General features: G+C 38.6%; 123 protein-coding genes, 1 tRNA gene and 1 other RNA gene. 83 read left to right on the top strand and 42 right to left on the bottom strand.

The window, feature by feature from the left end:
* Window positions 1-486 precede the first annotated feature (486 nt).
* Window positions 487-1812 carry a polyamine export protein PaeA gene (paeA, locus tag ACYU0V_RS13480; protein ID WP_002117726.1) on the bottom strand — a complete coding sequence of 442 codons (1326 nt, stop codon included), beginning with the start codon at window positions 1810-1812 and terminating at the stop codon, window positions 487-489.
* A gap of 123 nt (window positions 1813-1935) precedes the next feature.
* Window positions 1936-2925, bottom strand: a complete 990-nt coding sequence (locus ACYU0V_RS13475) for a LysR family transcriptional regulator (RefSeq protein WP_004703082.1) — start codon at window positions 2923-2925, stop codon at window positions 1936-1938.
* Window positions 2926-3512: 587 nt separating this feature from the next.
* Here ACYU0V_RS13475 and ACYU0V_RS13470 point away from each other — a divergent pair.
* Entirely contained in the window at window positions 3513-5117 is a 1605-nt protein-coding gene (locus ACYU0V_RS13470; RefSeq protein WP_002117581.1) for an isocitrate lyase, read from the top strand.
* Between the two features lie 55 nt (window positions 5118-5172).
* On the opposite strand, the gene ACYU0V_RS13465 is transcribed toward ACYU0V_RS13470, so the two are convergent.
* Together ACYU0V_RS13465 and ACYU0V_RS13460 are read right to left on the bottom strand one after the other, a co-directional pair.
* Window positions 5173-5643: a copper resistance protein NlpE gene (locus ACYU0V_RS13465; protein WP_044100614.1), complete on the bottom strand. Its 471-nt coding sequence runs from the start codon at window positions 5641-5643 to the stop codon at window positions 5173-5175.
* Between the two features lie 186 nt (window positions 5644-5829).
* Window positions 5830-6153, bottom strand: a complete 324-nt coding sequence (locus ACYU0V_RS13460; protein ID WP_005070594.1) for a hypothetical protein — start codon at window positions 6151-6153, stop codon at window positions 5830-5832.
* A gap of 201 nt (window positions 6154-6354) precedes the next feature.
* Between ACYU0V_RS13460 and ACYU0V_RS13455 the strand changes: the two genes are divergently transcribed.
* The 9 genes from ACYU0V_RS13455 to ACYU0V_RS13415 all read left to right on the top strand — a co-directional run bounded on the left by ACYU0V_RS13455 (window position 6355) and on the right by ACYU0V_RS13415 (window position 12633).
* Window positions 6355-7230 (top strand): urease accessory protein UreD, encoded by an 876-nt coding sequence (locus ACYU0V_RS13455; RefSeq protein WP_461847845.1) that lies wholly within the window; start codon window positions 6355-6357, stop codon window positions 7228-7230.
* Between the two features lie 101 nt (window positions 7231-7331).
* Window positions 7332-7634, top strand: coding sequence for an urease subunit gamma (gene ureA / locus ACYU0V_RS13450; protein WP_002117495.1), 303 nt, complete (start codon window positions 7332-7334; stop codon window positions 7632-7634).
* 11 nt (window positions 7635-7645) lie between these two features.
* On the top strand, window positions 7646-7954 hold the full coding sequence (locus ACYU0V_RS13445; protein WP_057085645.1) for an urease subunit beta: 309 nt from the start codon (window positions 7646-7648) through the stop codon (window positions 7952-7954).
* A gap of 37 nt (window positions 7955-7991) precedes the next feature.
* A complete protein-coding gene (gene ureC / locus ACYU0V_RS13440; RefSeq protein WP_005802933.1) occupies window positions 7992-9692 on the top strand; it encodes an urease subunit alpha in 1701 nt (566 codons plus the stop codon).
* Between the two features lie 70 nt (window positions 9693-9762).
* Window positions 9763-10245, top strand: coding sequence for an urease accessory protein UreE (gene ureE / locus ACYU0V_RS13435; RefSeq protein WP_104075159.1), 483 nt, complete (start codon window positions 9763-9765; stop codon window positions 10243-10245).
* Window positions 10232-10897: an urease accessory protein UreF gene (locus tag ACYU0V_RS13430; protein ID WP_005802929.1), complete on the top strand. Its 666-nt coding sequence runs from the start codon at window positions 10232-10234 to the stop codon at window positions 10895-10897. Before ureE ends, ACYU0V_RS13430 begins: the two co-directional genes overlap by 14 nt.
* 23 nt (window positions 10898-10920) lie before the next feature.
* A complete protein-coding gene (gene ureG, locus ACYU0V_RS13425; RefSeq protein ID WP_002117800.1) occupies window positions 10921-11535 on the top strand; it encodes an urease accessory protein UreG in 615 nt (204 codons plus the stop codon).
* Between the two features lie 9 nt (window positions 11536-11544).
* A complete protein-coding gene (locus ACYU0V_RS13420) occupies window positions 11545-12120 on the top strand; it encodes a HupE/UreJ family protein (protein ID WP_461847841.1) in 576 nt (191 codons plus the stop codon).
* Window positions 12121-12177: 57 nt separating this feature from the next.
* Window positions 12178-12633 (top strand): hypothetical protein, encoded by a 456-nt coding sequence (locus ACYU0V_RS13415; protein ID WP_063098331.1) that lies wholly within the window; start codon window positions 12178-12180, stop codon window positions 12631-12633.
* Between the two features lie 72 nt (window positions 12634-12705).
* Here ACYU0V_RS13415 and rsmD read toward each other — a convergent pair whose 3' ends face one another.
* Both rsmD and mrdA read right to left on the bottom strand, forming a co-directional pair.
* Window positions 12706-13251 carry a 16S rRNA (guanine(966)-N(2))-methyltransferase RsmD gene (gene rsmD, locus ACYU0V_RS13410; RefSeq protein ID WP_461847840.1) on the bottom strand — a complete coding sequence of 182 codons (546 nt, stop codon included), beginning with the start codon at window positions 13249-13251 and terminating at the stop codon, window positions 12706-12708.
* Window positions 13251-15269, bottom strand: a complete 2019-nt coding sequence (gene mrdA, locus ACYU0V_RS13405) for a penicillin-binding protein 2 (protein ID WP_461847838.1) — start codon at window positions 15267-15269, stop codon at window positions 13251-13253. The genes rsmD and mrdA overlap by 1 nt, the downstream gene beginning before the upstream one ends.
* 235 nt (window positions 15270-15504) lie before the next feature.
* Between mrdA and ACYU0V_RS13400 the strand changes: the two genes are divergently transcribed.
* The 9 genes from ACYU0V_RS13400 (at window position 15505) to ACYU0V_RS13360 (ending at window position 26268) form a co-directional block, all read left to right on the top strand.
* Window positions 15505-16023 (top strand): hypothetical protein, encoded by a 519-nt coding sequence (locus tag ACYU0V_RS13400; protein ID WP_002117557.1) that lies wholly within the window; start codon window positions 15505-15507, stop codon window positions 16021-16023.
* A gap of 61 nt (window positions 16024-16084) precedes the next feature.
* Entirely contained in the window at window positions 16085-17398 is a 1314-nt protein-coding gene (locus ACYU0V_RS13395) for a DUF445 domain-containing protein (RefSeq protein ID WP_005070566.1), read from the top strand.
* Between the two features lie 86 nt (window positions 17399-17484).
* The gene (gene adk / locus ACYU0V_RS13390) at window positions 17485-18138 is read left to right on the top strand and encodes an adenylate kinase (protein WP_002117671.1); all 654 of its coding nucleotides are present in this window, start codon (window positions 17485-17487) and stop codon (window positions 18136-18138) included.
* Window positions 18139-18324: 186 nt separating this feature from the next.
* Entirely contained in the window at window positions 18325-19656 is a 1332-nt protein-coding gene (locus tag ACYU0V_RS13385; RefSeq protein ID WP_461847836.1) for an SWIM zinc finger family protein, read from the top strand.
* On the top strand, window positions 19647-21284 hold the full coding sequence (locus ACYU0V_RS13380) for a hypothetical protein (RefSeq protein ID WP_461847834.1): 1638 nt from the start codon (window positions 19647-19649) through the stop codon (window positions 21282-21284). The genes ACYU0V_RS13385 and ACYU0V_RS13380 overlap by 10 nt, the downstream gene beginning before the upstream one ends.
* Window positions 21285-21316: 32 nt before the next feature.
* Entirely contained in the window at window positions 21317-22399 is a 1083-nt protein-coding gene (locus tag ACYU0V_RS13375; RefSeq protein WP_151283360.1) for an ATP-binding protein, read from the top strand.
* Between the two features lie 76 nt (window positions 22400-22475).
* Complete coding sequence (locus ACYU0V_RS13370) at window positions 22476-24833, top strand: DUF5682 family protein (RefSeq protein ID WP_461847833.1); 2358 nt, start codon at window positions 22476-22478, stop codon at window positions 24831-24833.
* Between the two features lie 3 nt (window positions 24834-24836).
* Window positions 24837-26021, top strand: coding sequence for a VWA domain-containing protein (locus tag ACYU0V_RS13365; RefSeq protein WP_060465436.1), 1185 nt, complete (start codon window positions 24837-24839; stop codon window positions 26019-26021).
* Window positions 26022-26085: 64 nt separating this feature from the next.
* The gene (locus ACYU0V_RS13360; protein ID WP_019456871.1) at window positions 26086-26268 is read left to right on the top strand and encodes a hypothetical protein; all 183 of its coding nucleotides are present in this window, start codon (window positions 26086-26088) and stop codon (window positions 26266-26268) included.
* Here the strand turns inward: ACYU0V_RS13360 and nth are convergent.
* Complete coding sequence (nth, locus tag ACYU0V_RS13355) at window positions 26265-26951, bottom strand: endonuclease III (protein ID WP_060465437.1); 687 nt, start codon at window positions 26949-26951, stop codon at window positions 26265-26267. The genes ACYU0V_RS13360 and nth overlap by 4 nt on opposite strands.
* Window positions 26952-27743: an RnfABCDGE type electron transport complex subunit B gene (locus ACYU0V_RS13350; protein WP_078220363.1), complete on the bottom strand. Its 792-nt coding sequence runs from the start codon at window positions 27741-27743 to the stop codon at window positions 26952-26954. It abuts the gene before it with no gap.
* A gap of 272 nt (window positions 27744-28015) precedes the next feature.
* Here ACYU0V_RS13350 and gdhA point away from each other — a divergent pair, with 272 nt between their 5' ends.
* On the top strand, window positions 28016-29419 hold the full coding sequence (gdhA, locus tag ACYU0V_RS13345; protein WP_342063235.1) for an NADP-specific glutamate dehydrogenase: 1404 nt from the start codon (window positions 28016-28018) through the stop codon (window positions 29417-29419).
* Window positions 29420-29472: 53 nt separating this feature from the next.
* Here the strand turns inward: gdhA and ACYU0V_RS13340 are convergent, their stop codons facing one another.
* The 5 genes from ACYU0V_RS13340 to ACYU0V_RS13320 all read right to left on the bottom strand — a co-directional run bounded on the left by ACYU0V_RS13340 (window position 29473) and on the right by ACYU0V_RS13320 (window position 35882).
* Window positions 29473-30582 carry an META and DUF4377 domain-containing protein gene (locus tag ACYU0V_RS13340; protein WP_005802909.1) on the bottom strand — a complete coding sequence of 370 codons (1110 nt, stop codon included), beginning with the start codon at window positions 30580-30582 and terminating at the stop codon, window positions 29473-29475.
* A 169-nt stretch (window positions 30583-30751) separates the two neighbouring features.
* Window positions 30752-31528 carry a DODA-type extradiol aromatic ring-opening family dioxygenase gene (locus ACYU0V_RS13335; RefSeq protein ID WP_005075524.1) on the bottom strand — a complete coding sequence of 259 codons (777 nt, stop codon included), beginning with the start codon at window positions 31526-31528 and terminating at the stop codon, window positions 30752-30754.
* 112 nt (window positions 31529-31640) lie between these two features.
* The gene (gene rlmH / locus ACYU0V_RS13330; protein WP_002054393.1) at window positions 31641-32120 is read right to left on the bottom strand and encodes a 23S rRNA (pseudouridine(1915)-N(3))-methyltransferase RlmH; all 480 of its coding nucleotides are present in this window, start codon (window positions 32118-32120) and stop codon (window positions 31641-31643) included.
* Between the two features lie 304 nt (window positions 32121-32424).
* The gene (gene lon, locus ACYU0V_RS13325) at window positions 32425-34854 is read right to left on the bottom strand and encodes an endopeptidase La (protein WP_002117591.1); all 2430 of its coding nucleotides are present in this window, start codon (window positions 34852-34854) and stop codon (window positions 32425-32427) included.
* 443 nt (window positions 34855-35297) lie between these two features.
* Window positions 35298-35882: a 5-formyltetrahydrofolate cyclo-ligase gene (locus tag ACYU0V_RS13320; protein ID WP_461847829.1), complete on the bottom strand. Its 585-nt coding sequence runs from the start codon at window positions 35880-35882 to the stop codon at window positions 35298-35300.
* A 239-nt stretch (window positions 35883-36121) separates the two neighbouring features.
* Between ACYU0V_RS13320 and ACYU0V_RS13315 the strand changes: the two genes are divergently transcribed.
* From ACYU0V_RS13315 to ACYU0V_RS13305, 3 genes are all read left to right on the top strand, one after another.
* The gene (locus ACYU0V_RS13315; RefSeq protein WP_063098341.1) at window positions 36122-36463 is read left to right on the top strand and encodes a hypothetical protein; all 342 of its coding nucleotides are present in this window, start codon (window positions 36122-36124) and stop codon (window positions 36461-36463) included.
* A gap of 118 nt (window positions 36464-36581) precedes the next feature.
* Entirely contained in the window at window positions 36582-36695 is a 114-nt protein-coding gene (locus ACYU0V_RS13310; protein WP_002117788.1) for a hypothetical protein, read from the top strand.
* 93 nt (window positions 36696-36788) lie between these two features.
* Window positions 36789-37109 (top strand): hypothetical protein, encoded by a 321-nt coding sequence (locus ACYU0V_RS13305; protein ID WP_139841466.1) that lies wholly within the window; start codon window positions 36789-36791, stop codon window positions 37107-37109.
* A gap of 421 nt (window positions 37110-37530) precedes the next feature.
* Here the strand turns inward: ACYU0V_RS13305 and ACYU0V_RS13300 are convergent, their stop codons facing one another.
* The 7 genes from ACYU0V_RS13300 to ACYU0V_RS13270 form a co-directional block, all read right to left on the bottom strand.
* Window positions 37531-37779, bottom strand: a complete 249-nt coding sequence (locus ACYU0V_RS13300; protein ID WP_130120952.1) for a helix-turn-helix domain-containing protein — start codon at window positions 37777-37779, stop codon at window positions 37531-37533.
* Complete coding sequence (locus ACYU0V_RS13295; RefSeq protein WP_461847828.1) at window positions 37776-38414, bottom strand: hypothetical protein; 639 nt, start codon at window positions 38412-38414, stop codon at window positions 37776-37778. The genes ACYU0V_RS13300 and ACYU0V_RS13295 overlap by 4 nt, the downstream gene beginning before the upstream one ends.
* A gap of 142 nt (window positions 38415-38556) precedes the next feature.
* Window positions 38557-40020 carry a hypothetical protein gene (locus ACYU0V_RS13290; protein ID WP_461847826.1) on the bottom strand — a complete coding sequence of 488 codons (1464 nt, stop codon included), beginning with the start codon at window positions 40018-40020 and terminating at the stop codon, window positions 38557-38559.
* Between the two features lie 19 nt (window positions 40021-40039).
* Entirely contained in the window at window positions 40040-40744 is a 705-nt protein-coding gene (locus ACYU0V_RS13285; protein WP_461847825.1) for an ERF family protein, read from the bottom strand.
* Window positions 40745-40756: 12 nt separating this feature from the next.
* Window positions 40757-41122, bottom strand: a complete 366-nt coding sequence (locus ACYU0V_RS13280) for a hypothetical protein (protein WP_407323614.1) — start codon at window positions 41120-41122, stop codon at window positions 40757-40759.
* Between the two features lie 3 nt (window positions 41123-41125).
* Complete coding sequence (locus ACYU0V_RS13275) at window positions 41126-41563, bottom strand: hypothetical protein (RefSeq protein WP_228289779.1); 438 nt, start codon at window positions 41561-41563, stop codon at window positions 41126-41128.
* Between the two features lie 215 nt (window positions 41564-41778).
* Window positions 41779-42567, bottom strand: coding sequence for a LexA family transcriptional regulator (locus tag ACYU0V_RS13270; RefSeq protein WP_461847824.1), 789 nt, complete (start codon window positions 42565-42567; stop codon window positions 41779-41781).
* Between the two features lie 130 nt (window positions 42568-42697).
* Here ACYU0V_RS13270 and ACYU0V_RS13265 point away from each other — a divergent pair, with 130 nt between their 5' ends.
* The 42 genes from ACYU0V_RS13265 to ACYU0V_RS13060 all read left to right on the top strand — a co-directional run bounded on the left by ACYU0V_RS13265 (window position 42698) and on the right by ACYU0V_RS13060 (window position 72022).
* Window positions 42698-42919, top strand: a complete 222-nt coding sequence (locus ACYU0V_RS13265) for an XRE family transcriptional regulator (RefSeq protein ID WP_206222028.1) — start codon at window positions 42698-42700, stop codon at window positions 42917-42919.
* A 69-nt stretch (window positions 42920-42988) separates the two neighbouring features.
* Window positions 42989-43489, top strand: coding sequence for a phage regulatory CII family protein (locus tag ACYU0V_RS13260; RefSeq protein WP_206222027.1), 501 nt, complete (start codon window positions 42989-42991; stop codon window positions 43487-43489).
* A 49-nt stretch (window positions 43490-43538) separates the two neighbouring features.
* Entirely contained in the window at window positions 43539-43868 is a 330-nt protein-coding gene (locus tag ACYU0V_RS13255; RefSeq protein ID WP_461847823.1) for a hypothetical protein, read from the top strand.
* Window positions 43865-44086 (top strand): hypothetical protein, encoded by a 222-nt coding sequence (locus ACYU0V_RS13250; protein WP_206222025.1) that lies wholly within the window; start codon window positions 43865-43867, stop codon window positions 44084-44086. Before ACYU0V_RS13255 ends, ACYU0V_RS13250 begins: the two co-directional genes overlap by 4 nt.
* A complete protein-coding gene (locus tag ACYU0V_RS13245) occupies window positions 44083-45192 on the top strand; it encodes a hypothetical protein (RefSeq protein WP_461847822.1) in 1110 nt (369 codons plus the stop codon). The genes ACYU0V_RS13250 and ACYU0V_RS13245 overlap by 4 nt, the downstream gene beginning before the upstream one ends.
* A complete protein-coding gene (locus ACYU0V_RS13240; RefSeq protein WP_461847821.1) occupies window positions 45189-45311 on the top strand; it encodes a putative phage replication protein in 123 nt (40 codons plus the stop codon). Before ACYU0V_RS13245 ends, ACYU0V_RS13240 begins: the two co-directional genes overlap by 4 nt.
* Window positions 45304-45495 carry a hypothetical protein gene (locus ACYU0V_RS13235; protein ID WP_461847819.1) on the top strand — a complete coding sequence of 64 codons (192 nt, stop codon included), beginning with the start codon at window positions 45304-45306 and terminating at the stop codon, window positions 45493-45495. The genes ACYU0V_RS13240 and ACYU0V_RS13235 overlap by 8 nt, the downstream gene beginning before the upstream one ends.
* A complete protein-coding gene (locus ACYU0V_RS13230) occupies window positions 45492-45824 on the top strand; it encodes a hypothetical protein (RefSeq protein WP_461847817.1) in 333 nt (110 codons plus the stop codon). Before ACYU0V_RS13235 ends, ACYU0V_RS13230 begins: the two co-directional genes overlap by 4 nt.
* Window positions 45821-45979, top strand: coding sequence for a hypothetical protein (locus tag ACYU0V_RS13225; protein ID WP_461847816.1), 159 nt, complete (start codon window positions 45821-45823; stop codon window positions 45977-45979). The genes ACYU0V_RS13230 and ACYU0V_RS13225 overlap by 4 nt, the downstream gene beginning before the upstream one ends.
* Window positions 45976-46434: a hypothetical protein gene (locus tag ACYU0V_RS13220; protein ID WP_461847814.1), complete on the top strand. Its 459-nt coding sequence runs from the start codon at window positions 45976-45978 to the stop codon at window positions 46432-46434. The genes ACYU0V_RS13225 and ACYU0V_RS13220 overlap by 4 nt, the downstream gene beginning before the upstream one ends.
* A 63-nt stretch (window positions 46435-46497) precedes the next feature.
* Window positions 46498-47232, top strand: coding sequence for a hypothetical protein (locus ACYU0V_RS13215; protein ID WP_461847812.1), 735 nt, complete (start codon window positions 46498-46500; stop codon window positions 47230-47232).
* Window positions 47233-47371: 139 nt separating this feature from the next.
* Window positions 47372-47551 carry a hypothetical protein gene (locus ACYU0V_RS13210; RefSeq protein WP_363809472.1) on the top strand — a complete coding sequence of 60 codons (180 nt, stop codon included), beginning with the start codon at window positions 47372-47374 and terminating at the stop codon, window positions 47549-47551.
* A gap of 122 nt (window positions 47552-47673) precedes the next feature.
* A complete protein-coding gene (locus ACYU0V_RS13205; RefSeq protein ID WP_461847811.1) occupies window positions 47674-48315 on the top strand; it encodes a hypothetical protein in 642 nt (213 codons plus the stop codon).
* 159 nt (window positions 48316-48474) lie between these two features.
* Window positions 48475-48705, top strand: coding sequence for a hypothetical protein (locus ACYU0V_RS13200; protein WP_262460517.1), 231 nt, complete (start codon window positions 48475-48477; stop codon window positions 48703-48705).
* A gap of 64 nt (window positions 48706-48769) precedes the next feature.
* Window positions 48770-48961: a hypothetical protein gene (locus ACYU0V_RS13195; protein WP_461847810.1), complete on the top strand. Its 192-nt coding sequence runs from the start codon at window positions 48770-48772 to the stop codon at window positions 48959-48961.
* A 12-nt stretch (window positions 48962-48973) separates the two neighbouring features.
* Window positions 48974-49441: a hypothetical protein gene (locus tag ACYU0V_RS13190; protein WP_461847809.1), complete on the top strand. Its 468-nt coding sequence runs from the start codon at window positions 48974-48976 to the stop codon at window positions 49439-49441.
* Complete coding sequence (locus tag ACYU0V_RS13185; RefSeq protein WP_461847808.1) at window positions 49410-50051, top strand: putative metallopeptidase; 642 nt, start codon at window positions 49410-49412, stop codon at window positions 50049-50051. Before ACYU0V_RS13190 ends, ACYU0V_RS13185 begins: the two co-directional genes overlap by 32 nt.
* A gap of 58 nt (window positions 50052-50109) precedes the next feature.
* Window positions 50110-50586: a DUF2280 domain-containing protein gene (locus tag ACYU0V_RS13180; RefSeq protein WP_461847807.1), complete on the top strand. Its 477-nt coding sequence runs from the start codon at window positions 50110-50112 to the stop codon at window positions 50584-50586.
* Window positions 50564-52090 carry a phage terminase large subunit gene (terL, locus tag ACYU0V_RS13175; RefSeq protein ID WP_461847806.1) on the top strand — a complete coding sequence of 509 codons (1527 nt, stop codon included), beginning with the start codon at window positions 50564-50566 and terminating at the stop codon, window positions 52088-52090. The genes ACYU0V_RS13180 and terL overlap by 23 nt, the downstream gene beginning before the upstream one ends.
* Window positions 52091-52098: 8 nt before the next feature.
* Entirely contained in the window at window positions 52099-53433 is a 1335-nt protein-coding gene (locus tag ACYU0V_RS13170) for a DUF1073 domain-containing protein (protein WP_461847805.1), read from the top strand.
* On the top strand, window positions 53378-54190 hold the full coding sequence (locus ACYU0V_RS13165) for a phage head morphogenesis protein (protein WP_000207477.1): 813 nt from the start codon (window positions 53378-53380) through the stop codon (window positions 54188-54190). The genes ACYU0V_RS13170 and ACYU0V_RS13165 overlap by 56 nt, the downstream gene beginning before the upstream one ends.
* A gap of 71 nt (window positions 54191-54261) precedes the next feature.
* Window positions 54262-55113 carry a hypothetical protein gene (locus ACYU0V_RS13160; RefSeq protein WP_461847804.1) on the top strand — a complete coding sequence of 284 codons (852 nt, stop codon included), beginning with the start codon at window positions 54262-54264 and terminating at the stop codon, window positions 55111-55113.
* Between the two features lie 77 nt (window positions 55114-55190).
* Window positions 55191-56387, top strand: coding sequence for a DUF2213 domain-containing protein (locus tag ACYU0V_RS13155; protein ID WP_461196754.1), 1197 nt, complete (start codon window positions 55191-55193; stop codon window positions 56385-56387).
* Between the two features lie 18 nt (window positions 56388-56405).
* Entirely contained in the window at window positions 56406-56876 is a 471-nt protein-coding gene (locus tag ACYU0V_RS13150) for a structural cement protein Gp24 (protein ID WP_461196753.1), read from the top strand.
* Window positions 56877-56879: 3 nt separating this feature from the next.
* A complete protein-coding gene (locus ACYU0V_RS13145; protein ID WP_461847802.1) occupies window positions 56880-57860 on the top strand; it encodes a major capsid family protein in 981 nt (326 codons plus the stop codon).
* Window positions 57861-57872: 12 nt separating this feature from the next.
* A complete protein-coding gene (locus ACYU0V_RS13140; RefSeq protein WP_461847801.1) occupies window positions 57873-58250 on the top strand; it encodes a hypothetical protein in 378 nt (125 codons plus the stop codon).
* Between the two features lie 9 nt (window positions 58251-58259).
* Window positions 58260-58643, top strand: coding sequence for a DUF4054 domain-containing protein (locus tag ACYU0V_RS13135; RefSeq protein ID WP_461847799.1), 384 nt, complete (start codon window positions 58260-58262; stop codon window positions 58641-58643).
* Window positions 58644-58652: 9 nt separating this feature from the next.
* Window positions 58653-58844 carry a hypothetical protein gene (locus ACYU0V_RS13130; RefSeq protein WP_461847798.1) on the top strand — a complete coding sequence of 64 codons (192 nt, stop codon included), beginning with the start codon at window positions 58653-58655 and terminating at the stop codon, window positions 58842-58844.
* 7 nt (window positions 58845-58851) lie between these two features.
* On the top strand, window positions 58852-59334 hold the full coding sequence (locus ACYU0V_RS13125) for a hypothetical protein (protein ID WP_461847797.1): 483 nt from the start codon (window positions 58852-58854) through the stop codon (window positions 59332-59334).
* The gene (locus ACYU0V_RS13120) at window positions 59327-59770 is read left to right on the top strand and encodes a hypothetical protein (protein ID WP_461847795.1); all 444 of its coding nucleotides are present in this window, start codon (window positions 59327-59329) and stop codon (window positions 59768-59770) included. Before ACYU0V_RS13125 ends, ACYU0V_RS13120 begins: the two co-directional genes overlap by 8 nt.
* 62 nt (window positions 59771-59832) lie before the next feature.
* Window positions 59833-60600 (top strand): hypothetical protein, encoded by a 768-nt coding sequence (locus ACYU0V_RS13115; RefSeq protein ID WP_045899654.1) that lies wholly within the window; start codon window positions 59833-59835, stop codon window positions 60598-60600.
* Window positions 60601-60606: 6 nt separating this feature from the next.
* Window positions 60607-60921, top strand: a complete 315-nt coding sequence (locus ACYU0V_RS13110) for a hypothetical protein (protein WP_199111925.1) — start codon at window positions 60607-60609, stop codon at window positions 60919-60921.
* Window positions 60922-60956: 35 nt separating this feature from the next.
* Window positions 60957-61184 carry a hypothetical protein gene (locus ACYU0V_RS13105; RefSeq protein ID WP_461847792.1) on the top strand — a complete coding sequence of 76 codons (228 nt, stop codon included), beginning with the start codon at window positions 60957-60959 and terminating at the stop codon, window positions 61182-61184.
* Between the two features lie 71 nt (window positions 61185-61255).
* On the top strand, window positions 61256-61756 hold the full coding sequence (locus ACYU0V_RS13100) for a zinc ribbon domain-containing protein (RefSeq protein WP_130121512.1): 501 nt from the start codon (window positions 61256-61258) through the stop codon (window positions 61754-61756).
* Between the two features lie 94 nt (window positions 61757-61850).
* The gene (locus ACYU0V_RS13095) at window positions 61851-64889 is read left to right on the top strand and encodes a phage tail protein (RefSeq protein ID WP_461847790.1); all 3039 of its coding nucleotides are present in this window, start codon (window positions 61851-61853) and stop codon (window positions 64887-64889) included.
* A 10-nt stretch (window positions 64890-64899) separates the two neighbouring features.
* Entirely contained in the window at window positions 64900-65553 is a 654-nt protein-coding gene (locus ACYU0V_RS13090; RefSeq protein WP_461847788.1) for a DUF2460 domain-containing protein, read from the top strand.
* Complete coding sequence (locus ACYU0V_RS13085; RefSeq protein ID WP_461847787.1) at window positions 65550-66407, top strand: DUF2163 domain-containing protein; 858 nt, start codon at window positions 65550-65552, stop codon at window positions 66405-66407. The genes ACYU0V_RS13090 and ACYU0V_RS13085 overlap by 4 nt, the downstream gene beginning before the upstream one ends.
* Before the next feature lie 56 nt (window positions 66408-66463).
* Window positions 66464-68119 carry a pyocin knob domain-containing protein gene (locus ACYU0V_RS13080; protein ID WP_461847786.1) on the top strand — a complete coding sequence of 552 codons (1656 nt, stop codon included), beginning with the start codon at window positions 66464-66466 and terminating at the stop codon, window positions 68117-68119.
* Entirely contained in the window at window positions 68116-68541 is a 426-nt protein-coding gene (locus ACYU0V_RS13075) for a C40 family peptidase (RefSeq protein ID WP_461847785.1), read from the top strand. The genes ACYU0V_RS13080 and ACYU0V_RS13075 overlap by 4 nt, the downstream gene beginning before the upstream one ends.
* Window positions 68541-71030 carry a phage tail protein gene (locus ACYU0V_RS13070; RefSeq protein ID WP_461847783.1) on the top strand — a complete coding sequence of 830 codons (2490 nt, stop codon included), beginning with the start codon at window positions 68541-68543 and terminating at the stop codon, window positions 71028-71030. Before ACYU0V_RS13075 ends, ACYU0V_RS13070 begins: the two co-directional genes overlap by 1 nt.
* Before the next feature lie 63 nt (window positions 71031-71093).
* Entirely contained in the window at window positions 71094-71477 is a 384-nt protein-coding gene (locus tag ACYU0V_RS13065; protein WP_000830091.1) for a hypothetical protein, read from the top strand.
* A gap of 2 nt (window positions 71478-71479) precedes the next feature.
* On the top strand, window positions 71480-72022 hold the full coding sequence (locus ACYU0V_RS13060) for a glycoside hydrolase family 108 protein (RefSeq protein WP_461847781.1): 543 nt from the start codon (window positions 71480-71482) through the stop codon (window positions 72020-72022).
* A 147-nt stretch (window positions 72023-72169) separates the two neighbouring features.
* Here ACYU0V_RS13060 and ACYU0V_RS13055 read toward each other — a convergent pair whose 3' ends face one another.
* From ACYU0V_RS13055 to ACYU0V_RS13010, 10 genes are all read right to left on the bottom strand, one after another.
* Window positions 72170-72694: a hypothetical protein gene (locus tag ACYU0V_RS13055; protein ID WP_461847779.1), complete on the bottom strand. Its 525-nt coding sequence runs from the start codon at window positions 72692-72694 to the stop codon at window positions 72170-72172.
* A gap of 4 nt (window positions 72695-72698) precedes the next feature.
* The gene (locus ACYU0V_RS13050; RefSeq protein WP_461847777.1) at window positions 72699-73937 is read right to left on the bottom strand and encodes an AAA family ATPase; all 1239 of its coding nucleotides are present in this window, start codon (window positions 73935-73937) and stop codon (window positions 72699-72701) included.
* A gap of 167 nt (window positions 73938-74104) precedes the next feature.
* A complete protein-coding gene (locus tag ACYU0V_RS13045; RefSeq protein WP_461847775.1) occupies window positions 74105-75400 on the bottom strand; it encodes a Y-family DNA polymerase in 1296 nt (431 codons plus the stop codon).
* Window positions 75397-75897: a LexA family protein gene (locus ACYU0V_RS13040; protein ID WP_461847773.1), complete on the bottom strand. Its 501-nt coding sequence runs from the start codon at window positions 75895-75897 to the stop codon at window positions 75397-75399. The genes ACYU0V_RS13045 and ACYU0V_RS13040 overlap by 4 nt, the downstream gene beginning before the upstream one ends.
* Before the next feature lie 858 nt (window positions 75898-76755).
* A complete protein-coding gene (locus ACYU0V_RS13035) occupies window positions 76756-77394 on the bottom strand; it encodes an SOS response-associated peptidase (protein ID WP_461847772.1) in 639 nt (212 codons plus the stop codon).
* A 17-nt stretch (window positions 77395-77411) separates the two neighbouring features.
* The gene (locus ACYU0V_RS13030; RefSeq protein ID WP_461847770.1) at window positions 77412-78257 is read right to left on the bottom strand and encodes a hypothetical protein; all 846 of its coding nucleotides are present in this window, start codon (window positions 78255-78257) and stop codon (window positions 77412-77414) included.
* Between the two features lie 274 nt (window positions 78258-78531).
* Window positions 78532-79884 carry a tyrosine-type recombinase/integrase gene (locus ACYU0V_RS13025; protein ID WP_461847768.1) on the bottom strand — a complete coding sequence of 451 codons (1353 nt, stop codon included), beginning with the start codon at window positions 79882-79884 and terminating at the stop codon, window positions 78532-78534.
* Between the two features lie 149 nt (window positions 79885-80033).
* Window positions 80034-80218, bottom strand: a non-coding RNA gene (gene ssrS, locus ACYU0V_RS13020) — 6S RNA.
* Between the two features lie 192 nt (window positions 80219-80410).
* The gene (locus tag ACYU0V_RS13015) at window positions 80411-80695 is read right to left on the bottom strand and encodes a cell division protein ZapA (RefSeq protein WP_005070547.1); all 285 of its coding nucleotides are present in this window, start codon (window positions 80693-80695) and stop codon (window positions 80411-80413) included.
* The gene (locus ACYU0V_RS13010) at window positions 80692-81252 is read right to left on the bottom strand and encodes a hypothetical protein (RefSeq protein WP_002117619.1); all 561 of its coding nucleotides are present in this window, start codon (window positions 81250-81252) and stop codon (window positions 80692-80694) included. The genes ACYU0V_RS13015 and ACYU0V_RS13010 overlap by 4 nt, the downstream gene beginning before the upstream one ends.
* Window positions 81253-81316: 64 nt before the next feature.
* Here ACYU0V_RS13010 and ACYU0V_RS13005 point away from each other — a divergent pair, with 64 nt between their 5' ends.
* From ACYU0V_RS13005 to ACYU0V_RS12985, 5 genes are all read left to right on the top strand, one after another.
* Window positions 81317-81946, top strand: coding sequence for a UPF0149 family protein (locus tag ACYU0V_RS13005; RefSeq protein ID WP_130173730.1), 630 nt, complete (start codon window positions 81317-81319; stop codon window positions 81944-81946).
* A gap of 67 nt (window positions 81947-82013) precedes the next feature.
* Window positions 82014-83336, top strand: coding sequence for a Xaa-Pro aminopeptidase (pepP, locus tag ACYU0V_RS13000; RefSeq protein ID WP_461847766.1), 1323 nt, complete (start codon window positions 82014-82016; stop codon window positions 83334-83336).
* A 31-nt stretch (window positions 83337-83367) separates the two neighbouring features.
* Entirely contained in the window at window positions 83368-84576 is a 1209-nt protein-coding gene (ubiH, locus tag ACYU0V_RS12995) for a 2-octaprenyl-6-methoxyphenyl hydroxylase (RefSeq protein ID WP_461847764.1), read from the top strand.
* The gene (locus tag ACYU0V_RS12990; RefSeq protein WP_461847762.1) at window positions 84573-85805 is read left to right on the top strand and encodes an FAD-dependent monooxygenase; all 1233 of its coding nucleotides are present in this window, start codon (window positions 84573-84575) and stop codon (window positions 85803-85805) included. Before ubiH ends, ACYU0V_RS12990 begins: the two co-directional genes overlap by 4 nt.
* A 207-nt stretch (window positions 85806-86012) precedes the next feature.
* The gene (locus ACYU0V_RS12985) at window positions 86013-86264 is read left to right on the top strand and encodes a hypothetical protein (protein WP_002117665.1); all 252 of its coding nucleotides are present in this window, start codon (window positions 86013-86015) and stop codon (window positions 86262-86264) included.
* Window positions 86265-86302: 38 nt separating this feature from the next.
* On the opposite strand, the gene ACYU0V_RS12980 is transcribed toward ACYU0V_RS12985, so the two are convergent.
* The gene (locus tag ACYU0V_RS12980) at window positions 86303-86704 is read right to left on the bottom strand and encodes a Cd(II)/Pb(II)-responsive transcriptional regulator (protein ID WP_206223316.1); all 402 of its coding nucleotides are present in this window, start codon (window positions 86702-86704) and stop codon (window positions 86303-86305) included.
* Window positions 86705-86769: 65 nt separating this feature from the next.
* On the opposite strand from ACYU0V_RS12980, the gene ACYU0V_RS12975 reads away from it, so the two are divergent.
* The gene (locus ACYU0V_RS12975; protein ID WP_461847760.1) at window positions 86770-87411 is read left to right on the top strand and encodes a cation transporter; all 642 of its coding nucleotides are present in this window, start codon (window positions 86770-86772) and stop codon (window positions 87409-87411) included.
* A gap of 55 nt (window positions 87412-87466) precedes the next feature.
* On the opposite strand, the gene ACYU0V_RS12970 is transcribed toward ACYU0V_RS12975, so the two are convergent.
* Window positions 87467-88069: a LysE/ArgO family amino acid transporter gene (locus ACYU0V_RS12970; RefSeq protein WP_005070532.1), complete on the bottom strand. Its 603-nt coding sequence runs from the start codon at window positions 88067-88069 to the stop codon at window positions 87467-87469.
* Window positions 88070-88174: 105 nt separating this feature from the next.
* On the opposite strand from ACYU0V_RS12970, the gene ACYU0V_RS12965 reads away from it, so the two are divergent.
* Window positions 88175-89065 carry a LysR family transcriptional regulator ArgP gene (locus ACYU0V_RS12965; RefSeq protein ID WP_461847757.1) on the top strand — a complete coding sequence of 297 codons (891 nt, stop codon included), beginning with the start codon at window positions 88175-88177 and terminating at the stop codon, window positions 89063-89065.
* 2 nt (window positions 89066-89067) lie between these two features.
* Here the strand turns inward: ACYU0V_RS12965 and ACYU0V_RS12960 are convergent, their stop codons facing one another.
* Entirely contained in the window at window positions 89068-89454 is a 387-nt protein-coding gene (locus ACYU0V_RS12960; protein ID WP_461847755.1) for a hemin receptor, read from the bottom strand.
* 99 nt (window positions 89455-89553) lie between these two features.
* Window positions 89554-90390: a 16S rRNA (cytidine(1402)-2'-O)-methyltransferase gene (gene rsmI, locus ACYU0V_RS12955; protein ID WP_130173722.1), complete on the bottom strand. Its 837-nt coding sequence runs from the start codon at window positions 90388-90390 to the stop codon at window positions 89554-89556.
* Window positions 90391-90599: 209 nt separating this feature from the next.
* Here rsmI and ACYU0V_RS12950 point away from each other — a divergent pair, with 209 nt between their 5' ends.
* The 3 genes from ACYU0V_RS12950 to ACYU0V_RS12940 all read left to right on the top strand — a co-directional run bounded on the left by ACYU0V_RS12950 (window position 90600) and on the right by ACYU0V_RS12940 (window position 92655).
* The gene (locus ACYU0V_RS12950; RefSeq protein ID WP_461847753.1) at window positions 90600-91001 is read left to right on the top strand and encodes a YraN family protein; all 402 of its coding nucleotides are present in this window, start codon (window positions 90600-90602) and stop codon (window positions 90999-91001) included.
* Window positions 91002-91080: 79 nt separating this feature from the next.
* Window positions 91081-91788, top strand: coding sequence for a BON domain-containing protein (locus tag ACYU0V_RS12945; protein ID WP_063098350.1), 708 nt, complete (start codon window positions 91081-91083; stop codon window positions 91786-91788).
* 3 nt (window positions 91789-91791) lie between these two features.
* Window positions 91792-92655 (top strand): alpha/beta hydrolase, encoded by an 864-nt coding sequence (locus ACYU0V_RS12940; RefSeq protein ID WP_002117650.1) that lies wholly within the window; start codon window positions 91792-91794, stop codon window positions 92653-92655.
* A gap of 28 nt (window positions 92656-92683) precedes the next feature.
* On the opposite strand, the gene nudC is transcribed toward ACYU0V_RS12940, so the two are convergent.
* The 3 genes from nudC to dnaQ all read right to left on the bottom strand — a co-directional run bounded on the left by nudC (window position 92684) and on the right by dnaQ (window position 96579).
* Window positions 92684-93427, bottom strand: coding sequence for an NAD(+) diphosphatase (gene nudC, locus ACYU0V_RS12935; RefSeq protein WP_199978098.1), 744 nt, complete (start codon window positions 93425-93427; stop codon window positions 92684-92686).
* Complete coding sequence (locus ACYU0V_RS12930; RefSeq protein ID WP_461847750.1) at window positions 93427-95070, bottom strand: chemotaxis protein; 1644 nt, start codon at window positions 95068-95070, stop codon at window positions 93427-93429. The genes nudC and ACYU0V_RS12930 overlap by 1 nt, the downstream gene beginning before the upstream one ends.
* Window positions 95071-95199: 129 nt before the next feature.
* Window positions 95200-96579, bottom strand: a complete 1380-nt coding sequence (dnaQ, locus tag ACYU0V_RS12925) for a DNA polymerase III subunit epsilon (protein WP_461847748.1) — start codon at window positions 96577-96579, stop codon at window positions 95200-95202.
* Window positions 96580-96812: 233 nt separating this feature from the next.
* Between dnaQ and ACYU0V_RS12920 the strand changes: the two genes are divergently transcribed.
* The 6 genes from ACYU0V_RS12920 to ACYU0V_RS12895 all read left to right on the top strand — a co-directional run bounded on the left by ACYU0V_RS12920 (window position 96813) and on the right by ACYU0V_RS12895 (window position 106976).
* On the top strand, window positions 96813-100028 hold the full coding sequence (locus tag ACYU0V_RS12920; RefSeq protein WP_068564152.1) for a lytic transglycosylase: 3216 nt from the start codon (window positions 96813-96815) through the stop codon (window positions 100026-100028).
* Window positions 100029-100043: 15 nt separating this feature from the next.
* A complete protein-coding gene (locus tag ACYU0V_RS12915; RefSeq protein ID WP_461847746.1) occupies window positions 100044-101879 on the top strand; it encodes an extracellular solute-binding protein in 1836 nt (611 codons plus the stop codon).
* A gap of 31 nt (window positions 101880-101910) precedes the next feature.
* Window positions 101911-102963 carry a microcin C ABC transporter permease YejB gene (locus tag ACYU0V_RS12910; RefSeq protein WP_461847744.1) on the top strand — a complete coding sequence of 351 codons (1053 nt, stop codon included), beginning with the start codon at window positions 101911-101913 and terminating at the stop codon, window positions 102961-102963.
* Complete coding sequence (locus ACYU0V_RS12905) at window positions 102963-103973, top strand: ABC transporter permease (RefSeq protein ID WP_461847743.1); 1011 nt, start codon at window positions 102963-102965, stop codon at window positions 103971-103973. Before ACYU0V_RS12910 ends, ACYU0V_RS12905 begins: the two co-directional genes overlap by 1 nt.
* Window positions 103948-105543 (top strand): ABC transporter ATP-binding protein, encoded by a 1596-nt coding sequence (locus ACYU0V_RS12900; protein ID WP_461847741.1) that lies wholly within the window; start codon window positions 103948-103950, stop codon window positions 105541-105543. The genes ACYU0V_RS12905 and ACYU0V_RS12900 overlap by 26 nt, the downstream gene beginning before the upstream one ends.
* 188 nt (window positions 105544-105731) lie before the next feature.
* Entirely contained in the window at window positions 105732-106976 is a 1245-nt protein-coding gene (locus ACYU0V_RS12895) for an NADH:flavin oxidoreductase/NADH oxidase family protein (protein ID WP_068564142.1), read from the top strand.
* A gap of 41 nt (window positions 106977-107017) precedes the next feature.
* Here ACYU0V_RS12895 and ACYU0V_RS12890 read toward each other — a convergent pair whose 3' ends face one another.
* Window positions 107018-109132, bottom strand: a complete 2115-nt coding sequence (locus tag ACYU0V_RS12890; RefSeq protein WP_068564140.1) for a TonB-dependent siderophore receptor — start codon at window positions 109130-109132, stop codon at window positions 107018-107020.
* A 304-nt stretch (window positions 109133-109436) separates the two neighbouring features.
* On the opposite strand from ACYU0V_RS12890, the gene ACYU0V_RS12885 reads away from it, so the two are divergent.
* Window positions 109437-110024, top strand: coding sequence for a DUF2726 domain-containing protein (locus tag ACYU0V_RS12885; RefSeq protein ID WP_063098359.1), 588 nt, complete (start codon window positions 109437-109439; stop codon window positions 110022-110024).
* A gap of 89 nt (window positions 110025-110113) precedes the next feature.
* Here the strand turns inward: ACYU0V_RS12885 and ACYU0V_RS12880 are convergent.
* The 3 genes from ACYU0V_RS12880 to pyrC form a co-directional block, all read right to left on the bottom strand.
* A tRNA-Glu gene (locus ACYU0V_RS12880) sits at window positions 110114-110189 on the bottom strand.
* 18 nt (window positions 110190-110207) lie between these two features.
* Window positions 110208-110870 carry a ribonuclease T gene (gene rnt / locus ACYU0V_RS12875; protein WP_002117536.1) on the bottom strand — a complete coding sequence of 221 codons (663 nt, stop codon included), beginning with the start codon at window positions 110868-110870 and terminating at the stop codon, window positions 110208-110210.
* Window positions 110855-111889, bottom strand: a complete 1035-nt coding sequence (gene pyrC, locus ACYU0V_RS12870; RefSeq protein WP_005070491.1) for a dihydroorotase — start codon at window positions 111887-111889, stop codon at window positions 110855-110857. Before pyrC ends, rnt begins: the two co-directional genes overlap by 16 nt.
* 149 nt (window positions 111890-112038) lie before the next feature.
* Between pyrC and ACYU0V_RS12865 the strand changes: the two genes are divergently transcribed.
* A complete protein-coding gene (locus tag ACYU0V_RS12865) occupies window positions 112039-113301 on the top strand; it encodes a GGDEF domain-containing protein (protein WP_227061708.1) in 1263 nt (420 codons plus the stop codon).
* Between the two features lie 61 nt (window positions 113302-113362).
* Here the strand turns inward: ACYU0V_RS12865 and argG are convergent, their stop codons facing one another.
* The gene (argG, locus tag ACYU0V_RS12860) at window positions 113363-114721 is read right to left on the bottom strand and encodes an argininosuccinate synthase (protein ID WP_139120918.1); all 1359 of its coding nucleotides are present in this window, start codon (window positions 114719-114721) and stop codon (window positions 113363-113365) included.
* Window positions 114722-114759: the final 38 nt, after the last annotated feature.

Here is a 114759-nt window from a genome sequence, read left to right as displayed (position 1 = left end):
AAAGACAAATAATATATTTAGTTTATTTGGTTAATATATATTCGTTTGGATGGGTATATTTAGATGAAATACTGAACATATATATTAAGGTTATAATGGTTTTATAATAAATGAATACTATTATAAAATAATATAAAGGTATTATAAAAATAAAAATTATATGGCATTTTTTTTAATTATATATATTTTGATGAGTGAAATGAGAAGAAGAAGCATTTAGGGGCTTACTTTGAGCTAAGTTACATAAGTTTGTTTACAATGTAAATGGGGCTTAATCGCTTTATAGCCAGTTAAGAGATATAGATTATTTTATTAATTTTCAGTATTTAAGCTTTAATAGAGTTGTTAAATAAAATAATAATACTTTTAGATTAAAAGAGCAAATTGAATAAATGAATCTAAAATAATTATTACATATATTTAAAAAAGTTATTTAGTTTTAAAAAATACCCCAGCTAAATTGTGGGGTATTTAAATTAATACCGATTAGTTTTCATCAATTGATGAGTGTGTTTCGGTTTGTTCTAAAATTCGAGTTACAAGAAGTTGGTCAATTTTAAAATGGTCGACATCGACAACTTCAAATTTATATCCACCAAATTCCACAAAATCTGCTGGACGGGGAATTTTGCGTAAACGGTACATCATGAAACCTGCAAGCGTCTCATAGTTTTCTTCATCAGGCATTTCATCAATTTCAAGAGCATGTCTTAGGTCATCAATTGGTGTGCTGCCATCAATTAACCATGAGTTATTATCACGTTTAATGATTTGCTGTTCTTCTTCAATAGGAGTAACCCAATCACCCATAACTGTAATCATAATATCGCTTAATGTAATCACTCCGACAACGAGTGCATATTCATTGATAACGACAGCAAATTTTTCTTTTGTAGAACGAAAACGGTCAAGTAGTTCAGAGAGTGTGAGAGTGTCGGGAATCATGAGTACAGTACGAATGGTAGACTCATTTAATTGAGTTGGTGATTGATTATTTAAAATACGTACTAAGAAATCTTTAGCATCAACATAACCAATAACCTGATCAATATTTTCATTACACACTAAAAATTTTGAGTAAGGATATTCTGCTAATTTTTGACGAATACTATCTTCATGTTCGTTTAAGGTGAAATAAACGACGTTCTCGCGTGTCGTCATGCTTGAAGGTACAGTACGTTCTTCTAGTTCAAAAACATTCTCAATAAAGTGGTGTTCTTGTTTTTGAAGTACGCCGGCTTGAGCACCTGCATCCATGACCGCTGAGATATCATCAAAAGTAATGTTGTCTTCGCGTGTTGTATTGACTTTAAACAAGCGAAATAACAGATTCGCAATAGCATTAATTCCCCAAGCTAAGGGTTTACATACCTTAATAAAAACTTGAATCGGGTTAATAACGCTAATTGCAATTTTTTCAGGTGCAATCATTGCCAAGCGTTTTGGCATGAGATCGGCAAATAAAATAAATAGAGAAGTTACTAAAGTGAAGGAGAGGGCAAAACCGATAGTCTGTGTCCAAGGGCCTTCATAAAAGCGATCAACTAAAGTGACGAAAAAAGGACGAAAAGCAGCTTCACCCAAAATACCGCCTAAAATTGCAACTGCATTTAGGCCAATTTGAGAAGCTGCAAAAAAATCGGCAGATTGTTCTTGTAGATCAAGTACTTGTTGGGCACGTTCTTCGCCAGCTTCGGCTAAAATTTTTAACTTTACTTTTCTGGCACCAGCCAATGCAATTTCAGTTAAAGATAAAAAGCCTGCTGCGATGATGAGCAGTACGATGATAATGATATTTTGAAAGAGACTCACAAATCACCCGAGGTTCATCATTATTATGACTATGTTTTAACACAAAAAAGCGCTGAGGTAATCAGATTGATTGCTCAGCGCTTGAAGATAATGTCTAAAATCGACAATTAAATTAAAATTTATTTAATAGTGAGAAAATTGTGAATTGTTGGTTAGAAATTCACGATTTTCTTCTTCAATCATTTGACGAGCAACAAATAAAATAAGTTGGCGCAACCAGCGATGAGCTGGATGATGATGTAATAACGGGCACCAAGCCATTTTAAGTTCAAATTCTGGAATATAAAAAGGAGGATCTTTTATAACCAGTTTTGGATTTTGAGTTTGTAGGCGCGCCATCCGAGTTGGAAGGGTGGCAATCAAGTCAACATTTTGAGCAAGTAATGCTGGCATTTGGTAGTGGCGGGTAAAAACAGAAATTTTACGACGTTGACCAATACGTTCTAATGCCTGATCGATCCAGCCTAAACCGCCTTGTTTATCTGGATTTACACCAAAGCCTACACCCATACCAGTTTTAGAAACCCAGATATGCTGTGCATCTAGATAACTTTTGAGATTCAAATGGGTTACAGCAGGGTGTTTGTCATTAAGAATACAGCTGAAACTATCACGCCAAACTAAAACTTGGTGGAAACTTTGCGGTATTTCATTAAATCTATTAATTGCAAGATCAACTTTACCTTGTTCCATGTCTCTATAAGACACATCACTTGGTGTAAGAAAGTCGAGTACAACATTTGGAGCTTCAGAGCGTAGAGCTTTGACAAGACGAGGAACTAAAGTTGCCTCGGCATAGTCAGATGTCATAATGCGGAAAACACGATTACTTGTATAAGGGCGAAATTCGGTACGGGGTTCCAAAATCATGGAAAGATCAGAAAGGGCATCACGAATACGAGGTTGTAATTCAAGTGCACGTTCTGTTGGGGTCATCCCTTCGGAAGAGCGGATAAGAAGCGGATCATTAAATAAATTACGTAAGCGACGTAAAATATTACTCATTGCAGGCTGAGTTACCCCAAGCTGTTCGGCTGCGCGCGTAACATTTTTTTCACGAAGAAGTACATCAAGATATATTAATAGATTAAGATCTACTCGCTCCAGATTCATAAAAAAAATACCGAAAATAAAACCCTGAAATTGTTTCAAATTATGCCATATTTAATGATCATTGTGTGAAAAAATGATGAGAAAAGCGACATTTTTTGTAGGAATTAAGTAGGGTGGAAAGACGTTTCAAAGGCACGTTTTTACTGTCTTTGCTCAGTTTTGAATGAAAGAAATCTAAATAGAATATATTTATGAATAACTTCTCAATTTCTAGCATATCAATTGACTTTTTGCATTGGCAAAAATAGCCTAATTTACAATTGACTTTTAGATTTAAAAATGAGTGGAAAATCTCCGAAAATTGTATAAAAATAAGACTTAGTGAGTTTTTAGAATAAAACTCTATACTTCTTTAGGATAATTTTATTTTTATAAACAAAGTGTTAAAGTTTTTAGTTTTATCTATAATATCGATTTATTGGTATATTTTTTAAATAAATACTGAAGATTAACAAAGGATATTGGATTAATTGATTGGCTAAGTCTAAGCTGTGTTCATGAGGAAGCAGCTGGTGTCATAAGAAATTTAAGTAACGTGACTCTAGGCTTCAATCGATGAAATCCTAAAATGAATACAGGACAATATCATGACTACATATCAAACAGCGATTGATGCAGTACGTCAATTAAAAGCAAAATTCGGCAATACTTGGGCAGACATTAGCCCAGAAGATGCTGCTCGTATGCAACTTCAAAACCGTTTCAAAACTGGTTTAGATATTGCTAAGTATACAGCTGCGATTATGCGTCGTGATATGGCTGAATACGATGCTGACTCAAGCAAATACACTCAATCATTAGGTTGCTGGCATGGTTTCATCGCACAACAAAAAATGATTGCGAACAAAAAATATTTCGGTACTACAAGCAAACGTTATATCTACCTTTCTGGTTGGATGGTTGCTGCTCTTCGTTCTGAATTTGGTCCACTTCCTGACCAATCTATGCACGAAAAAACTTCTGTTCCTGCATTGATCGAAGAAATCTATACTTTCTTACGTCAAGCTGACGCAAAAGAATTAAACGATTTATTCCGTGCGCTTAAAAAAGCACAAGAAGCTGGTGATACTGCTAAAGCAGCTGAAATCACAGCTCAAATCGACAACTTTGAAACTCACGTTGTGCCAATTATTGCGGACATCGATGCTGGTTTCGGTAACGAAGAAGCAACTTACTTACTTGCTAAGAAAATGATCGAAGCTGGTGCTTGTGCGCTTCAAATTGAAAACCAAGTATCTGATGCTAAACAATGTGGTCACCAAGCTGGTAAAGTAACTGTTCCACACGAAGACTTCATCGCTAAGATCCATGCATTACGTTATGCATTCTTAGAAATGGGTCTTGAAGAAGGTATCATTGTTGCGCGTACTGACTCTGAAGGCGCTGACTTGACTCAAAAAATCCCAGTGGTTAAAGAGCCAGGTGACATTGCTTCTCAATACATCAGCTACTTAGATACTCAAGAAATTGACATTGCTGATGCTCAAGAAGATGAAATCTTAATCAAGCGTGATGGTAAATTACACCGTCCTAAGCGTTTACCTTCTGGCTTATATCAGTTCCGTGCTGACACTCAAATTGACCGTGTTGTACTTGACTGTGTGTCTAGCTTACAAAATGGTGCTGACCTTCTTTGGATCGAAACTGCGACTCCAAACGTAGAAGAAATCGCACACATGGTTAATCGCGTTAAAGAAGTTGTTCCAAATGCTAAGCTTGTTTATAACAACAGCCCATCATTCAACTGGACTTTAAACTTCCGTCAACAAGCTTACGATCGTTGGGTTGCTGAAGGTAAAGACGTTTCTGCATATGACCGCGCTAAATTAATGAGTGCTGAATATGACAACACTGAATTAGCTGCTGATGCTGATGACAAGATCCGTACTTTCCAAGCAGATGCTTCTCGTGAAGCGGGTGTGTTCCATCACTTGATCACACTTCCGACTTACCACACTGCTGCTCTTTCTACTCATGAGCTTGCACAAGGTTACTTCGGTTCTGAAGGTATGTTGGCTTATGTTGCTGGCGTACAACGTAAAGAAATCCGCGGCGGTATCGCTTGTGTTAAACACCAAGCAATGGCGGGTTCTGACATCGGTGATGATCACAAAGAAATCTTCTCTGGTGATAATGCTCTTAAAGCACATGACGATGCTAAAAACACAATGAACCAATTCGCAGCTCACTAAGAATTGATTCATAAAAAAACCCGCTCAAATGAGCGGGTTTTTTAATTATTAAAAATTATTTTTTCAAAACATAGTGTTCAGCTAAAGAGCCTTCAACTTTTTTACCTTCCATATCTAAAGCAGTTGCAGTGTTCTCACCAATAAAGAATTTACGGTTTTGGCCTTTATCATCTAACGTAATAACTGAAGTATTATCTTTGTCGAAAGTAAAGGTACCATGGGTTTCAAATGGGTTGGTGTCACCTTTACCAAGATAAGTTTCGGTTAGCTCGTAGGTTTTATCATCTTTAAGTTCTAATTCAGTTTTAATACCTTCACAGTCTGCGCATGGGAGAGTGCCTTTATATGTGCCGTCCCAATCGAGTGAGTTTTCAGCTGTGTGCGCGCTATCTACAGCATTATTATTCGCTTCAGTCGTTTGTGCTGGAGCAGATGCTTGAGTTGTCGTGTCGGCTTTATTTTCATTTTTGCTACAAGCGGCAAGAAGGATACTTAAGAGTGCTACTGATAATAATGTTTTTTTCATGATGCTCTAAACCTCGGAAAATAAATAAAAAACAAGTAAACAGGCTATGAAATATAAGAGCCTAATAAAAGTTTAAGTATGTAATTTAATTTTAACAAAAGGTAAAGTGGGTAAAATTTAATCAAAAAAGAAAGATATAAAATTAAAAAAAGGTATCCACTAAAAATTAGCGAATACCTCTATATATTAAGGTTGAGAAGAAACCCCACCTAAAGAATCACAAGCTGATTTATAAAGTTGATATTGTTGCTTTAAAACTTCATCTAGCGGCATATCAAATAACTCTTCACCATTTTTATAGCTCTCTACATATGAAGTCGCCTTTTCTTTGCTTACCGCTAAAGACTGTTGGTAGTAAGAATTAATTGAGCTTGTTGCAATCTGACTTGTCTCAACATTTTTACATTCAAAATTATGGAGAATTTTCTCTGCACGTTTGACCTCACTAGATTGGCCAAAAATACACCCAGTTAAAAAGACAAGTGGCGTTAACACGAAAAAAAGTTTCATGGAGAGCAAGTATGGAAGCAACGGTGGGCGCTATTGTATAAATAATTCCATGAGTTACTGTGGTTTTATGTTAGACATTGATTGTTTTTTAACTCATTAAAATCAAAAAATTGTATCTAATTTTATCATTTTGCTTATTTTTATATTTGGTGCGTATTTTGCTTATAACTTTAAGCACTTATTTTGAACATATGAACCAGAATGAATCAGGTACAAACGTTTTCAAAAAACTCTTTAGCACCATTTTGGTATGCGCAATTAGAACTCGGATTCTGTTTTGAAAATTCGCGCACCATAATGAGTCATAGAAAGCATCATGGCCCTGTAAGGGTGCAAAAAATGCTCTGGCCTGAAAAAACAGGTGTATGTCACGCCATTATTGTACATCCTCCAGCAGGAATTGCAGGAGGAGACCATCTTACTTTTCAAATCGAAACCAAAGATCAAGCTCATGCGGTTGTAACGACTCCTGGTGCGGGAAAATGGTACAAAACCAATGGAAAGCAAGCCTTTCAGCATATTCATCTTCATGTGCGAGATCAGTCTATTTTGGAGTGGGTTCCACAAGAAACGATGCTGTTTGACGGAGCTCTAGCACACTCTGAAACTCATATTCATCTTGATCATGCTGCGAGTTTTATTGGCTGGGATATGTTGGTACTTGGGCGACAGGCACGTGCGGAGCGCTTTATTCAAGGGAGTTATTACAACCAGTTTAAATTGTGGCGAGAACATAAGTTATTGGTTGCAGATACATTGTATTTTGAGGGAGAAGATCGTTGGCTTAGTTCGTGTTTAGGTATGAATAATCAAGCAGTAATGGGAAACTTTTGGGCGGTTGCACCTGAGAAATATCGATCTTCATTTTATTTAGAACAACAGCTCGAACTCATTCGTGAATTGATGATGCGTATGCAAGCACCTCTAACTTTAACATTATTAGATGATGTAGTTTGTGCGCGTTTCTTGGGAAATGATGTCCGACATTGCCATGATGCATTTGCGGCAATAAGAGCAAGATTAAGACGTTATTGGTTTGATTTAGATGAAGAATTCCCAAGAATCTGGAGAACCTAAGTTACGTTAAATTGCGTATTTAAAAAACGATTAAAACAAGTATGCTGCTTTTGAGCACGTATTTTGCTTAAAGAAAATTAGATGCTATTTAGGAAAGAGATATGGAACTCAATCCAACAGAAAAAGATAAATTACTTATTTTTACCGCAGGGCTAGTCGCTGAGCGTCGTAAAGCGCGTGGTTTGAAACTAAATTATCCGGAAGCTATCGCTTTTATTTCTGCTGCTTTACTTGAAGGAGCGCGGGACGGTATGACGGTGAGTGACTTGATGCATTACGGAACAACTTTATTAAAGCGCGAAGATGTGATGGATGGTGTGCCAGAAATGATTGCTGAGGTTCAGGTCGAAGCAACTTTTCCTGATGGCTCGAAATTAGTCACTGTTCATCAGCCAATTGTATAAAAGGAACGCTTATGATCCCCGGTGAAATCATTACTCCAGATGCAGACATTGAGCTGAATGTTGGGCGACAAACTTTAAAAATTGTAGTTGCTAATATTGGCGATCGACCTATTCAGGTGGGTTCACATTTTCATTTTTATGAAGCAAATGATGCACTACAGTTTGACCGTGAAACAGCGAAAGGCTTTCGATTAAATATCGCTGCAGGCACAGCAATACGTTTTGAACCGGGACAAAGTCGAGAAGTAGAGCTTGTTGCTTTAGCAGGTAAGCGAGAAGTATATGGTTTTGCAGGCCGCGTCATGGGCAAGTTGGATTAAACATAACAACGATAATGAAAGAGATGAGTAATAAGTTATGAAAATGTCACGTCGTGCATATGCTGAGATGTTTGGTCCAACGGTTGGTGATCGTATCCGCTTGGCTGATACAGAGCTTTTTATTGAGGTTGAGCAAGATCTAACGACTTATGGTGAAGAAGTTAAGTTTGGCGGTGGCAAAGTCATTCGTGATGGAATGGGGCAATCTCAACTTTTAGCCGATGAAGTTGCCGACACTGTGATTACCAATGCTTTGATTGTCGATTGGTGGGGGATTGTAAAAGCTGATGTTGGCTTAAAAAATGGTCGAATCTGGAAAATAGGGAAAGCTGGAAATCCTGATATTCAACCTGACATTACCATTCCTTTAGGTGCTGCAACAGAAGTGATTGCGGGTGAAGGTCAAATTTTAACGGCAGGTGGTATTGATACTCACATTCACTGGATTTGCCCACAGCAAGTTGAAACTGCACTTATGTCGGGGACAACAACAATGGTGGGTGGCGGAACAGGACCTGCGGCAGGTACTTCGGCAACGACAGTGACTCCAGGGCCTTGGCATATTGCGACCATGTTGCAAGCCATTGATGATTTACCTATGAACATTGGACTGTTAGGCAAAGGTAATTTGAGTTTGCCAGCCCCAATTCGAGAGCAAATTAAAGCTGGGGTAATTGGCTTAAAGCTGCATGAAGATTGGGGCTCAACACCAGCAGCCATTGATAACTGTTTGAGTGTGGCAGATGAGTTTGATGTGCAGGTTGCAATTCATACAGATACTTTAAATGAAGGTGGGTTTTTAGAAGAGACTCTGGCTGCATTTAAAGATCGTACAATTCATACGTACCATACCGAAGGTGCGGGTGGTGGGCATGCTCCCGACATTTTAAAGGCAATTGGACAAAGTAATGTCTTGCCATCTTCGACTAATCCAACACGTCCTTATACGATTAATACCATTGATGAGCATTTAGATATGCTTATGGTTTGCCATCATTTAGACCCAGCAATTGCTGAAGATATCGCTTTTGCAGAAAGCCGTATTCGCCGTGAAACTATTGCCGCTGAAGATATTTTGCAAGACTTAGGCGCAATTGCCATGATGTCCTCTGACTCTCAGGCGATGGGTCGTGTGGGTGAAGTAATTATACGTACTTGGCAAACTGCTCATAAAATGAAAATTCAACGTGGTCCTTTAGAGGGTGATAATGAGTTTCATGATAACAATCGCGTTAAACGCTACATTGCCAAATATACAATTAACCCAGCCATTACCCATGGTTTAAGCCATGAAATTGGTTCGATTGAAGTTGGAAAACTTGCTGATTTAGTGTTATGGAAGCCTGCATTTTTTGGTGTAAAACCTTCCATGATTATTAAAGGTGGCATGATTGCAGCGGCACCGATGGGTGACATTAATGCTTCAATTCCGACACCTCAACCCGTGCATTATCGCCCAATGTTTGGTGCCTATCCGCGTGGTGTACATAACACCTGTATTACCTTTTTATCTCAAGTGGCAATTGATGAAAAAGTTGCTGAGAAACTAAATCTTAAAAAGTTAATTAGCCCATGTAAAAACACGCGTGCAATTACTAAAGCCGATATGAAGCACAACACATATTGTCCAGTCATGCATGTTCATCCTGAAACTTACGAGGTGCGGGCTGATGGTGAATTATTAACGTGTGAACCTGCAGACACATTACCAATGGCTCAGCGTTATTTCTTATTTTGATGAATTTTATAGAGATGATATGTCTCATTACTCTAGATATGAAAGAAATAAATAAGGAGAGAGAAGCTAAATGAAAATTTACACCCAACGACTTGAAGATATTTCTCCTGATCAGGCATTTGAAACGGTTGAACTGACTTTTGATACCCGCCAAAAATCCCGCTTTCGAGCGGCTTTAGCGAGTGGCATCGATATTGGTGCGGATTTACCGCGTACTGGCATTTTGCGTAGTGGTTCATATATTGCAACGCAAGAGGGCGATGTATTACGTGTTGATGCCAAGCCTGAGCGATTAATGCAAGTCACTGCTCAAACCGATTTTGATTTACTTAAAGCTGCCTATCACTTAGGTAATAGACATGTACCGTTAATGTTGACCCCTGCAGCTTTGTATTTTGAGCCTGATCATGTGCTTGCAGAAATGGTAGAAGGTTTAGGACTTACAGTTTCAGAAACTGATCATCCGTTTGAACCTGAAAGTGGTGCTTATGCGCAGCATAGTCATGATCATCGTTTAAGCCCAATCAAAGCTTTACATCATGTCCATTCATAGTGCCGCGCAATTACTGCAACTGCTGACACTGTCTTCTACGGCATTGCCAGTTGGGGCGTATTGTTATTCACAAGGGGTGGAAACGGCAATTGATATTGGCCTAATACATGACGAAACCTCAGCAATTGCTTACTTTGAAGAAGTTCTTGAAATGCTGTTAGTACGGTTTGAGTTGCCCGTATTAAAGCGTCTCATGCAGCATCATGATGACTCAGAACAGTTTCTGGTTTGGGCAAATTTGTATAAGGCCAGCAGAGAAAGTAAAGAACTTTTGGCAGAATCTCAACAGCTGGCATTTTCTTTAAATGCGTGGATTAAAGATGTTTTAAAAAAAACAGTTGAGGTTAAAAAGCAGTTTGGTTTCGTACCAGTCTATGCACAGCTTTGTGGCCGACTCGAACTCAACGAGATGGATGTACTTACGGCTTATACCTTCACTGTTTTAGAAAATCAGGTTTTAGCTGCAGTAAAAACTGTTCCTTTAGGACAGATGGCTGGGCAAAGAATTTTATGGCACTTACATGGTTTAGTACCACAAGCGGTAGAGAAAGCTTTGAAGCTTAATGACGAGCAATTGAGCAGCGCTTTACCTCGTTATGCCATGCTGAGCATGAAACACGAAACACAATATTCACGGTTATTCAGATCTTAAGTTTAGGAAAAAGGATAAAAATCATGACAGAGCGTAGTCCATTACGAGTTGGAATTGGCGGACCAGTGGGTTCGGGTAAAACAGCACTTACACTTAATTTATGTTTAGCCTTGCGTAATAAATACAATATGGCTGTGGTGACAAATGATATTTACACCAAAGAAGATTCAAACTTCTTAACCCGTAATGAGGCGATGTCACCAGATCGTATTGTGGGGGTAGAAACTGGTGGTTGCCCGCATACCGCAATTCGTGAAGATGCTTCAATTAACTTGGCTGCAATTGATGATTTGTGTGAAAAATTCGAAGGCTTAGAACTTATTATCATTGAAAGCGGTGGGGATAATTTGGCAGCGACATTTAGTCCTGAACTTTCTGATTTAACTCTATATGTGATTGATGTGGCTGGTGGTGAAAAAATTCCTCGTAAAGGTGGGCCGGGTATTACCAAGTCAGATTTACTCATTATTAATAAAACTGACCTTGCGCCAATGGTAGGTGCAAACCTTGATGTAATGGACCAAGATGCGAAACGCATGCGCGGAGAAAAGCCATTCTTATTTTCAAACATGAAAACACAAGATGGTCTTGAAGAAATTATCCAATTTATTGAGAAACAAGGGCTGTTTAAAGCTTAAGGAGAGATTATGGACTTCATGAAAAAATGGAGTGTAGCGCTCCTTTCATTATTGCCGGCTCTTGCAATGGCCCATCCGGGACATGACCATGCACATTCTGGTTTTATGGCAGGCTTTATTCATCCGTTTACCGGTCTAGATCATTTAGTCATGGCTTTAGGTTTTGGTGTCTTGTTGTGGTCAGCTGCTAAACAGTGGAAAATTGCTGGAGTCATTGCCTTAAGTACTACCTTAATTGTAGGCTTTTTAATAGGTGCTCAAGGTTTGGTACCAGTTAATATAGCTGAATACGGCATTGTTGCTTCTTTAGTTATTACAGCAATTGCTCTATGGACAAAATCAAATCGAATTTTACCAATTGCCGCGGCTTTGCTTGCAAGTTTCCATGGCATGGCTCATGGTGTTGAGTTAGCACATGCAGGGCATATTCATATTGCTGCATTAGTAACTGGTATGGTTGCTGGTATGGCGCTCATTTATTGCGGTGGACTTGCACTAGGTTCCATTTTTACGCGATATGTACCTTATGGTAAAAAGATTGTGGGTACTTGCGCAGCAATTGTTGCAGTCATTGGTTTAAGTTAACTAAAACCTTGCAAAAAAAGGTAGCATTAAGCTACCTTTTTGGATTTGCAAAATAAAATGTGTGTGCATAAAAATATTGATACTGTTTTTATAGCGCTGATTATCTTTTACAGTGGATATGTTCAGGCTTATGATTTTTTTCAACCAGAAAGTGATTCTACTTTACTAGATACAGACCAGTTGTTAGATCAATCAGATTTAAACTTGGAACAAAGGCGGTTAGCCATTGAGCATGATGATGAAGTTAATAACTATAATGTGCTCAAAAACGAGTTTTATTCAAATGAGCGTTGGGTAATTTATAATTATACAGCCTATGATACTGGGCAACTTCAGAATAAAAACAGTAATGGTTTTACGAATCATATTAATATTCAAGATTTATCCATTTCAGTTGGATATGGGGTTAATTATAGTGTTAATCCAAGACTGAAAATTGGTTATGAATATATTTCGAGTTTTCCTTATGATCGAGGTCAACTCATACGATTTTTTACGATCTATTTATTCTGAAATACGAAATAAAAATAATCTAATTCAAATAAATAGATCAGGTAAATTAATTTGCCATAAAATCCTACATGTTTAAATTTTCTGATAAAGCCCAGCGTGGACTGTGCCAGCTTTAGTGGTTTTAACTTGTTGCCATGTTGCGGGAAGTTGAAGCTGAGCTAAATCTCGGTCAGCTTCAACATAAATATAGCCATTTTTTTTAATATGAGGCTCGGCCAAGTTCGAGAGTTCTTGCCATAAATCAAGACTATAAGGTGGATCTAAAAAAACCACATCGAACTGTTCTTTTAAGCGGGGTAGAGTTTGTTGAGCCGTTGAATTAATTAGATGACAGTTTTGGGCTTTTAATAGTTCAATATTATCTTTTAAAAATCGTGCCTGAGTTTTGTCGGGTTCAATCATATAAACAGATGCAGCACCACGTGACAGAGCTTCAAAACCTAATGCACCAGAGCCTGTACAGATGTCGAGAACTTTAGCGTTTTGAATATCCCACATGAGCCAGTTAAATAGAGTTTCGCGTACTCTATCTGGGGTTGGGCGTAAGCCATTAATGCTAGCGAAAGGCAGTACTCGTCTTTTCCATTCGCCGCCAATTATACGTAATTGATTTTTCATTATTCATCGGCCTCATTGGTAGCAGGACGAGCAGGAGCAGCTTGCGGTGTTGATGCTGCTGGTTTGTTGGTGGTAGCTGTAGCCGATGCTGGACCAGAGCTTTCACCGCCGCTTGGAAGTTCACCTGGTTTAATACCTGCTGTCATTAACCCGCCATTGACTTGGTGATTTGCTGGACGAATCGGGTTTTTCTTACGAGTTAATAGCCAGTAATCAAAGACAGGTCTTGCAAGTTGAGCAGCTGAACCACCATGACGACCATTTTCCCAAATGACTGCAATCGCAATTTCAGGTTTTTCAGCAGGGGCAAATCCAACGAATAAACCATGGTCAAGTTGACGTTCACTCAAGGCTGCTTCGTTATAGCGTTTACCCTGTGCAATACTCTTAACCTGTGCTGTACCTGTTTTCCCTGCAATTTGGTAGAGGGGAGTACGAATACCGCGGCCAGTACCTGATTGAATTACATCAATCATGGCATCACGCATTTGAATCCAGTCTTCATCCGTGCCGTTGAATTTGATTTTGCCATCAGGCGCATTACGTACCGTAAATGGTTTTGCACCATGTGTTGCGCGTAAAACATGAGGCGTTACATGAGAACCATGATTCGCCGTAATTGCTGTTGCCATCGCAAGCTGTAATGGAGTGGCTGTAAATGCGCCTTGACCAATGCTGACAGAAATAGTTTCACCCTTCATCCATTTCGTTTTACGCGTACGCATTTTCCATTCAGGACTTGGATAAAGGCCTTCACTTTCACTTGGTAAATCGACCCCTGTTTTTTGACCAAATCCAAATTGACGCATCCATTGGTTCATTTGATCAATGCCCATTTGATGGGCAAGAATATAAAAATAGGTATCACAGGATTGCACAATGGCTTTATGCATATTCACTACGCCATGACCAGATTTCTTCCAGTCACGGAATTTATGTGAGTCACCAGGTAGATGGAAATAACCAGGGTCAGAAATTGCTGTTGACCAGTCTACAATACTGTAGTGTAAACCACCCATTGCTTCCATTGGTTTAATAGTAGAACCCGGGGGATATACACCCTGCACAGCACGGTTATAAAGAGGTTGGTCTAAATTGTCACGTAGTGAACTGTAGTCAGTATGACTAATTCCAGTCACAAACAAATTAGGGTTAAAACTTGGACTAGACACTAAAGCTAGAATTTCACCTGTACGAGGATCAATGGCGACAATAGCCCCACGACGACCTGCAAGCTGTTGAGATGCGACAACTTGTAAACCGTAATCTAAAGATAAATAGAGATCATTACCACGAGTAGGGTCTTTACGACCTAAATGACGCAATACATTACTATGTGCATCTGCTTCAACAGATTCGTAACCGGGTGTCCCATGTAGTAGGTCTTCATAGCTTTTCTCAACACCAATTTTTCCAATTAGGTTGGTCCCAGCATATAAGTCTTTATCAATACTTTTTAATTCTTTATCGTTGATACGCCCGACATAGCCAATCACATGAGCAAATAACTCACCGTGTGGATAATAGCGAGTCATTTGTGTCTCGATTCTTACACCTGGAAACTTATATTTGGCTTCACTAAATTTAGCAATATTGGCTTCAGTTAGATTAAGTTTAATCGCGACGCGTTCAGTTTTACGGGCAGTTTTTATACGGCTTTTAAAACGGTCAATATCTTCTTGTGTTAAATCTAAAATAGGTTGTAATTGCTCAATGACACTATCAACATCTTCTACATCTGTTTTACTTAAAGTTGCTGTAAAAACAGGATAGTTATCTGCTAGTAATATACCGTTTCTGTCATAGATATAACCACGAGCAGGCGGAAGCGGCTGCAAGCGAATTCGGTTTTTGTCAGATGCAGTCGAGAATTCGTCGTAGTGAAAAATTTGTAGATAAGCGTATCGGCTAATTAAGACTAATAAGCAGATGGTCACGATCCCTACGGCAAAAAAGATACGACCTCGATAAATGCGCTTTTCTTGCTGGATATCTTTTAAAGGAAAGTGCTGTTTCATAAGGATCGACTTAATGACATAGGGTAGAAAAATAGCTGCTTATTCTAACGCAAGAGCACTTAAAATATTGCATAATTTTCAAAGTTTCATTGCATTTTAATAAGATACTTTTTGACTTTGCAGACAACAAAATTGTAGATACTTGTATATAAGAAGCAAAATAATTCTGTTAAAGTCTCTCATTCAATAGAATAGGGTTGTTCTCACCATACGATTAGGGAAAATGGAGAAAATAATGAGAAAAATTTATCCCTTACTTGCAGTTTTGACAGTAAGTAGTTGGGCCCATGCTCAAGACTACTCGTTTCTTCCGGAAGCAAAATTAGCAGGTCATAATGCATCTACCTGGAATGTGGGTGCAGGCGTTACTCAAAAATTATTACATCTTAACGGTGAATGGGTAAATCCGTATGGTATTGCCTATGCGAAAGCCGGTGCATTTTTGAATGGTGACAAAACCGCTGGTGGTCAAGTTGGTTTTAGATATCCTTATTATCTTACTGGCACAGACAAGAATGGTTACTATATCGGTTTCTATGCTGGTCATCTTGATAGTAAAGAGGTTGATGGTGATTTTAAATCCCGTTTAGGTGCGGGTGTTGATTTGGCCTATGTGTGGTTAAATTCAGAAAGAATTAGCACTTTTAGTGTAGGTATCGGTGCGGCTGAAAAATTAACTGACCAGAACGGAAATGTTGCTGCAGATACTAAACCACAAATTCAATTTTCTTATTCTCTAAGTTTTGGTTTATAAAACAAAGCAGTTTATCGTTAACTCGCCATAAGCAGAGCACAAATAAATACGAGAGTCTTACATGTTAGAGTACGTCAGTGGATTGTGGCAGACCTTTTTACACAGACCTGATTTTTGGGCCGTTTTGAGTATTATTCCCGTAACGGCTTTTGTCACATGGGCACATGTGTGGATGGCTTTAAAAATGGTATTTTACCCAATTAAATTTTGGGGATTCCATTTAGGACCATTGCCAGTAGGTTGGCAAGGTATCGTGCCACGTAAAGCAGGACGTATCTCTGGGATTATTACTGATAACACTTTATCTAAATTAGGTTCATTGCGTGAATTTTTAGAAGCAATGGATCCTGAAGATATGGCGCGTATTATTGGTGAACAAGTCGGTTTTGAACTTGAACATCTTATTGATGAAGTCATGATCGATCGTAATGCTGTACTTTGGGAAAATCTACCTTATTCAATTAAACGCCGTATTTATGCTCAAGCACATAAGCAATTGCCGGGTGTGCTAAAAGAATTAGTGACTGAGCTGACCATGAATGTAGAGTCACTGGTTAACATGCGTGAAATGGTCGTGAGCCAGATGGAAGGTGATCGCCGTTTAATGGTACGTATGTTCTTAAAGGTGGGTCAAAAAGAAATTAACTTTATTTGGCATATTAGTGCACTGATTGGGATGTTCTTTGGTATTTTCCAAATGGTGGTTTGGTTTGTAGTACCATGGCACTGGACAGTACCATTTTGGGCTGCAATTTGGGGCTTTTTAACTAACTGGATCGCAATCTGGATGGTATTTAACCCAATTGAGCCGCATTATATTCGTTATCCACAGATTTTTAGATTAACAAAAGATCGTAAGTTTCCATGGATTGTACCAGTTCTTCGAATTGGAACTTATAATGTCCAAGGCGCTTTTATGAAGCGTCAAGAGGAAGTCTCTGATGTGTTTTCGAGCGTAGTCACAGAAGATTTAATTACGTTAAAATCGATTATGACCGAAATGATGTACGGGCCGCGTAAAGATAAAACGCGCCGCATTGTTAAGCGTCATATTAACGAAATCATGGAAACTCCGTTAGTTCGCACCTCTTTACAGCTTTCTTTAGGGCCAAGAGAGTACGCAAGATTAAAGACGGACTTGATTGATCGTTCAATTGAAATTACGATGGGACCCGTATGTGACCCAGCACTGAACGCAAGCCGGGCACAGAAGATTTTTCAAATGTTTAAAGAGCGTATTCGTGAACTAACACCAAAAGAATTTCAGAATTTATTACGTCCTGCATTTCAGGAGGATGAGTGGATTCTTATTGTACTAGGTGGGGTAACCGGATTTATTGCTGGTACAATACATTTGTTTGTAGCTTTCTTATAATTCGATGTCAGGCAGGATCTATTGAAGATTAACGAGACTTTTTCTGCCGGACTTCATATTCATTGTTTTAAATGAGGATGTTTTTTATGCGCATTATTTTACTCGGACCACCTGGAGCAGGCAAAGGGACTCAGGCTCAGTTGATCTGTAAGCGCTACAATGTCCCACAAATTTCAACCGGTGATATGCTCCGTGCTGCGATTCGTGAAGGTACTGAATTAGGTCTAAAAGCTAAAAGTGTAATGGAATCTGGTGGTTTGGTTTCAGATGAACTTATTATCGGTTTAGTAAAAGAACGTATTGCTCAACCTGACTGTGCAAATGGCTGCATTTTTGATGGTTTCCCACGTACTATTCCACAAGCTGAAGCTTTGGAAAAAGAAGGGATCAGCATCGATCACGTGATTGAAATTGATGTTCCTGATGAAGAAATCGTAAAACGTCTTTCTGGTCGTCGTCAGCATCCAGCTTCTGGCCGTGTTTATCACACTGTATACAATCCACCTAAAGTGGAAGGTAAAGATGATGAAACTGGTGAAGATCTTGTTCAACGTCCAGATGACCAAGAAGAAACAATTCGTAAGCGTTTAGCGTCTTATCACACTGAAACAGAGCAATTGGTTGGTTTCTACCAAGGCCGTGCTGCTTCTGGTGAAAATGCTCCAACTTATGACAAGCTTGATGGCTTGCGTACAATTGAAGATGTACAAAAAGATTTGTTCAACATCTTAGACAAATAATTTTTTTCTATAAAAAACTGCCCAGTGGTTCCACTGGGCAGTTTTTTTTATATTAATAATAATTGGCGACATAATGTGTCGTACTATGTAATAATAGTATGTGAAATTAAATTTAAAACATTTATAGTGTGTTTGATTGTATAAACCAAGACATTGAAATTAAAAAATTATTTTAAAGGGTTAATTATGTTGCTGATGATTCAATCTGATCAGGTGGAACAGATTATTCCAGATGCAAGTTCAGCGAAATCAGCTAAAAAACTAGCGAAATTTGAAGCGTGGAATAATATCTCAGGTTCAGTTGATCAATGGATTTGGGGGGAAATTCAAGGTAGCTCAATTTATCAAAGTGCAATTTTTTTACCCGAACTAAAGTGTGAATGTAGTTGCCCGAGTTTTAAGCGGCCTTGTAAACACGCTTTGGCATTATTATTTGTCTATACCGAGTATCAAGATAAATTTATTGTGCAATCGGATGAACAAAACATACCTGAGCGAGTACAGAAATGGCGTGATAAAAAAAACAAATCACTTGAAAAGAAAGAAAATAAAGTCAATAAGCCTATTGATGAAGAAGCTCGACTCAAACGCCAATTAGCGCGTGAGAAAAAAATTGATGCCGGGATTGATGCATTGCAAACATGGCTGAATGATGTTGTAAATCTAGGACTAGGACGATTACGTCAGCAACAACACGAGAAATTTCGAGATATCCAAAGCCGTTTAGTAGATGCTCAAGTTGCAGGTTTGGTGAGTTATTTAGATGAATTTTCTAGTGCCTTGTATCAAGCCAACTGGCAAGTAGAAAGTTCATTCTGGTTGGCTAAATTACAAACTGCTATTCATCTATGGCAGAATCGTCATCGTCTTAAACCTGAGCTTTATGAAGAGTTAAAACAGTTATTTGGCGTTAATTTGCCAGCTGATATGTGGGATAACATACCAGTTCATAAACTTGATCTTTACGCTTTAGGACAAGTGACGCATGAGTTGGTCAATACTCAGGGACGTTATCGTCGTCAATGGTTATGGGATAGTCAGAACCTGTGTGATTATTTGCTACTAGATTTTGAAATACCCCCTCATTCAAGCTTTGGAGTGACCTTACCTTATCAAAAACAATTGCCTATAAATGTCAAACTCTATCCTGTAATAAGCCAACAACGCTTACGTCTGGAAGATAATCTAATAACATTTAATGATTTAAACGAAGTGCTCATTTCACCTAGGGGATTTAAAAATTTTGACCAGGCATTTACTCAATATGCGAATGGCTTAAAACAACATCCTTTGCAATTAGTACGCTTTTTCTGGCTAGAGCAATTACGTTTAGTAAAGCTTGATAAAATAATTTATTTGGTCGATCAGGATCAAAAGATGTGTGAAATTGAAATTAAACAGTTTGTTGAGTTGTGGTTTTTAGTGGGGGCAGAGCCATTCAGTGCTGGTGTAGAGTGGGATGGGTTGAAACTTAAACTTATAAGTATTTGGCAAGGAGGGCATTTTGAATGTCTTTAACCACATCATACAGTGAGTTTAATCAACAGTTACTTCTCAAACTGACTTTAGGACAGCAATTTAAGCAAGTTATAAAAATTCCTAAAGAATTGCAGGATTATATTCCTAAAGAAATTGATTCAGCACAAGATTTATTGGTCTTAAATCAATATTGGGGACTGATGCAACTAGCAGGTTATCAAACACGAGCTGTGCCTGAAAAGGTTCAAAAGAGTTTTGGTGAAATTGATCAGATACAAAATGAAAAGCAGCTAGATGATGAGCTTGTGCAAATTTTGAAATGGATTGTTGCGCAAGAGTCGCCATTTTTATATCAGGATTGGGTTAATCAAATTTTAAAACTTGCTCAACAACAGCAGCAAGTGATTCCACGTTATTTGGTGTTGAAAGTTTTACCACTGTGTCGGAACCTAGTGTTATTGGCATCAGTCTTACCTGAGTTTGCATTTCAGGGAGATGTGACAACACGTGTGGATGATGCGAAAAGAGTGTGGAAATATTTGAAACAACAAAATGCCGAACCATTGATCCGTCAGTTGTTGAAATTAAAAAATAGCGATTGGTCTTTATTGATGAGCCAATTGTGCGGTCAATTACCAGACTTTACTAACCAGTATATTGCGGAATTCTGGTCACAATCTATTCAGAAAAATCATTTGCAAAGTCATGCTGAAAGTCTAGTGATATATAACATGCCAGTAACCCAATTTGAAGCTTTATACCAGCATGTGAAAACACTAGAACCCCAGAATGCAGCGACAGTACGTAATAATGCAGCATTAAGCTTTTATTTATATTATCAAGATAATACCCTTTATAACGAGGTTATGGCGTTACTGCGTGCATGTTTAAGCTACGATGTTCAAGCCAGAAAAGTTAAATTCAACATTAACTTAGATCAAGATGATGCATTGAATGATTATGGTTTCTTTGATCGAGAAGCAAATTTGGTTGAAAGCCGTAAAAGTTTAAAAACGGCTTACCAAAGTTCTCAAGTCGAACAGGCTTATCAGGAGTTTTGTGAAAGTTCAAAGGGCGTACTTTATCTCAAAAGAATTTTAATCCAATTACCACTTGCCTATTGGTTAGAATTATTTGGTACTTTGGATCATTTATTTTCATTACATTCGCGACAAAAAGATTCACTGTGGAGCGCATTTATTTTGTGCTGTTACCGAGAGCAGCGCCGTGATCTAGCTTTATGGTTTTATCAACATCAGACCAAATGGTGTGAAGCTGTGACAATATCAACTGGAAGCAGGATCGAGCGTGAGACAATCTTTGGTTTGCTAGATCAGGAGCCAGCAAGCAAATTATTATTAGAACAACTTGAGTCCTATTATCGAAATCAAGATTTAGAACATTTTTGGTATGTATTTCAAAGAGCAAAAGTTTTACATCAAGATCAGAAAATTTCAGAAATGGCAGCTGTTTTAATACAACACGCATATGAGACTTTGGACTTGCAGCAGGATCAAAATAAATTTGCATTATTAAAAGAGCATGCACAATGGCTGATTTTGGAAGCTTATCCAATAGACTTCAGTTGTCTACAACCTCTTTTTCCTATTTCTGAATGGAAACAACTTATTCAGTTTATTCAGTATAAACAAAAACTTATTGCTTAATGATCAATAAATCATAAATTAGGATAATCAACATGTCTCAACAAGTTTTACGTGCACGTGCAGAACAACAGTTTTCTCATGAATTAGATGCATTAAAGGCACATGACTATTTAGCAAAACCACCACAATGGCAACTTTCACCGAAAGCTGTTGTAGATTATTTATTGGGGACCACTTTAGCTGATGGAACTGTGATTTCACCTAAATATATTGGTAATCGCCGTTTAATGGAAATTGCAGTGGCAACTTTGGCAACTGACCGAGCATTGTTATTATTAGGGGTGCCGGGTACGGCAAAATCATGGGTATCTGAGCATTTAGCAGCTGCTATTTCTGGAAATAGTGCATTACTGATTCAAGGTACGGCTGGCACTAGTGAAGATACTTTACGTTATAGCTGGAACTATGCACAACTTTTATCTAAAGGTCCTAGTGAAGATGCATTAGTCAAAAGCCCGATGTTGCGCGCGATGCAAGAAGGTAAGATCGCTCGTGTAGAAGAATTAACCCGTATTCCTGCAGATGTTCAAGATACTTTAATCACGTTGCTTTCTGAAAAAAATCTGCCTGTGCCTGAGCTCGGTATTGAGTATCAAGCGATACAAGGTTTTAGTGTGATTGCAACAGCCAATAACCGTGATAAAGGGGTGAATGAACTCTCCTCTGCGTTAAAGCGTCGTTTTAATACGGTAATTTTACCGCCGCCTGCCACAATCTCAGAAGAAGTCGAGATCGTACAAAAGCGTGTTCAGTCATTAGGTAAAAGCTTGCAACTTCCTGAGATTCAGCCTTTGGATGCTCAAATTCAAAAACTGGTGACGATTTTTAGAGAGTTGCGTCATGGACAAACTTTAGATGGTAAGCAAAAGCTAAAAACCACTACGGGTACCTTATCAACAGCTGAAGCTATTTCTGTGATGAGTCATGGTTGGGTAATGGCTGGGCATTTTGGTTCAGGTAATTTAACTGACCATGAATTAGCAGCAGGTTTACAGGGTGCTGTATTAAAAGATCCTGTTCAAGATCTTGTGCCTTGGAAAGAGTATGTTGAAACTGTGATTAAACAACGCGAGGGTTGGCAAGACCTGTATCGTGCTTGTCGTGACTTAGAATAAAACTCAATAATAAATGACCTCATCCCAATCTTCTCCTTGCAAAAGAGAAGATGTGATCGGAATAAAGGATAGAAAAATGCTGCATATTCTCGGTATTCGTCATCATGGGCCTGGTTCGGCACGTAGTGTATGTAATGCTTTGGCTTCAATTCAACCCGATTGTATTTTGATTGAAGGGCCACCGGATGCCAATCCAATTATTGCCCAATTACAACATGCCGATTTTAAGCCACCTGTAGCATTGTTGTTGAATACTCCTGTACAAAAAGAAGTACGATCCCAGGCGGTCTTCTATCCTTTTGCTGAGTTTTCACCTGAGTGGCAAGCTTTACAATATGCGCTGCGTCAGCAAGTTGCAGTAGAGTTTATGGATCTACCTTTGCAACATCGTTTTGCATTAGAAAAACAATGGGCAGAACAACGTCTACAGAAAGCTTCGGTGGATGAACAGGCATTAACAGATGAGCAAGAGGTTGAGCTGAATCAGCAAGATGATATTGAGTCAGAATACAATCTGGAACAACATTATCTTTCGATTCGTCGAGATCCAATTCAATTATTGGCTGAACAGTCTGGCTATCAAGATAGTGAACGGTTTTGGGAACATCTAGTCGAACAGCAACCACATGCTGGACAAATGTTTACTGCTATTAGCGATGCGATGGCAGCTTTACGTGATCATTTGCTAAGCCAGCAACCTGAAAATTACAGTAGCGAAGATCAATTGCTGGAGCAGTATCGTGAAGCCTATATGCGCAAAGTGATTAAGCAGGCAGAAAAACAAGGCTATCAAAATATTGTGGTGATTTGTGGTGCATGGCATGCACCTGTGTTGGCAGATTTAAAAGCTCAAACTAAAGCGGATACTGCTTTACTGAAAGGTTTGCCTAAAATCAAAGTTGATGCTGCATGGATTGCATGGACACATGGACGATTGAGTCGAGATAATGGTTATGGCGCAGGTGTACAAGCGGTTGGGTGGTATACCCATCTTTGGAAGCATTACCAACAAGCTTTAGACGGAAATGTTGATGGCGAAAAAATTACCATTGATTGGTTAAGTCAATTTGCCCAAGCCTTACGCCAAGCAGGTCATGACGCCTCTAGTGCCCAAATTATTGATGCGGTACACCTGATCCAATCTTTATTGCAATTACGTGGACGCCGTATCCCTGATTTGGAAGATTTGTTTGAGGTAATTCGCTCGGTCTTGAATCATGGTTTGGATATTCCACAACCGATTTTAGCTAAATTGCTTGAAGATGAGCAATTGGGACAAGTACCTGCTGAATTGATTGAGTTGCCAATTCAAAAAGACTTTTTACAGCAAGTGAAGCATTTTCGCTTAAAACTCGAAGCACCACATCGTGATATTACGCTAGATTTACGTGAAGCATTCGACTTGGCAAAAAGTCAATTTCTACATTGTATTAAATTACTTGGCGTTGCTTGGGCAGAGTTAGCAGGTACAGGTGCGAAGCACGGGAATTTTAAAGAAATTTGGCAGTTGTCTTGGCAGCCTGAAAGTAGTTTATATCTGAATGAAATGTCATTGTGGGGCAATAGCGTGCAACTTGCTACGCAAAGTTATGTAGAACATCAGATCAAACAATGTGAAGATGTGGGACAAATTGCTCAACTGATTGAAAGCATTTTATTGTCTGGTTTGGACCAAAGCTTAAATTTTGCGTTGGATAAACTGAATGAACTTACTACCAAGCATCAAGACCCAAGTATTATTTTGGCAACTTTAAAGCCATTAATTACCGCAATTCGTTATGGCAGCGTACGTCAGTTTTCGATGCAACATTTGCATCAACTGGTAGAAAATTTAGCGATTCGTTTGATGTTGAGTTTGCCAAGTTATTGCGTACAACTAAATGCTGAAATGGCCCAGCAGTTTGCTCAACAACTACAAGCCTTATATGAACTTTTAGAACAATTACAACAAGATGAATTATTACAGCTTTGGCAGGAGACCTTGCAACAGTTATTGCAGTTGGAATATATGCAAGGTTATTTGCATGGTTGTTGTGTACGTTTAGCACGAGAACAGCAGTTGATTGATGTGAAACAGACACAGGGATTTCTCTCACGAGCTTTATCGATTGGGCAGACGGCAGACTACAGTGCCGCTTGGTTTGAAGGTTTTCTCACTCATCAAGCTTTGTTATTGATTCATGAGCAAAGCCTTTGGGAAACCGTGAGCCAATGGGTCAATCAATTACAAGAGCAGCAATTTATTGAGTTATTGCCAATTTTGGCGAGAACAGCCTCCAGTTTTAGTCCTGCTGAAGCACAGCAATTAATTCAGAAAGTGACACAAAAAACGACCAAAATCAAACAAGAGGTTGGTGTTTTAGACATCGAACGTGCTCAAACGGTATTAGATGAAATATACACATATTTACGGCCTGTTTCTGTCGAGGTTTAAGTGATGAACATGAATGAAGAACTGATCACTTTAGAACAATCAGATCTTGCGGAACAAGAACGACGTTGGCGTTTGATTTTAGGACAAGTCCCAAATTCGACTTCGCATTTACCGAATTGGTCGATGCAAGATAGTAAGATGCAAGAGTGTTTGAATGAACTTTATCAGACGCAGCAGCCTAATCGTCGAGGTGGTCTTGGGCATTCGAGTCCTCGAGTTGCGCAATGGTTAGGTGATATTCGTCAGTATTTTCCATCCTCGGTAGTGAAAGTCATCCAAAAAGATGCTTTAGAGCGTTTGAATTTACAGCAAATGTTGTTAGAGCCTGAATTGTTGGCGAGTGTTGAGGTTGATATTCATTTGGTTTCAACTTTGATTTCACTCAATCATTTAATGCCTGAAAAAACCAAAGAAACTGCGCGTATCGTGGTACGTCAGTTAGTAGAACAGCTTGAAAACCGTCTAAAGCAGCCCTTGCAGCAAGCGATTAGAGGGAGTATGAACCGTTCAGCTCATACACGACGTCCTAAACGCATGCAAGATATTAATTGGAAACGCACCATTCAAGCTAATTTAAAGCATTGGCAAGAAGACTTTAAAACGATTATTCCGCATGAATTACATGGGCATCCACGCCAACAAACGGCCTTAAAAGATATTGTACTCTGTGTCGATCAAAGTGGCTCTATGGCTCCCTCAGTGATTTATTCCAGTGTTTTTGCGGCGGTGATGGCAAGTATTCGTGCAGTCAGTACGCAAATGATTGTGTTTGATACCGAGTTAGCTGATTTAACACCTTTACTAGAAGACCCAGTGGATGTGTTATTTGGTACACAGTTGGGTGGGGGAACCGATATTGCTAAAGCGATAAAATACTGCCGTAGTAAAATCACTCGACCAGAAGATACGATTTTTATCCTGATTAGCGATTTGTGTGAAGGTGGTGATGCTAAGCAAATGCTCAAGCAAGTGGCTGAAATGCTAGATAGTGGGGTGCAAGTCATTACGCTACTGGCATTGTCTGATGATGGTGCACCTTGGTACGACACTCAACATGCACAGATCTTTGCTGATATGGGGATTCCAACGTTTGCCTGTACACCTGATCAATTTCCCGAACTAATGGCAACTGCAATTGAAAAACAGGATATTCATGCATGGTATGCAAGCCAACAAAATCTGACATAATAGTAGTTAAAGATTATGTTATGGCATATAACACTCAAAGTTTGAGTGGATTGAGGATACTTCTTTGCTGAAAATTATTTTGATTGTAGTGGTAATTTTAAGTTTAGCTCTACTGTTATTTTTATTGTATCAAAGTCAAAAAATGCTGCGTCATGTGCAGAAACAACAGGCTTTGGAAAATAAAAAGAATGGACGAGAACGTCAACTACATCCGAAATTACAGCAGATTAAGAAACCTCAGGATTAACTGAGGTTTTTTGTTGGAATCGTTTTTATTGCGCCAAATTCAAAACGATCAGGCCAGTTACAGACATCTGCAACAACACATTCTGCACATTTAGGTTTACGGGCGATACAACAATAACGACCGTGTAATATGAGCCAGTGATGTGAATCTAAAATAAATTCTTTAGGAATGACCTTAATTAAGCGGTGCTCAACCTCAAGAACATTTTTACCTACTGCTAAACCAGTTCGATTTCCCACTCGGAAAATATGAGTATCGACAGCCATGGTGGGTTGTCCAAAAGCTGTATTTAAAACAACATTTGCGGTTTTACGTCCGACCCCTGGTAAAGCTTCCAAGTCTTTTCTGTTGCTTGGCACTTCGCCGTTAAACTGCTCCATTAAAATCTTACAGGTCTTAATGACATTTTCGGCTTTTGCGTTATAGAGGCCAATTGTCTTGATATATTCCTTTAACCCATCTACGCCTAAGTTATAGATTTTTTCGGCTGTATTCGCCACAGGGTAAAGTTTATCAGTTGCTTTATTAACACTTACGTCGGTCGCTTGAGCTGACAACATAACTGCAATAAGTAGCTCAAATGGAGATGAATATTTTAACTCGGTTTGAGGTGAAGGTCGTTGTTCGCGAAGGCGTTCAAAGAAAATTTGAATCTGCTTTTTCGTCATATTCTTGACGGCCATTCAGACCTCCTGTAATTGCATGAGTTGCTGTTGAAGTTCTTCAAGTTGAAGACGTTTTTTAGCATCTTCACGTACACTGAGTTGTTTTTCCAGTTTCTTAATTTGCGTACGAATTTTCGCTAACTCAATTGTAGTTTTTGCATCAGTTGACACAACTTCTTTGGGTTTCTCGATGAGCTCAATTGAAGGTACTTCATCAAGTGCCTGAGAGAACTGGGCAAACAGTTGGGTATCAATTTCAGCGCGTACTACAGGCCCTTTACGGTGAGTACGACGTTTTTCTTCGCGCTGAATGTGAGCGTAATAACGTTGTCTTAAATCATTTTGTTCAGCGATACGCTGTTGCTCATTTGGTAATACTTGCGTGTCTTCGACCAAATCAATGCAATCTACGGGACATGGTGGAATACATAACTCACAACCTGTACATAAGTCAGTCAAGATGGTATGCATGAGCTTACCACTTCCAATAATAGCATCTACAGGGCAAGCACTAATACATTTGGTGCAACCAATACATTCATCTTCTCGAATAATCGCTTTCATTCGCTGAGGGCGCCCATCGGCCTGTACAGGCCATACGCTAGTTTCAGCGGTTAACACAGAACGATTTAATAGATTTGCGAGTGCATCGGCTACAGGCTGACCACCTGGAACGCATTTATTTGCTTCTTCACCTTCAGCAATCGACTTTGCGTAGGGTAGACATCCATCACGATGTCCACATAAACCACACTGAGTCTGTGGTAATAACGCATCAATCTCGCGTATGAGAGAAATAGATGAATTCATAGTGGGCAAATAGCTTGGTTAAAACGATGCGATAATGAAGAAAAACCTAAGTAAGGTCAATGGATTTTAACGAATTTATCGGGTTTTTAATTGACCTAAAATGTAGCTAATATTGCACAATAATAGATCAATAAAAGTGAAAAGTTAAATGACTATTTCTTATCTTTAAGTAGTTTTTCTAAAAATAAGCTTTTGATAATTAAGATAAATAAAATAATTTAAAATAAGTATTGTTAAAATTGATGGAAAGGGATTTAATATTTTGCTGCTAAATGATGCATTTAAAAATGTATTGCACCAATTTAATTCATTACTATGCTGAGGACCGTGCATTGAAATACAACAACCTGAATGAATTCCTGAATTACGTGCAAGCGCGTGATCCGCATCAACCTGAGTTCTTACAAGCTGTCGAAGAAGTCATGACAAGTTTGTGGCCATTTATTGAAAAAAATCCAGAATATGCAGAGCAGGGATTGCTAGAACGTTTGGTTGAACCAGAGCGTGTGATTCAATTCCGTGTTTCATGGATGGATGATCAAGGTCAGACTCAAGTTAACCGTGCTTTCCGCGTTCAATACAATTCAGCAATTGGTCCATTCAAAGGTGGAATGCGTTTCCATCCATCGGTCAATCTATCAATTTTAAAATTTTTAGGTTTTGAGCAGACTTTTAAAAACTCACTTACTACTTTACCAATGGGTGGCGGGAAAGGTGGTTCAGATTTTGATCCTAAAGGTAAATCTGATGCTGAAATTATGCGATTCTGTCAGTCACTCATGATTGAGCTTTATCGCCATTTAGGACCAAATACGGATATTCCTGCGGGTGATATTGGTGTGGGTGCGCGTGAAGTGGGTTACATGGCTGGCATGATGAAAAAGCTGAGTAATGACACCGCTTGTGTTTTTACCGGTAAGGGAATTTCATTTGGTGGTAGCTTAATGCGTCCTGAAGCAACTGGTTATGGTACGGTTTATTTTGCAGAAGAAATGCTAAAAGCCCGTGGACAATCTTTTGCTGGTAAAACTGTTTCTGTTTCAGGCTCTGGTAACGTCGCACAATATGCGGCAGAAAAGGCGATGTTCTTAGGAGCAAAAGTTGTTACCTTGTCGGACTCAAACGGTACAGTTTATTTAAAAAATGGTTTTACAGATGATTTACTTGCTGAAGTAATGGAACTGAAAAACGTTAAACGTGGTCGTATTTCCGAGTTTGCTTCTAAACATGGTTTTGAATATTTTGAAGGAAAAACGCCTTGGCATATTCCTGTCGATATTGCTTTACCATGTGCTACGCAAAATGAATTAACAGGTGAAGATGCTAAAACGCTTATTGCAAATGGTGTCGTTTGTGTAGCTGAAGGCGCTAATATGCCCTCTACACTTGAAGCAGTTGAACACTTTATCGAAGCGAAAATTTTATATGCCCCAGGTAAAGCATCTAATGCGGGTGGTGTGGCAACTTCTGGTTTAGAAATGTCTCAAAATGCAATTCGTTTAGGCTGGACCCATGCTGAGGTCGATGAACGTTTACATGCAATTATGAAAGACATTCATGCCAACTGTGTAAGATATGGTACTAAAGAAGACGGTAGTGTGAACTATGTAGACGGTGCCAATATTGCAGGTTTTGTAAAAGTTGCTGATGCAATGCTTGCTCAAGGTATTTTCTAATATAGAAATAAAAAATCCGATGCATAAGCATCGGATTTTTTTAGTCTAAAAACTTATTTTTTAGGTTTTTTAACTAACTCTTGTTCTACAACCATATCTAATACATCTGCTTGACTAGATTGGTCTGCAGCTGGGTTTTTCACTTCAAAACGTTTTACACGCAAAATTACGCGTTGGTCTGGTTTATGTTCAAACCCTTCGATTTGACCGTAATATAATGACCAGTTTTTGTCAGCGTAAGTTTTAACGCCTTTGTCATCATATTTAATTTCACGAACTTGCATACAAGTTTGTGGCGCAACACCAGTACAAGATTTAGTTTCCGGAGCTACTTCAAGGAAAACTGTTTTTCCTTCAGATTGATATTTTGCTTCAGGTGTCATTTTACCAGTGAAAGTATATTTCTGACCTTGAGCATCAGATACTGTCAATGTTGGTTGATCAACATTTGTAGTATTGAGTTCAAACGGAACTGCACGTTTTTGGAAGAGGCTGCTAGAGAACTGTTCCTGTTTCATTAAAGCAGGTTCACATGCCATCATTGTCGACATTACGTCAGCTGTTACAATCGTATTATTTTCAACTTTCCAAGTTGTTCCTTGGCGGTTACAACCTGTTGCGATAGATAAACGGTCATTTGTAAAGTTAAGAACGATTGGCTTTTTAGTATTTTCAGGCTGATATGACCAAGAGTAATCTGTTAAAGCTTGAGTATTAACTGCTTTTTGACCTTGGAAAATGTGTTTTTGACCAGTTTTATCTGTCACCGTTAAAATCACCTGACCATTAGTGTTGCTAATTTCAATTGGTAATTTTGCTTCATTAAAGATGCTAGTAGAAAGTTGTTCTTGTTTCATTAAATCATCTTGGCAAGCCATCATCGTTGAAACAAGATTAGAAGTAACAAGTTGGTTGCCTTCAACTTTCCAAGTACCGCCTTGGCCATTACAGCCCGTATTAATGGCTAATTTACCATCTGCATTAAAGTTAAGAATAAGTGGTTTAGAAGCTTTTACATTTTGATAAGTCCATGCATATTCACCTAAAGTGGTTGCAAGGTTTTGTTGTTGCTCAGAAACAATTGGAGCAGGAGTATTAGTAACTGTTTGACACGCCATCAAAGAAAAAGGTAATAACGCAAGAATTAAATATTTAATTTTCATTTAAAAACTTCAAGTAAAAAAACAACAGTAATAAGCTTAAAACATTCTTAAAAAAAGAAAATGTAAACATTTGATTGTTTCGGTTTTTAAAATGTATAAGTTTGTAAATTATTCTAATTTTCAACAAAAATAATGGTATACCCCGCAAAAACGGGGTATTTCTTAATAATTAATCAAAACGATAGATGTCCATTCCTAATGAGCCCATTGTGAAGCTACTATGAACAATCGTAAAGCGATTGCCTGTACCCATAGCAAAAAACAAAGGTGCAAAATGTTCAAGCGTAGGGTGGTTACGTTTCACAAACGGCAGTGATTGCCAGTCTAAAACTCCATCATAATCTTGATGGGAAAGCTTATTAACGACAGTATTTCTAAAAGTTGAAGCCCATTCAGGAACTTTAGAGTTGTCTCCTTGCCAAGATAACTCTGCAAGATTATGAGTAATACTTCCTGAACCAATGAGTAAGATTTGTTTATCACGTAAAGGGGCAAGCGTTTGTCCTATACGATAAATTTCTTGTGCACTTAAATTTGATGGCAAAGAAATTTCGACTACAGGAATGTCTGCATCTGGGTACATATGCAATAAAGGCATCCATACGCCATGATCACGAGGACGGGTACTATTGGCATGTGCAACAAAGTGAGCATCGGCCAATAATTTTAAGATTTCTTCTGCTAATGCTGGTTCGCCAGGCGCACTGTAGCGAATTTCATATAATTCTTTAGGAAATCCACGGAAGTCATGCCACGTTTCAGGACGAGTTGAAATGCTCACTTCAAGTGCTTTACTTTCCCAGTGCGCAGACATCACAATAATTGCCTTTGGTATAGGAAGATTTGTACCTAAACGGTGTAGAGCAGGTCCCACTTGTTCTGGGTCAAGTGCAAGCATGGGTGAACCATGTGAAATAAACAGTCCGGGAAGGGTTTGTAGTTCCATTTCATTACACCTGAGTTGAAAAGCAGAATAATAGGTATTATGCCAAAATCAGGACATGTTAAAAGTATCCAGATTTCAACGGATTGTTCTTAAAATGAAACGTTTGTTCCTTTTATGCACGGTGGTAAGGATGATTGTGGTTAATACTCATGGCCCGATATAGTTGCTCGATTAATAAAACACGTACCAACGGATGGGGCATGGTAAGTTTTGAAAGTGACCAATGCCAAGCGGCAGCTTTACGTACCTGATCTGACAAGCCATCTGGACCGCCGATAGCAAGTGCTACATCATTACCCTCAAGCATCCATTGTTTCATTGTGTCAGCTAATTTCTCTGTACTCAGTTCCCGACCACCAACTTCTAGAGCAATTAAGGTTTCATTCGGTTTTAAAGCATTTAAAATGCTTTCGCCTTCAATTTGGCAATATTTTAAAATATCTGCTTCTGAATCATTCTTACCACGTTTGGCCATAGGTAGTTCAATAACTTGGGTTTGAACAAAAGGTTGGATGCGTTTGAAATAATCTTCAAAACCAGTAAGAACCCAAGCAGGCATTTTTTGACCAATGGTCAGAATACGAATTTTCATGTTATCTATTCATTCAAAAACAGCTGGCGCATTATACCTGAGTAATGAAAGCATCTGACGATCTAAAAGACAGGCATAAAAAACGCAGTCCAAAAAACGGTGTTGGACTGCGATCAAATGATCATCTGTCTGGAGTTCAGATGATCATAGAGAATATAAACAAGGCTATCTAAGAATTAGACAGTGAAGAGTACTCATTTATTTAAATACTCTTATTACCTATTATGAGGATGGTTGGATATTTTTCAATCAAATTATGTAACAAAAAAAAGAGAGCCGAAGCTCTCTTTTTCCATATTTTTAATTAGTGACGTGCTGCTTTTGAGCCTTCCACCGGTTTTACAATCGGTGTTTTAGGTAAAGGTTTTGGCATCGAAACTAATGCTAAAGGCAAGATGTCATCAATACTTTTCACAGCTTTGATTTCCAAACCTTCTTTAACATTCGCAGGAATTTCTGCTAAGTCTCGAACATTGTCTTGAGGAATAAAGACAAGCTTGATTCCACCACGGTGTGCTGCAAGAAGTTTTTCTTTTAAGCCACCAATACGCATTGCACGACCACCTAAGCTTGTTTCACCCGTCATTGCAATATCAGGTCGAATTGCAATACCTGTAAATGCTGATACAAGCGCAGTTGTTAATGCTAAACCAGCAGATGGACCATCTTTTGGTGTTGCACCTTCAGGTAAGTGAACGTGTACATCAGTTTCTTCAAAACGAGAAGCTTCAATACCTAACTCATCGGCACGTGTACGCACTAAAGTCATTGCTGTAGTAATAGATTCTTTCATTACGTCACCGAGTGAACCAGTCGTAATGAATTTACCTTTACCTTTGACAGCTGCAACTTCAATTGTAAGTAATTCACCACCTACAGATGTCCAAGCTAGACCATTTACGCGTCCTACTTGTGCTTCATCTTCTGCGATACCGAAGTCAAACTTGTGTGGACCTAAGTATTCTGGAAGATTGGCAGAAGTCACATCAAGTTGTAAGTTTTTAGACTTTTTACTTACTGCTTCTTTTACCACTTTACGCGCAATTTTAGATACTTCACGTTCTAAACTACGTACACCAGCTTCACGTGTATAACGCTGAACAATGTCACGAATCGCTTCTTCATGAATTGTTAACTCTTTTGGACGTAAACCATTATTCTTAATTGCTTTTGGAACAAGGTAACGTTCAGCAATGTTAACTTTCTCATCTTCGGTATAACCCGGTAGACGAATAACTTCCATACGGTCAAGCAAGGCTTCTGGAATATTCATACTGTTTGCAGTACAGATGAACATCACTTCAGATAGGTCAAGATCAAGATCTAAATAGTGATCGTTGAACTTGCTGTTTTGTGATGGATCTAATACTTCAAGCAAAGCAGAAGCAGGATCGCCACGGTAGTCTTGCGCCATCTTGTCAATTTCGTCGAGTAAGAACAATGGATTCTTCACGCCAACTTTTGTTAAAGATTGCACAATTTTACCTGGCATCGCACCAATATAAGTACGACGGTGACCACGAATTTCAGCTTCGTCACGTACACCACCAAGTGCCATACGAACAAATTCACGACCTGTTGCTTTCGCGACAGACTCACCAAGTGAAGTTTTACCTACACCAGGAGGGCCTACTAAACATAGAATCGGACCTTTGAGCTTTTTAACACGCGACTGAACAGCTAGGTATTCAACAATACGGTCTTTTACGTCATCTAAGCCGTAGTGATCTGTATCGAGAATTTCCTGTGCTTTCGCAAGGTTGATACTCACTTTGCTCGCTTTATTCCACGGCGTATCTAAAATTACTTCTAGATAGTTACGTACAACAGCTGCTTCACTAGACGCTGGTTGCATTGCTTTAAGCTTACGGAACTCAGCTTCAGCTTTTTTACGTACGTGTTCAGGTAAATCAGCTTCAGCAAGACGTTTCTCTATTTCAGCAACGTCATCTTCAGCACCGCCATTCATGTCAGAAAGTTCACGTTGAATGACTTTCATTTTTTCATTTAGAAAGTATTCACGTTGATTTTTTTCCATTTGGCGTTTTACGCTGTCATGCAAAGTTTGTTCAATTTGCTGTTCAGCAGATTGATTTACCAAGTAGCTCATAAGCTCTTGCAAATGTGCTTCAAACTCATCGTGCTCTAAAAACTTCTGTTTAATTTCAATATTTAGAGGCACACGTGTTGCTACAAAGAACATGAGTTGTAGCAAGTCTTCAATTTTATTAGCCGCAGCAACGAGTTCGCGTGCATTACGTAATTTTGCTTCAGCATATTGAGCAAATAAAGTACGCAACTCTTGCAAACGAGTTTCTTGAGTAGCTTTATCTACGTTAATTGTCATTGGACTTAAGCTGTGTTCAGCAGTCAAATGGCTATCTTCATCGATAATCTTTTCAAGTTTAGAGCGATGTAAACCTTCAATAAGTACTTTAATGCAGTTTTCATCATTTTCATGATTTACGACTTGAACAATCTTAGCGACAGTTCCGTACTGATAAAGGTTATCGTGATCAATTTCTTCTGTAAGCGAATCTTTTTGCGCAACTACAAATACTAAATTGTCACTGTTACGAGCCACATCAACTGCATTGATCGATTTTTCACGACCCACGAATAACGCAATTTGCATGTGTGGGTAGACCACTACATCACGTAACGCTAAAAGTGGTAATACACTTGGAACCTGAGGCTCTAAGTCAGTTTTTTCATTCATAATAAGTTCAGACATGGGCACTCCTAATGAGTGACAACGAGGTTGCCATGTTTTTTATAGTGATGTGTATTTCAAAAATTACAAGGGCCTCTCTATAGAAAATGTGGAAAAAATGACTAATTTAGTCAACTTTTTTATTAAAATATTATGAATCAACGGATTAATTCTTAAGAAGAATAAAATTTTGTAGAAAGGATAGGTAATTTAGCTTAATAATTATGAAATATTCATATAGTAAAAAAGACGTTTGGGTGGAAAACAACCATTTTCTTATGTCATTTGTCGGCATTGTATAATAACAATAATGCAAAACTTATTTAATATTGAACGTTAAATAGCCATGTTAATATAAGTTGGTAAATCGGTCTGTCACGTAGAAGTAACCATCCTTAGGGTGGTTACTTTTATGATTTTAGGGGCATTAAAAACTTAAGACTAATTTTAATTTTCTATAAATATTATCTTTTAAAATAATAAATATGTTGAGGGGTGAGTAAAGCATCTAAGGGTTGATCCCAACTTTGACGTTTTAAAGTATGTTCAATAAATTGAAATTGATGAGCTAACCCTAAACGATAAGGCTTATGTTTTGCACTAGCCAATGTACGGTCATAATAGCCGCCTCCCATACCAATACGCGTACCGTATTGATCACAAGCTAAAAGTGGCATTAACAGTAAATCAAGTTTTGATACATGTTTTCCTCTTGTTGCCATGGGTTCTTTCATACCCAATGGATGATGAGAAAAACGTCGATTTACATATTGGTTTTTAGATATTCTTACCCAGACTAAACGTTGGTTCATAGAACAAATCATAGGTAAATAAACTTGTTTATTCTTTTTAAAACATAATTTTATGAGAAGCTCTGTGTGAACTTCTCCAAAGGCATGCAAATATAAACCAATTTTTTTGGAAGAATGAAAAATAGGGAGGATGTTTAGATGATGAAGAACATTAAGCTGAGCCTGTTTTTGCTCAAATGAGCTTAAAGAACGTCTTTTAGATCTTAAATTTTTTCTAATAAAGCTGAGTTCATTCATGTATAAATCTAACTAAGATTAAAGATCAGTCGTGCAAAATTATACCTATTTTTCGACAGTTTTATGGAAATAGAAGGGTAATTCGAAAATAACTTAAATTGGTTGGACCAATAGTCATAAATTGATCTGATCTATATGTTTAACTATTAAAAATTCTATTTCTTTACGTATTGTCAGTATTTCTTTACATTTAATAAGGTTAAGTATTTTTAAAAGATTAATGCAGAATTGTTAAGCCTATGAAGTTGAAAATTTTAACCATTACAATAAGTGTTGGTCTGCTACTTGCTGGATGTACGAAACAAGCCGAACCTGAAGCGGCGGAAGTAGATTATAAAGCTCAATTTGAAGAATCAGATCGTAAAATAGGAGAGTTTTTAGATCAACTAGATAACCCGAATACACCTCAAGAAGTTAAAGTCAAAATCTTATGTCATGACTATCCAGAAGTTTATAAGACCCAATATATGCCTGCCTTAATAAAAATTTCGCCTAAACCTTATACCGAAGAGAAATTATTATCGGATTTGAAAAGTGCGACTGATTACTACAAAGATGCCTTTGCTATTAGGTGTAATTAATAAATTCATTGATGTTTTAATTCTCAAAAAATGCAACAAATGTGAATTGTTTGGCGATATTGAGTTGTGGTAAGTTTAATTTTGTTTTGTTTATAACTGCTAATTGGGGGTTCTCGATATGGAAATCTTGAAATTCTTACAGAGTTTTAATACGGTCGGTACATATTTAACGATCGCTTCAACCGTTTTAGTAGGTCTAATTATTTATTTTTATGTGATTAATCCGGCATAAACACCTTTAAAAGAAATAGGGATCAATTTCCTATTTCTTTGTTAAAGATAAAATTCTGTAATTAATTTAAAGCTATAAAAATAAGGTAGGTATATGAAGTTTAAATTATTTTTTCTTAGTTTTTTAGCTTTGGGTTGTTATGCCGATGAAAGTGTAAGTGATCCCGAAATTTGTAATGTGGTAAAGAAAGTTTCTTATACTGTCATGGAAGCGCGTCAACAAAAAGTCCCATCTGAAGACTTGCAGCATATAGCGAATAGTCTTGAAGATCCAAAGGCAAAAGAACTTTATCAAGATTTAATTACTTCTGCTTACTCAACCAAAGTATTCAAGACCAGCTTCTTTAAAAGAAAAGCGATAGAAGATTTTCAAACAGCTTGGTATCAAGAATGCCTGAGTAGAAAAGAAAAGTAACTTTGAGGGCAGAGATTCATTGATCTCTAAAATAATAATGTTATGAATTATTGAATGCTTGAGAGAAGTATCGTACTGACAGGTCTGTATGAAAGGATGAGTGTTCTGAATTTTATTATTTAACTAAAAATAAATGCTCCGAAGATGCCGCTGCATGTGTCGTTACCCTGAACCCGACGAGTTCTCGGGTAGAAATGATTTTATAGCAACATGAAACGATATTAGACCATTTATAAACACATGAAAAGAGTTTTTAAGTTTTTGTATTTTAATGAAAATACCTGAAACGATATTAAATCCCATGTCGTGATACGATAATATACTTTATTTGCCTACTATCTGCCTATTTCTTTTAATTTGCCTATTTTTATATGTTTTTAGCCTATTGTTTGCCTACAAATTTTTTTAATAAAAAAGGCGGTTAAACCGCCATTTGTGATGTTGATTGTATGCGCTGCCGTTCAATATAAGCTAACACATCTGCTTTTTTATAAAAAATTTTTCGATAGTGGACTTTTGAAAAGGGAATACCGCCACCTTCACAACGCTTTTTCTGCAACCAAGATGTCGAAACATCAAGGATTGCAGCCAGTGATTCTGGTGAAAATTCTGCATCATCATTAGCAGCATTAAACTTTTCAATCTCAGCTTCTTTATTAATACCTTTCATTCCTCAGCTCCTGATTTACTTTCAAACATTGCTTTATCAATAGCCTCTCTCTTTGTTTTCGCGATCGACTCGTATATGTAATCCCATCCAGATATATAGTAAATTTCTGCTACACATTGGCCTTCTTTAAGTAAATCACCCTCATCAGTCCAGTGCTTCTGGTGGCAGACAGTTCGTTTAGTAGAGTCATCAATCATGAAGTCCAAGCGAGCTGTATCTTTTGCCTGATCTTCAGTAACGATGACATAACCTTCCGGCAACGCCTGAGTTTTTGACGCTTCCCAAATTAAACGTCCAGCAACTTCAATAATGTCATTAACTTCATTATTACTTAGATGAGCTGTAGCCTGGCGAAGGGTGTTCATATTTTTAGAAAGCCAATTATCATATATTGGGAAATGAGGCGTTGATGGAGCCGGTTGTTTAGTTATTAATAAATAAACATCGCCGTTTTTCTCAACATCAAGTTCAGCTAAAATCTGCTTGATAGTTTTCGCACTTAGCTTGCATACAGTCGCCAACTGAGAAACTGTTAAGCCGTAAGTATCATTTGCCAGTGCTTCAAAAACTTTAGCTTTGTATTTTTTGAAATTAGTCATTTCATTGGCCTTTTTAAGTTCAGCTGCTGTACTCATTTTCACTTTCTCCATGTGGCTTCTTTAAACTTTACATTTACTAAGCAAGCATCGATTTCTGAAGGATTAACATTGTCAAACTGGTGGTTCATGTGAGCGCCGATTACCAATAAAATGCGCGTCATTGTTGAGTAGCGATATTTCATTGGCTTATCTCCAATGGTGCACCTGGCAATTGAGCTTCGCGGTTTTTATAGGCTGTCATCGCGTCATACTTTACAGTTCCATTTTCAAGTAAACGGATCTCAGCGAATAAGGTGCGTAAAACATCAATATTCTGTGCAGCATGGATGCGCTCAATTAAAGGTCTGTTTTGAAGTTGTCTAAGACGGTGATGTGATGCCTCTAATAAGGGCTTGCGCTGAGCTTCTGACCATTTACGTGTGCGGTCAAAGATTGCATTAACTTCTTCAGCGTTCCCAGCCATATCCATTTCAACAATTAAACTGTCTATAAGATCTTTGGTGTATGTGAATTCAGGATATGTAGGCTCAGGGTCTATTAAATCAAGCTGTGAAAGTTGTTCTTTTCGTTGCTCATAATGAATTTTTAAATCTCGTAAATCCTCAGTTGAAAGATTATTTTTGCTTGCCAGGATTGTGTCATTAGCTTTGGCTAATTCTTCAGTTGTACTAGCACGATCAATTAGACCCTTAAGTATTTCTTTTGGGGCAGATGCTTTTTTGTCGCTGAAAGTTGTCTCTTGAATAACTTTCATTAAATTGTCGCGTTCTGGATCTTCTAGATGGCCATTTGCGCCAATTTTCCGCTTAACCGCTTGTAGTTCTTCAGCTGAGGTGCAAGATTTGATTTCACTAATAAATGAATCATGTAAAACAGAAAATACTTGCTCACTAACCGAATCAGCTGCATCCATTTCAATAAAATCCAACTCAGTTAATCGAGCTTGTTTAGCAGCTTCAATTTCATCTAATTGCTCTTGCGTAAAGCCTACTTTCTCAAGACCTGAACAAATGTTTTTGACTTCCTGCTCAGTATTTGCGATTTGCAAAGCATCTAATAGAACTTGGTGCTGAAGATTGTTTGAAGCTTGAGTTTCTGCGATTTCATCAGTCGAAGAGGGTTCCAAAACTTCTGTATGAATAGGATCCTCAGCTTTAACTTCCTCAACTTGTTTTTGAGGAGCAGTCTTTGAAGATTTTTTCTTAGTTGTTTTTTGTTTTTCTGCACCGCCAATAGGTACGACAAGCGCATCACTTGTATCAACATCACGGCCAACGGCAGCACAAAATGCCTTTAGCTGGAGACGAGCATTTTCAATATCAGCTTGAGCAAAGCCATTTAAAATTGCTGTTTTGTGAGCTGGTGTTTCATTGAATTTGTACCAATAAATACTGCCTGTTGGCTCAATAAGATAAATGTCTTGATCTGGCTTAACATCTTCAAGGGTAAGTGGTTGAGTAAATGCAATCCCGGCCAATTCAATTTTTGGCAGTTGGATACAATACTCATAGCCTGGCAAAGAAAATACTGTAGCCGGGAACTGCTCCAAAGTATCAAACTCACCATCGATGTGGCGGCAAAGAACAATTTTGCCGGACATCAAAGCATTAAAGGCTTCTTGGTTTGAAATTAAATTAGTCATGTTTATTTCCTGCCTTTAATCAGTGGTGGAGTTGTTGAGTTTGGATTTTTTGCTGAGGAAGGGAATTAACTATCCATCCCATTTGATCGGCACGTGCACGACAAGCGTTCACGATCCCAGCTGCATATTGAGAATTTGCAAAAGTGACAATGGCTTTATCCAGAGTAGATGGATATTTGGCATTCTTGATGCTAGTAAGCGCATTTGTATAACGTTGAGCTAATGACTGAGTGCTATTAGCATTGTTTGCCTGCGAGTTCTGATTAGATTGCTGGTTTTGATTACCGTTGGTACGGTTGTTTTGATTTTTAGATGCTTGGTCCATTTGTTGATGATATTCATTAGTGTCATAGTCCTTAGTGTCATCAATAAGAAACAAGCCATTTAAAGCGTATTTACGAGCATACGAACTCGATGCACCAAAGGTTTGAGCTACATCCATACCTTTTTTATTAACGTCAACGCCAGCATGAGCCGTTACGGTAATTTCTTTGCCGTTAGCATCAGTAAAGACTGCTTTAGCTGTAATAACGACTACTGAACCAACTTGTTGAACTTCATCTGTAAGGACAAGCGTTGCACCCAATTCATTGAGATGCGGTTTAACTGCTTCAAGGATGTCTTCACAGTTACGGTATTTGTATTTGCCAAAATCATTGGTTTTGTTTTTTGGAGCTTTCAACTCTTTTTGAATTTTATGTAATGCGTTGTTTTGATTAGTCATGATGCCACCCAATTAATAACGAGAGTTTTTATAAGCGATACGTTGCTCTGCGCTGTATCGTTGGGGTTGAGTACGGTTCTTTTGCTCAATAGCGCGGTGATAATTAACACCGCCCTTAAATTCAGGCTTGAACCATTTTTGTGATAATTCATCCGTAGTAATTGGACGCGGCTCACTATCTTGTGAATCCTTAACAAGTACGTTGTACCAGTTGAATGGCTGAGCTCTTTTGCCACCAGTAAACTCTTTGTCAAAGTCTGGCGTAAAATCTAGAGTCAGCTTGGCCAAATAGATTTTTGGACCAAGACGTACATGGTAGAAACCTTCCTGGTCTTTAAAAAGAAACTTACGAAAAGGTGTGGTGAGGGTCTTTTTCATTACTTATTCCTCCACCAGGCGATTTTTTTCAATGAAGCCAATGAGAAGGGCGTTTATATTTCGATGATCGATGTAATCTGTAAAATCTTTATAAGGATTACCATTTGCATCTTTGACGCTAATTTCACCTAGCTCAGTAATATCTACGGCAATAAAGTCAGAACCAGGAACACCGTAGTCATCTTTGTGCGCAGAATATTTAAAATCAAAATCCAAGGTAAAGCCGTCCAGATTGACTGAAGCAATACCGCTATCTTTACCAGTGATTTGAGCTGTTTTAACGCTGTAAACGCTTGGTGTAGTGTTTGGAACAAATACATTATTTGTATTTGTGCTTGATTCAGCAGTTTGAAAACCGCAGTTACTTAGAGTCACCGTAGCAATAGCAGCTGATACGCCAATCGCTAAGTAGTACTTGTATGGGTTTGCTTTTGCATTCATAATTGATCTCGCAGTTTGCAAAGCACATCGGAAGGTAGAAGAGTCGATGTGCTTTTTTATTGTCTGTGAGAAAAATATACCTGTAAGGTAAAATAAAGTAAATACCTGTGAGGTGAAATTAATTGATTATTTTTTTACTTGCTAGGTGTATTTAATGTTAATGCCATAAAAAAACCCACCAATTGGTGGGTTTAAATAATGGTTTATTAAAATAATTAATGAGCTTTGGGATGCTGCTGTCTGTGTTGGCTAGGAGGCACAATATCGGTAATAGCAGTAATGCTTTCGACTTCATCCATATCAAAAGTTAAGCGTTCACCGCCGTTTACAGCTAAAAGATTTAAAACATTATTATGAATGCCAATAAATTCTTTAATTGTGCATCTACCATCTTTTAAACAAACTTGCACAAATTCAGTCGGCGTTAATTCTGCATCTGGGTCACATACTACATACCAGCCATTACGTATAGCAGGGTACATTGAGTCTCCAGTTCCTTTAATTGCATATGATCTATCTCCAGCAGTGTGAGTCGGCACGTACCCATCGCCAGCGTTTCCATCATACCCCATGTCTGTAAAATAACCGTCCAGGCCCATCTTGCTGTATGCCTTAACTGGAACCCATCTTTTTGAAATAACTAATGGTTTTTCGATAACATTTGAGAAAAGTACAGCATCTTCACTGTCAGGAATATTATATTTTTTCTTAAATGCTTCTATGTCGAGTTGCTTAAAACTAGCAGTACCTTCTAATTGGTGCGCATTTCCATTTTGAATGTCAGATTGATCAAGGTATCCACGTGGCTTATTAAAAGCTTCTTCGATTTTTAAAGCTGTTTCATCACCAATATTCTTTGTTGGATTCTTTCCAATATATTGGCTTACCAATCCATAAGACATATCAATCTTTTCGGCAAATTCAGAACGAGTTAGTCCCGATTCCTTCATTAATTTTCTTGTATTACCAAGCCTAATTTCATGAATAGTCTTTAATTCACTCATGTTTTTAATTCACCTCTAGCGCTGAACTCAAAAATACCCAATAGGTAAAAAAAATAAATACCCTAACAGGTTGTATTTTATTTACCTTGTGGGTATATTTAATTAATAAATTTACCAGTGAGGTGTATTAATGCTTACTCTTTATAGCTACTGGCGAGGATTAAGTGAGAGTGAACGTCTCAAATTCTGCAAAGAAGTAAAAGTTACATATGGATATATGGAAACTCAATTAATCCATGCCCGCAAAAACCCAAGAATGGAAACCATTCAAAAAATGGTTGATGCAAGTAATCAAAAACTAACTCACAAAAGCCTATTTGATTTCTTTTTAGGAACTTCAAAAACAGCTTAAAAACAAAGTTAGGCAAGTATTAATCAAAAAGTTCAAAAAATATATGTGAAGTAAATGAAGGATTTCACAATGCAAGAAATGACTCTAAGCCGAGATGCACAAATAGCACTTTGGCAAATGGTAAATAAAACGCCCAATTGCACAGCAAAAGAAATTGCTCAAGCAATAGGAGACTCACATAACACGGTTTGTAATTACGGCAATCAAAACATGCCCACCTATTTACCGAGCTTAAAAAAGCTTGAAGCCATGATCTATTTTACACAAAACCCTACATTGCTAAAGGTTTGGGCTCATGAGTTGGGCTTTGCTTTGGTTCCAGTTGGATGCAGCAGCTCTAAACATCATGAGTTATCAATTTTTGAAGCAATGATGCAGCACAACATTAAAAACGGTAAGGCGAATCGGGTCGTATATGAAGCATATGAAGACGGAATTATTACGCCGATGGAATATGAAGAAATTCACCATCTAACGCAAAACCTTATTGAGCTTATCACCGCCGTTGATCAAGCAGCACTTAAGCAAATGAAAAAATGTACAGCTGAATTAGGAAACGAAAAAGCCTGATGGTCGAGATCAGGCTTTTCAATTCAATTACTTGCTAGAGGAATCGAATATGCAAACTAATTTATCAAATCAATCGACTAAAGACAAACTTTTAGAACAAAAGCGTCAACAAAGTTACCAGTCTTGGCATGAACCGGCTTTGAGAACTTTGTCTGGTTTGCTAGTTGAGCGTAAGCAAAATTTGAAACGTAGAAACCATGATGAAAATCAAGCGGCCGTAACTCGCGATGAGTTTATGCATGCTCTTGTAGATGAACATGGTGTACACGGAATTTATCTTTATCACGCTGGAGTAATTATCTCGAGTCTTTATAGAGCTAAGCGGATCCGCTATTTGGGATCTTTCATTCAAATCATTGAAGAAGGTGAACTTAAATGACGAATTCACCTTTACCTAAAACGATTCAAACTGAATTGGGTACAGAAAAACTCTGTATCCAATGCAATGAGTACTTTCCATTAGATGAGGAATTTTTCTGGCGATCTGGTTCTAAAAGAAAAGATGGCTCAGCTATTTTCTGTGCAACTTGTAAGGCTTGCTATGACATTCGGTATAAGCGCAGAAAGCATAAAAATCATGAGGTACAAACAACATGAGTAAATATGTGCCTAATTCTTTCCAGGTTGCTAACGCTTTCGTTGATGAGGCAATGAGTAAAATCTCAGATGCCTCAGTAAAGATTTATTTAATCATTAACCGTAAAACGCGCGGCTGGGCAAAAGAGTGTGATGCGCTTTCGCTTACGCAATTAGAAGAGCTGTCAGGCAAAAGTCACCCGACTGTTGTTAGATGTACAAAAGAACTGGTTAAAGTTGGTTTGGTTAAAAAGCACGATCAATCTATTTACGGAAATGTTTACTCGTTAATTGATAATTATTTTATTGGCGAATTAATTAATTTTCCAAATAAAGGATCAGTGCTGGTCCAATCTTTTAGTTTGTTTAATGGTCAGCTAGTTAAATTTTTTAACTACCAAGTACCAGTACCTAAAAAGACATCTAATTGCAAAAAGGTCAAAAATCTTTGCTTAAATTTCCCTCAAAAATCTCGCTTGCTAGTTAAAAAATTTAACTACCTTGAAAGTACCTGCCAGTTAAAATTTTTAACTACTGCTAGTAAAAATTTTTTACCACTGCTAGTTAAAATTTTTAACACACAAAACACACTATCAAAACACACTAATCAAAATAAAAAAAATACATGGTTTGTTTTGGAAAATTTGAAATTAGAAATTTGTTCTATCAATCCGTCAATTGATACAAACGAGATTTTTAAAGCTTCCTGGTTTGAGAGAGAGCTAAAAGCATTCGAAGGATTTAACCAGGATCGCAATCACTCCGATGATTACATGGTTAAGTTTTTTGCAGAGTGGATGCTTAAAGCACGTGCCAAATACGCAAAGATGAAAGCACCGGCACCACGCTCTTTTGAAAACAAAAACTCAAGTGGCCAACAATCCAAATCTGAAAACACATTGCCGGAGGTAATAACTTTTGCTTCTGACAAACAGCTTTTTACTTTTGCTCGTCTACTTGTAAACCATCCTGATTTCAAAGATTCATTTTGTCGTACGGGCGAATCATGGATGGATGCCGGAAAGCGTATGGCCCAAAAGCTAGTAGATCCTGAGCTACAAAAACCATTTATTCCGTATTTGATTGAGATGGGTTTTAAAACTCCATCCAAAGGGGCGGCAGCATGAATAAATTCGAGATTTTAGCGTGGGGGTTGCTCATTTCATTTTTTACAGCAGCTCTAAGCGGAGCGGTGGCTTTGTGGTGGTTAGCGAGAAAAGAACATGGTGAGGTGGACAATGGATAGCTCTCAACGCTGTGAAGCTGAACAGTTAATTAATTCTTATGGCGGACTTGCTGAAGCTAAAGCGTATATGAAGCGCTGGTTCAAATTGAGCAAGATTACTAAAAATACTCAAGCAGATGCCTATGTAAAGGACTCAATGCATAAGCTGAATGAAGCAATTGCAGTGATGGAGCAAAGCCAATGAGTGCAATTAAATTAATTCGAAAGGTAGGACTTGATTGTGCTAAAGCGAACGTTAAAGGTGCTTTTGAACTAAGTAAAACGCAACCAATGGACTTACATAAGCTTGAAATATTCGGAATTGTTGTCGATGTATTTGAGCTAAAACGGCTGGTGGGGGTACATGAACGCTTAGTAAAACTAGGCGGGTTATCCAAAGCTAAAGATCACTTGGACTATTTAATCTCTCATGGATCTGAGTTTGCTGGTGTGAATAAGCAAATGATTGAGGAGCTGACTTTGGATATTTCCATATGTGAACAGGAATCAGGAGTTAATGGTGGTGAAGCATGAATATTCCAGAAAATTTCGATTTAGTTAAAACGATAGCTCGCCGTGACAAATTACGAGACAGATATTACCGCGGTGGACTATCTAATGCTGATTACAAAGAGTTAATCCAACTTGATAAAGAAATTGGACAAGCCTTCGAGGACCTCAAGAAATGAGCAAAGTTTTAATAGGGATTGATACTGGCGTAAATACTGGTTTTGCAGTGGCCATTGATCAGGGGAAAGGTGGACAGCTTCAGGATGTTGGCTCACTCACGATTACCCAGGCAATGAGCAAGGTGTTAAAGCTGGTCGAAATCCACAGTAAGCAAAACATCAAATTATTTATTGAGGATGCACGTAAACGCACTTGGTTCGGTAACGCAGATGCACGACAAGCCAAAAGTGGAGCTGGTACTCGTGAGGGGGTTGGATCTGTTAAGCGAGATGCACAGATTTGGGAGGATTGGTGCAAAGAGCAAGGTTTGAATTATTCGATGATTCACCCAGCAGCTAATAAAACTAAAACCGATGCTAAATATTTTTTAAAACTAACAGGGTGGGCAAAACGTACAAATGAACATGCGCGAGATGCAGCAATGCTTGTTTTCGGGCGATATGCAAAGTTTTGATGTGAACAAAGGTTTCAATAAGTTGTTTATTAATTATGGTAAAGGGTAAATAGGAAGGCGATTATGTTGGTTGAAAAGTTTGATTTTATTGAGTTACTTCGCCTTGCTATTGCTCAAAGCGAAGGTAAGGGGAAAATCACAAAATCCGTTGTCTTAGGGGAGATTGCTTTATTGCCTACTGGGGCAAAAAAATGGGCTGAACTGCTCATTGAGCGAGTCGATTTTGAACGCATTACAGAGATTACAGAAGCAAAGAAAATATATGAGACCTGGATAATTGACGGAAAGGAATTTAAGAAACGTATTGATGAAATACCCGGCAAAGTTGAAATCAAAAAAGGTGATATTAATTCTGCAGATTTCTTCCGTGTTAGAAACGTATTGGCTGGTAAGATCCATAGAGAAATGATTAAGAAAAACTTCAAGCCGAATAATTGCCAGGGTGACTTAACTAATGTGGCCAAAGGAATAGCTGAAGTTGTTTTACGTGGACGGTTGTTTACTAAAGCAATGTGTGGACACTGCCAAGGGCTGGGCAAGTTAGAATTGTTCAATGCTCAAGGTTATCCGGATGGATCAAAATTTTGTGAAAAATGTGCGGGTACGGGAAAACGACCTTATACATTGCACGAAAAAATTACGATCGCAAAATTAAAAGTGTCTAAGTCAGGTTATTCTGAGAGATATGAACCATATGAATTAATTGCTGAAGCATGTATCGAAAATTGGGAAAACAGCATTAGAACTAGCCTGGCTAGATCGTTTCATTTTGAACCAGAAGAAATATCATTAGCTTGACTTAAACAGAACGGTTGAGTATAAGTATTTCTAAAATGGGCGTTTTTAATTCTTAGTCGCCAATATACTTAATTAGCTCACAAAATAGTGGGCTTTTACTTTTTTAATTTGCTAATTTCATAATTATTGGAGACTCGCAATGAGTGAAGCGCAGAGCAATAGAGCACAAGAAATATTGAATCACCGTGAAAATGAATTGCTTGAAGCAAAACGTAAATTTGAACAAGCCCAAACAGATGTAGATGTGGATGTGGCTAAAAAAGAATTGGATGACGCTCAGAAAGCCTTAGACAATCAAGCTCGTTCAGATTTATTGTAAGAAATATCTTTATTAAAACCAAATTATAAGAGCTCGCCAAATGGTGGGCTTTATATTAATAAGTTAGTAACTTAGCTAATACTCAATTATTTTTAAATTAAGAAAATAGAAAATTCATTGAAATGTTAATTAATAAAATCAAGCAAGGCTCTTTACTAGATTTAATCGCATTATTTACGCCCTGTATAATTTTGATTGGTGCTGCATACAAACTAGGTTTTTATGATTCCAAAAATATTGATGCACTTTGGCTAATTTCATTATTCTCACCTGTTGACTTCATGGTTTCTAATGTAATTATTTATTTATATTATGTACTTGCAATACTCTATATGGATAAAATTATAGATGGCAGAGACAAATTAATTGGTGGATTGATAAGCGCTAATGTTGTACTTTTTTGTTCATTTTTAGGAATGATATTTTTTTCAAAGGCTGAATGGATATTTGTATTAAATGCAATTGTTGCTTTAAATTGCTTTGCAGCAGTTCTTTATTCAAATCATCACGGATTTCGAGTTATTGGAATTGTAGCAATTTTAGTTGGGCTTCCATATTTTAATGGTAAGAATGAAGCTGATAATTTAACAACAAAAGAATTGCCAATCGTTACTCTAAAAAAAGAGAACAATATCTATGAAACTTGGATACTTTTAGATAAATTTTCTGATAAGGCAATACTAATGCACAAAATTGGTGAAAAAAACGAATTCAAGATTGTTGAATTGAAAGACATTGAGAGAATCAGTCAAAGTAAGATTTGATAACTCATTCTTACATTTTTAACTTGATCGATTATTGGATTACCTTGATTTAATGCGCTGTAATTTTAATGCTAATAAGGCCCAGCTAAATATCGATTATTGGCGGGGCTTTTTACTTTATGTGTTAAGCTGCCATTCATAATTTTATGGATTAGCTCAATGTATATTTGTATTGGCGGTGATTTAGACGGTGAAGTTGTAAATAACCGTGAAGGTACATTCTTTGAAGCCAGTGAAATAGATCCTAGTAAGCAATCAACATATAACCGCCAGAGTTATAAAGTTGGTGAAAATACATATCGTTTTTGGCTTTGTGCTGAAATGTCTTATTCGGAAACAACCAAAATCGCTAATAAGTATCTAGCTGAAAAATACCCATATCTATCTTAAATAATAGTACAAACAATTGAAGCCCACCAATCGGTGGGTTTTTTATTGCCTACTTGGAGTGTTTATGACTGAGTTTCAAAAAATCACGAAAGAGATAAGACAGCTTCAAGTAGATCTAAATCATTTGGGAAGCTGTACAACGAAAGGATTAAGTACAGAACAGATCGCTCAATTAGATGAGCGATTTTTTTTAGCCATAGCAAAGCAAAACAAATTAATTGCACGGCTCAACAATAAGCCTGAGGGCTTCTTTTAAGGAGCTTAGTGAATGGATGGTAAAGATTATTTTTGGCTTACTAGAAAAAGAGAACCTAAAACCAAACCCAAGAGTAGACCACTTCCTAAAGCTACCCTAAAGTACTTAGAGGCAGAAGAAGAATTAACACAGGCTTTAGACGTTCTGGAAATTAAATATGAAAAAAAATTCCAATTTAAATCTACAAAGCATTGGCGTTTTGATTTTCATTTAATCGAACATCGAATTTTGGTGGAAATTGCTGGCGGTCCTTGGTCGGGTGGACGTAAGGGTAAGCTTAAAAACAAAGCTTGGAGTCTTGATCGTTACGATGTGGCTGAAGAAATGGGATACACAGTAGTTCGCATAGAGACAGCTTCAAGATGCCGCATTGATGAGTCTGGACCTTTGCAGTTACGGACTGAATACGCTAGTCAGTGGCTAAAAAATTTAAAGAGGCAAATATTTAATGAATCAGATCAGACCATTTCCTCCAACTGATTTTATTGACCAAGCAGATGAAGAGGAAGCGATTCGCATAGTACCAGCGCCCGATTTACAAAACTGGGTAGTTGCTAATTTTCTTACGCTTGGTGGACCTTTACATAATCCAGATCACGACCATATCGCTGAGATGCTTCATGACAATGAGAAGTTCTTGGCTTTTGCATGGGCATCAACTGCTTATTCGAGAGCTAAACGGATGGTGTTAGGCCAGTGCGAAAAAGTTATGTTTCAACAGGGCGGCTGGAAGAAAGCTCGCCAAGAGCAGCAAATGCGTGATTGGTTCGGTTTCGTTCCAATTTACTTAATCACTATCGATGCAAGCTTTTGTGAAAAGGCTAACGATAGCGAGTTTTGTGCACTGCTTGAACATGAGCTATATCACATTGGTGTAGAACGAGACTCGGACGGTGAGATTATTTACAGTGATCATACTGGCTTACCAAAGCACTATTTAGCTGGTCACGATGTGGAAGAGTTTATCGGTGTTGTTAAACGTTGGGGTGCAAATGAAAACGTTAAGCGGCTTATTGAAGTCGCTAAAAACCCGCCGTTTGTTTCTGATTTAGATATTTCGAAATGTTGTGGAAACTGCGTAATTACCTGAGCCTTGAGGCTCTTTTTTTTGGCTATTTAGGTTGACGTAGGTTGACAGGATTGAGGATATGGCGGCTCTAAAAAAGGAGGTAAAACTCTTTATAGTTCGCTCACTTGCCGTATTTAATACACCCACAGAAACTGCTGAGCTCGTCAACCAAGAATACGGGGTAAAAGTTACTAAACAGCAGTGTGAGAAATACGACCCAACTAAACGGGCAGGTGAGAACCTAAGCGAAGAGTTAAGAAAAGATTTTGAAAAGACTCGCGAAATGTTTTTGGGTAAGCCTGAGGCAATCCCAATTGCAAACTTAGCGGTGCGTTTACAGCGATATGAAAGCCAATATCAAAAGCACAGTAGAAACCGTGTAGCAGCTCTAAGCATTCTTAAACAAGCTGCTGAGGACATGGGCGGCAAGTACACGAATAAGACTGAAATTACAGGCGCTGGCGGCGGTCCATTACAAAGCGCAAACATTACCTATGTGACTGCTACCGATGAGCAGGTAAGGCAGGCGATAGATGAACTCGAGAACGAATATTGATCCTGTTAAAACCAAAGCTAAGCGGATTAAATGTGAGAAAGAACATTTATTTTTCACACGTGCTTTTTTCTTGCCACGTATGGGCTTTAAGTTTTCGGTCAATTGGCATCATGAATATATTGCCGACAAGATTGACGAGGTAATTGCTGGAAAGGTTAAGAACCTAGTTATTAACGTTCCACCGGGTAGTGGTAAAACTGAATTACTAACAAACCTTATTGCCCGTGGCATAGCGCGTAATGCTCGATCACGTTTTTTGTATTTGTCTTTCTCGCAGTCACTTGTTGAGGATGTATCGGCAACAGCAAGAAACATTGTTAAGTCAGAAGACTTTCAGAATTTATGGCCAGTAAAGATCTCAACCAGTACGGATGCTAAATCGAGTTGGAAAACTACGGTCGATGGCTATGACGCTGGTCATGTTTATTCTGCTTCGATGGGTGGTCAGGTCACAGGTCGCCGTGCAGGTACTTTAGCGGATGAGGGCTTTACCGGTGCGATTATTCTGGATGACCCATTAAAGCCTGAGGATGCTTTTAGTCAGACTGCTAGACGTAAAGCTAACCGTAAAATCTTAAATACGGTCAACTCGCGTAAAGCTAAATCTGACACGCCAATTATTCTGATCATGCAGCGTTTGCATGTAGAGGATCCGACTAACTTTGTGCTAACGGGTAATGTGCCTGGTGCATGGGAGCAAATTAGCATCCCAGCACTTATCGATGATGAGTACATCAGTAAGTTGCCTGAAAAAATACAAAGCAAAATTCCACGTAATGTTGAGCGTGATGCTAAAGGCCGTCAAAGCTATTGGCCATTAAAAGAATCATTGCAATCGCTATTGCAACTCGAACAAGGCGGACAGGATAAAGACGGCGCCACGGTATCCCGTTATACGTTTGCTAGCCAATACCAGCAGGCCCCTAAAAAGCTTGGTGGTGATCTTGTTAAGGCTGAATGGTTCCCACGTTATCTTGATCTACCAGTTCTTAAGTGGCGGGCTGTATGGGCCGATACTGCTCAGAAGGTCAAAAAGCATAATGACTTCTCTGTGTTCTTATGTGCTGGTCTTGGCTATGACAATAACCTTTACATCATTGACGTGAAGCGCGGGAAGTGGGAAGCACCTGAGCTTTTGAAGGAGGCTAAAGCCTTTATCAATAAGCATAAGGATAGCAACACCAAAATCGGAAAACTGCGTTATATGGCGGTAGAAGATAAGGCGAGTGGTACCGGATTAATTCAATCTATTTCTAGGGAAACTACATTACCTATTAGGGCAATTCAGCGGGATGAGGACAAGCTCTCAAGGACAATGGACGTCATTCTTTATGTTGAAGATCAGCGCGTTTGGTTACCAGCAAACGCACCATGGCTTTTGAACTACATTGAAGAAATAGAAGGGCTCACGGCCGATTGGACACATGACCATGACGACCAATGGGACCCAACCATTGATGCAATTAACGATTCATTAGCAAGCAAGCCAACTGTATTTGATTAGAGGAAATTATGGCTGAAGATAAAAAGTCCGATGCAATTGGCGATGCAGGGGCGTATACAAACTTTGTCTCAAATATTGGTACCGAACGTGACAAAGCTTCTCACGGATCTTTCGTTAAAAAAGTAATTCCTGATGAGCAATTAGAAGCTGTGTATCAACACTGGTTAGCAAAACGAATCGTCAACCGTCCAGCCAGTGATATGCTCCGAGCTGGTTGGTTCTATGAAGGGATTCAGGATAGCGATTTATTGAAGCTTAAAGAGGCTTGTAAGGCTTTTAACTTAGATGGGGTGCTCTTATCTAGTTTAGTCCTTTCTCGCTTATATGGCGTTTGCTATGTGCTTCTAGGCACAGTGGACGGCGGCAACTTAGATCAACCGTTTGATTTAAACAAGTTAGGCGTTGGCCGTTTGGAGTTTTTCACCGTACTCAAGAAAAAGCAGATTGAAGCCGATACTTCAAAGTACTTACCACCAAATGAAGCTGGCGGACTTCTAAAGCAACCTGAATTTTACAAGCTTAATCTCGATGGAAAGTCTAACCAGCGGATCCACCACACTCGCTTAATTAAATTTGGTCATGCAGATGTGGTCAATGAAGAGCCTGTAAGTGTTTTACAGGAAGTTTATGAGGATTTGCTTGATCATGCCGCCGTTAAGAAAGCCTCAGCTAGTCTTGTGCATGAATCAAAAATTGATGTGATTAGGACGCCCAACTTGGTCGATAAGATCAAAGAGGACATGAAATCTGTAGTTGAACGTTTTCTCAGTGTCGGATTGCTTAAGGGTTTAAACGGTATGCTCGTCTTGGATAAAGACGAAGAATACGATTCTAAATCTTATAGCTTTGGTGGTTTACCTGACCTTATGCGTGAATTCTCTATTCAAGCTGCTGGTGCTGCTGATATGCCATATACAATTTTATTTGGCCAATCACCAGCGGGGATGAATGCAACAGGTGAGCATGACACACGGAACTATTACGACAGTATCGCTACTAAGCAAATTTGGTCCTTAAAGCCATTCATGTTGAAGCTTTTAAGAGTGATTGTTCAAGCTACATTTGGTCGTCAATTTCCAAGCTTAGATGTTGTTTTTAACCCGTTATGGCAATTAGACGCTAAGGTGCGTTCTGAGGTCGAAAAGGCTAACGCAGAACGGGATTCCAAGTATTTAGAAATGGGCATCATTACCGAGCCACAAATAGCAAAACAGCTTGTTATTGACGGTGTTTATTCAGTGATTGATGAAAAACATATCAAAGAGCTTGAGACAATGGTGAAGCTTAATGACAACGATAATTCAGATCCTGAAACCCCACCTCCAGCAGGCGAAGAAACGTAAAAAGGGTCGCAAAGCTTCTAAGCCAAGAGCCGTGCACGTAAATCGCCGTGTTGAGCTTTATTACACTCGGCAATTACTGGCTATTTCAAAATACTGTCAGGAACAAACAAAAGAATTAGTTATTCCTACAGTTGGCCAGAATATCGGTGATGCTTGGTTTTCGGACATGATGACGGCGTTTAGAGAAAAGCTCACAAAATATGTTGTTGAGATTTCCCGACCGTTGGCCACAAAAGTTGTGACTGATACCCAAAAGGAAGTGGACAAGCAAATTGCAGAGCACACCAAAACAATTATTGGTGTGGATCTAACGCCGTTCTATAGAGCTGCAGATATTCAGGACGAGGTAGATCTAAACATCACGGCAAATGTCAGTTTGATTAAGTCTATTCCGCAGCAATATGCCGATAAGCTTGAGGTATTAATCACCAATGCTTTGCAAACTGGACAAACCAATGAAGAGTTGGCCAAAGCTATTAAGCAATTGGGTTTATCTACTGATTATCGTGCACGACTTATTGCTAGTGATCAGATGGGCAAGATTAACGGCCAAATTAACCAAGCCCGACAGCTTTCAATGGGTGTTGAGACATACACATGGCAAACGGCGAAAGATGAGCGTGTGCGGCCAGATCACCAACATAAGCAGGGCAAGACATTTAGATGGGATTCTCCGCCAGATGGTGGACATCCCGGTCAGCCTATTCGTTGTCGTTGCACAGCTTTGCCTAATTATGAGGATATTTTGATTGATTAATTTAATTACTTTATGAGATTTTAATAACTTGGTAATTAAATTTTATTTAATCATTTTTTTAAGGTGGGGTAATGGAAATTAAAAATGAAATTTTAAAAGATTACGAAGATTACTGTCATAAAAAATTAGTTAGTGAGTTTGGTAATTATAAGGCTGGAACAAATGGACCAATTCATTTATATCAACGTTATAAGTACAGAATTATTAACGCTCAACCGAGAGAGGTGATTGAACCTCAAAATTTAGTCATACCTGCTGAACATTTAGGTGCTTATCAAAAAATTATTTTAGATATAGAAGAAGGAAACTCTTTAAATAAATATCAAAGCAGAAACCTTAAAAAGCTAGATTATAATGATGATATGTTATCTCATTGGAGAATCCAGCATTTTCATTTAGGTAATGTTGTGGAAAGTGATGGGTATATGGAAAGAACGTCGGATTTATTGTTTATCCACTTTTCTAACTCTCAAGCACACATTATTGGTATTTTCTCACATGGCGATTGGTGCGATTTAGATATCATCGAAACTATTCATGAAAATTGGCCTAATCTACTAACTAGTTTTAAGTCTGAATCGACTAGCGAACCATTGACAGAAGAGCAATATAAAATTTTAAGACGTAAAGGCTACAACACAACAGTTAGAGTAAAGGATGGTACAGAATATCACCCACCAGGTTTTGGTGTTGTTGCTAATGGATCGCCTGTAGAAGCCATAACGAATGTTCAGAGGATTTTAATTACATTTGAGAACTCATTTGATGCAATTTCTACGAACATTGATCAAATATTAGAGGCTGACCCTCAAAAAAGAACAACTGAAATAGCAACTATCGGTTTGGAGGTGGATGAGGCTAATCAAAGATTTGTTTATATAATTAAGGAAACAGGCCATAGATTTACCTTAGATTACGAATAAAGAAAATTTTCATAACAGGAAATTAAATCTGATATTTCAAACCCACCAAATGGTGGGTTTTTTATTGAGCGCAATTTATGAAAAACATTTACCGCTTTAAGGTAGGTGACTTTGCTCCGAGTGAATCCACACGTTCATATACACCAGAAGGTTATTTGAAATGCGTAAATGTTCGCTTGGGTAAAGCACCTCAGGTACGTCAGTACTATGCGTATGAGTTCCCAAACTTAGAAGGCTTTTCAGCAGATCAGACTATTAACGTCTATACATCCGCAGAAGAACTATTTAAGCCGGCAGCGATTAAAAGTTGGGATGGTGCTGATGCTACAGATTATCACCCACCCAAGAATGAAATTAATGCAGCCAACTGGAAGGATTATCACATTGGCTATTGTGAGAACGTCCGCCAAGAAGGCGAATATCTAGTGGGTGACTTGCTCATTAAAGATAAAGACAGCATTAATTTAATCCAGAACAACGAGCGATTAGAAATGTCGCTGGGTTATGGAGCCACATTAGTTTTAGAGCAGGGCACGGCGCCAGATGGCACGGTGTACCAAGCAAAATTTATCAATTTTATTGGCAATCACGTAGCACTCGTTAAATACGGTCGCTGTGGTGGTGATTGCCGCATCGGTGACCAAAAGCAAACTCCACCAGAGGGGAAAACAATGGAAGTAATTGTAAACGGTATGCGTTTTGACATTGGCGATAACAAGCCTTTGGCGGATGCATTAAAGATCCAGCAAGAGCAAATCGATAACTTAAAAGCTGCAAAGCTTAAAGTCGGGGATAAACAATTTTCTATCGGTGATGAACTTAATGCAGTTCAAGCAGTTGTAGATCAATTGCATAACGATAAAACAACTCTTGAGCAGAAAGTAGGTGATCTGGAAAAAAACCAGATGACACCTGAAAAGCTAGAACAAGCTGCAACCGAACGTGCAGCTGTAATTGCCGATGCTAAAGCATTGGTGCCAACAGTTAAAACTGAAGGCTGCACATGCGAGCAAATCAAACGCGATGTAATTGCGGCTAAAGCAGGTGACGCATTGGTAACTGCCTTATTAGGTAGCGTGTCAGTAGGCGATGCCAAACCTGATCAGATCGATACAACTTTCCGCGCTTTGTCTGCTGTGAAAGGTACACACCCATCTAATCCAGTAGGTGATGCCCTGCATAAGCAACAAAACATTCAAGCAGGTGATGGCAAACCAGATGATGGAGAGCCTAAACCTAACAACAAAAAAGAAGCTTGGAAAAAAAGCTTCTAAGAAACTGGAGAGATTACAATGTCTTTAACCCCTCAAGCTATTCCGGGTATGCGTGCACGCCTGCACATGCCTGAAGAAATTCTATCTTTACCAGTTGCTGGTACAGGCGTAGTAAGTGATGGCGAAGTGGTCGTGCAGTCTACCGATGGAAAAACAGTTAGCGCAGTAACTGGAGCAACCAATACAAAGTTTGGTGTAGTCGTTTTTCAGCACGTAGGTAAAACAGGAAAAAATGCCTTAGGAAAAGAAGCTTATCAAACGAAAGACTGTGCACCTGTCATGCAGATTGGTTCAATTTGGGTAAAGCCTACTGCACCTGTGATTGATATCAACGCGAAGGTTTATGTGCGTACCGCGAACCCTACTGCCCAAGCGCCGCTAGGTTCACTTTCTTCTGCAGCATTAGATTCAACAGAACTACCTAATGCCTCATGGGAAACCATCTCTGGTCCAGATGGCTTAGCAATTCTTCGATTACGTGGAGCATAAACAATGTCAAAACAATTAGAACGGATGAAAATTCGCTTAACTGCTGTAGCCCATGGTGTTCAAGCTGCTGTAGGTGATGCATTCAATTTAGATAACTTTGCTAAGTTATTGTTGAAGCTTGAATCAATTGATGAAATGACACCGCAACTTGCTGAAGCTCAAGCTTATGCAAAATATTTGCCTATTGAGTCATTAGACGGCGCAGTAATGGGATCCGCAAGTGTCTTACAGCGTAAAAAAGGTGTTGGACGTGGTAAGCGTTTCTCTGGTACTGGCAACGATGTACCCTTAGCAGAAGTGGTGTATGACCAAGTAAAACTTACTGTACAGCCGGGCGTAATCGGTTATGAAATCAGTATTTTTGAAGCTGCATCAGCCTTAAAAGCTGGCATTCAATTAACGACTGATAAAGTTGAAGCTGCTCGATTAGCTTATGAAAATCACATGAGTGATGTAGCTTGGTTTGGTGAGCCTGAAACTGGTTTACTCGGCTTCTATAACCAGACAGGTGTAGAGGTTATTTCCTCTACGGTTGATTATGCTACAGCTACAGTTGAAGCTATTCTTGCTGATATCAATAAGGCAATTAAAGGCGCGTCAAATGCCTCTAAGTTTGATAGCAGTATTCAGCCTGATACTTTCGTAATGCCTGAGAATAAGCTCACCATTCTTGCTAGCCGTATCGTTCCCGATTCAGCGGGTAAAACCTTCCTTGAGTACATTAAGGAAAAAAACACTTTTGCAATGCAAGGTAAAACACTGACATTCACTTCTGAAAGTATGCTTGAAGGTAAAGGTGAAGGTGGTACTGACCGTAGCATTATTTATCGCCGTGATCCAAGCTGCATTACTTTCCGTTGTAATGAACTGGAATTCTTAGCAGCTCAACCTATCAATTATGTGATGCGAACACCAGGACACTATATGTATGAAGGTGTCTATTTAAAACGTGTCGATTCTCTCCGCTACTACGATGTTGAATAAGGAAAACTAAACATGCCAAAAATTACTTACAGCGGCTCTCAGGCCGCTTTTTCTTTTGATGGGATTCAAGTCGGTCAGGGTCAAACCGTGGAAGTTAGTGCTGCGGATCTCACGCGTATTTCAAAAGGTAAAGCCTTTAAATCACTCGTTGATAAAGGTGAACTTGAAGTTCAGGAAATCCCAGATGATGAGCCAAAAGCAGCAGGTAAAACAGGCGGCCGTAGTGGTAAAGGTGGCAAGCAAACGGATGCAGCCAGTGACGCCGCTAAGGCAGCAGATGAAGCTGCTTTGGCCGCCGTGAAAGCTGAATTAACTGCACTTGAAGTAACGTTCAGTGACGATGAAACACTTGAGCAGTTACAGGCTAAGTTAGATCAGGCTAAGGAATAAGGTGGTTATATGGACGTACAAACGTTTCGCCAGAAGTTCTCGACTGACTCGAGTTTAATGTCTTTGCCAGATGAGAGAATTCAGGATGCATTAGAAGAAGCTGATCTGGTTGTATCTCAAATTGAGTTTGGGGCATTAAAGGAACGTGCTGTAGGTCTATATGCAGCACACATTCTTAAAGTTGGTACCGCAAGCGGCAATGGTGCTGCTTTTGGTACCGCCTCAAGCATGACAATTGCGGGCCAAAGTGTAAGTTATTCACGATCATCGAAAGAAGCTTTCTATGATCTCAGCATGTATGGCCAGCGCTACCTTGCATTAAAAAATTCCATTCCAATCGATGACGAAGGCACAAACCCTAACCGTTTAGGCGTTGGCGCTTTTGTCGTATAGGAGAGACACATGCCTTTTAAATATCAGGCACCAAAAGGTTATAAGCCAACAAAGGTTGTTATTGCTGGTCAAAACCTAGATATCAATAACGGCGTTTTAGAATCTGATAATGACATTATCCATATTTTAAAGCCCTTAGGTTTTGAGCGTTTTGTTGAAGTTGTTGAACCAAAGAAATCGACAGCCTCTGCTAAAGAGTAATTAAGCTATGAGCGATTATCGTGTTGATAGCAATGTCAACTTTGATGAGATGAATAATCGCGTTAGGTTTGAAATAAGACGCACGATTAACGCTCTTACTTTGCGCTTACAGCGGATTATTCAGGAAGATATGTTGAGTGGCCAACGGCTAAAAGTTCAGTCTGGCCGCTTACGTGGATCCGTTTCATCTAAAGTAGATGAGGATAAGGATTCGATAGAGGGAACGGTAGGAGCTGGTGGTGCTTTGGTTCCTTATGCCTTTGCTCATGAGTTTGGCTTACATGGATCTATGGGCGTTAAGGCTCATCTTCGAACAATCAAACAGGCTTTTGGTCGACCTATCTCACCAGTTCAAGTCAATGTGAAGGCTCACTCAAGGAATGTTCGTTTTAGAGAACTGCGCTTCATGCGTGATTCACTGGATATTGTGGCCAAGATTGTGCCGAAAAATATTGATGCAGCAATTGAGCGAGGTATAGCAGGTGGATAGCGAAGCAATCTATCAGGCGTTGTTTGATCGGTTAAGTGCAAGGGTAGAGGGATTGATTACAGTCAGTCGCCGTTTACGTCATTTTAACCACGTAACACCTGAACAGCGCCCAGCCATGTTTATTACACAAGGCAATCAGCAAGAAGTACCGGTACATGGTTTAGATTCAAAAGTTGAACTTGCTGCTGAGGTCTATCTCTATATCCATGAGGCTGATAGAGATAAACCACCATCATCACAGATGAATGTTTTCATCGATCGTGTACGTGAAGCTATAAAACCAGACCATCCAGATTTTAATGAGTGTCAGACCTTAGGAGGTTTGGTAGAGCACTGCTGGATCGAGGGCACTGTAGAAGTATATGAAGCAGTAGAGAACATGCTGGATGATCAGGCGATTGCAATTATTCCTATCCGGATCCTCACAACCAATTAACAAAACATTCATTTTATGACCGCCTCTATGGCGGTTTTGTCATTTTAGAGAGGTCAATATAAATGGCTCAATATTTATTTGGTGCCGGCAAGATCTTTGCTACACCGATTCAAGATGTTTACGGGCAACCGATTAGTAATCCCACACCAGTTGAAGTGGGTGTGATGCAATCCGTTGGTGTGGATATTAGCTATGACTTAAAAGAGCTTTTCGGTCGTGGTCAATTCGCTGTAGATGCTGCGCGTGGTAAAGGTACCATTAAATGTAAAGCTTCTTTCGGGCGTATTAACGGTACTTTGTTAAATTCCATTTTTTTCGGTGGCGTTGTTGCTGAAGGTGGAATTGAAACAGTTTCCCAAACCATTAATGGTGAAGTGATTCCGGCTGGTGGTGCTGTTACACCGGTTGTTCCTAACAGCGGTACATATGTAAAGGATCTAGGCGTAACCGATGCTAAAGCAATCCCGCTTAAACGTGTAGCTTCAGCGCCTGCAACTGGACAATACAGTGTAGATGCTGCAACCGGTGCTTATACATTTGCTGCTGCCGATGCAGGTAAAACTGTATTTATTAACTTCCGTTATTCAGCAATGGTAGCGGGTGCAAAGTCAATCACTGTATCAAACCTAGATATGGGTTATACGCCAGAGTTTGCCGTTGACCTGCAACGTGACTACAAAGGCAAGTTCATGCACATGAATTTCTTCCGTTGTACCAGTAACAAACTTGGATTCAGTTCAAAACAGGATGATTACGATATTCCTGAGTTTGAATTCCAGCCTATGGCTGATGATCTAAACCGTGTTTTCAAAATCGATTTATCGGAGTAATACCAAATGCAATTTAAGCAAGTTGAAAACCCGCGAGGCTCAACAATTATTATTGATGGGCAGCCATTTGTATTTGCTCCATTGTCACTTGGTGCGGTTGAAAAGTTATTGCCAGCTCTTCAAGCATTTAAGCCCGATGATGTTGGCACTGTGATTGATGTTGCGTTTAAGTCGCTTAAGCGAAATTATCCTGATATCACACGTGATGATGTTGCAGAGATGATTTATATGGATCAGCTAACAGAAGTCATGGAAGCTGTAATGTCGGTGTCTGGTCTTAAAGGAAATGATGACAACGCTGCAGGTGGTTCGGGGGAATAGATTGGGAGGAGCTTTACACGCATTTAGTGCTAACCATGGGTAAAGATTACGACTATGTACGTGATGAAATGGATCTACCCAGATTAAGAGCATTAAGTGCGTATCAGCAAAGTAACCCTCCCGCACATATAGGAATACAACGTCTTTGTCGTATTTTAGAAGCTTTCATGGGTATCGAAGAAACACCGCAAGCTATTACCGTTTCAGATGATGATGAAGACGATATGCTAGAAGTCTTCGAAATTTTCCCTCAGGGTGGTTAAGGCCGCCCTATTTGCATTATTTGTAAGCGTTGGTTAAAGTTTGTTAATTAAAACTTTATAAGGATAAATCTGTGGCTTTAACTAATTGCAAAGAGTGTGGGGCACAAGTTAGCACTCAAGCTAAAAATTGTCCAAGTTGCGGGGCTAAAGTTAAAAAACGCTCAATTCTAAAATGGATTTTATTAGGCTTTGTCATTCTTTTTATTATTGGCGTTATTGCGGGTGGTGGTGAGGGATCTTCATCATCAAATAGCACTAGGGAATTGTCGCCTAAAGAAGATGCTCTTAAAAACACTGTACTTGATTATGATTGGTCAAAAGGTGGATTTGATAGTGTCATGTTAGTTGATTTTAAAATCAAAAATAACAGCAAGTATGACATTAAGGATATAACTGTTGAGTGTGAGCACTATTCAAATAGTAAGACAAAAATCGATAGCAACAGCCGTGTAATTTATGAAATTGTAAAAGCTGGACAAACTAAAACAGTTAAAGAATTCAATATGGGATTCATCCACTCACAAGCTGCATCTTCAAGTTGTGGAATATCTGATTTAGTCGTAATTCAATAAATAGTCTTCCAAAAAAGCCCCGTAATCACGGGGTTTTTTACTTCTTTTAATTTACCTTGCATCGGCAAGGTTTTTTTATGCCTATGAGGTGTGTATGGCAAATAATAACCGTGTCGAGGTGCATATCGGTGCAAAAACTTCCGAGTTAAAGGAAGGGATGCAAGATGCTGAAAAAATTGTTTCGGATGCTTCTAAGAAAATTGAAAGTACTGGAAATAATATCGATTTTAAACTTGATCTATCAAATCTAAGATCAGAGTTAAATGGTTTTGCGACAGGTTTATCTGACAGATTTAAAACTGTAGGGAACGATATAAAAAGTTCCCTTACTAGTGGTTTATCTTTAGTTAAAGGTGGTTTCTTTTTAGGGATAGGTCAAGAAATAGCGAGAAGTGCAGCAGAGGCCGTGGCGGCAATACCAGATCTAGTTTCTGCAGTTGGTAAAGCATCTAAAGAATTAGAAATTCAATCAAGGTTAGCAAATGCAAATACCACTGAATTTCAAGAGTGGGCATTTGCGGCAAAAAAGGTAAATGTTGAGCAAGATAAACTTTCGGACATCATGAAGGATGTAAACGATAAGTTTGGTGATTTTATGCAAACGGGCGGCGGAGAAATGGCCGACTTTTTTGAAAAGATTGCCCCAAAAGTTAATGTTACTGCTAAAGAGTTTCAGGGCTTATCCAGTCCTCAGATTCTCGGAAAGTATTACGAAACTTTGCAAAAAGCTAATGTTTCGCAAGCTGAAATGACTTTCTACATGGAAGCAATTGCAAACGATGCGACTTTATTAGCGCCATTATTGGATAATAATGGTCAAAAATTAAAAGAGTACGCTAGGCAAGCACATGATTTAGGCGTAATCATGAGCGAAGATGCAATTGCTGCGACTAAAGAATTTAACTCTGCTCTTGAAACGATACAAACAACTTTACAAGGGGTGCTTACACGTATTGCAGCCCAAGCAGCACCGTCATTGACTGAGTTAGCAAATCAATTTTTAACATTTGCAGTAGATTCAAAAGATGCTATTGATGACTCAATTAAATCAATTATTGGTATTTTTGAAAGCCTCTTTTCTATTCTCAGTGAGCAGTTCACTACTATTGCAGGAATCTGGAATGATTTAACGGGAAACATTGGTGATGATGCAAATACCCAGATAAGCTTTATGGATGCTATTTCTGTAGCTTTACGTGCGCTTGGGGTGGTTGTAACTGGTTTTCAAGTTGGAGTTCAAACAGCATTTGCAATTATTCGCGCCATTGTTGTGACAGTTTGCCAAGCCCTTATTATTGCATTTAATGGTCTAATGGCTGGCTTTGATATGGTGCGCAATACCATTCAATTCGGTTTAGATGTTCTTCAAGTTAAGTTTCAAACTTTTGGTAGTGTCGTTAATAACATTCTTCATTTTAACTTTTCTGGTGCCAAGGCTGCTTGGGAAGGTGGGTTATCTCAACTTGGTGGTATTACTGAACGTTATACCAACCAAATGAAAGGTCGAATGAATGATCTGAAGAACTCTTGGAATAATGGGGCAACCACGGCGGCCAATTCCCTTGTCACAGCAGGTAAGCGGATCCTTGATTTAACAACAGCGGGTAATCAAAAGATTACTAATTATGTATATAAGGATCCAACTACCCAACTCGGCCCACCTAAGCCACCAAAATTAGCTTTAGGGTCTGCACCACCAAGCACAAACAAGGGTATTGGCACTGGCGTTAAGGATGATAAAGGAAAATCTAAATCGTCGGCAAAATCTAAAGCTGAGCAAGAGGCTAAAGAGCGTCAACGACAAGCAGAGCAGGCAGCTAAAGCGCTGGCTGATATTCGGTATAAATATGCATCCGAAGAAAAGAAAGTCGCTTTAGATCTACAAAAGGCATTAGATGAGATTGAAAAATCTAAGATGACTGCCGATGAAAAAGCCGCCGCAAAAGTCAAAGCCGAAAAGGATGCTTCAGACAAGATCATTGCTATCCGTTTAAAAGAGTTTGAGGAATACAAAAAAGCTCGTGAAGAACAAATCGACAATTATCAACAGCAAGCACAGCGCCTTTATGAAATCGAAGCTGCACGGATCCAAGCTGAATATGATGCCAAGAAAATTTCAAACGTTCGCAAAGTTCAATTAGAGAAGCAGCTCGAAGATCAATTACGTGAAATTAAACGGCAAGGTCTTTTAGAGCGTTTAGCACTTGAGAACGAGCAATCTGGCATTACTGGCAAGCAAGGTAATCAAAACCAAATTACAAACAATATTTCTGATTTAGAGACAGATCAGAAAGTTGCTGACACTAAGTCTATGGGCTTAATCAGTGATGCGGAAATGAAAGACTTTGAGGCTAAGTTTGGTGGGTTTACTTCTCGACTTTCTAACCTTTGGGATCAAGGCATTCAATCTTTAATGAATGGCACCTTGACTTGGAGCAACGCAACAAAAGCAGTATTAGCTGACATGGGTGCATTTGCATTGCAATCGGCTACTAAAGAGCTACAAGGGTGGCTCAGAATCCAAGCGATTAAGTTAGCTCGAAAGCTTGGTTTCGTTGGTGCTGAAACGGCGGCCGAAGCATCTGGCCAAGCGGCTCAAACGGGAGCAACAATCGCGGGTGAAGCAACAAGAACCGGTGTTACAGCTGCAGGTGGTTTAACTCGTTTAGGTTTAAAAGCTGCTGAAGCTGTCAAAGGTATCATGATGTCAGCTTGGGAGGCGATGGCGGGCGCATTTAAAGCCATGGTTTCTATTCCTTACATTGGTCCAGTTCTCGCCGTTGGTGCCGGTGCTGCTGCATTCGGTTTAGTGGCTGGTCTAGCTGGCAAGATCAAATCTGCTCGAGGCGGTTACGACATTCCATCAGGTGTGAATCCAGTTACCCAGCTGCATGAAGACGAAATGGTTTTACCTTCTCAACATGCGAATACTATTCGTGAAATGGGTAAAGCTATGCGTAGTGGTGCAAGTTTTGGAGCGGCTGCAGCTGCTGAAGGCGGAGGAGCTGGACCGAGTATTCATATCAACGCAGTTGATGCAAAAAGTATTGAGCGTTTGTTAAAGAAAAATGGCCGTGCGGTCGCTAATGGTTTGAATAGTTACGCTCGTGGATTCGGTAAGAATGGTAAATAAGGGGGTGTAAGTGTCTAACGTTTTATTTCCAGAGTTACCCGGTCTTGAATGGGATACCTCAATTACACCCATGTTTAATACCAAGATCATGACTTCAATTAATGGCCGAGAACTCCGTGCGAGCTTTCAGGCCGCACCGAAATATGAAATCTCGTTGTCTTACGCATTCTTGCGAGAAAGTAAAGGGAGAAAAGAATTGCAGCAACTCCAAGGCTTTTATTTAGAACGCCGCGGGGCATTTGATTCATTTCTTTATAAGATGCCAGACGATAACCAGTTTGATTGTACATTTGTTGGAGATGGCACAACTACTTCGTACCAACTCTACAAGATGATGTATGTCACGCCTTTGCCTCTTGGAAATACAGAGGAACAAATTGTGCAGGCAGTCGATCCTAATATGTGGAATCAAACACCTGTTAAGTCTATGTGGGATGCAAACACATCTAAACGTATGTGGAATACAACTACAGCACAAATTACAGCTGATGGTAAATACATTCTTTCACAACCTATTGAAGCTGGTATCGAGCTAAATATTAAGGGTACTTATTACTACCGATGCCGCTTTAAAGATGACACTCAACAATACGTCAACTTTATGCATAAGCTTTGGAAGGCTGGAAAGGTTGAGTTAATCGGATCTTTAGGAACTAAGATATGAGACAAGCATCACCACAGTTAATAGCCTTGTTAGATGCTGATCAGTTCATTATGGCCGATCTCTACACCATCACAACCATACAAGGTATTGAGTATTGTTATACAAGCTATGACGTTAATTTGACTGTACAGGGTAGAGAGTTTCGTGCTGATGGGCCAATCATCAGCCGAGAAGGCACAAGCCTTTCTTTAGGCATTGAAGTGGATAATTTATCCATCACAATTGAGACAAATGAAAACACTAAATTCGGTGATGTGCCTGTAGCTCAAGCTTTCCATAACGGCATTTTAGATGGCGCCCGGTTTAAGTTGGAACGTGTATTTATGGATATGCGTACACCAACTGATACCAGTGCCGGCACGCTAGTTTTATTTGAAGGTCGTATCGTTGAGCCTGAACTTGATCGCTATGAAATTAATGCCAGCGTGGTTTCTGATGTAGATAACTTAAAGCTTCAGATGCCGAGAAACTTGTATACACCAGGATGCTTAAATACTTTATTCGATAGCGCTTGTGGCTTACTCAGTTCAAACTTTTCAGTCAATACCACTATTGGGGCAAATAGTACCCCTAACCGGATCTTATGCAATTTAAGCCAGCCTCAAGGGTGGTTTACCCAAGGCGTTGTAGAGTTTTTAGAAGGGGTCAACATTGGTATAAAGCGGACAGTTCGATTACATGAAGCTGGATCTTTGCTTTTAACTTTGCCACTTTTAGAAATGCCTGAAATCGGTGAAACCATTCGTGTTTATCCGGGTTGTGATAAACGGCTAGATACATGTATCAATCGTTTTAATAACCGCCCACGTTTCCGTGGTGCACCATTTGTGCCAGTTCCCGAAACATCAATCTAATTTTTCAACGTTAACCCGAGCCCTGAATTTTCAGGGCTTTTTTATGGGGTGAGAAAATGTCTTTACCATCTAGTGATCAGCTCATTGGAGAAACTGTAACGGAGGCTCAGTTTAAGGCCGCGTTGAAACAGTTTCTGGAAAATGTTGCACCAATCGAGGCCGTTAATTCTACTGTATTAACAGATCAGCACTTAAACTCTTTGGTGAATCAAGGTGCTTATTTTCAAACGATTAGTGCAAATGCTACTGCTGCTAAGGGATATCCTGTACATGCACAATCTACCCAATCAGTCGTTATTGTTTATAAGCAGTCAGCAGTATTATTTCAGTCAGTACAAGCAAAAGGTGTTTTAGCTACAAGAGTCTCTTTTGATAACGGTGCAAATTGGACGACTTTTACGGTCGGTGTTGAGCAATCTGATCTAACAACGATCAATTCAAATCTTACTCGTATTGAAAACCAGTTTAAGAAACCACTTCATTTCACAGTTTCGGGGACATTTGGCTCCGTTAACTACGATAAAACAACTAGGGTGTTAAGTTGGGCGACCGCATTAATCGCATCCACTAAAAATAGTAGTAATTTAAGAATTTCAATAGCACCTTATAGTGTAACTTTTAGTGGGGCAGCTTTTGAAACACTATATCTTGATTTAAACAATATACCGGCTGACGGCAATATTACTTCTACAAATATTGCATCTTGCTTAAAACTTGGTAAATACTTTGACACCGGTCCTGACGCTTTTAAAGAAGAAATCTATCAAGTGCCCATTGCTCAAATGACACCGCAAGGTGTACTTGCGAAGTGTGCTGGAGTTCTCTTTGACATTGTTTCAGAAGCGCCCAAAGTTGATGGTTTTCGATATACAAAAACAGCAACTGCTTTGTCCGTATTTCTACCAGCTAAAAACGGTAATTTAATTCGCTTCAACATTCCGCATGAAATAATTCCATTTGACATATCAAACCCTCGTTCTCAGCTTGACTTGTGGCGTATAGAACGTGCTCTGGAAGTTAGTGCGAATTTTACGGAGTTGCAAGAAATCGCAACATGGGGTGAAGTTGAATTTACGATGCGTGAGAAAGCATATCAGGCTGATCATGTTGGCGGGACACATGGTGATGAACTTTTAACGAATGCTTTTTTTGTTGTTGATGGAGTGTATAAAGCCCAAGATTTTACTGTTTCAGGCACTCAGTTAGCTAAAGAAATATGGCTTGAACAAACAAGCAATATTTATCGTCTCAATACAACCACACCTATTGCACTTCATAAAACCAAGTTGCAAGTCACAGACAAGTGGCTATTAGCGAAACAAGAAGTTGAGATGTTAATAACTACAGAGGTGGATCATTTTTGGGCTGCAATGCTCACGATGAGAAGGAAATCAGTTAACGAAACTGTTCAAATTACAAAATATGATATTCGTGATTCTGTAATGCGAGATGTATCGACTACGGATTTCGAGAAAATCTATACCCCAATTAAAAGCGACTCACCAGTGTTGGTGTGCGGTGATAAATATAGCGGATCGATTGAGGTTAGCGATTTGGTCGGCTTTTTGGCTGGTGCTGACTGTTATGTTTCAAATGATGCTGCTTATAACAAAATTTATTTATCGGCAATTGGAAGTACAACGACCGGTGTTGTATTAGAAGCTGGTAAAAAATTTAGCTGGACTACCAAATACAAGGTGGATGCTATATGAGAAATTTAGAAGCCGTGCAAGAGGCGCTTACATGGCTGGGTACTCCATATCACCATCAAGGTCGTGTTAAAGGTGTTGGTGTGGACTGCGGTACATTGATTTGTGAGGTCTACGAGAAAGTAGGGCTCATGGATCATTTGGACCCACGGCCATATCCTCCTGATTGGCACTTGCACCAAATGGGGCAACGTTATTTAGAACTTATCTTGGGTGTATGTGACCCGATAGAAGGACCACCGCAACCGGGTGACATCGTTTTATATCAATTTGGCAAGTGCATCAGTCATGGTGCAATTGTTATTGAATGGCCACAGGTCATTCACAGTTATCTCCATCAGGGAGTCATTATTCAGGATGGAACCAAAGGAAGTTTAGCCCGGCGAATTGCCGGGTTTTTTCGTATGAAGAGGCTGAAAGAATAATGGGTGGATTATTTGGCGGTACCACGATTAGTACTACTGATACCCGTATAAACTCAATGCGGATTCAACAATCAGCTTACGGACTTTGTCAGCCTTTGGTGTATGGCAAAACCCGCGTAGCTGCCAACATGTTTTGGTATGGAGATTTTCTAGCAACACCCCATACTACGGTTGAGAAATCTGGCGGCAAAGGGGGGAGCACTAAAACTAGTAACACTACATTTAGTTATAGTGCGTCTCTCATGCTTGGGCTATGTGAGAACCAGATTAAAAAGATTGGCCTGATTTGGGTAGATAAAGAACAGTACATACCAAAGCAGGAAGGATCTATTACGTTAGATCCAATCGACCAGCTAAAGTTTGAATTATATGATGGTAATAATAACCCGCCGTGGGGCTGGCTAGTATCGAAACATCCTGATCAGGCAATCAACTATCCTTATCTCGGATATGTGGCATGTGCCAATTATGAGATGGGAAATAGCGCAAGTCTTTCAAATCATAACTTTGAAGTGATCAGTACTATTACATTGTCAGAAACTATTGATGATGCTAATCCTGCAGATGTGATTGAAGACTTTATTACACATCCTCGACACGGCGCAGCACCTAATTTAAACATGGCGGATTTAGAAGAGTTCCGCACATATTGCCGTGCAGCCAATCTTTTAATTAGTCCGGCTTTCACAGAACAACGTCCAGCATATGAAACAATTAATGAGATTGTTGAAGCAGTAAATTGTGCAGTGGTATCAAGTCCAGATGGTTTAAAGATCCGATCTTTTGGTGACTCAGCAATTACTGGTAATGGCGTAACGTTTACACCAGATCTCACACCGGTTTATCACTTAACTGATGATGATTTTATTAGCGATGATGAGCCGGTGCGAGTTCGCCGTAGCCGTGATACTGACGCTTATAATCATGTGCAGATTGAATACATCAATCGCTACAACCAGTACAACACAGAAACGACGGAGGCCAAGGACCAAGCAAATATTGAGATGTTCGGTTTAAGGACCGAGGATCCAGTAGAAAGCCATTACTTTTGTGAGCCCAAAATAGCCCGTCATGCTGCACAGCTTCGCTTACAACGATTGCTTTATGTTCGTAACGAATATGAGTTTACCTTAGGCTGGAAATACTGCCGGCTAGAGCCAATGGATATTGTCACGATTACTGATGAGGCATTGGGCTTAGATCAATTTCCTGTACGTATTAAACGGATCGAAGAAGATGAAGAGGGGCGTTTAACTGTTACAGCTGAAGAGTTGGCCATAGGCTCAAGATCCGCTATTGAATATGATTCACAAGCTTCTAATGGTTATCAAGGCGGCAATGAAGAACCAGGCAATGTGAATGCTCCAGCTATTTTCGAGCCTCCGTTAGATTTAACAGATGGAAAAAATCAAGTTTGGGTTGCTGTGTCTGGTGGAATCAATTGGGGAGGCTGTAACGTTTGGGCCAGTCTTGATAATACGACTTATGAAATGATTGGTACCATTTACGGATCAGCACGATACGGGCAGCTTGTAACGGCCATTGATGCAGTTGATACCGCTTTACAGGTTGAGCTAAATACAGCAAGTCGAATCTTCAGCGGCACCTTACAAGATGCTCAAGCTGATCAAACTCTTTGTAAAGTCGGTGACGAGTATTTTAATTATCAGGTGGCCACATTAAACGGATCTGGTCTTTATACCTTAAGTGATGTTCTGCGCGGACGTTTTGACGATGCTCAGATTCATAACGCTGGTGAGCCTTTTGTACGTCTTGATCGCGCTATCTTTGAATACCCATACAATGAAAGTCTTGTGGGTAAACAGATCTTCTTAAAGTTCACTAGCTTTAATGGTCTTGAGCGTAAAGAACAAACATTAGATGAAGTAACAGCTTACAGCTATACCTTGTCGGGTGGACGTCCTGCGGGTGTAAAGGGCTTATCACTTCAATCGCCGTTTGTTGGTACCACGTTCAAAGTTCAATGGCAAAGCTCAACCGGTGCAGATGGCTATCGTGTGCAAGTCTGGTCGAATGGGGCAATGATTCGTGAAGTTGATACAACAAATACAGATTACAGCTATTCAATTGAAGAGGCTAAAACTGATGGTATCGGCCGAGCTTATACAATCCGTGTAGCAAGTAAGAACGGCGACCAGATCAGCACTTATGCTGAATTAAGTATTAGTAATCCGGTACCACCATTACTTTTAAATGTTTATACGGCTGCAACGGTAGATTCTATTACAGTGAATTGGGTACCGAGCGAAGTACCAGACCTGAAAGATTATGCAGTATGGCTAAGCAGTACTCCTAATTTTGATCCTACACAAATGTCGCCTACGTGGACCGGCACAGACTTAACCACTACTTTTGGAGGGTTACAACCAACAACCCCATATTACATCCGTGTCGCTGTACGTGATGTATGGGAAAACACAGTCTGGAACTATACAAATCAGATTACTCAAAGTACTTCTGAAGGTTAATTTAAATTAATTCATAGCACCCAAAGGGGTGCTTTTTTTTGTCCAAAATTTAAGGAGCCTAGAATGGCTGAACCTATTAGCACTGCTGGCGCAAGTGCATTTTTTAAAATTTACGGTATGGCGATAGTTGTCATTTTAAGTACGGCTCTTATTGCCCTTGTAGTGATGATGATACGTATGCCAAAGAACCCGCAAGAGTGGGCAGTAGGACTGATTTGTACCGTGGTTTCAAGCATTACAGGTGGATCATTTTTTATTATGAAATTTGGTCTACATGAATGGGTAAACAATGTTTGGGGTGTTCTAGCGCTTGGCGGGTTTTTCTTTGCATGTGGATTGCCCGGCTGGTTCATCGTCCGTATCACGGCGAATTTTATAAATCAGCGAGAAGGTAAAAACATCGTTGAAGTTGTTAAAGAGTTAAAGAAAGAAGTTAAAGGTGATTAAAAATGAATATCGAACAATATCTTGATGATTTGATTAAGCGTGAAGGCGGGTACGTGAATAACCCAGCAGATCGAGGCGGCGCAACAAAATACGGTATTACTGAAGCAGTAGCACGTACTAACGGCTTTAAGGGCAACATGAAAGATTTACCGCTTGATGTGGCCAAAGCGATTTACCGTAAAGACTATTGGACAGCTCCACGTTTTGACCAGGTGAATTCTATTTCTTCTGCTGTGGCTGAAGAACTTTTAGATACTGGTGTGAATTGTGGTACCGGCTTTACTAAGCCTCTTTTACAACGTGCTTTGAACTTACTGAATAATCAAGGTAAAACTGGTTTTCCAGATCTTGTTGTTGATGGTGTTTATGGATCTACAACACTGGGAGCTCTAAAAACATATTTGGCCAAACGTGGAAAAGACGGAGAGAAAGTCCTGGTACGAGTACTTAATATCATGCAAGGCCAGCGCTATATTGAAATCTGTGAGCGTAATCCCACGCAAGAGCAATTCTTTTATGGCTGGATTGCTAACCGGATCAGCTAGCATGAAAGTCATCCATTGCAAGCGTACTAAATTTGCTTCGATTATTACTGTGCTGTGTATTCTATTATCAGGCTGCACAGCTCATACGATCAATAGCAATGTGAGTGTAGGTATTTGTGTAAAAGCCCTCTGAGGAGGGCCATTAGCTTACTTTGTTGGCTGTTTTTGATAGGATGATTGTTTTTCAATGTGTATGCTTAGTGCAGAAATTAGCTCACTTTCCCAAAGTTTAAAATTGGGTATTTTATCTAAAATCTTTTTATGCATTAAGTGTTCACGCAACATATTATTTTTAAATTCTGTTTTATTTCTAACGTTGAATAAATCTTTAAAGCGAGTAAACCTTAAATTGTTGCACTTCATTATTTCATCTTCAAAGTCAACATCCTGTTGTAGAAGTCCCAGCTTGAAGCCGGATCTTTCTAAATATGCTAAATTTTCAAGAAAATTTTTTAACTTGGCAGGGCAATTTTTTAACACATCAGTATCAAAGACTATATGAAGGAAAAGTTTTTTCTTATTGCCTGATAATCTAATAGTTCTTGTTTTTAATTTATTTAGAGGGAGTTCACATAAATCAACTTTCTCAGCTCTTCCTAACAAGGGAGATGACTTTATAAAGGCCATTTCACACTCTCCCTCAACCCAATAAAGATTAATATCGTTTTTCATAATATTAATCTTCCATCATTAGTTTATCTATTAAATATGTATCCGGCAGAGTACATAAAACGTCATTTTTTACATAATTAATAATTGATCGATCATTTTTATTAAAGTGATTTTCAGCTTTAATAAAAATTGAGTTATGATCTTGATCTCTCTTTATAAAAAGATAACTATGTATAGGTAGATTCATATCTAAAATATCATAATTATGAGTTGTATAGAAAAACTGACTATATTTGTTCATTTTTTCTATAATTAGAGCGATAATCGCCCTTTCAATTTCAGACTGAACATGTGACATGCCTTCGTCCAAGAAAAATGTACAACCATTTAGACCTTTAGTACTGATTATACTAGAGATTAAACTAGCTATTTTTATAGCTTCATAAGTACCTAATGAGAGTAGATGTCTTTTGTCCATAGAAACTATCCCATCATTACTTATATAAACTTTATCTTTATTATAAAAATTAATAAAGAAACCATTAGTTTCACTTTCGCCTTTTTCCAAAGCTTCATTTACAGAAACAATACTTGGATCAAAAGTCTTTAATACAGCACTTAAAATTTCTTTATTATGAGATTCGTTAAATCTAAACTTAGAGTCATCAGAAAGGTCATTGTAAAGAAAATTCCATCCAACACTAAGTTCTAAATTATTAAAGATAAATAATGCATCTTTGAACCTAACACTAGAATAATCCTCATCATAATTACTTAAGTAAAATGATTCTCTACCCTTTAAAGAAAAATTCTCATCTAATTGCTCTAATAAACTTCTTAGTTTCTGTATATTGTCAGTTTTTTTTATTTCAACGGCCTTATATGTAAAATGAAAACGACATCTTTCTTTGCTTTCATTTAGTAATACTTTAACTTTTAAAAAATGAATATAACTATAGTAATTCTCACCTATTACAGTGGTTTCTGTTGAAGGCTCTTTATCAATAAATTCAATATTAAAAACTAACTCGTTTTTATCTGGATGCATTCCTTCCTTAAAAAAGTGGTTAACCTCTTTGTTATTAATAAAACTTCTAATAGCTACTAAAATTTTAGCCAAAGATGTCTTACCCGTTGCATTAGCTCCAGTTAAAATTACTACTCGTTTGTATCTTATATTTTCAAAATTTGGTAAATACTCATATGGAATTGTAGAATCATTAATTTTTCTTGAATAAGTTAAATCAAGTTCACAATCAACAAAGCTATACCAGTTATCAATATATAGTTTAGTGATGATCATTTTTTTAAATTCCACTTTTTGGAATTTGTAATTATACACTATCTAGATAGAGAAAGTTTTATATTTCTTTTGTCACACAAAAAACTCTTATCTTTTAGAAGTATATATATCAATAGCTTAAAAGCATGATATTAAAAGTTTATAAGAATTTAATATTCTTCTTTAAATTACTTAACAATTGTTAACTGATCCCACATAAATGGGTTTTTGGTGAGTTTATCCCTCGACATTGACCAGTTACGACCTGGTACATAACATGGACCAACACCGAGCATTTTCTTTCCGAATTTTGTGTGCACGTTATCCAGTGTTTTCATCAATTTTTCTTTCTTCTCTATAGTTTCAAAGTCTGTGAGCAGGTCATAGGTATGGCCAGCCTTAGGTTCTAACCCTGTTAATATGACACCGCATTTTTTATACTTGATGCCTTCTTTAAAGATATCTGACACCATTTTTACTGCTGCTCTTACAAAATCTGTTGCGCAATCTGTGGGTTCAGAAAATGCGCCAGTAATAGACTTATTATAAAATGGTGCACTTTCATCAAAGGGGCTTGATTGAACAAATACAAGTAGACAACCACATAGTGATTCTTCATTACGCAATCGCTTACATGCTTCTTGTGCATGCATTGCTATAGCTTCTTTCAGATCATCTAGCTCAGTTACTTTAGCTCCAAAAGAACATGATTTAATAATTTGTTTTTTTGATGGCGGGGTGTCTTCAATCTCAATACATGAGATGCCTTGTAGTTCATTAATTGTACGAGCCATTACTATAGAAAACTGTAGTTGCATTTCGCGTGCTTCTGTACAAGCTAGATCCAATACTGTTTTGACTCCCATAGAATACAACTTCTTTGCATGCTTACGACCAACGCCCCAAACTTCTGAAACATCGATAAGTGAGAAGTAATATTCTTTATTGCATGGATCCATATTAACGAGATCACAAACGCTGTTAAAGCCAGGATTCTTTTTAGCAATGTGGTTAGCTATCTTTGATTCAGTTTTACTTCTGCCGATTCCCACGCATACTGGCAATCCTAACCATTTCCATATTTGCTGGCGCATTTGTTGCCCGACCTTTTCAAGATCAAAATTCTTTTCATAAGCTGTAAAATCAACAAAGCACTCATCAATAGAATAAGGTTCAACTTCTTCTTCAGTAACGTATGAACCAAGAATCTTGTGAAAGCGCCGTGACATTTCTGCATACATTGTATAGTTGCTTGATAGCACTACTACGTTATGTTTTTGGACTATGTCTTTAATTTGGAATAACGGCACACCCATTTTTATATTTAGGGCTTTGGATTCGTTGCTGCGCGCCACGGCGCACCCATCATTATTGCTGAGAACAATCACAGGTTTGTTGTTTAAACTTGGGGCAAAGACTCTTTCACAAGAGACGTACATGTTATTGACGTCAATTAAGAAAAAGACTTTGTTCTCATGTTTCATGACTTATTTCTTATCATTTTAATGATGCAGGTGACAACGCCCCAGATAATTAATTCTTGGCCATCCATTAAATAAATATTTTTATACTCAGGATTTTCGGCTTTGAGCCATTGGCCTTTTTCATCGATCATTAGACGCTTAACTGTAAAATCATTATCGATTAGTGCCACAACAATATCACCATGTTTAGCATCTAAGCTGCGATCGACAATTAGTTCGTCGTCAATATCTATACCTGCATTTAGCATTGAGAGCGAAGCAACTTTGACAATAAACGTAGCAGTTTCATTTTTTATTAAGTGCTCATTCATATCGAGAGCTTTGTCGATGTAATCTTGGGCAGGGGATGGAAAGCCAGCGTTGATCTTCTCTAAAGCATAAGGCACAAGCATGTGTGTTGTTGGAACAACTTGCTTGATAGATAAGGCCTCAGATAAAACAATACCTTGTGTGAGGTACGGTTTTATCTGGATGATGGATGGTGCAATTTCGCTCATAGAATATCCCTTAACTTGAATTTGTAACATATTCAAGATGATATGCTAGAGCTTAGTTAAATTTCAAATTTAAAAAGTTGTGGATAAATAATGAGTAGTCATTACTTGTCGCACATTATTGTGTATTTGGTCGGAATTTATTCAGATGAAAAATATAAAATTACTTTGTAAATTTAGACTTTATTTAATTTTAAGTACTAAGAAATTATAACAAAATAAGACACTTCAAAAATTGGTTATACTTAAGTTATTGATTTTATATTTATCCACAAGGTTATCTAAACGTGTTTTTTCAGAGTTTTGCTATGGTATATACCGACATATCAAACAGATAAAAAATTACTATAAAGTCAAGATTGCTCAACTGGAAAAAATCCCATATCTTAAGCACATAGGGCACAATGCTTCTATATTCCAAGCCATCAAACTCGGTAATTTATTATTGATTAATTTGGGAAGGAATTGGAGCTACCCTCAGTTGACTACTTCTTGCAGGAACATATCAACTGAGGGTAGTGAAACTTAGCTGCATTGCTTTACAACACAGTTCGCTGAAGTTAGTAACGCTGACTACGTTACTGACTTTAACGACGGAGATTGCGATATGAAATTTAACTCTAGTCTTCGACGCGCTAAGGCGACGCTGACTACGGCGATAAATTTCGCTACGCAGTAACGTTATTAAAGCGCAAAACATGGCATAAGGCAATGCTCTTTTAAGGAGAGCGACGATGGGTAACCAAGTGTTAGTCGTTTGCTTGCGAGTATTAAGCTTTATCGCTGACTTACTCCAAGTAGCTGATTTTATTATTCGTTAATAAACTTGCTACTTAAGATAGACTGATGAAAGCCGCTGACTTAGGTTGGCGGTTTTTTGTTAGCTTTTGGAAAATAATTTGATGTAAATTCATCTAAGGGCATCTCAAAGAAAAATTGGTCGGCATCTTCTTTTTTACAATTTAACCAATCTTCTCGATATTCCTCAGGGATTACAATAATCGATCGTTTCTCATCTTCTGGTTTATGGAACTGGCTCATGAAAGGGTGATTATCTGCATTAATAGTCAGCATTGACATAGATCTTACTTGCTGCCCATCAATCACAGTCGAATCATAAATAGCAGCTACTGTAAAAGGTAAGCCATCCTCTCGATAAATTCCCCATCTTTCCGCTTTACCATTCACATACCTAGGCTCATAAATTTTTTCGACTGGGATTAAAGCAAATTGGCTTTTAGCCCATGCATGTCGGAAGCTCGGCTTTTTATCTACAGTCTCAGTTCTAGCGTTATAAGTATACTTTGAGAATTTTAGATCATTTTTCCACGGCGGAATCATACCGAACTTTACTTGCCGCCATTCGATATGGCCATCTTTGGAAAATATAAGAGGGCAGTCGTAACCCGGATATACATCCGCTTTATATTCGAAAGTAGGTTCGAATAGATTTAGTAGATGTACCCGGTCTTTTGAAGTTGGTTCGTAATTAGCGCACATATTCTAAACTCAATACATTAAGCTCTATTTTTATTTTTAATCATATTATTAATTTTAGTGTAGTAGAGATTCATTAATATATAATATTCATTGTAGGTTTTACGTTCTCTTTTCATAAACCCTGTTTTTGAATCAGGCTCTACAACAAAAGTACAATTTATAAAATGTGATGAAAATATAGAGTAGAGTTTATTAATATCACTTTTAAATTTTGGGGTAAATATAATCGAAACTTTCAAATCAGTATCGTTAGGTTCATTCATAGTTCTCCTTAAAAGCTTGTAAATAGAAAAATAATGATCATTAATTATATCTTTATTTATATAAAGAATATTATTCGCGATTTCATAGAACTCATTAATTAATGATGCTAGTTCTTCATCTTCATTATAGTTTAAGTATCTAGTAATATTTATATAAAAATCTAAAAGATATGGATTTTTTTCATTGATTGTATCTTTGTATAAAGAATTTGCTAAATAGTAATCTTCATTATTATTTTGATATAAGTCATAAATTTTTATTATAGTTTTACAAATTGGATCAATTTCATTTTTAAATCTAATAATATTTTCTTCAGCAGTATTTAGTAGTTCAAAATTAGCTTCATAATTTTTTTGGAATCTCCAAGAGTTGAGCAGTAATATAGCAATGATGGGAGCTATTAGAGTTGCTGACCAAACAAACATATTTGAAATAACAGAAGGAACATCTTTAGACTCTGTTCCATAAGTTTTAGTAAGAATTAGACCAATTCCAATTGCGAACAATACTAAGATAGTATAAAAAATCAGACTGAGAAAAATAGTTCTCATCAATTCATTTGGTCCAAGATTTTTTCTAAAAAAGTTTAATTTTTTCATTAAGCTAAATTCTCTTTATAAAATTTATTGGGAAACTATCAAGTAAGGCATGCCCAACTGTCTCTACCCCCCTGTTATTTCTCTTTGTTTAGCTTCTTATCAAACTCATAACTATAAAATTATTCTGCAAGCCTAAGGACCAACCAGTCTCTTTAAAGAATGGTTCACCATACTTAATTGTGTGCTCGATATAAAAATAAACCCAATCTTTCATTAGCTAATTCTCAATTTTTAGTAAGTGATTTAATATTTAAAGTCATGTTAGCCAGCCCAACTATTCAGAATATCTTCTTATAATAATATTGTTATGCTCAATCCATCTTTCTTTCATATTCCTTATTGATTTTTGTTCAAAGTAGATTCTGTTTTTGATCAAGGCTTTTGAAATGTCAGATAAGACAACATTTTCAATCATATTCATAGCTTTACGGAGATCGTCAAAAGTTACTTGGACATACCCATCAGTTACATCATTATCATCATCACTGACTGTGTGATTAATGAGTTTTTTAATAGTGTAGCTACCAATTGCTAGACTATTTGCGATTGTTCCGAAGGTTCTCCGTAAGTCATGAAATGTAAATTCAATGCCAGTTGCATCAGTTATCGTATAACGGGCTTCACGCTTATCAACGATATGTGAATCAAGCGTATCACCAGCGAAAACGTATTTATTATTGCCAGCAAGTTTTTTTCGCTCTGCCAATATATACCAAAGCATTTCTCCCATAGGCAGGAGAAGGTCTTCATGATTTTTTGGGTCCTGAATTTTTAAAGTTCCATATTTTAAGTCAACATTTGCCCATTCCAGTGTTTCTCCTTCTTCTCTGCGGAATCCGGTAAGGATCAATAGGAGTAAGAAGTCCTGATTTGTGTACGCGCGATGATTTAAATTTTGGTTGCCTGCCCACCAAGTTGTACACACAGCAAGTGACCAGTCATGTATCTGGTCTGCTCGAATATACCCCTTACGGCGTTTAATCTTGTTCCATTTCTTCTCTTTATAAATAACCCCAACAGGGCTTTTTTCTGTGATAATTTTTTCATCATTATCGTTATATAGAATTGAGGCATGGAAGTTGTAGACCGCTGATAAAAACTTCATTGCAAGATTTGCTTGCGCTAAACTTCGCTCAGATAAATCCATATGCTTGTTTAAAGTCATTCTCTGAGAAATTTCAGTAATTTTGATGTTTTTCCAATCTTTAAAATAATCATTGGCACATCGGTCATAAGCATCAATCGTATTAGCACTTAGCTTTTTTTTACTTTTGTAGACTTCATAAGCTTGTTCAAGTGTTGGGATTAATTCGTTTGCTTCTTTTTCGGATTTAAAATCATTCTTTAATTGTCTTTTTTGAGCAACAGGATCAATGCCTTGGTGCATCATTAACAATATTTTTTTAGCTTCTGTACGTGCTTGCTCAAGAGTATAAACACCATGTTTACCAATGGACTTCCTTTTGTTTCGGCCATCAGGCATTCTCGTTTCAACAAAATAGGTTTTCGACTTTGTTGCAATTAAACCAAAACCAATAGTCACTGAGTCACGATAAAATTTAGTTCCCGTTTCTTCGAGCGGGATGTTGTCGATAAATGTTTTTGTAAGTTTATATCTTTGGGTCATGGTGACTTAAAAAGCATGAAACGATACGCAGCAATATACCACAATAATTCTGGAGCCTACTATAAGCCTATTTTTGATTAATTTGGTAGAAAATAATAGGTTTTTAAATTGTCATTATTGGTTGTAAGTTATTGTTTTTATAATTAAATAAATGCTCCGAAGATGCCGCTGCATGTGTCGTTACCCTGAACCCGACGAGTTCAAGGTGGACGCGACGTATACTTGCTGGGTTTCCTACTCGAAGGTAGGCATACACTCTAAATATACAGAACGCAATCCATAAGTTTAAGTATCGGCAGGGGAATAGACCCGCTGGCGAACATCCCAGAGATAGCTTAAGTATAACCGATCTGACTATGTTGGCAATCACTTGAGTCTATGGAACTGTAAACTTAGTTTGCGTTTGATGAAGCTTTGTACATTGAACGTGGATAAAACGATATTCAACCGTAATGAATAGTCAAAAATAAAAAAGCCTTGCACCTATGATTTATAGAGCAAGGCATTTTGTGGTAATCAAAGCTTGTTAAATAACCTGTTCCACATCTTCTAAAATTGTTTGTAGTAGGCGTTCACAGTGAGTGTATTCCTGCAAAGATTTATTAAGACTCAGCACTTCTTGAGTTAACTGTAGAGCGACCATAATGACTAGTTTGTTGTGCTCAACACGTGGGGCACTACGGCGCATGTCATTAAATTTCTCATTGAGAAGTTGTGCTGCGCGTTCAAGTTCATCTTTTTTATCTGAGGTAGTGGCAAGTCTAAAAGTCTGCTCAATCAGCCTAAGCTCTACCATGACTTGTTCACTCATGATTGGATCTCCTCACCAGTTTCAGCATTAGGATGGGCAAGTTGCTGGATTTCTTGAGCGTGTTGGTCTTGAGCAGTGCCCAAAATTCCTAAACGCTGAATAATGGCTTCAACTTTTGATTTGGCAAGCTCATTTTTTTGTAACAAACGGTCACGATCTTGTTGTAAATCATGCAGCTCTTGTTGGGTTTGACGCTGATGGGCTTGTAACTTTTCTTTTGCAACACGTAATTCATTTCGTTCTGCAAGAATTTCTTGAAAGCGATTTTTTAAATCAGTCGTACTTTTTTCTAATCGGCTATAACGTTCGGCAAGTGTGTTAGCATCTTGATTCAATTGTTGAAATTGGCCTTTTAGCTGAGAAAGTTGCTCAGTTACCGACTCAATTTCCTCTTGTTTTTTAGTGATAATACTATTTTTTTGCACAACTTGTGCGTGATGCTCTGTTTCAGCCAGTTCTTTAGCTTCTGAGAGTGCCGCATGTTCACTCTCTAAATGATGTAAGCGTGTTTTTAAAACGCTAATATGCGCTTGTAGCCGCTGTAATTGTTCTAACATAACGAGGTCGCACAGAATTGCAATCAAAGGTAATATATACAAAGTATAGAGATTGGATAAACGAATGCAAGACGATATTTCAGGCTGGACAGATTGGAACGCTCATTTTGAAGGAATTGAAGAAATTTCAAGCCCTAGTGAGTTACATGGTCTATTAACAGGTATTGTTTGTGTGACAGAAGCGCCTACGCGTGAAGAATGGTCACAAATTTTAACAACCCTTAATGTGCCAGAGTTAAGTGAAGATGCTTTAGCGCTTTTGACTGACGAAGCAGAAGATGTGGTTCATGCTTTATCTGAAGATGAATTAGATTATTTACCAATGCTTCCAGATGATGAACATCTACTTCAAGAGCGTGTGCAAGCACTATCTGATTGGTGTGCGGGTGTTGTATTAGGTTTCGGTTTGGCATCGGGTCATGTTCGTGGTGATGAGCGCGAATTGATTGAACACCTTCAAGATGTTGCTGCAGTAGAATTTGAAGATTCTGACAATGATGAGGAAGGCGAAAGCAGCTACGAAGAATTGTATGAATTTGTACGCTTGATCCCTGTAAGCTTGTCGATTGGTAGAAAAAAAATCACTGTAGCTGAAAGTTCTTTATTGAAAAACTTTCATGCAAAAAGTAAAAATGCTGCTCTAGGTACAGATCAGAATATTGTAGAAATGTTCACACCACATCGTCCAAGCTAATTGAGGCGATGTGTTATTGGTTGTATTTTATTTTTTTACTTTAAAATTCTAAATCAAGTAGATCATTATGAAATTGCCTCAAGCTGATTTTCAACATCGTAGAGACCGTTTAGCAGAAAAAATGGGTCCTAACAGTATTGCAATTATTGCAACGCGTGAGGAGATGTACCGTAATCGTGATGCGGATTATAAATTTCGTGCCGATAGTAGTTTTTTCTATTTGACGGGCTTTGCTGAGCCTGAGGCAGTTGCAGTTATTGAAACTTTTGAGGATGTAACTGACTATAGCTATAGTCTTTTTTGCCGTGAACGTAACCGCGAGATGGAAATCTGGAATGGTTACCGTGCCGGAATTGACGGTGCAATCGAAGACTATGATGCAGATGAAGCCTATGCAATTGATCTGCTTGATGAAGAAATTATTGAAAAGTTATTAAATAAAGAACGCCTTTATTATCGGATTGGGCAAAATGCTGCGTTTGATGCACGAGTGAGCCAGTGGATTAAAAAAGCAGATGCTGAGCATCGACATCAAGGTGCTCCAGCTCAACTGGTACAGCTCGACCGTATTGTCGATGAAATGCGTTTAATCAAGTCACCACAAGAACTTGAGCTGATGCAAACCGCTTCAAAAATTAGTGCTCAGGCACATACCCGCGCGATGCAAATGGTGCGTCCAGGTATGATGGAATATGCGCTTGAAGCCGAGCTCAATTATATATTTGGGCAAAACGGCTGTGTCCCGTCTTATAACAGTATTGTTGGTGGTGGGGCTAATGCCTGCATTTTGCACTATGTTGAAAATAACCAACCTCTTAAAGACGGTGATTTAGTCTTAATTGATGCTGCATGTGAATATGAGTTCTATGCCTCAGATATTACCCGTACTTTTCCGGTCAATGGTAAGTTTAGTGCTGAACAAAAAGCATTATATGAAGTGGTATTGGCTTCTCAATATGCAGCAATTGATGCAGTACGCATTGGCAATTCGTACCGTGAGCCTCACGAAGTAGCCGTTAAAATTTTAACTGAAGGCTTGGTTGCTTTAGGCTTACTCAAAGGTGATGTTAACGAACATATCGAAAACGAAGCATACCGTCAATTTTATATGCATGGTACAGGCCATTGGTTAGGAATGGATGTACATGATGTCGGGTCTTACAAAAAAGGTGAAGACTGGCGTCAATATGAAGAAGGTATGGTCGTTACCGTTGAACCCGGCCTATACATTGCACCAGACGATGAAACTGTAGATAAAAAATGGCGTGGTATTGGTATTCGTATTGAAGATGATGTGGTCGCAACCTCGAAAGGACCACGAGTTTTAACTGCTGATGTAGTTAAAACTATTGCAGATATTGAACATTTAATGGCGCAAGCTAAATCATAATTAAACGTATTCGCCAAAGGAGCACAACTCGATGCAACAACAAGTGATTATTGTAGGTGGGGGAATGGTTGGGCTTAGCCTTTCACTCATGCTGGCGAAGGCTAATATTGCAGTAAAGCTGTTAGAAGCTGTGAAATACCCAAACTATGATGATCAAAATGTTGCCCCTTATCATTCCAGTTTTGATGCGCGTAATACGGCTTTATCGCGTCGTAGCGTCCAGATCTATCAGAAGCTGGGGTTATGGGATGCATTACAGCAGCACGCTACTCCAATTTTACAAGTTCACATTACTGAACAAGGCAGTTTTGGTAAGGCACGATTAATTGCGGAACAAGAAAAAGTAGAAAGCTTTGGGCAGGTGATTGAAAATGCTTGGCTGGGTCGTGTTTTATTGACTCAAGTACGTCAGCAACCTTTGATTGAGTTGATTGATGGCGTTCAAGTGACTGCTTTAACTCAAGATGCTGAGCAAGTACATATTGAGGCCAAGCGTGGTGATGAGGTTTTAAAACTTGACTCAAAACTATTAATCGCCGCAGATGGACGTGACTCTTTCTGTCGTCAGGCAATTGGCGTCGGTGTTGATGTTCATGATTATGATCAGGTTGCAATTGTCACTACCGTTCAGACTTCAAAACCCCATGAGCAAGTAGGTTTTGAGCGTTTTAGTGCATTAGGTCCTTTAGCGTTGTTACCTTTACCGGGTGAATATCGCCGTTCGGTTGTATGGCCTGTTAAAAAAGGCACTGAAAGTGAGTGGTTAGGAGATGAAAATGATCAGCATTTCTTAAGTGCGTTACAACAAACTTACGGTGACCGAGCTGGTAAATTTGAAAAAACCGGCAAACGCTTTAGTTATCCGCTTTCACAAGTGCTCGCACATAAACAAGCTGTCGGACGCGTTATTTTAATGGGTAATGCGGCGCATACAATCCATCCTGTTGCAGGACAGGGTTTTAACCTATGTCTACGCGATGCGGATGTTTTAGTACGGTATTTAGTGAACCAGCTAACCGCTTCTGACGATATCGGTAACCCAGATAATTTACTGGCTTATGAACAAGCTCGTTTGTCAGATCAACAACGAGTCATTAAGTTTTGTGACACCGTGGTTCGTGGTTTTAGTAATCAAAATCCATTATTAAAATTAATTCGTAATACGGGATTAATTGCATTTGATGTCATTCCAGGTGTTAAACCACTGGTAGCGAACTATGCAATGGGGCTAAAAGCATGAGTGAAGTGTTAGATGTTGTCATTGTTGGTGGTGGACTGGTTGGTGGTTTAACAGCTTTATTACTTGCGCAAGGTGGTGTACAGCCTACTGTGCTTGATGCTGCTCCTATACTGGATGTTGAAAAAACACTAAGTGTGATGAACCCGCGTGTTTTAGCACTGAGCCAAGCGACCATTCATTTACTTAAAACTGTCAATGTTTGGGATGATCTAGCACGTCAAATGCCATATACAGGCATGCAAGTGTGGAATCTGAATGGCTATGGTGAAATTAATTTCGGCCATGAGTCTGTACAAAGACCAATGCCAGAACGGTCCTTAGGTTCTATGGTTGAGCCAAGTGTATTGAATGTTGCTATTCAACAAAAAATGCTTGAGCAGTTAACAGATTATCGCACTCAAGTTCGCGTGACTCGCATTGAGCAGGGCGTTGGGTGTTGGCATATTCAATTGGCAGATGGTACGACACTTAAAACAAAACTGCTGATTGGGGCAGATGGTGCCAATTCATTTGTACGAGAACAGGCCTTTATTGACCTAGATGTCTTAGATTACAAGCAAGCAGCGATTAGTTGTGCCATTAAAACATCTAAACCCCACAATCATGTTGCTCGTCAAATTTTCTTACCTACAGGGCCTTTAGCCTATTTACCGATGGCTAGTCTTGAAGAAACTGAAAATGGCTACTGGCAGTCAATTGTCTGGACACTGCCTGATGATTATGCCGATGAATATTCTGCTTTAACTGATCATGAGTTTATGCAGCTTTTAACCCGAGAAAGCCAACATATATTGGGTGAAGTATTAGATGTACGTTCAAGAGCACAATTCCCGCTCAAAGCGCGCGCTGCAAAACAGTATGTGAAAGCTGGTTTAGCTTTAATTGGGGATGCAGCACATGTTATCCATCCACTTGCTGGACAAGGCGTAAATATTGGTTGTTTAGATGCAGCTGTACTCTGTGATGCATTACTACATGACTTAGCGCGTGGCGTATGGGCAAATGAACAGACATTGTTGCGTTATGAGCATCGTCGTAAAGGCGAAAATGACGCAATGATGCATAGCATGTCAGCAATTGGATGGTTGGAAAGTAGTGAGCTATTTCCATTTATCTGGGCTCGGAATGTGGGACTCAAGCAAGTTGAACAAATTTCCTTCTTAAAAGAGCGTTTTATGCAACAAGCAAACGGTTTAGGGTCTTTACAAAACACCCAGTATAGTCGTTAAAATAATTACGAAGTTTATGCTCTACTGGTCTAAATAAATATCAGTAGATATTTTTTAAACAATCATTTATATATCATTACCAATTGGGTTGAAAAAGATACACATTTGACCAATTTGGCTCTTTGCTAAATGCAAAGAGATTGCTAAATTTCTGAGGTCTTAGGACCATAGCGATGATGCAATAGAAATCATTCTGGGGAGTGAAAAATGTCAGATATCAATGATTATGAAGATGCAGAAGATTCTGCTGTAGATGAAGATGAAGCGAAGGCAGCTGAAAGCGGTGCAGCTGATGAAGAAGCAAGCAGTATTAATGATACTGATATTGCTGAGGCAGAAACACTGACTGTGACTGCTAAGCAAAAACAGCGCCAAGCGCTAGAAGATGAAGTTGCCGCATTTTTAGCTCGAGGGGGGAGAATTACTGAAGTTCCTCCAGATGAACATAGCGACCATTAATCCTAAAAAGCATCACATGAGTGATGCTTTTTTTATTTTTAAAGAGAGTTTTGAAGTTCTTTCAAAATCCCGCATTCATCTACTGTTCGGTTGGTAGAGCAGTGCTGTTTTAAATCAATCAAAGATTCTTTTAAAAGTAATAATCGTTCGATTTTTTCTGATACTTCTTTTAAGTATTTATCGACTAAATTATCAATTTCTGTGCAAGCCTGTTTAGGCTGTGCTTTCATTTCCTTTAACGTTTTAATATCGCTCAGTGAAATATCTAATTCACGGCAATGCTTAATAAATAAAAGGTCTGCAAGTGTTTGTTCGGTGTAAACACGATAATTATTTTCTGAACGTTGGATGTGATCAAGTACACCTACTTTTTCGTAATAACGGATCGTATCAATTGGAATATCCGCTTTTTTTGATAATTGACCAATAGAAAAACTCATAAGACTTGACTCTGGAGCTACTCAAGGGTTTTTAATCACTATAAAAGAGTTTTTGAGGAAATAAAATGGCTGGATGTGGTTGTGCTTCAACATGTTCTCCTTCAAAGAAAGTGAGTCCACGTTTTAGAAAAGCTTTATGGATTGCACTTGTAATCAACGCTTTAATGTTTGTTGTAGAAATATTGGGAGGTTATAAGGCCCAATCTGTTTCACTTTGGGCAGATGCATTGGACTTCGCCGGAGATGCAGCAAACTATGCATTATCTTTAGTCGTTCTTTCGATGAGTTTATATTGGCGTGCGACAGCGGCATTAGTTAAAGGAATAACGATGGCGGCTTTCGGTGTTTTTGTCATTGCGAAAGTGGTCTGGTCGTATTTTTATGGCGTTTCACCGGAACCAATGGTGATGGGGGCAATTGGTGTAATGGCTCTAATTGCTAACGTTTCTGTGGCGCTTATGCTTTATGCATTTCGTGATGGTGATGCCAACATGCGCTCTGTTTGGTTGTGCAGTAGAAATGACTCAATTGCCAATATTGCTGTAATTTTAGCGGCGGTTGGGGTATTTGGAACAGGCAGTGTATTTCCCGATTTATTTGTTGCCTTTGTCATTGCATACTTGGGTGTATCTTCTGGCAATGCTGTTATAAAACAGTCACAACGAGAAAGAAAACAGGCAAGAGTTATAGTTGCCAGTGAAGCGTAATACTAAAGAGTAATAAAAAAGGATCTTTTTATGATCCTTTTTTAATTTTAAGCCGTTAAAACAAGAGGGTTATAGCGATACTCCACATGACGCAACCAATAAGGAAATCTAAAATTTTCCAAGCTTTGGGATTGGTAAATAGTGGCTTTAATAATCTTGCACCATAGCCCAGACTAAAAAAGAAAACCCAAGAGGCAAGAATGCTCCCTAAAGCAAAACTCACTTTGTCTTCAAGCTGAGTTGCAACTGAACCAATCAGAACAATAGTGTCTAAATAGACATGAGGATTAAGCCAAGTAAAGGCAAGACAGGTCACTAATGCTTGAGTTAATGTTTGTTTTTGACTGCTATCAAGGTCCATACTTTGGGTGGTCTTAAATGCAGCATAAAATGCTTTAGCACCGTAAACTAATAAAAACGTTGCCCCTAAATATTTAGCTACGGTAATTAAGATAGGTGATGCCGTCATGATTTCGGCAAAGCCTAATACACCACAGGCAATTAAAATTGAGTCGGACAGAGCGCAGATTAAACACAACCAAAATACATATTGCTGTTTAAGTCCTTGTTTTAGGACAAAAGCATTTTGAGCTCCAATTGCTACGATAAGCCCACTGCCAATACCGAAACCTTTAAAAAATATACTAAGAGAGAACATAACAATAAGATGGAAAAATCAGATATGGGAATTATCTGACTTTTTATTAAGAAATAAGTAAAATTAAGAATATTTAGGTTTGGCTAAAAATAATTTAGGTTTGATATGTTGGATAGCAAACAATGTGAAGCCTTTCTTGCAGTTGCAGAATTGGGAAGTTTTGATGCAGCAGGAGAGTATTTATATATTACGCCCTCGGCAGTGTCCTTACGCGTACAAGCTTTAGAAAAGTATTTAGGACAAATACTCATTATACGGGGCCGCCCTTGTGTGCTCACTCAAGCAGGGCAAACTTTATTGCAGCATTTACGTCATACGAGATTAATGGAGCAAAATTTATTACAAGGTTTGATGGGGAAATCATCTGAATCTGAATTTTATAAAATTGCTCTAGCTTCAAATGCAGATTCATTAGCAACTTGGCTTTTACCAAATATTCAGCAAACGCTTTTTAAAGAAAAAATCGTGTTAGAACTAAAAATTGATGATCAATCTCACACGCACACTCTACTGGAGACAGGACAAGTCAATGCCTGTATTTCGGCAGAAGAGCAGGTCATGTCAGGTTGTTTAGCTCAACCACTAGGAAAAATGCGTTATAAAATGTTGGCCTCTGCTGAATTTGTAAATAAATGGTTCAGTGCTGGGGTGAATAGAGACGCATTAAGAAAAGCACCAGCAGTTATTTTTAATCATAAAGATTTAATGCATTCAGAGGTTTTATTAAAAGGATACGGTTTACCGATGCAAAGTTATCCTTATAATTTTATTCCAGCAACAGATGCTTTCGTCAAAGCAATTCAATTAGGTTTGGGCTATGGCATGGTGCCCGAGTTGCAGGTTCAGCCACTACTCGAAAATGGAACACTTGTTGATATTATGCCTGAAGCCGAACTTGATGTTCCTTTATATTGGCACCACTGGAAAAGACAGTCGCAGCAACTTGATGTATTAACCGAGACGATTGTTCAGTCAGCAAAACATATCTTGAGATAAATTTAAGTCCGTGAGCGGGCATAAAAATTTGAAACATGCTGAATATAAAACTCTATATCTTGTTCTGAGTAACCTAAAAGTTGTCCGATTCTACGGTCAAGCTCTAAGCGATCTTCGAGTTGAGTTTCCTTTAGTGATTTTTCAATACATAACACAAGTTCATTTAAATCTGCTAAAGGTGCATTTTTATGGATCAGCATAATTGAAAATGGTAAAGGTAAAGAGGTTTCAATATCTTTACTCAGCATAGATAAAGTGCCTTGCTCGAGATGCTCTAAAAACTCGGTAGGTAATAGATCATAAAATAAAGCGATAGGTTTCTCGCCTGAAAGTAATAATTTTAGTTCACACTCTTCATGCGGCCCAAGTTTTCCAAGCTGTACAGTCATGTAAATACTCTTATTTTTATCTTTAATATTATTATGCAAAATTCATGCACAGTGATGATGAAGGCTATTTATTGTTCATCACTGTGCTTAATTAAAAGATTAAGATTGTGTTAACTCAAGCGCACGTTGATAAGCAACTTTTTTCTTAATACCTGTTAAATCGGCAGCCAGTTGAGATGCGGCTTTAACAGATAAATCTTGAAGTAAGCGCTTTAAAAGCTCATCTAGTTTTTCTTGTTCCAGATCTGTCTTTTCTGGTGCACCGCCAACTACAAGAACAATTTCGCCTTTTTCTTGGTTGTGATCATTTTCAATAAAACTGACCAAATCTTTTAAAGTCATTTTTTTGATGGTTTCAAAGGTTTTGGTAATTTCACGTGCGAAACCTACAGGACGGTTTTCCCCAAATACCTGAGCCATATTTTTTACACATTCTAAAATACGGTGTGGTGCTTCATAGAAAATTAAGGTCTGAGTTTCATTTTTGAGTTTTTCTAATTGAGAAATACGTTGAGAAGCTTTTGACGGTAAAAATCCTTCAAAACTAAAACGATCGCTCGGTAGACCTACTGCACTTAGAGCGGCAATTGCAGCACAGGCGCCAGGCACAGGAACAACCCTAATGCCATGTTCTTGAGCAGCTCGAACTAACTTAAAACCAGGGTCACTAATAAGCGGTGTACCTGCATCACTAATTAAAGCAATGTCATCGCCTGCAAGTAATTTTTGAACCAACTGCTCAATTTTATTACTTTCATTGTGGTCATGGCATGCAGTAAGTTGAGTCGATATATTATAGTGCTTAAATAATTGTGCTGATTGACGTGTATCTTCGGCAGCTACAATAGAAACTGATTTTAAAATATCAATTGCACGGAAAGTCATATCATCTAAGTGCCCGATTGGGGTGGCTACAACGAATAACTGAGCACTCATTTGGTTTTACTCCGTACAGATAAACAATTTTAATGGGGTAGTTTACCCGAAATTATGATTTGGGCGTGAACAATGTCTGCCAACCTTTGCTTTTCCAAAATGATCTGATTTTCATTTGTTCAATTTAAATCAAAAAGTACGGGTGGATTTAACGAAATAATTTAAGCATCAAAATATGTGGTGCTACTTTTAATTTGGGGAAGATAAAAATGTTAATAGCGCATCAGTTGGGGAAATGGGCAGAGCAAACGGCTTTAAACCTGTTACAAAAGCAAAACTATGTATGGGTAACCAGTAATTATCATTCATGCCGTGGTGAAGTGGATTTGATTGTTAAAAGAGGGCAAGAGCTGGTTTTTGTTGAGGTAAAGGCGCGTACTATAGGAAATTATGGACAGGCTTGCGAAATGGTGACAAGAGCAAAGCAGAAGAAAATTATTAAAACCGCGATGCGTTTTTTACAGCGCTACCCATCTTATCAGGATTTTTATTGTCGTTTTGATGTGATTTGTTTTGATTTTCCACAGAAAATTGCAAAAACAGTACAGCAAGACTTTTCAAATTTCCATTATGATCTGCAATGGATCGAAAATGCATTTACTTTGGATTAAGAGTTCATTACTCTTTTGAGCAAATTAAAACCGATATTTTATGATCAAGCCAAGAAGAGATTGATAGGAGTCTGGTGGAGTGTTGAAACGTATTGCTGTAACAGCGCTTTGTGTCGCAAGTTTGTCAGGTTGCGCAAGTTTTATTTCTGGTGGAACAGGTACAGCTCCAGTCGGAACAGATAGTGGTGTACGTAGCTTAGGTCAGGTATTCATTGATTCTTCAATTAAACGTACAGCGAATATTAACCTCTATAAGCTTGATCAGCGTTTTAAACAATCTCGTATTAATATCGAAAGTTTCCATAGCACAGTATTGTTAACTGGTCAGGTGCCAGACCCTTACTTGAAACAGCTAGCAGAAGACAATGTTAAAGCCATGAGTGATGTCAAAGCTGTACATAACTACATTACCGTGGGTAATAAGGTCAGCTATAACACGATCATGCAAGATGCTGGTGTAACTGCAAATACACGTGCTCTATTAATGAAAGCGCCAGTTGTATCGGACAGTAAAGTACTTGTCCATACTGAAGATGGTGTTTTATATGTGATGGGCCGTTTAAATACAGCTGAAATTAATGATTTAAATAATGTGCTTCAAAATGTTGGTAACGTGACCAAAATTGTGACACTCATTGATAACGTTGATTTAGCACCTGCGCCAGCAGCGAGTACTACTAGTGCAACGACTACACCAATTATTAATAACGTCATTGCTCAACCAACAGTTCAAACTCCTGTTGCAATTGATCCTGACCAAACAGATCCAGCTTCGAATGCACAGTAATATATGAATCTGATTGAACAACTACAAAGTAAAATTGAACAGGCGCGAACTCTTTATAAAGAGTTCCGCCTTTATGATTTGGGGAGTTTTGCTTTAAACCGGTTTACGCCAAAAGATGGTTTTGAACAGGTCGCAAATGTACGTTATGGTCTAAAGCCGCGTCACCGTTTGGATATTTACCGATCTGTTAAAAAACTAGCACATCAGCCCCTTATTGTTTTTGTACATGGTGGTGCTTGGCAACATGGTAATAAGCGAGATTATCTTTTTATTGGTGAGACGTTTGCTAAAGAAGGCTATGACGTTGCAGTTATCAACTATCAACTAGCTCCTAAAAATATTTTTCCAAGTTTTGTTGATGATTTGACTCAGGCACTGAATTATTTACATCAAAACCAAGACAAACTAGAAATTTCTACAGAAAATGTTGTGCTTATGGGACATTCAGCAGGGGCATTTAATGTAATGTCTGCTGTTTATCACCCAAAACCAAATCCTATTCAATGTTTAGGTAATATTAAGGCGATTTTTGGTTTAGCTGGACCTTATCATTTTGATTATAAGGGTGACCCACTAGCTGAAGATGCTTTTGATCAAAGTATTTCTTATCAAGAGGTGATGCCATACTATTTCGTCAATCAAAATAGTATTAAACATTACTTGCTCATGGCTGAAAATGATCAGCTTGTCGGTAAAGAAAATACGTTGGATTTGGATCGGGCTTTAAGACAGAGTGGAAATCACAGCCATATCGCTGTGATTCCTAAAACTGGACATATTACAATTTTGGCCAGTCTTTCTAGTTTTATTAGTCACTATTTCAGAACGAAAAGAACGATCTTACATTTTCTTGAAGAAGTGTTTTAAACGAGACTCTCGTTTAAAACACAGCAGATTATCCAGCTTGGGTAATCTGCATAATCATTGAATGAGCAATACTTCCTTTAAATGGAATCTCAGGTAATTGATCAATTTTGAAGAATTGGGCATCTGCAATTTCTTCTTCTTGAAGCTTAATTTCACCCGACTCATATTCTGCCCGAAATGCAACCATAAGGTTACTTGGGAATGGCCAAGGCTGACTTGACATATATTGAATATTTTTGAGTTTTAAGCCTACTTCTTCAAAGGCTTCACGTTGTACAGCCTCCTCAAGTGTTTCGCCAACCTCAACAAAGCCAGCAATCAAACCATACATATTGGTTTTGTTATGGACTGACTTAGCCAGTAAAATTTCATCATCACCGCGAGTAATGACGGTAATAATGCAAGGGTTTACACGAGGATATTGATGGTAGCGACAAGAAGGGCATACCATCGCATATTCAGTTGGATGAACTTCTGTTGGATGCCCACAATGGCTACAAAACTTATGGTTACGTCGCCATTCAAGTAATTGAACAGCACGGCTCGCTTGCAAAAACTGTTCTTTCGACCAGCTGGTAATAAGCTGGCGAATTGGGACAAGTTGTAAGCCTTCCGGGATAGGTTCCTCAGCAAGCAAGTCACGTGCAATGACCTGCTCATCATGACTGAAAAGTAAATCACTTGCTAACTTTTCGACTTTGGGGAGTTGGAGATTCTGGTCAACCAGTAATTGTTGATGATGGAAAATATAAGCAAGTGATAATTCAGACATTAAGCTGCCTTTTTTTGAAGTTGTTGACTACTCGACAATGCTACATTAAACATGGATTGTAGAACAGGTTGTTTATTTTTTAAATTGTCAACTAACATGTCAATGCCTGCTAATACGTTAAAAATACAGTGAATTTGGTCTGTATTAAAAGGCTGGCTTTGTCCAAGTTGCTCTTGAACGAATTGGGCAGTTTGGAGTAAAGCATGTTGTTGAGTCGTACTTCCTAAAAATTCGGCTGCACCCGCTAACTCTTTTAATGAACCTGCAATGGCTTCAATATTTTGTGTCTGATCATTGGCATACAAAGTAAGACTTTGACAGATAAAATCAATTAAATTTTTTGTTTCTGTAAGCAAAGCTTGATGAGCTTCGTCAAGGCGATCTAAAGAAATAGCCTTATTATTCACGCTAAGTTGTAGACGATTTGACGTGTAATTGCGTACCAAAATACCAATTGAGTTCATGGCAGATAAAATGCTGTTCATCAGCTGCTGAGCATAGTTTTCGTCACTTAAAATGTTAAGTTGACTTAAACTGCTAGCTTGTTGAGAAAGCGCAGATGCGGCTTCATCAAGGTTTAGGAGTTTAAAGGTATGAGCTAGTTGTAAAAGGCTCGCTTGTAGTTGCTGTGCTTTTTCAGGCGACATATTTTGGTAGTTGTATTCAATATCGTTTCGTACCTTATTCATTTCATCCAATATCAATTGGCTGACAGTGTGCATCGTGTCGAAGTCAGGACCAAAAAGATGGCGACTTAAAACGAGTAATTGAGTATCAGTCGGTGTTTCATCACCAATATGAAGTTGGTTACGAATAAGGTGAGCAATCTCATCTTCTTGAGCGATGACAATACTTAAAATATCTGCGAAGGCAGCTAAATTGGGCTCAAAACTTTCGGGCGCTGCTAAAAATAGAGCAATATGACTTTCAATATTAATCAGTACACGTAGACGTGAATCATTTAAAAGTAGGTTATCAATATGGTTAAAAGCATAATTGACGAGCTGCCAATACTTTTGGCTTGGCTGAGTGTTCGCCATGCTGACCAAATAGGTTGCAATAAGTTTAAAGGCTTGAAAATTCTCAGCTGATGCTGTCTTTTTTAAAAATTGGTGTAGAGATAGTTTGTAGAGTTGATGAATGAACTGAGTTTTTTCACTAATTAATATTTCAGGCAAGGGTAGTTGAAGCGAAGTATTTGCAAGTAAAGGGACAATAGCTTGTCCTGATGTAGTCAGTGGTTTATTTAAAGCTAATTCTAAATTATTTAAAGTCGTAAGAAGAAATTGTGGAACTTGTATTTCACGCAAACAGATAAATTCAATATAACGCTTTACCATGGTCGTGCCTTCGCTTAGGGCAACCACATCATCCGTATTAATTTGGGCTGGATTCGCAATAATTTTTTGCATCAACTCAGTCGAATATTGAGTGATTTTTGCAAGATAAGGAACATCAATTAAGCGTAGAACTTGAGTGCATTGCTTAAACTGTTCTAATGCATCATCAATACCAAAAGGGAGGGTTTGTTCTTCAATTAAGGTACTTACTGCACCTTCAACCAGTTTTATTGAACGATCAATTTCATGTTTAATGATGAGTAAAGCTGTTGGATCGAAATGAATCGACGTATTCTCAGACATAAACGTTCCCCTTTGCAAAAAATCAATTGTTATATTCGTAGTGCTCAATAATTTGAGCTAAAAATCTATGTGACTAATATAACTTAACTTGCAAAGGGGAAAAGCTAAAAACACTAAAGAATCAAAAATTTATTTTGCAAAAAGGCAAGGTTCTCCGTGTTTTTCCTCATATTCTTTGACCCAAGTCTCATGTGTGTTTAACTCTTCATCTGAAGGGTAAATTACAGGGAGGTCAACTTGAACTCTGCTTCTATTGGTTGTTTGCTGGCTATTTTCACTCTGAGATAAGGCATCTATATCAAAAGAAACCTGACCACCAGTCATTGCCAAGTAAACATCAGCAAGAATTTCAGCATCGAGTAATGCGCCGTGGAAAGTACGGTCACGTGCTGGAATTTCATAACGTCTTACAAGCGCATCAAGGGAGTTTTTTTGCCCCGGATGTTTGTTTTTCGCTAAAGCTAAAGTATCTGTTACCTCACATACTTCAGAAAGTGCAGGAAGCCCTACGCGTTTAAACTCCATATCAAGGAAGTTTATATCGAAGGTCGCGTTATGGGCAATAATCTCTGCACCTTTGAGATAGTCAAATAAGGTGTCAGCAATGTCCGCATAGAGCGGTTTATCTTTTAAGAAATCATCACTGATACCGTGGATGTTTTCTGAGTCTCCCACTGGTTTTTGTGGGTTAATATAAATATGAATCGAGCTACCCGTAAGTTTACGGTTAATCATCTCAATCGCGCCCACCTCAATAATGCGGTCGCCATCTTGGAAATAAAAACCAGTAGTTTCCGTATCGAGAATGAGTTGTCGAGGACCTTGTAATTTTAATTTGGCTTCGGTCACAACGATTTGAGGATGAATGTTATTGGTTGGCTGCTTACTTTCTTGTTCGGCAGTTTCAACTTCAATAATTTCTTCTTCCACAATAATCATCTCAACTTCTTCAGATGCTTCAAGATGAATATTTTCTTCTTCAGTTGCGTCAGCCAGATCAAATCCGAAAGGGTCATCTAGCAGCCAGTCCTGTTCAGGCTTTTTTATATCTTGCGATACAGTGGCAGACTGTGGTTGCTTGAGTTCTTTAGCAGTTTTGTCTGCACCTAAATTCGCCAACTGGTCTGCCATTTCATTGCCAGGGTGTCCTGCATGGCCTTTAATCCAGTTCCACTCAATATTTCTACCTGCACAGACAGCATCTAATTTCTGCCAAAGGTCAGGATTTTTTACATCTTTCCAGTTTTTCTTTTTCCAACCATGAATCCACTCCGTAATACCTTGCTTCACATAATTTGAATCTGTCCAGATAATCAAATGTGCATCGGTTGGACAAAATGAAACACCTTCAATGGCAGCAGTGAGTTCCATACGGTTATTGGTCGTATCAGGCTCACCGCCAAATAATTTATGTTCACCCTGCTCGGTAATGACATATGCGCCCCAACCACCTAAACCCGGATTGCCACGACATGCACCATCAACATACAGTGTGATTGTTTGAGACATAAATCGAAACCTAAACTAAAAGAAAAAGAACTGAATATGGTGTATTGTATACGCAAAAAGTTCGGTTCCATCGTATCAAAGCAAGGTTTTTTTAATTTCTTGTAACATTTCCATGCGAATGACATTAAATTATTGCCTTGTCTATCTTGCATGCTTTACTACAATGGCATCGAAGACCTAGGGTTTGTGGGCAGACCCCAAAAAAATATTACGCGAGTTGTTTGGAAGTTTTTATGTATAAACCAACCACATTTGTGTGGCAGCCATCTGCAGCATCATTGTTTAAAATTACCGTACTTAGCTCTGCGTTAGCTGCGTTGGGTATTACAACAGGCTGTTCATCGACTCCGCAATCTGCAAAAACCTCAAAATCGAAACAGGTCAGTGGTGCAGGTTATTTAGATGCGAGTAGTCTTGATTCATTGGAAGACTTACTTTCAGCAACTGATATGCGTGCTGTAGAGGGTGACCGTCTGCTTATTTTAAAGCATGGTGATGTCTGGAAACGTATGTCTGTTGGTTTCAAAATGGATTTGAACCATTGGGATTCACGTATTGAAGCTCAGCGTAGTTGGTTTATTTCTCGTCAGCCTTATCTTGATCGTTTAAGTGCCCGCGCAAGTCGTTATTTGTACCATACAGTTAAAGAAGCTGAACGCCGTGGTTTGCCGACAGAACTTGCACTATTACCTGTAATTGAAAGTTCATATGACCCAGCTGCAACAAGTAGTGCTGCAGCAGCAGGTTTATGGCAGTTTATTCCGAGTACTGGCCGTATTTATGGCTTAAAGCAAACAGGCATGTATGATGGCCGTCGAGATGTTGTTGAGTCGACTCGTGCTGCCTATGAGTTTTTAGGAAGCTTATATAATCAATTCGGTTCTTGGGAGCTTGCTTTAGCAGCCTATAATGCTGGACCGGGACGTATTCAACAAGCAATTAACCGAAATCAGGCAGCAGGTTTACCAACTGATTATTGGTCTTTAAAATTACCTCAAGAAACCATGAACTATGTTCCTCGTTTCTTGGCTGTTGCCCAAATTATTAAAAATCCAAAAGCTTACGGTATTTCTTTGCCGCCTATTGCAAATAGACCCCATTTCCGTGAAGTGACTTTATCTGCACCTTTATCATTGAATGAAATTGCTTCTGTAGCTGGATTAAGTCGTTCGGAACTCTATGCATTAAACCCGGGATATCGTGGTGAAATGGTAGACCCAGCAAGCCCAATGCGTATCTTGATTCCGGCGGATTTAAGTCCTTCAATTGATAATAAATTAAAAGGTATGAAGTCTGGCGGTGGTTCAGGTTGGTGGGCAAATGTGACTTCACCATCTAAGCCAGATGTAAGTGCTTCAACATCTGTGACAATTAAAACCACGCCTGCAAATCAGGTTCAACCGGTTAAACCGTCTACACCTACTAAAACAACGAGTAGCTCTACCACGGTAAAAACTTCAACTCCACGTGGGTCTGATGCTTTAGCCGCGTTTGCAGCTTCGGCTGATGTACCAAGTGCTCCACGTATTCCTGTTGCTGTGACACCTGCGGCAAATATTAAGCAAGTGAAGACAGAGCCACCAATCTCGGCTGCAGAACGTGAAAAGATTTTAGCGGCAGTTCGAGCTGAAGGTGAGAAAGAAACAGTTCAACAAGCTTTAGAGCCACAACCAACGCAGGCTGAAAAAGATCAAGTAGTTGCTGAGTTAAAAGCTATTGCACCACAAGGAACAGAAATTGTTGATCCTTATGATGGCAAAATTAAGTTAACTGCGATTCAAACAAGCCAATCAGTTGCAGAGCAACAAGGTAAAGAAGTAAGTAAAGGTTTTGCATATCCAAAAACTTTAGCTGAAGACGTGACTGTTGCTAACTCTGAAGATGGGCAGCGCAATAAAGACAAGCCTTATATTAAAACTGACACAGATGTAGTGGTTGTGCAGCCAAAAGGCAAACGTAGTACCTATACAGTTTTACCGGGTGATACTCTAGCCGTTATTGCGATGAAAAACGGTGTAAACTGGCGCGATGTTGCTAAGTGGAACCAGATTGACCCTGAAAAGACGTTATATGTTGGTTCAACGCTTTATCTTTATGATGCTAAGCCACAAGAAACTCAAACGACTTCAAAAAGCACAGCTAAACCAGATGTATATGTCGTTCAGGCTAACGATAGCTTAAGCGGTGTGGCAAACCAGTTTAATTTGTCAGTAAGACAATTGGCTGAATATAACGATTTATCAGTGACTGATGGCTTATTTGTTGGGCAAAAACTACAGTTAAAAGAACCAAAGAATAGTCGCGCAAGTACTAAAGCCGAGCCAAAAGCAGTTCAGGCAAGTGCAAAACGTATAGCAACTAAAAGCTATACTGTGAAGCGCGGTGAATATCTTAAATTGATTGCAGATCGTTATGCGCTCTCTAATCAGGAACTTGCTGAATTAACTCCGGGATTAACTGCGGGCAGTAACTTAATGGTAGGCCAAAAAATTAATGTGCCTACACAAGATATTTCTGTAGATGAAGTTGCTGAAACTAAGGCTTCTAGTAAATCTGAGAAAGCATCAGCAAGTGTTTCTTATAAAACAGAAGGCTATAAAGTACAACGTGGTGATACTTTATCGAGTATTGCAACTAAATCAAAAATTAGCCTAGCTGAGTTAGCCGAATTAAATAACTTAAAAGCAAATAGCCATGTACAGCTTGGTCAAACTTTAAAAGTACCGGCAGGCTTAAGTGTTCCAGAGCAATACGTTGTACAGTCTGGCGATAGCTTAAATGCGATTGCGAGTAAATATAATTTGCAAACAAGCTATTTGGCTGACCTAAACGGTTTGTCTCGTACTGCTGGTTTGCGTGCTGGTCAACGCTTAAAACTAACAGGTACGGTTGAAGAAGTGCCAACTAAATCTTCTAAAAACGCCAAAGAAGAAACACCAGAAACTTATACAGTTAAATCTGGTGATAGCTTAGGTAATATCGCTAATCGCTACCACTTACAGCTGGACTACCTTGCTTCACTAAATGGTCTTTCACGCAACAGTAGCGTTCGTGTGGGGCAGCGTTTAAAGCTAACGGGTGATGTGCCTACAGTTGAAACAGCTAAAGCAGATACTAAGTCTTCAACTAAAACGGTTGCCGCTGGTAAAAATACTGAAAGATATACGGTTAAATCTGGTGAGTCTTTAAATAGTATCGCGAGCCGTGCTGGTATTTCAGTGCGTGAACTGGCTGAAATGAATGCATTAAAAGCAAATGCTAACTTACAGCGCGGTCAGAATATTGTGATTCCAAAAACTGTCGTGGAATACAAAGTGAAGCGTGGTGATACCTTAATCGGTCTTGCGAGTAAATATGGTTTAGAAACCAATTTATTGGCTGAGCTGAATAATTTAACGCCTTCTACTCAGCTTCGCATTGGTGATGTGATTAAAGTGCCTAATTTGTAAAATAATTAGCCACTTATGCATAAATTAAATTTTCAACTGAGCCTGCTAGTCGGGCTCAGTGTCATTTCCCATAGTGTTTTTTCTGCACAGCAAACCACTTCATATATAGCGATTCATTCTAAGCCTAAGTATTTAGAAATGATGGCTATGCCATATGCAAACCCAAATGCCCCTAAAGGTGGCCTATTAAGTCTGGCAGCTCAAGGAACTTTTGATAACCTCAATAGTATGAATGGTAAGGGGAATGCTACAGAAGGCGTTAATTATCTTTTTGATACCTTAATGACTCAATCACTTGATGAGGTCGGGGTTTTATATCCGCTTTTAGCTGAGAAAGTGAGTTTTGACCAAGAAAAAACGCAATCAGTGTCTTTCTATTTAAACCCTAAAGCGCGTTTTAGTAATGGGCAGCCAGTCACTGCGGCAGATGTTAAATTTAGTTTTGATGCCTATCAGACTAAGTCCAATTTAGGTTTGCAAATGTACCTTGCCGATTTGGCTAAAACAGAAGTAATAAATACTCATCAAGTAAAGTTTAGTTTTAAGTCTACACATAACCCTAAAATGCCATTCATTTTGGCAACCTTACCCATTTATTCAAAAGCAGATTGGCAAAAAAGAGATTTTAGCCGAATTACCCTACAACCGATTATTGGTTCGGGGCCATATGTAGTTGAACGAGTTGATCCGGGCAGAAGCATTAGTTATAAACGGAACCCAAATTATTGGGCAAAAGATTTGCCTATTAATAAGGGGCGTTATAACTTTGACCGCTTGAGATATGTTTATTATCGAAATTGGGATATTGCTTTTGAAGGATTTAAATCTGGGCAATACACTTTGCATGAAGAAACTAATCCTAAAAAATGGGTAACTGATTACCGGTTTCCAGCCGTAAAAGCAGGGTTGGTTTCTCAATATAAGTTTCGTCATCATAATCCTATCGCCACTGAAAGCTATGTTTTTAATACGAGACGAAAACCTTTAAATGATATTCGTTTTAGACAAGCTTTAACCTATGCTTATGACTTTGAATGGCAGAATAAAGCTTTGTTTTATGGACAATATCAGCGCCTACAAAGTTATTTTGAAAATAGTGAATTAGCAGCAACAGGTCGACCTTCAAAAACTGAATTAGAGTTGTTAAAACCGTTATTGCCTAAGTTATCTCCACTTATGCAACAAGGTGTTTTAGCAAATTGGAAATACCCCGTGTCTGATGCGAGTGGTTTCAATCGTCAGAATTTATTAACTGCGCGCCAATTGCTTATACAAGCTGGCTATAAAGTTAAAGAAGGGCAGCTCTTTACCCCTGAGGGAAAGAAAGTTCAGCTTGAGTTTTTAATTCAGCAAGATGGTAAACAACGAACACTTTTACCTTTTATTCGTAACTTAAAAAAGTTAGGTATTGCAGTTAATTTGCGTCAGGTTGATGCTCCGCAATATTTAGAACGGACTCGTCGTTACGATTTTGATATGACCACAATGAATTTGCCTCAATCTCTCAATCCGGGAAATGAACAGACTCAATTTTGGGGGAGTATCGCCGCAGCTCAGGATGGAAATTACAATTATGCTGGAATTCGCAATCCAGTAATTGATCAAGTGATTGCAAAACTCGTTGCAAGTAAAAGCCGTGAACAACAGATTATTTATACTCGTATTCTCGATCGATTGCTTAGAGCTGGTTATTATCAAATCCCGACTTATGGTAAAGGTGAAAACTGGTATGCTTATTGGAATATGTATCAACAACCTAAAGTTAAACCAGCACTTTCTTCTGGGATAGAATATTGGTGGAGTGATGCAAACAAAGCCAAAAAAGTTGCCAAATATTTACATCAACAATAAAAAGCACCTGCCATAAAGGAAATCCTGTTATATGGGTTCATATATTCTCAAGCGACTTCTTTTAATGATTCCCACATTATTCGTCATTCTATTGATTAATTTTGTGGTTGTGCAAATTGCACCGGGTGGGCCAGTTGAGCAAGCAATACATCAGGCACAAAGTGATTTGGGAATTGGCCGTGCATTGAGTGCAGAAACTTATTATCAAGGTGCTCAAGGTTTAAGCCCTGAAATGGTAGAACAAATTAAGGCACAGTATGGCTTTGATCGTTCTGCCCCTGAACGATTTTTTCTAATGTTAAAAGGCTATTTAACTTTAGATTTCGGACAAAGTTTCTTTAAAGATAAACCAGTCGTGCAATTGTTGTGGGAAAAAATGCCTGTTTCCATTTCACTTGGGCTGGTGAGTACTTTGCTCATTTACCTCATTTCTATTCCGCTGGGAATTAAAAAGGCAAAACAACAGGGCTCTTGGTTTGATAGATCAACTTCATTAATCCTTGTAGTGGGGTACGCCGTACCAAGTTTTGTATTTGCGATTTTGTTAGTTGTTTTTTTTGCAGGTGGGTCTTATTTTCAATGGTTTCCACTACAAAACCTAGTATCAGATAACTTTCATCAACTCAGTCTCTGGGGCAAAGTTACCGATTATTTATGGCATATGACTCTGCCACTCATTACCATGGTATTAGGCGGTTTTGCCAGTTTAACCTATTTAACTAAATACTCATTTTTAGAAGAACTCAATAAACCCTACGTTTTGGCTGCATATGCAAAAGGTTTGAACAGCCAACAGGTCTTATATAAGCATGTCTTTCGTAATGCCATTTTAGTTGTGCTCGCAGGTTTGCCAGAAGCGTTAGCGGGCATTTTCTTTGTAGGTAATCTGTTCGTAGAAATCATCTTTCATCTAGATGGGGTGGGTTTGTTGGGCTTTGAAGCCATTGTTCAGCGTGATTATCCTGTTATTTTTGGTGTCTTATTTTTCTTTACTCTATTTAGCCTAATTTTACGTCTCATTTGTGATGTGTTGTACCAATGGATTGATCCACGAATTCACTTTGATGCGCAAGGAGGCAAATAATGTCTTTGATTGTGCGAACACGATTACAGCGTTTTAGACAGCATAAATTGGGCTGGGCCAGCTTTATTTTATTTAGTCTAATTTTGTTTTTGTCATTAGCCGCGGAGTTGATTGCTAACGATAAACCGCTGTTAGTGAAGTATGAAGATTCTTACTATTTGCCTGTGTTGAAAACTTATCCGGAAACGACGTTTGGTGGAGTGTTTGAAACAGAAGCTGATTATAAAGACCCTGCTGTACAAGCGCTTATTGAGGCTAAAGGATGGGCAGTTTGGCCCCTCATTCAATTTTCATATCAAACGCCCAATTTAGATTTAGCAGTTCCTGTGCCATCACCACCTTCCAAGCAAAACTGGTTGGGAACAGATGATCAAGGAAGGGATGTTCTTGCGCGTATTCTTTATGGCTTAAGAGTATCGTTGCTTTTTGGCTTAGCCTTAACCTTTTGTTCTGCTTTATTTGGAATTACCGTGGGCGCCATTCAAGGTTACTATGGCGGTTGGGTAGATTTATTAGGACAACGTTTGGTTGAGGTCTGGAATGGCTTACCCATGCTTTTTATGGTCATGATTTTAGTCAGTATGTTTGTTCCAAATGTATATTGGCTATTTTTCATTATGTTGTTTTTCGGCTGGACCGTTTTGGTGGGCATCGTTAGAGCAGAATTTTTGAAAGCTCGCCAGCTTGATTACGTTCGTGCAGCCCAAGTTTTGGGAGTGACCGATCACGCGATTATTTTTAGGCATATTTTGCCCAATGCGATCAGTTCGAGTTTGTCTCAGTTACCTTTTATTTTAACGACCAATATTAGCGCTTTAACCGCTCTTGATTTTTTAGGATATGGACTACCACCCGATGCGGCCTCTTTAGGTGAATTATTGCTTCAAGGTAAAAATAATTTAGATGCGCCATGGTTGGCAATTTCAGGCTTTTTTAGTCTGGCGATTGTTCTTTCACTTTTAATTTATATTGGGGAGGCGGCCCGTGAAGCGTTTGACCCAAGAAAATAACTTAAATCTCACTTCAACATTATTAAAAGTAGAGCAACTTTCGGTTCAAACTAAAGACCAAAAGGTTTTATTGGAACATCTGAATTTTTACTTAAATGAAGGGGAAACACTCGCTATTGTGGGCGAAAGTGGTTCAGGTAAATCGATGAGCTGCTTAGCAATAATGGGGTTGCTACAAGAAAAATTAGAAGTAACAGGTCGGGTCTGGTTTGGCTCACAAAACATGCTTGAGCTAGATGAAAGAGCTCAATCAAATTTACGTGGTCGGCAAATCGCTATGATTTTTCAAGAGCCTGCTGCTGCATTAAATCCGCTCCATCGGGTTGAAAAAATTATAGGGGAAAATCTTCTTTTATCTGGTTTTTCAAAACAAGAAGTTCGACAGCAAATAATTGAATTACTAAAAGATGTTGGAATTGTTGAACCAGAACAAATTTTAAAACGCTATCCACATGATCTTTCTGGTGGGCAAAGACAACGTGTCATGATCGCGATGACATTGGCACTTCAGCCTAAAATTTTGATTGCTGATGAACCTACTACTGCGTTGGATGTGGTTTTACAGATACAGATTTTAGAGCTATTAAAATCTTTGCAAAGCAAATATGGGATGGCACTTATTTTAATTAGCCATGACCTCAATTTAGTACATCGCTATGCTGAGAAACTTATTGTATTGCAAAGTGGGCGTGTCGTGGAGCAAGGTGAACTGAGCCAAATCTTTGTAAATCCTAAAACTAGTTATACAGCACAATTATTAGATCATGATTTTGGAAGTGTAGAGTCTAGACCCGCTCAACAGAATGTTTTATCAGTTCGACAGCTCAGCGTGCAGTTTCCTATAAGAAAAGGAATTTTAAATCGCATTCAAGGGTATTTCACCGCAATAGAAGATTTGAGTTTTGATCTTGCTCAAGGTGAATCACTTGGGCTGGTTGGTGAAAGTGGTGCGGGTAAGTCATCGTTAGCCCTCGCTTTGGTCCGACTTATTAAAAGTGAAGGGCAGATTGTTTTTTTAGGGCAAGATTTGAATCAGCTACAGCTCAAAGCCCTACGTTTGATGAGATCAGATTTTCAACTTGTATTCCAAGACCCAGTTGGAAGTTTAAACTCGCGTATGACAGTAGGGCAGATTATTGCTGAAGGATTGAAAGTGAAAGCAGTAGCTGATAACGAGATCAAAAAGCAAGTAGAATCTGTATTGGTAAAAGTTGAATTGGCTGAAGATTTTCAACATCGTTACCCTCATGAACTTTCAGGCGGACAACGTCAACGTGTCGCCTTAGCCAGAGCTTTAGTGGTTCGGCCTAAACTTTTAATTCTGGATGAACCTACGTCGGCCTTAGATAGGACCACGCAAAAAGCCATGATCAAGCTGTTGAGACAATTACAGCAAACTGAGCAGTTAAGTTATATTTTCATTAGTCATGATCTCAATATAGTAAAAGCACTTTGCCACAAAGTGCTGGTATTACGTCATGCAAAAGTTGTTGAATATCAGGAAACTGAACTCTTATTTTCTAAGCCTCAAAGTGAATATACGAAACAGTTAATTAAAGCATCCTTTTAAAGATATTTTTTAATTGATTGTTTTATATAAATAAATTTTGGTTAAACTTCTAATGCAAAAAGTTGCATATTTTTATATTTTTTAAAATTGACATGTGCTATTGTCAGTTATCGATTATGCCTTGACATGCCCAATAACTCATTTAAATTAGAGTAATTGCTCTAAAATTCAAAGAACAGAGGTTAACCATGAACCAGATTGCTCAACCTATCACAATTCGCAATACCACCTTTAAAAACCGAATTATTAAAGGTGCAATGAGTGAGGCACTTGCAAATTATGAAGGCCAACCAAATGACTTACATTTGGGTTTATATGGTGCATGGGCAAAAGGTGAGCTTGGCTGTGCAATTACGGGTAATGTCATGGTAAATGCCGGCGCAAAAAATGAACCGGGTGTTGTTGTTATTGAAACTGAACGTGATCTAGAGCGCTTAAAAGAATGGGCGGAATTAGGTAAAAAGTATGGCATGGTGCAGTTGATTCAATTGTCGCACCCAGGTCGCCAGTGTCCAAAAGGTTTAAATAAAGAAACCGTAGCGCCTTCAGCTGTACCTTTTAGCTCAGCTTTAGCCACCATGTTTGGAACGCCACGTGAACTTACTCATGAAGAAATTCTAGATATTATTAAACGTTTTGCGAAAGCAGCTCAAATCTGTGAAAAAGCAGGTTTTGAAGGGGTGCAATTACACGGCGCACATGGTTATTTAATTAGCCAGTTTTTATCGCCATTAACCAATAAGCGTACAGATCAGTGGGGCGGTTCAGTTGAGAATCGTACTCGTTTTTTACTAGAAGTTTATAAAGCGGTACGTGAAGCAACTTCAGATAATTTTATCATTTCAGTGAAGCTTAACTCGGCTGATTTCCAGCGTGGTGGTATTAGCGAAGAAGACGTGATTTCAGTGTTTAAAGCAGTGGATGAAGCTGGTATCGATTTAATTGAAATTTCAGGTGGAACTTATGAGGCACCAGCAATGGCTGGAGCTAAGGCTGACAAACGTAAAGCAAGTACGATTGCACGTGAAGCATACTTTTTAGATTTTGCTGAAAAAATTCGCCAGCATGTTAAGTGTAAACTCATGGTGACAGGCGGTTTTCGTACTGTAGAAGGCATGAACGCTGCACTCGCAAGTGGTGCATGTGACTTTATTGGTATTGCTCGTCCATTTGCAGTAGAAACCGATTTAACAGAACGTTTAATTGCAGGACAAGATGTTCGCTATGCAGTAAAACCAATTAAAACAGGCTTACCTTTTGTCGATAAAATGGCAATTATGGAAATCATTTGGTATGCGGCTCAATTTAAAACCATTGGTAAGGGTAAAAAGCCAAATCCAAAACTTTCACCACTGGTGGTGTTTTTAAATTACGCCAAAGGCAATATTAAAGCGGTGATTCAAGGACAAGTGAATTCACGTAAGTCTGCATAAATCTGATGCGCCATTTCACTAGCTGAAATGGCGCATTTGTTTTAGAACGTATAACTCATACCCACTTGAACGGTACGTGATTCACCCGGATAAGCATAGGAACGGAAAGCACTTTCATCATAAACTTTATCAAAAATATTCTTCACATTTAAGTTAAGACGAAGTTTGGGTGTCGCCTGATAATAAGAAACCAAATCTGTAACTGCATAACCCTTCATTGTGTAAGTACTATTGGCTGTCTGACCTGCACGTTTATCAATATATTTTTGATTAATGCCCAGACCTAAACCTTGTAAAGGACCATCCTGAAATTCATAGATATTTAAAAGATTAAAACTATTCTTTGGGATATTGGCTAAAGCTGTTCCCTTTTGCAAAGTATTGTCTTTAGTTACTTCCGCATCTGTATAGGCATATCCACCAATAATTTTCCAGGCAGATGTAATTTGACCAGCAATATTTAACTCAATACCACGGCTATGAACTTCACCAGCAGCCACTTTATAGTTTGAGAATAAAGGATCATTTGTTAAAACGTTTTCTTTATTGGCATAGAAAATAGCAGAGTCGACTGACAGCATATTGTTGAGAGCTAACCATTTAAACCCTAGTTCATAAGCCGTACCTTCTTCTGGATCAAATCCTTCGCCACTATGACTTGCACCAGTATTGGGTTTAAAAGATTTTGCAGCATTGCCATAGAGTGAAAGGTTATCACTGGCTTTATAAACTAAACCTAACCGTGGAATAAATGCATCATGACTAGTGTTCCAATTGGGTTTACCTGGACGCAAATCCTGATAGTCATGTTCATAGTGCTCAAAACGTAAACCTAATAGTGCACTTAAACGTTCATTTAATTCGATTTGGTCTTGTACAAAAAGAGCCGTTGTTTTTAAGTTTTCACGGTCATGTGTAGAAACTGTATTAAGTTCAGGTAGTGGTTGCCCTAAAGCCGGATTATAAATATTAATAGGATAGCTATCGATATCTTCGCTTGAGCGAATAATGTACGACTTATAATCATAATTTTCATATTCAAGCCCCGTCACTAAAGTATGTGCTAAACCTAAAAGTTGGAAATTGCCTGTAAGGTTAATTTGGGCATCGGTATCTTGCCATTTTAATTCGCGATAGTTGTAATTTCGCCCTAATGTTTCTCCGTCATTTTGAATGCCATTTGCCTCTACTGCATAGCCATGCAATTTGCCATTTAAATATTGCACACCAGCATTCAGCTTCCAGTCATTACCAAGGTCGTGTTCGACTCGTAATTGAGTCATATTGTTATCATTGTAGAGTCGGTTGTTGTATTTACCTGTTTCCCATAAATAGGTTTCGGGTGAACTATTAAAAGACTTCTGGCCTGCATATCGTGTATGACCACGATCAAGTGGATGCTGATTTCGTAAAATATCCGCTTCAAAAGTAACTTTGGTTGCGTCAGAAGCTTGCCATTGGATGACTGGTGCAATTCCATATCGTTTGGACTCGACATGATCACGATAACTATCACCACCTTCTGCAATTACATTTAGACGATAACCGATGTTCTCTGCTTTCTGTAAAGTTCCTGTCGTGTCTACCGTGGTGCGGTATAAACCTTCACTGTTAAGCTGTGCGCCCAAAGTGGTTTGTTGCTCAGACTTTGGTGTTTTAGAAATTAAGTTAAACGTACCACCTGGGTCACCACGGCCATATAAGCTAGAAGAGGGGCCACGTAAAACGTCTACGCGTTCAATCGTGTTGCTATCTGGAGCATTCGGATAACCACGGTTAATCGGGAATCCATTACGATAAAATTCACCGCTAGTGAAACCACGAAGGTTAAAGCCTGTTAACCCTTGACCACCAAAGTTATTAGCACGAGTCAGACCGCCAGCTAAATCAAGCGCTTCAATCAAACGTGTTGCGCCGATATCTTCAATTACTTTTTGAGTTACTATACTGACGGATTGTGGCGTATCTTTTAATGCGACTTCACTACGTGTTGCGCTATTTGAACTATCGACTTTATAAGCTTGGTCGGCAGCTTGTTGGGCTTTAATCTTAATGGTAGCGAGCGTTGTTGAGGAATTATTGGTTCCTGCGAAAGCACTTGAGATACAGCAGAGTTGAGCGATGCTCAGGGAGAGGAGGCGAAGCTTAAGATCCATTTAAAACCTTGTTGATAATAAATATCAGTATAAAAATAAGAATTATTATATTGTAAATCTATGTAAAAGAAATACTGGCTCGGTGATATATATGTACAAGTGTATTTTATTGGGAAATACAAATGGCAAAAAATTAAACAAAAATAATTGATTAGTTTAAATAATTATAAATTACAGACTAAAATAGAGTATGAAGTACATAGAATAATAGCTTTTAAAATCAAATAAATAATTTATAGCTAGCCGTTTCTAATTGTATTTTTGAAAATCAAAATAGTTTTTATATTTATTTAGGGGAAATTCGATGTTTGCGATTGTTGGTATATTTTTAATAGCCATGATGATATTGGCAATTTTAAATGTTTTAAAGAAAGGGGAAAGCAAAAATAGAAATGCAAAACGTAACCCAATTAAGGGAAAGCGTATCATTACTATGAATGAACAACCTACTTTTATGAAACTAAAGGAAGCTTTGCCCGAACATATTATTTTGGCGCAAGTTGCTTTCAGTGCTTTTATGACAGCACAAGGATACGCGACGCGTAATTTATTTAATCGCAAAGTTGCTGATTTTGTTGTGTTGGATAAAGCATTTAATATAGTTGCTATTGTTGAACTGGATGATTCTAGCCATAAGGGGAAAGAAAAACTTGATGCAGAGCGAGATGCTTTAATTCAAGAAGCTGGTTTTAAAGTCATACGCTATAAACGAACACCAGAATTGGCACAAATACATAGTGATTTTAATATTGCATCGAGTTCATTAGCTCAAGTTTCAATAGAACCAGATTTAACAAAAACAAAGTTAGTTGCTGATGCAATAATTATTGAGAGAGATGATCCAAGTGTACAACCGACTCAACATATTGATGAAGCAAAGCTGAATTCTTGATTTTGAAAATAAGAAGTTTATCTCATGGATGATATTTGAAGTGAGATAAAATAATTTGGAGATAGGATTCTTTATAGATAGAAAAAATATGGCGTCCCTACGGGGATTCGAACCCCGGTTACCGCCGTGAAAGGGCGATGTCCTAGGCCTCTAGACGATAGGGACGTTGAGGATGGCGGTATCTTAAGAAGCCGCCACCAAACTGTCAAGGAGGTAAGGTGACAGTTTGTTCAAAATATAGCAAAACAGTTCAGCAGTCTTCTGAGTATCGTACAAAGCAGAGTGTGCTTCTTTACCATCAAACTCAATTCCAGCTTGAATACACGCTTTCGCAAGCACAGTTTGTCCAAACATAACAGCACTTAAAGTAACCGTATCCATCACTGAAAAGCTATGAAATGGGTTTTGGTTTTTTGTACTTGTACGCGCAATCGCCGCTTGCACAAAACCAAGGTCAAAATGCGCATTGTGGCCCACTAAGACTGCATGTGTACAATGTTGCTGTTTACGGACTTCATTCACCGATTTAAAAATACGGCGTAATGCAGTGCGCTCATCTTCAGCCATTGCAATACGCATTGGATTGAATGGATCAATACCAATAAAGTCTAGCGAACGACGATCGAGATTAGCCCCTTCAAACGGGTTAATATGTGCATGAAATGCTGGACCAGGGACAAATTGTCCCTGAGCATCATATACAATTGGAATGCACGCAATTTCTAGCAATGCATCTGTCTGGGCATTAAAACCTGCCGTTTCAACGTCAACAACAACAGGTAAGAAGCCACGAAAACGTTGGCCAATGACCGGGACAGAGGTTTCTTGTGTCACACTTTTCTCCATTGCAGCGTTTTCCCGGCATGCAGCGGGATAATTTTTTGATCATCTAAATAATCAAAAGATTCTGGAACGAGGTTATCTTCTTTTACCAAAGTAATGGTAGAAGTATTACGTGGTAGGCCGTAGAAGTCTGCGCCAAAGTGGCTAGCAAAACCTTCTAAACGTTCTAGTTTGCCCACTTGATCAAATGCTTGAGCGTAAAGTTCAATTGCATTAGGCGCACTATAACAGCCCGCACAGCCACACGCATTTTCTTTTGCATTTTGCGAGTGAGGAGCACTATCTGTACCCAAGAAAAATTTAGGGTTACCGCTCGTTGCAACTTCAAGCAAAGTGGTCTGGTGAGTTTGACGCTTTAAAATTGGTAAGCAATAGAAATGCGGTTTAATACCACCAACCAACATATCATTACGATTAAATAATAAATGCTGAGGTGTAATCGTTGCAGCCACATTGCGGTCTTGTTCTAAAACAAAGTGTGCAGCATCGCTTGTTGTGATGTGCTCAAGTACCACTTTAAGTTTTGGAAACTGTTTTAATAACGGTGATAAAACTTCATCTAAGAAGCGTTTTTCACGGTCAAAAATATCAACGTGGTTATGAGTCACTTCACCATGAAGTAATAACGGAACTTGATGCTCTTCTAGTTGCTCAATGACTGCATAAACTTTACGGATGTCACTTACACCGTTATCAGAATTGGTGGTCGCACCTGCTGGGTAAAGTTTAATAGCATTTACATGTCCAGATTCTTTAATTTTACGAACTTCATCTGGTGAGGTGAAATCAGTAAAATAAAGCACCATACGTGGGTCAAAGTTAAGACCCTCTGGAACATGAGCAAGGATACGTTCACGGTAAGCCAGTGCTTCTTCCACAGTTTTTACAGGTGGAACAAGGTTTGGCATACAGATCGCACGAGCAAATTGTTTGGCCAAATCAGGTACAGTACGTTTTAATGCTAAACCATCACGTAAATGTGCATGCCAGTCATCTGGCTGGAGCAGGGTAATAGAGTCCAAGGCAGTTCAAACTTCGAAATAAAACAAATGATAATCGATAAAGTGTGAAAATGGTAACGAGAATTACGGACAAATGGCAAAATAAAGCGCCAGAGGCCTTAAAAAATAATGTTATATTTTGTTAATGTGTGAGAGGCAGGAATCAAGTAGTGGCAAATAGGGGAAATGTACATGAATTACTCAAAGCAAAAGAAGAAATAGAATATTTAGTAACTCTACATACCCATCGTTATGCCAATATACCTCTACCACATCAATTAGAAAAAAAATTCTGGTGTCTAAATCTTGAGCGAACTAAACAGAATATCTCAAAGTTTTTAGCAAGTGGCGTTTTAACCTATCTCATTTTCATATTGCTGGCTCTACCTACAGACTATTTGGTCATAGGCGTGCCTTATATTACTTGGGACTTCATCTATTGCTTACTTAGCGCAATTAATATTGCTTGTGCACTGCTGTTATTTTGGGTTTTTGCAAAGTTTAAAAAACTCACTGAATATTTTTATATCGCTGCATGTGGCATTGTATTTTTGACCATCATTATCAATGCAATGTTGCTCCTTAGCGTAGGAAATGTCGCTCTTAAAAACCAGTCGATGTTACTACTTTCTTTTTTATATATGCTGGGTTTTATCCTAAGCGGTATAAAGCCTCTACATATGCTTTGTGTAGGTTTAACAGCAGCCTTTTGTGTTTTTTCCCTACTGATTTTATGGCAAGCGAATTGTGATTTTATAGCTTTGGGAAGAGCGCTGTTTGGAAGTTGTATTTTAGGTTTTTCAATTAGTACGATGCTTACATCTAGAGAAAGAAGCCTTTTTTTAAATAATCAGCTTGCTGAGCTTAACGAACAGATTTTACGTATTGAGGCATCTGAATTGCTTCATTTAAGCCAGCAAGATGCACTGACGAATATCTCAAATCGACGTACTTTTGATGAAATGTTCGACTTTTTTTACTATCGTGCAAAGCAAGAAAAGCGTCCATTGGCTGTTTTGTTTATTGATATCGATTTTTTTAAAAATTATAACGATTTTTATGGACACCAAATGGGGGATAAAGTCATCTCATCTATTGCCGCTGCAATTAAAAATTCGATTCGGCATGTTGATTTTGTTGCCCGCTATGGAGGAGAAGAGTTTGTCGTACTGTTACCGAAAACACCTGCTCAAGGCGCCTATGCCGTCGCTGCAAATATTTATAAAGCGATTGAGCGACAAGCGATTCCTCATGCAGCATCTTTAGTCTCTAAGCATGTCACGATTAGTTTAGGTTTTACTGTTTATACAGAAGGTTTTAAAGTAAATCAGGACAAGTTAATTCACGCTGCGGATCAAGCTTTGTACCGAGCTAAGCAACTTGGACGTAACCAGATTTATTATCAACCGTTGGAAGTATCAGAATTTGTTTAAGCACAAATATTTGAAATAAAAAAGCCACCTTTGTCGGTGGCTTTTTTATTAAGTAAGAAAATTATTTCTTCTTGCTATCGAGTTGTGGTACAGCAGAACCTTGACCGATTGAAAGCAAGCCAGCATCTGTATAGATGCCTAGTTTTGCACGTGTATCGGTAATGTCGAGGTTACGCATAGTCAACTGACCAATGCGGTCCATTGGCGTAAACATTGAATCACCTTTTTCCATTGTTAAACGTTCAGCTTCGTACGTTAAGTTTGGAGATTCAGTGTTCATGATGGTGTAGTCATTACCACGACGAAGTTCAAGAGTCACTTCACCAGTAATCGCTTTAGCAACCCAACGCTGTGCAGTTTCACGCAACATAAGTGCTTGAGAGTCGAACCAACGGCCTTGGTAAAGTAAACGGCCTAAACGTAAACCGTTAATGCGGTATTGTTCGATCGTATCTTCGTTATGAATACCAGTAACCAAACGCTCGTAAGCAATATGAAGAAGGGCCATACCTGGTGCTTCATAGATACCACGAGATTTTGCTTCGATAATACGGTTTTCGATTTGGTCAGACATACCTAAACCATGACGACCACCAATACGGTTTGCTTCGAGAATAAGCTCAACCGGATTGTCAAAAGTTTGACCGTTTAATGCAACAGGTACACCTTCTTCAAAACGTACTGTCACTTCTTCTGGAGTAATTTCAACGTCATCTTTCCAGAAAGCAACGCCCATAATTGGGTCAACAATTTTGATACCAGCATTTAAGTATTCAAGATCTTTTGCTTCGTGAGTCGCGCCCAACATGTTTGAGTCAGTTGAGTACGCTTTTTCTTTTGACATTTTGTAGTCAAAACCGTTGTCGATGAGGAACTGCGACATTTCTGCACGGCCACCAAGCTCATCAATAAAGTTTTGATCTAACCAAGGCTTGTAAATTTTAAGATTTGGGTTAGTCAACAAACCATAACGATAGAAACGTTCAATATCGTTACCTTTATAAGTTGAACCGTCACCCCAGATGTTTACGTCATCTTCTTTCATTGCAGTAACGAGCATAGTACCTGTTACTGCACGACCGAGTGGAGTCGTATTGAAATAAGGAACGCCACCTGTACTGATATGGAATGCACCACACTGAATTGCAGCAATACCTTCAAGCGCCAATTGTAAGCGGCAGTCAATTAAGCGAGCTTTTACAGCGCCGTATTGTTCTGCTTTCTTTGGAATTGCATCGTAGTCGTCTTCATCTGGCTGGCCTAAGTTTGCAGTATATGCATAAGGCTCAGCGCCTTTTTGTTTCATCCACAATAAGGCAGCTGAAGTGTCTAGGCCTCCGGAGAAGGCAATCCCAACTTTTTTGCCTACTGGTACATGCTGCAAGATAGTTGCATTATCAGTCATTGCTAATCCTAACATTTATGAAAAAGACCCCATATAGGCGGTCTTGAGAATTC

It is taken from the genome of Acinetobacter sp. X9, from assembly GCF_054889255.1.
The sequence above is the reverse complement of the archived record's forward strand: the minus strand, read 5'-3'. Positions and strand labels throughout refer to the sequence as shown.

Excerpts from the sequence above, each read along its gene's own strand:
- ACYU0V_RS13475 (WP_004703082.1), bottom strand. The coding sequence starts at position 2,925 with ATGAATCTGGAGCGAGTAGATCTTAATCTATTAATATATCTTGATGTA.
- ACYU0V_RS13470 (WP_002117581.1), top strand. The coding sequence starts at position 3,513 with ATGACTACATATCAAACAGCGATTGATGCAGTACGTCAATTAAAAGCA.
- ACYU0V_RS13465 (WP_044100614.1), bottom strand. The coding sequence starts at position 5,643 with ATGAAAAAAACATTATTATCAGTAGCACTCTTAAGTATCCTTCTTGCC.
- ACYU0V_RS13460 (WP_005070594.1), bottom strand. The coding sequence starts at position 6,153 with ATGAAACTTTTTTTCGTGTTAACGCCACTTGTCTTTTTAACTGGGTGT.
- ACYU0V_RS13455 (WP_461847845.1), top strand. The coding sequence starts at position 6,355 with ATGAATCAGGTACAAACGTTTTCAAAAAACTCTTTAGCACCATTTTGG.
- ureA (WP_002117495.1), top strand. The coding sequence starts at position 7,332 with ATGGAACTCAATCCAACAGAAAAAGATAAATTACTTATTTTTACCGCA.
- ACYU0V_RS13445 (WP_057085645.1), top strand. The coding sequence starts at position 7,646 with ATGATCCCCGGTGAAATCATTACTCCAGATGCAGACATTGAGCTGAAT.
- ureC (WP_005802933.1), top strand. The coding sequence starts at position 7,992 with ATGAAAATGTCACGTCGTGCATATGCTGAGATGTTTGGTCCAACGGTT.
- ureE (WP_104075159.1), top strand. The coding sequence starts at position 9,763 with ATGAAAATTTACACCCAACGACTTGAAGATATTTCTCCTGATCAGGCA.
- ACYU0V_RS13430 (WP_005802929.1), top strand. The coding sequence starts at position 10,232 with ATGTCCATTCATAGTGCCGCGCAATTACTGCAACTGCTGACACTGTCT.
- ureG (WP_002117800.1), top strand. The coding sequence starts at position 10,921 with ATGACAGAGCGTAGTCCATTACGAGTTGGAATTGGCGGACCAGTGGGT.
- ACYU0V_RS13420 (WP_461847841.1), top strand. The coding sequence starts at position 11,545 with ATGGACTTCATGAAAAAATGGAGTGTAGCGCTCCTTTCATTATTGCCG.
- ACYU0V_RS13415 (WP_063098331.1), top strand. The coding sequence starts at position 12,178 with ATGTGTGTGCATAAAAATATTGATACTGTTTTTATAGCGCTGATTATC.
- rsmD (WP_461847840.1), bottom strand. The coding sequence starts at position 13,251 with ATGAAAAATCAATTACGTATAATTGGCGGCGAATGGAAAAGACGAGTA.
- mrdA (WP_461847838.1), bottom strand. The coding sequence starts at position 15,269 with ATGAAACAGCACTTTCCTTTAAAAGATATCCAGCAAGAAAAGCGCATT.
- ACYU0V_RS13400 (WP_002117557.1), top strand. The coding sequence starts at position 15,505 with ATGAGAAAAATTTATCCCTTACTTGCAGTTTTGACAGTAAGTAGTTGG.
- ACYU0V_RS13395 (WP_005070566.1), top strand. The coding sequence starts at position 16,085 with ATGTTAGAGTACGTCAGTGGATTGTGGCAGACCTTTTTACACAGACCT.
- adk (WP_002117671.1), top strand. The coding sequence starts at position 17,485 with ATGCGCATTATTTTACTCGGACCACCTGGAGCAGGCAAAGGGACTCAG.
- ACYU0V_RS13385 (WP_461847836.1), top strand. The coding sequence starts at position 18,325 with ATGTTGCTGATGATTCAATCTGATCAGGTGGAACAGATTATTCCAGAT.
- ACYU0V_RS13380 (WP_461847834.1), top strand. The coding sequence starts at position 19,647 with ATGTCTTTAACCACATCATACAGTGAGTTTAATCAACAGTTACTTCTC.
- ACYU0V_RS13375 (WP_151283360.1), top strand. The coding sequence starts at position 21,317 with ATGTCTCAACAAGTTTTACGTGCACGTGCAGAACAACAGTTTTCTCAT.
- ACYU0V_RS13370 (WP_461847833.1), top strand. The coding sequence starts at position 22,476 with ATGCTGCATATTCTCGGTATTCGTCATCATGGGCCTGGTTCGGCACGT.
- ACYU0V_RS13365 (WP_060465436.1), top strand. The coding sequence starts at position 24,837 with ATGAACATGAATGAAGAACTGATCACTTTAGAACAATCAGATCTTGCG.
- nth (WP_060465437.1), bottom strand. The coding sequence starts at position 26,951 with ATGGCCGTCAAGAATATGACGAAAAAGCAGATTCAAATTTTCTTTGAA.
- ACYU0V_RS13350 (WP_078220363.1), bottom strand. The coding sequence starts at position 27,743 with ATGAATTCATCTATTTCTCTCATACGCGAGATTGATGCGTTATTACCA.
- gdhA (WP_342063235.1), top strand. The coding sequence starts at position 28,016 with ATGATGCATTTAAAAATGTATTGCACCAATTTAATTCATTACTATGCT.
- ACYU0V_RS13340 (WP_005802909.1), bottom strand. The coding sequence starts at position 30,582 with ATGAAAATTAAATATTTAATTCTTGCGTTATTACCTTTTTCTTTGATG.
- ACYU0V_RS13335 (WP_005075524.1), bottom strand. The coding sequence starts at position 31,528 with ATGGAACTACAAACCCTTCCCGGACTGTTTATTTCACATGGTTCACCC.
- rlmH (WP_002054393.1), bottom strand. The coding sequence starts at position 32,120 with ATGAAAATTCGTATTCTGACCATTGGTCAAAAAATGCCTGCTTGGGTT.
- lon (WP_002117591.1), bottom strand. The coding sequence starts at position 34,854 with ATGTCTGAACTTATTATGAATGAAAAAACTGACTTAGAGCCTCAGGTT.
- ACYU0V_RS13320 (WP_461847829.1), bottom strand. The coding sequence starts at position 35,882 with ATGAATGAACTCAGCTTTATTAGAAAAAATTTAAGATCTAAAAGACGT.
- ACYU0V_RS13315 (WP_063098341.1), top strand. The coding sequence starts at position 36,122 with ATGAAGTTGAAAATTTTAACCATTACAATAAGTGTTGGTCTGCTACTT.
- ACYU0V_RS13310 (WP_002117788.1), top strand. The coding sequence starts at position 36,582 with ATGGAAATCTTGAAATTCTTACAGAGTTTTAATACGGTCGGTACATAT.
- ACYU0V_RS13305 (WP_139841466.1), top strand. The coding sequence starts at position 36,789 with ATGAAGTTTAAATTATTTTTTCTTAGTTTTTTAGCTTTGGGTTGTTAT.
- ACYU0V_RS13300 (WP_130120952.1), bottom strand. The coding sequence starts at position 37,779 with ATGAAAGGTATTAATAAAGAAGCTGAGATTGAAAAGTTTAATGCTGCT.
- ACYU0V_RS13295 (WP_461847828.1), bottom strand. The coding sequence starts at position 38,414 with ATGAGTACAGCAGCTGAACTTAAAAAGGCCAATGAAATGACTAATTTC.
- ACYU0V_RS13290 (WP_461847826.1), bottom strand. The coding sequence starts at position 40,020 with ATGACTAATTTAATTTCAAACCAAGAAGCCTTTAATGCTTTGATGTCC.
- ACYU0V_RS13285 (WP_461847825.1), bottom strand. The coding sequence starts at position 40,744 with ATGACTAATCAAAACAACGCATTACATAAAATTCAAAAAGAGTTGAAA.
- ACYU0V_RS13280 (WP_407323614.1), bottom strand. The coding sequence starts at position 41,122 with ATGAAAAAGACCCTCACCACACCTTTTCGTAAGTTTCTTTTTAAAGAC.
- ACYU0V_RS13275 (WP_228289779.1), bottom strand. The coding sequence starts at position 41,563 with ATGAATGCAAAAGCAAACCCATACAAGTACTACTTAGCGATTGGCGTA.
- ACYU0V_RS13270 (WP_461847824.1), bottom strand. The coding sequence starts at position 42,567 with ATGAGTGAATTAAAGACTATTCATGAAATTAGGCTTGGTAATACAAGA.
- ACYU0V_RS13265 (WP_206222028.1), top strand. The coding sequence starts at position 42,698 with ATGCTTACTCTTTATAGCTACTGGCGAGGATTAAGTGAGAGTGAACGT.
- ACYU0V_RS13260 (WP_206222027.1), top strand. The coding sequence starts at position 42,989 with ATGCAAGAAATGACTCTAAGCCGAGATGCACAAATAGCACTTTGGCAA.
- ACYU0V_RS13255 (WP_461847823.1), top strand. The coding sequence starts at position 43,539 with ATGCAAACTAATTTATCAAATCAATCGACTAAAGACAAACTTTTAGAA.
- ACYU0V_RS13250 (WP_206222025.1), top strand. The coding sequence starts at position 43,865 with ATGACGAATTCACCTTTACCTAAAACGATTCAAACTGAATTGGGTACA.
- ACYU0V_RS13245 (WP_461847822.1), top strand. The coding sequence starts at position 44,083 with ATGAGTAAATATGTGCCTAATTCTTTCCAGGTTGCTAACGCTTTCGTT.
- ACYU0V_RS13240 (WP_461847821.1), top strand. The coding sequence starts at position 45,189 with ATGAATAAATTCGAGATTTTAGCGTGGGGGTTGCTCATTTCATTTTTT.
- ACYU0V_RS13235 (WP_461847819.1), top strand. The coding sequence starts at position 45,304 with ATGGATAGCTCTCAACGCTGTGAAGCTGAACAGTTAATTAATTCTTAT.
- ACYU0V_RS13230 (WP_461847817.1), top strand. The coding sequence starts at position 45,492 with ATGAGTGCAATTAAATTAATTCGAAAGGTAGGACTTGATTGTGCTAAA.
- ACYU0V_RS13225 (WP_461847816.1), top strand. The coding sequence starts at position 45,821 with ATGAATATTCCAGAAAATTTCGATTTAGTTAAAACGATAGCTCGCCGT.
- ACYU0V_RS13220 (WP_461847814.1), top strand. The coding sequence starts at position 45,976 with ATGAGCAAAGTTTTAATAGGGATTGATACTGGCGTAAATACTGGTTTT.
- ACYU0V_RS13215 (WP_461847812.1), top strand. The coding sequence starts at position 46,498 with ATGTTGGTTGAAAAGTTTGATTTTATTGAGTTACTTCGCCTTGCTATT.
- ACYU0V_RS13210 (WP_363809472.1), top strand. The coding sequence starts at position 47,372 with ATGAGTGAAGCGCAGAGCAATAGAGCACAAGAAATATTGAATCACCGT.
- ACYU0V_RS13205 (WP_461847811.1), top strand. The coding sequence starts at position 47,674 with ATGTTAATTAATAAAATCAAGCAAGGCTCTTTACTAGATTTAATCGCA.
- ACYU0V_RS13200 (WP_262460517.1), top strand. The coding sequence starts at position 48,475 with ATGTATATTTGTATTGGCGGTGATTTAGACGGTGAAGTTGTAAATAAC.
- ACYU0V_RS13195 (WP_461847810.1), top strand. The coding sequence starts at position 48,770 with ATGACTGAGTTTCAAAAAATCACGAAAGAGATAAGACAGCTTCAAGTA.
- ACYU0V_RS13190 (WP_461847809.1), top strand. The coding sequence starts at position 48,974 with ATGGATGGTAAAGATTATTTTTGGCTTACTAGAAAAAGAGAACCTAAA.
- ACYU0V_RS13185 (WP_461847808.1), top strand. The coding sequence starts at position 49,410 with ATGAATCAGATCAGACCATTTCCTCCAACTGATTTTATTGACCAAGCA.
- ACYU0V_RS13180 (WP_461847807.1), top strand. The coding sequence starts at position 50,110 with ATGGCGGCTCTAAAAAAGGAGGTAAAACTCTTTATAGTTCGCTCACTT.
- terL (WP_461847806.1), top strand. The coding sequence starts at position 50,564 with ATGAACTCGAGAACGAATATTGATCCTGTTAAAACCAAAGCTAAGCGG.
- ACYU0V_RS13170 (WP_461847805.1), top strand. The coding sequence starts at position 52,099 with ATGGCTGAAGATAAAAAGTCCGATGCAATTGGCGATGCAGGGGCGTAT.
- ACYU0V_RS13165 (WP_000207477.1), top strand. The coding sequence starts at position 53,378 with ATGACAACGATAATTCAGATCCTGAAACCCCACCTCCAGCAGGCGAAG.
- ACYU0V_RS13160 (WP_461847804.1), top strand. The coding sequence starts at position 54,262 with ATGGAAATTAAAAATGAAATTTTAAAAGATTACGAAGATTACTGTCAT.
- ACYU0V_RS13155 (WP_461196754.1), top strand. The coding sequence starts at position 55,191 with ATGAAAAACATTTACCGCTTTAAGGTAGGTGACTTTGCTCCGAGTGAA.
- ACYU0V_RS13150 (WP_461196753.1), top strand. The coding sequence starts at position 56,406 with ATGTCTTTAACCCCTCAAGCTATTCCGGGTATGCGTGCACGCCTGCAC.
- ACYU0V_RS13145 (WP_461847802.1), top strand. The coding sequence starts at position 56,880 with ATGTCAAAACAATTAGAACGGATGAAAATTCGCTTAACTGCTGTAGCC.
- ACYU0V_RS13140 (WP_461847801.1), top strand. The coding sequence starts at position 57,873 with ATGCCAAAAATTACTTACAGCGGCTCTCAGGCCGCTTTTTCTTTTGAT.
- ACYU0V_RS13135 (WP_461847799.1), top strand. The coding sequence starts at position 58,260 with ATGGACGTACAAACGTTTCGCCAGAAGTTCTCGACTGACTCGAGTTTA.
- ACYU0V_RS13130 (WP_461847798.1), top strand. The coding sequence starts at position 58,653 with ATGCCTTTTAAATATCAGGCACCAAAAGGTTATAAGCCAACAAAGGTT.
- ACYU0V_RS13125 (WP_461847797.1), top strand. The coding sequence starts at position 58,852 with ATGAGCGATTATCGTGTTGATAGCAATGTCAACTTTGATGAGATGAAT.
- ACYU0V_RS13115 (WP_045899654.1), top strand. The coding sequence starts at position 59,833 with ATGGCTCAATATTTATTTGGTGCCGGCAAGATCTTTGCTACACCGATT.
- ACYU0V_RS13110 (WP_199111925.1), top strand. The coding sequence starts at position 60,607 with ATGCAATTTAAGCAAGTTGAAAACCCGCGAGGCTCAACAATTATTATT.
- ACYU0V_RS13105 (WP_461847792.1), top strand. The coding sequence starts at position 60,957 with ATGGGTAAAGATTACGACTATGTACGTGATGAAATGGATCTACCCAGA.
- ACYU0V_RS13095 (WP_461847790.1), top strand. The coding sequence starts at position 61,851 with ATGGCAAATAATAACCGTGTCGAGGTGCATATCGGTGCAAAAACTTCC.
- ACYU0V_RS13085 (WP_461847787.1), top strand. The coding sequence starts at position 65,550 with ATGAGACAAGCATCACCACAGTTAATAGCCTTGTTAGATGCTGATCAG.
- ACYU0V_RS13080 (WP_461847786.1), top strand. The coding sequence starts at position 66,464 with ATGTCTTTACCATCTAGTGATCAGCTCATTGGAGAAACTGTAACGGAG.
- ACYU0V_RS13075 (WP_461847785.1), top strand. The coding sequence starts at position 68,116 with ATGAGAAATTTAGAAGCCGTGCAAGAGGCGCTTACATGGCTGGGTACT.
- ACYU0V_RS13070 (WP_461847783.1), top strand. The coding sequence starts at position 68,541 with ATGGGTGGATTATTTGGCGGTACCACGATTAGTACTACTGATACCCGT.
- ACYU0V_RS13065 (WP_000830091.1), top strand. The coding sequence starts at position 71,094 with ATGGCTGAACCTATTAGCACTGCTGGCGCAAGTGCATTTTTTAAAATT.
- ACYU0V_RS13060 (WP_461847781.1), top strand. The coding sequence starts at position 71,480 with ATGAATATCGAACAATATCTTGATGATTTGATTAAGCGTGAAGGCGGG.
- ACYU0V_RS13055 (WP_461847779.1), bottom strand. The coding sequence starts at position 72,694 with ATGAAAAACGATATTAATCTTTATTGGGTTGAGGGAGAGTGTGAAATG.
- ACYU0V_RS13050 (WP_461847777.1), bottom strand. The coding sequence starts at position 73,937 with ATGATCATCACTAAACTATATATTGATAACTGGTATAGCTTTGTTGAT.
- ACYU0V_RS13045 (WP_461847775.1), bottom strand. The coding sequence starts at position 75,400 with ATGAAACATGAGAACAAAGTCTTTTTCTTAATTGACGTCAATAACATG.
- ACYU0V_RS13040 (WP_461847773.1), bottom strand. The coding sequence starts at position 75,897 with ATGAGCGAAATTGCACCATCCATCATCCAGATAAAACCGTACCTCACA.
- ACYU0V_RS13035 (WP_461847772.1), bottom strand. The coding sequence starts at position 77,394 with ATGTGCGCTAATTACGAACCAACTTCAAAAGACCGGGTACATCTACTA.
- ACYU0V_RS13030 (WP_461847770.1), bottom strand. The coding sequence starts at position 78,257 with ATGAAAAAATTAAACTTTTTTAGAAAAAATCTTGGACCAAATGAATTG.
- ACYU0V_RS13025 (WP_461847768.1), bottom strand. The coding sequence starts at position 79,884 with ATGACCCAAAGATATAAACTTACAAAAACATTTATCGACAACATCCCG.
- ACYU0V_RS13015 (WP_005070547.1), bottom strand. The coding sequence starts at position 80,695 with ATGAGTGAACAAGTCATGGTAGAGCTTAGGCTGATTGAGCAGACTTTT.
- ACYU0V_RS13010 (WP_002117619.1), bottom strand. The coding sequence starts at position 81,252 with ATGTTAGAACAATTACAGCGGCTACAAGCGCATATTAGCGTTTTAAAA.
- ACYU0V_RS13005 (WP_130173730.1), top strand. The coding sequence starts at position 81,317 with ATGCAAGACGATATTTCAGGCTGGACAGATTGGAACGCTCATTTTGAA.
- pepP (WP_461847766.1), top strand. The coding sequence starts at position 82,014 with ATGAAATTGCCTCAAGCTGATTTTCAACATCGTAGAGACCGTTTAGCA.
- ubiH (WP_461847764.1), top strand. The coding sequence starts at position 83,368 with ATGCAACAACAAGTGATTATTGTAGGTGGGGGAATGGTTGGGCTTAGC.
- ACYU0V_RS12990 (WP_461847762.1), top strand. The coding sequence starts at position 84,573 with ATGAGTGAAGTGTTAGATGTTGTCATTGTTGGTGGTGGACTGGTTGGT.
- ACYU0V_RS12985 (WP_002117665.1), top strand. The coding sequence starts at position 86,013 with ATGTCAGATATCAATGATTATGAAGATGCAGAAGATTCTGCTGTAGAT.
- ACYU0V_RS12980 (WP_206223316.1), bottom strand. The coding sequence starts at position 86,704 with ATGAGTTTTTCTATTGGTCAATTATCAAAAAAAGCGGATATTCCAATT.
- ACYU0V_RS12975 (WP_461847760.1), top strand. The coding sequence starts at position 86,770 with ATGGCTGGATGTGGTTGTGCTTCAACATGTTCTCCTTCAAAGAAAGTG.
- ACYU0V_RS12970 (WP_005070532.1), bottom strand. The coding sequence starts at position 88,069 with ATGTTCTCTCTTAGTATATTTTTTAAAGGTTTCGGTATTGGCAGTGGG.
- ACYU0V_RS12965 (WP_461847757.1), top strand. The coding sequence starts at position 88,175 with ATGTTGGATAGCAAACAATGTGAAGCCTTTCTTGCAGTTGCAGAATTG.
- ACYU0V_RS12960 (WP_461847755.1), bottom strand. The coding sequence starts at position 89,454 with ATGACTGTACAGCTTGGAAAACTTGGGCCGCATGAAGAGTGTGAACTA.
- rsmI (WP_130173722.1), bottom strand. The coding sequence starts at position 90,390 with ATGAGTGCTCAGTTATTCGTTGTAGCCACCCCAATCGGGCACTTAGAT.
- ACYU0V_RS12950 (WP_461847753.1), top strand. The coding sequence starts at position 90,600 with ATGTTAATAGCGCATCAGTTGGGGAAATGGGCAGAGCAAACGGCTTTA.
- ACYU0V_RS12940 (WP_002117650.1), top strand. The coding sequence starts at position 91,792 with ATGAATCTGATTGAACAACTACAAAGTAAAATTGAACAGGCGCGAACT.
- nudC (WP_199978098.1), bottom strand. The coding sequence starts at position 93,427 with ATGTCTGAATTATCACTTGCTTATATTTTCCATCATCAACAATTACTG.
- ACYU0V_RS12930 (WP_461847750.1), bottom strand. The coding sequence starts at position 95,070 with ATGTCTGAGAATACGTCGATTCATTTCGATCCAACAGCTTTACTCATC.
- dnaQ (WP_461847748.1), bottom strand. The coding sequence starts at position 96,579 with ATGTCTCAAACAATCACACTGTATGTTGATGGTGCATGTCGTGGCAAT.
- ACYU0V_RS12920 (WP_068564152.1), top strand. The coding sequence starts at position 96,813 with ATGTATAAACCAACCACATTTGTGTGGCAGCCATCTGCAGCATCATTG.
- ACYU0V_RS12915 (WP_461847746.1), top strand. The coding sequence starts at position 100,044 with ATGCATAAATTAAATTTTCAACTGAGCCTGCTAGTCGGGCTCAGTGTC.
- ACYU0V_RS12910 (WP_461847744.1), top strand. The coding sequence starts at position 101,911 with ATGGGTTCATATATTCTCAAGCGACTTCTTTTAATGATTCCCACATTA.
- ACYU0V_RS12905 (WP_461847743.1), top strand. The coding sequence starts at position 102,963 with ATGTCTTTGATTGTGCGAACACGATTACAGCGTTTTAGACAGCATAAA.
- ACYU0V_RS12895 (WP_068564142.1), top strand. The coding sequence starts at position 105,732 with ATGAACCAGATTGCTCAACCTATCACAATTCGCAATACCACCTTTAAA.
- ACYU0V_RS12890 (WP_068564140.1), bottom strand. The coding sequence starts at position 109,132 with ATGGATCTTAAGCTTCGCCTCCTCTCCCTGAGCATCGCTCAACTCTGC.
- ACYU0V_RS12885 (WP_063098359.1), top strand. The coding sequence starts at position 109,437 with ATGTTTGCGATTGTTGGTATATTTTTAATAGCCATGATGATATTGGCA.
- rnt (WP_002117536.1), bottom strand. The coding sequence starts at position 110,870 with ATGGAGAAAAGTGTGACACAAGAAACCTCTGTCCCGGTCATTGGCCAA.
- argG (WP_139120918.1), bottom strand. The coding sequence starts at position 114,721 with ATGTTAGGATTAGCAATGACTGATAATGCAACTATCTTGCAGCATGTA.